Here is a 111497-nt window from a genome sequence, read left to right on the forward strand (position 1 = left end):
GCCAGAGCACGACGGCGGCTCCGGAGACGGCGTTGACGGCGCCGGTGACGAGGGCGCCGGTGCCCGGGCCGAGGGTGGGGAGGATGAGGGCCCGGGACCGCGACCAGTGTGCTTTTCGAGAGGAGTGCAAGGCCGTGATCGCAGCGTTTTCGGTGACCCCGCTGGGCATCGGCGAGGACGTGGGGGAGGCGGTGGCCGCCGCCGTCCGCGTGGTCCGCGCCAGCGGGCTGCCCAACCGCACGGACGCGATGTTCACCAGCATCGAGGGCGAATGGGACGAGGTGATGCCGGTGATCAGGGACGCGATCGAGGCGGTGAAGGCCTACAGCGGGCGGGTGAGCACGGTCATCAAGATCGACGACCGGGCCGGCGTGACCGACGGCCTCACCGCCAAGGTCGCATCCGTCGAGCGGCACCTCGCCGGGGCGGAGTGACGGATCAGCCGGCCGAGCCCGCCCGGGCGGGCTCGGTGGCGGGCGTGGCGGCCCTGGCCCGCCCCGGCAGCAGCCGGTCCAGGGCATAGGGGCCGGAGCCGATGGCGGCGATGGCGAGGAACGCCCAGCAGAACATGACGGACGGTTCGCCGCCGTTCTGCAGCGGGAGCAGCGCATGCTGCTGATGGACGGTGAAGTAGGCGTAGGCCATCGAGCCGGAGCAGAGCAGCGCGGCCCAGCGGGTGCCGAGGCCGAGCAGCACCAGGGTGCCGCCGGCCAGCTGGATCAGCGCGGCCCACCAGCCGGGCCACTGGCCGAGCGGGATGGTGCCGCCGCCCTTGGCGCCGCCGGGGACCCCGAACAGCGACGCGGCGCCGTGGCAGGCGAAGAGCAGTCCGACGACGACCCGGAAGGCCGCCAGTGCGATCGGTCGGGCGGTGTCGGCCACCACGCGCGGGGTTGCGAAGAAGTGCACGGACACGGGGCAAGGCCTCCTGGTGCAGGGGAGGAGCGGTGGTGGGTAAGGGTAGCCTTGGTCTAGTCCATTTGACAATGATCCGTCAGATCCTTCGAAGGGCCGGCGAATTCCGTCAGGCCGACCGGCGGTGGAGGGCTCCATCGCGTCCCTTGCGGGCTCTTTCTTGACTGACCGATCTCGAAAGATTTAACGTTCCACTATGGCGCGAACGAAGGAATTCGACCCGGACGCGGCGCTCCAGGCGGCCCTCGACCTGTTCTGGCGGCGCGGCTACGAGGCCACGTCCATGGCCGACCTGGTCGAGGGGCTCGGGATCGCCCGCGCGAGCCTGTACGCCACGTTCGGCAGCAAGCACGAGCTGTACCTGCGCGCGCTGGAGCGCTACAGCGAGCAGACCGACCCGGTGCTGCTCGCCGAGCTGTCCCAGCCCGGGCCGGTGCTGCCCGCCGTCCGTGCGATGATCCGCCGGTACGCGGCGGCGTCCATCGGGGAGGGGCGGGAGCGCGGCTGCTTCGTCACCAACACGGCGGTCGAGCTGGCCCCGCACGACCCGGCGGCCGCCCGCCGGGTGGAGGCGAGCCTCGGACTCCTGGAGGCGCTGCTCACCGCCGCGCTCGTGCGCGCCGGGGCGCAGGGGGAGCTGCCCGCCGGGCGGGATCCCCGGGCGCTCGCGCGGATGCTGATGGTGCTGTTGCAGGGCATGCGCGTGATGGGCAAGGTCGCGGACGGGCCGGCCCGCGTGCGGGACGCCGCGGAGCAGGTGCTCGTCCTGCTGGGCTGACGGAAAGCGGCTGTGGCGACGCGGGCCTTTTCTGTGTCGATTCTGAACCGAACGTTCAATAAAGGAGTACTCGTCATGGCCAAGCGCTTCGCCGGCACCAGCGTCCTCGTCACCGGCGGTGGCACCGGCATCGGACGGGCCATCGCGCTCACCTTCGCCCGGGAGGGCGCCCGGGTCGCCGTCGCGGGCCGCACCGAGGGCCCGCTCGCCGAGACCGTCGGGCTGATCGAGCGTGAGGGCGGCAGGGCCGTCGCGCTCACCGGCGACGTGGCGGACAGCGCGGACGCCGCCCGGTTGGTCCGCGAGACCGTCGAGCACCTCGGCGGACTGGACGTCGCCGTCAACAACGCGGGCGTGGGCGGCGCCTTCGGCAAGATCGCCGACGTCGACGAGGAGGAGTTCCAGCGCGTGCTCGGCGTCAACCTGACCGGCACGTTCCTCGCCATGAAGCACCAGATCGCCCACCTGCGCGCGAACGGCGGTGGCGCGATCGTCAACGTCTCCTCCAACCTCGGCGCCCACATGAGCCTCTCCGGCCTCGGCGCCTACGGTGCCACCAAGGCGGCCGTCACCGCGCTCACCCGCGCCGCCGCCCGCGACCACATCGCGGACGGCGTGCGGATCAACCTGGTGAGCCCCGGACCGGTCGACACCCCCATGTCCTCCCGGCCCGGGGAGAGCGTCGCCGACAAGGCCGAGCGGATGAAGGGCGCCGTCCCCGTCGGCCGGGCGGGCGCCGTCGAGGAGGTCGCCGCCGCCGTCCTCTACCTCGCCTCGCCCGAGGCCGGGTACACCGTCGGCGCCGACCTCGTCCTCGACGGCGGCACCACGGCCTGACACCGGTACGGTCGGGCTCAACGGCCCAGCTTCGCTCAGCCGTTGAGCCAGTCCGCGGGCACTGCCCGGTACAGCGCCTCCAGCGCCTCCGCGCTTTGGGCGCGGGCCGTCATCGAGAAGTCCTCGACCACTGCGACCAGCACGTCCGGCCCCTCGAACCACCGGCACTCACGCCCCAGCGCCGGCAACTCCCGCAACGTCGGGGGCAGTTCGCCCTCAGGCTCGGCGAAGTCCGTCAGCTCGTGGTCCTCCAGCAGCTTCTCCGTCATCGCCATCGCGGCGGCCGCCACCGAGAAGCGCGGCTCCCAGGGCTCCCACCGCTCCTGCGACTTGTCCGCGAGGTCCATCCGCAGCACCGTCGCCGGATCGTCCTCGGCGAGGTCCGCCAGCAGGATCCCCCAGTGCGCGCAGCCCTGGTTCTCGGCCCGGTACACCAGGGCGCCGTCCAGGACGAACAGCTCGCCGGGCGTCAGCAGCGTGTCGTGGCTGCTCGTCAGGTCCGCCCGCCGCCCGAACAGCCGGTACGCCTCGCGCAGCGCGGCCGGCAGCCGCAGGCCGAGGCGCCGCTCGGCCGTGTCGAGCTCCGCGTCCGCGAAGCCGTCGCCGGGCCCCAGCGGCTCGCCCCAGTACCCGGCGAAGCCCCTGACGAAGGCCCAGGCGCCCTCGCGCCCCCGCAAGGATCCGGCCATTCCTGCGCGCATGTCGAAGATCTCGTCGCTCACGTGGGAACCGTACGACGACCCACCGACAGCCCGAAGGCCGATCCGCGCACGACCGGCCGGACTTGACGCGAACGCGCAATCCCATGGTCACCAGTTGCTCACCGCCAGGTTTCCGACGCGTCGCACGGGCAAGACACGGTTTCGGCCGGAACCGACATCACGAAAGGCGGACGCGCTTACCCATGCCGACCGCACCGCACCCCGCGCCCCACCCGCGGCGCCGCCACCGCTGGGGCGAACACGGCCTGGCCTGGGCCTTCCTGCTGCCCTCGCTGGTCGTCTTCGCCCTGTTCATCGGCTACCCGCTGGGGCGGACCCTCTACCTGAGCGCCCACGCCAACGACCTGTTCGGCGCGCCCTCCCGCTACGTCGGATGGCAGCACTACACCGACCTGCTGAGCTCCGCGGACTTCGGCCGCACGCTGGTCACCACCGCCCTGTTCACGCTGCTCACCGTGGTGCCCGGGGTCCTCGGCGCGCTCGTGCTGGTGCTGCTCCTGGAGAGCCGGATCCGCGGCGTGCGGCTGCTGCGCTCCGCGTTCGCGCTGCCGTTCGCCTTCTCGGTGGCCAGCGCGTCGGTCGTGTTCGCGGTGTTCTTCAACCCCGCGAGCGGGGTGATCAACGGCCTGCTCTCACACGTCGGCCTCGGCCCCGTCGGCTGGCTCACCGACGACCGGTACGCGCTGGTCTCGGTGGCCGCCACCACGGTCTGGATGAACCTCGGCTACAACGTCCTGGTGCTCTCGGCCGGCGTCGGCTCGATCCCCGGCGAGATCACGGAGGCGGCCCGGCTCGACGGCGCCACCGGCCTGCGGCTGGCCCGCTCGGTCACCGTGCCGATGCTCGGCCCGCACCTGTTCTTCCTCACCGTGGTCTCCACCGTCCACTCGCTGCAGAGTTTCGGCCAGATCCACATCCTCACCAAGGGCGGTCCGGACGGCGCCACGCGCACCCTCGTCTACTCCGTGTACGAGAAGGCGTTCGCGTACGGCTCCAGTGACTTCGGCACCGCGAGCGCGCAGGCCGTCGTGCTCCTCCTGGTCGTCCTCGCCTGCACGGCCGTCCAGTTCGGCGTCCTGGAGCGGAAGGTGCACTACGCATGACCTCGATAGCCACCGAAGCCGCCGAAGCCACCGAGGCCGTGGAGCCCCGTCGCCGTACGGGCGTCCTCGCCGGCCGCTCCCCGCGCGAGCTGCTCGCCCGTGCCGTTGTCCACCTGATGCTCGCCGCCGCCGTCGTCACCGTCGCCTTCCCGGTGTACTACGCGATCGCCGGCGCGTTCATGGGCCCCTCCGAACTCTCGTCGTACCCGCCGGCGCTGGTGCCCCACTCGGTCACCGGGCGGAACTTCTCCGGCGCCGTCGACACCGTCCCGCTGGCCCGCCAGTACGCCAACTCGGCGATCACGGCGACGGCCATCACCCTCGCCCAGCTGTTCACCTCGATCCTGGCGGCGTACGCCTTCGTCTTCCTGCCGGTCAGGGCGCGGGCGGTGGTGTTCGGGGTGTTCCTGGCGACGCTGATGGTCCCGTGGGAGGCCATCATCATCCCCAACTACCTGACCCTGTCGGACTGGGGCCTCGGCAACACCTACTTCGGCCTGGTGCTGCCCTTCCTCGCCTCCGGCTTCGGCACCTTCATGCTGCGGCAGTCCTTCCGCCAGCTCCCCGCCGAGCTGCGCGACGCGGCCCGGATCGACGGCGCGGGCCACTGGCGCTTCCTGTGGAAGATCGTCGTCCCGCTCAACAAGCCCGCTCTCGCGGCGCTTTCGATCTACGTGTTCCTGTCCGCGTGGAACCAGTACTTCTGGCCGCTCATCATCACCCGCACGGCGAACATGCAGACCCTGCAGATCGGTCTGACCTCGCTGCGCGACTCCGAGATGTCCGACCCCGGCCTGATCCTCGCCGGTGTCGTCCTCTCGCTGCTGCCGACCCTCGCCCTGGTGGTCTTCGGCCAGCGCTTCATCGTCCGCGGCCTGACCGCGGGCGCCGTCCGCTGAGCAGTCCGTCCGTCCCTACCGCTCCCCATAGAGAGAGAACCACCGTGAAGAAGAGTGCACGCGCGCTCGCGGCCCTGCTGGTGGCCGGCCTGTCCCTGACCGCCTGCAGCTCCGGCGGCTCCACCTCGGGCTCCGGCGGCGGTTCCGGCGACGCGGCGGCGCCCGGCGCCCAGGCCCTCGACCAGGCCTCCGGCGTCACCACCGTCGAGTTCTGGCACTCGATGACCGGCAAGAACGCCGACGTGCTGAACGGCCTGGTCGGCCAGTTCAACGCGGCCCACCAGGGCAAGATCGAGGTCAAGGCGGAGTTCCAGGGCAAGTACGACGACCTGGTCGCCAAGTACAAGGCCGCGGTGCAGCAGAAGGGCACCCCCGCCGTGGTGCAGGTCTACGACATCGGCACCCGCTTCATGATCGACTCCAAGCAGACGATCCCCGCCCAGGCGTTCGCCGACAAGGACGGCTACTCGCTCGCCGACCTCGACCCGAACATCCGCAACTACTACTCGGCCGGCGGCACGTTGGAGAGCATGCCGTTCAACTCCTCGATGCCGCTGCTCTACCTCAACACCGACGCCTTCAAGGAGGCCGGCCTCGACCCGGCCAAGCCGCCGACGAACCTCGCCGAACTCGGCGACCTCGCGCAGAAGCTGACCAGGAAGGACGCGAACGGCCAGACCGTGCGCTACGGCTTCGGCGCCGCCATCTACGGCTGGTTCGTCGAGCAACTGCTCGCCGAGTCCGGCACGATGTACTGCGACCAGGACAACGGGCGCAGCAACAAGGCGGGCAAGGTGGTCTTCGACTCCGCCCAGGGCGCCCAGATCGTCCAGTGGTGGGCCGACCTGGTCAAGAACGGCTACGCGGCCAACACCGGGCGCAACACCGACGACGCCCAGGCCGCGTTCAAGGCCGGCACCGTCGCCATGCACCTGGAGTCCACCGGCGTGCTGAGCGGCTACACCCAGGCGGCCAGGTTCACCGTCGGCACCGCGGCCTTCCCGAAGGTCGCCGCGAGTGACCAGGGCGGCCCGGTCATCGGCGGGGCCTCGCTGTGGATCAGCGGGCCGGGGCACTCGGACGCCGAGAAGCGCGCGGCGTGGGAGTTCGAGAAGTTCCTGACCTCGCCGGAGCAGCAGGCCGCCTGGCACACCGGCACCGGGTACTTCCCGGTCAACACCAAGTCCCTGGACGACCCCAAGGACAAGGAGTGGGTGGCCAAGTACCCGCAGTTCCAGACCGCCATCGACCAGCTCAAGGCCACCAAGCCCACCCCGGCCACGGCCGGCTGCCTGCTCGGCGTGATGCCGCAGGCGCGCAAGGGCGTGGAGACCGCCATCGAGCAGACCATCAAGGGCTCGAAGACCGCGCAGCAGGCGCTCGCCGACGCGGCCAAGGAGCTGCAGCCCGCGATCGACGGCTACAACAGCTCGGTGGGCTGACGCTCCCGACGCCGAACGCCCGCCGGGATCACCCGGGCGGGCGTTTCGGCTTCCGGCTCACGCCGAGAGCGCCTCGCCGTCCTCCGGCAGCACGCAGGCGGCGGCCAGCTCGTCCAGGGAGAGGCCGAGCGCGAACGCGAGCGCGGCGATCGTGAAGAACGACGGCGTCGGCGCCCGGCCGGTCTCGATCTTGCGCAGTGTCTCCGCCGAGACACCCGCCACCGCGGCCACCTCGACCATGCTGCGCCCTCCACGTGCTTCGCGCAGCAGCGCCCCGAAGCGCTCGCCACGTTCGCGCTCCCACGGGGTCAGCGGAGTCCTCACCATGCCATCGATCCTAGGCCCTGTCCGGGCCCCGCGTTGATTCCTCGCAGCCCCCGCTCCCTGGCGGCCGTCGCTTCCCTCTCCCCGCCCCCTCCACCTCTCCCCTCGACCGTGATACAAATACCGGTATAAGAATTGGATCCCGAGAGGACACCGCACCGCCATGGTCGAAATCAAGTCCGACGCCGCCCTCGCCGCCATGCGCGAGGCCGGCCGCGTCGTCGCCAACGCCCTCGCCGCCGTCCAGGCCGAGGCGGCGGTCGGGGTGGGCCTGCTGGAGCTGGACGAAGTCGCCCGGGGCGTGCTGCGAGCCGCCGGGGCCACCTCGCCGTTCCTCGGGTACCGGCCCTCCTTCGCGCCCGTGCCCTTCCCGGCCGTCATCTGCGCCTCCGTGAACGACGCCGTCGTCCACGGCATCCCCGACGGCTACCGGCTGCGCGACGGCGACCTCGTGAGCATCGACTGCGGCGCCGTCCTCGACGGCTGGGCGGGCGACGCGGCCGTCAGCTTCACCGTCGGCACCGCCCGCCCCGAGGACACCGCGCTGATCGACGCCACCCGCCGCGCCCTGGAAGCCGGGATCGCCGCCGCCGTGGCCGGCAAGCGGACCGGAGACATCGGACACGCCGTCGGCACCGTCGCCCGGGCCGGCCGCTACGGCCTGCCGGACGGCTTCGGCGGCCACGGCATCGGACGCCGCATGCACGAGGACCCGCACGTGCCCAACGAGGGCCGCCCCGGCCGGGGTTACCCGCTGCGTCCGGGCCTGGTACTGGCGATCGAGCCCATGCTCACCGCCGGCGGCCGGGACGACTACACCACCGACCCCGACGGCTGGACCCTCCGCACCACCGACGGCACCCGCGCCGCCCACATCGAGCACACCGTCGCCATCACCGAGGACGGCCCGCGGATCCTGACCCTGCCGTAGCGGGCGAGATGACCGCCTGCTGAACGTCCGCCGTCGAACCGCCGCATCCCGCCGAGCCCGTCCCCGGGCCCCGGTAGTCTCGGCGGCGTGACCGAAGGCGTGATGTTCGACTTCTCCGGGACGCTCTTCCGCGTCGTGTCCACCACCCAGTGGCTCGACGCCCACACCGCCGCCGCCGGCCTCGCCCTGACCGGCCACGAGCGGGCCGAACTGGTCGCCCGCCTGGAGGAGTTCGACCACCTGCCGGTCGACCGCCGCCCGGCAGCCCTCGCCCCGCTCGTCGACCTCCTGCCGCAGCACGTGACGCACACCACGAGGCAACGCCACCGACCCCCGGAGTAGCGTGCCGACCATGACCGATCAGGACTTCACCACGCGCGTCACCGTGCGCGGTTACGAGACAGACACCCAGGGCCACCTCAACCAGTCCGTCTACCTCCAGTACGCCGAGCACGCCCGCTGGGAGTACCTCCTGGCCGCCGGCATCCGCCAGGCCGAGCTGGTCGCCAAGGGCGTGGGCCCGGTGGTCCTGGAGACCACCATCAAGTACCTGCGCGAGCTGCGCGCCGGCGACACCGTCGACGTGAGCTGCGCGTTCGTGTGGCGCGACGGCAAGACCTTCCAGGTCGTGCAGCGCATCACCCGCGCCGACGGCGTGCTCGCGGCCGAGCTCACCGGCGTCGGCGGCATCCTCGACCTGGCGGAGCGCCGGCTGGTCGCCGACCCGCGCGAGCCGCTGCGCGCCCTCGCCTCGAACCCGGCGCTGCTCGGCCTCTGACTCCGAAAAACGCGCCCGTCACGAGTGCCGGTGCCTGCCGCCGCGCGCCGCCGCCCGCGGGTGGTCGGCCGCGGCGATCAGCGCGGCCAGGGCGGTGGTCACCGGCACCGAGGCGACCAGCCCGATGCTGCCCACCAGCGTCCGCGCGATCTCCTCGGACACCAGCTCGCTCGTCGCCACGTCGATCACGTTCCGGTGCGCGATCGAGAACAGCAGGAGCAGCGGCAGCGCCGCGCCCGCGTACGCGAGCACCAGGGTGTTGACGGTGGACGCGATGTGGTCGCGGCCGATCCGCATGCCCGTCCGGTACAGCCTGCGCGCGCCCATGCCGGGGTCGGCCGCGTGCAGCTCCCAGACCGCCGAGGTCTGGGTGACCGTCACGTCGAAGAGCACGCCGAGCGAGCCGATCACGAACCCGGCCAGCAGCAGGCCGCGGATCTGGATGCCCGGGTACAGGTCGTGGACCAGCCCGGTCTCCTCCGAGGTGTTGCCGGTCAGGTGCGCCCAGGAGGCGAACACCAGGCTCAGCACGCCGATCAGGACCAGCGAGACGAGTGTGCCGAGCACCGCCACCGAGGTCCGGGCGGAGAGCCCGTGGCACAGGTAGAGCGCGATCAGCATGATCGCGCTCGCCCCGACGATCGCCACCAGCAGCGGGTCCGAGCCGCGCAGGATGGCCGGCAGGATGAACAGCGAGAGCACCGCGAAGCTGATCGCGAGCGCGATCAGCGCGGCCAGCCCGCGCCACCGTCCGACGACGACCACCGCCACCGCGAAGACGCCCGCGAGCACCCCCATCGGCAGGTTCCGGTCGACGTCGACCACGCTGTACTGGAGGTCCGGCGGCGCGTCCGGCGCGTACGTGAGGACGACCTCCTCGCCCACCCCGTAGTGCCGCGGCTCGCCCGGGTGGACGACGAGGGTGAACGTGCGGCCCTTGTCCGGGCCGGTGGTCACCTCGACGGTGTCCTGCTGGCAGGTGCCCTGGTCGGCCGGATTGACGGCGCTGCACGGCAGTTCCCGCACCTCGGTGACCCGGCCGCGCCGGACCTGCTGGTCGAACCCGACCCCGGTGCGCGGGTGCGACGGCACGCCGCCCGGCCACAGCACCACCAGGCCCACCAGCACGGCCAGCGCGAACGGGATGAGCACCGCCGCGACGATCCGGCGCAGGTGGGCGGAGACGGGCGCCGCCGGCCCGTGGGCGTGCACGTGCGCCGCGGCCGGCCCGGCGTCCCCGTGCTCGTGCCCGTCGCCGTGCCCGTGCGTCCCGTCGTCCACCTCACGCCTCCTCAGCTGTCGCGCGGCTGTCCGGCTCCGCCGCAGCCCTCCGAAATCATCGGCGCCGGACCCGCCGGACAACCGCAGTGACCAACCCGTGGGCGTGCCGCACCGGCCGGGCGGGGGATTACCCTACCGGCGACCGACCGGCTGACCGGATGGGATCAAGTGACCGTCCGGCGAAGAATTCTGACCATGCCGAACATGAACCGCACCGCCGCCTCAGCCGCCGGCGCCGCTCTCGTCTTCACCGTCCTCACGGCCCTGCCCGCCGCAGCAGCGGACAACGGCCCGGTCTGGACGGCCTGTCAGGGCACCGTCGACCCGCGCCAGCAGTGCGCCACCGTCACCGTCCCGCTGGACTACGACGATCCGGACGGCGAGCAGATCACGATCGCCGTCTCCCGCATCCCCGCCGCCGACCCCGGCCTGCGCCACGGCGTCCTGCTGACCATCCCCGGCGGCCCCGGCGGCTCCGGCCTGAACCTCCCGAGCAGCGCGGCCAAGCACCTCCCGCAGTCCGTCCTCGACCGCTTCGACCTGGTCGGCTTCGACCCGCGCGGCGTCGGCAGTTCCACGCCGGTCAGCTGCGGCCTCGACACGCCCGACCTCGCGATGGTCAAGCTCCGTCCCTGGCCCGCCGCCGACGGCTCGATCGACGACAACCTCGCCACCGCCCGCCGCGTCGCCGAGACCTGCGCCCGCAACGGCGGCCCGGTGCTGCGCAGCATCTCCACCCGCAACGAGGCCCGCGACATCGACCGCATCCGCGAGGCCCTCGGCGAGCGCCGCCTCTCCGCCTGGGGCACGTCGTACGGCACGTACGCGGGCGCCGTCTACGCCACGATGTTCCCCCGGCACACCGACCGGGTCGTCCTCGACAGCAACGACGACCCGGACCCGTCCCGGGTCGAGCGCGGCTGGCTCGCCAACTACGGCCCCGGCGCCGAGGACCGCTTCCCGGACTTCGCCAAGTGGGCGTCGGCGCCCGGCAATCCGGACCGCGTCGCGGACACCCCCGAGGAGGTCCGCCCGCTCTTCCTCGACCTCGCAGCCCGCCTGGACCGCGCGCCGCTGCCCTGGCCCGGCGCCAACCCGGCCGAGCTGAACGGCAACGTGCTGCGCGAGACGATGCTCGAAAGCCTCTACGCGGACGCCAAGTTCCCCGACCTCGCCCGCCTGATGCTGGCCGGTCTCGGCCGCCGCCCGCTGCCCGTCGTGGCGCCGGTGCCGCAGCCGGCGGTCCAGGCCGTCCAGAACACCGTCGCCGTCTCGGTCGCCACCCTGTGCAACGACGTCCCGTGGCCCACCGACCCGGCCGCCTACGCCAAGGACACCGCCGCCGAGCGCGCCGCCCGTCCGCTCACCGCCGGCATGCCCGTCAACGTCATGCCCTGTGCGTTCTGGCCGTTCAAGCCCGCCGAGCCGTCGACCCGCATCACCTCCCGCGGCCCGGCGAACGTGCTCCTCGCCCAGAACCTCCGCGACCCCGCCACCCCCTACCAGGGCGCCCTGAAGCTCCGCGAGGCCTTCGGCTCCCGGGCCCGCATGGTGTCGATCGACTCCGGCGGCCACGACGCCTACGTCGCCAACGGCAACGCGTGCGGCGACCGGACCGTCACCGGCTACCTCCTCACCGGCCGCCTCCCCGCCGAGGACGTGTACTGCCCGGCCGACTGATCACCCGGCAAACCGGGCGGGGGGTGACAAACCGTGAACGATCGCCCCGCCCCCGCCCGGACGTGTGAACGATCACCTCGAATGAGTCGAATCTGTCGCGGTTTTGTGACAAAGCTTGGCCGACACCCGCTCCCCAGCGGCTTTTCGTGGCCGTAGTGTTCCGGCTATGTCACCGAAGAGCCGCATACCCGCCCCGGACCCGGGCGACACGTGGGTGCCGCGTCCCCGGCGCCGGCAGACTCCGCTCGGGCTGGTCGGGCACTCGGTCAGATTCCTCGGCTGCAGCGTGCTCGGGGGCGTCCTGCTCGCGGGGATCGTGCTCCCCGCGGCCGGCGCGATCGGCCTGGGTGCGAAGAACGGCGCGGAGAGCTTCGAGAGCATTCCCGACGACTTCAAGACGCCCCCGCTCACCCAGGCGACGCAGATCTTCGACGCCAAGGGCGGCCTGATCGCCAAGGTCTACGAGCGCGACCGGACGGTCATACCGGCCGAGCAGATGTCGCCGCTGATCAGACACGCGCAGGTGGACATCGAGGACGCCCGCTTCTACGAGCACGGCGCGGTCGACCTCAAGGGCGTCCTGCGGGCCATCACCAAGAACGCGGAGAGCGGCGCCACCGTCCAGGGGGCGTCCACCCTCACCCAGCAGTACGTGAAGAACGTCAACGTCGAGAAGGCCGGCGACGACCCGGTGGCGGTCGCGGAGGCGCAGCGCAAGACGCTCGGCCGCAAGATCCAGGAGCTCAAGTACGCCATCAAGCTGGAAGAGGACCTGACCAAGGACCAGATCCTCACCAACTACCTGAACATCACCTTCTACGGGCACCAGGCGTACGGCATCCAGGCCGCCTCCCAGCGCTACTTCGGCAAGGACGCCAAGGACCTGACGCTCCCCGAGGCGGCCATGCTCGCCGGGCTGGTGCAGAACCCGTCCCAGTACGACCCGAAGCTCCACCCGGTGGCCGCGCAGAAGCGGCGGGACACCGTCATCGACAAGATGGTGGAGAACAAGCACATCACCGCGGAGCAGGCGCGGGAGGCCAAGGCGGCACCGCTCGGGCTCAACTACCGCGACCCGCAGAACGGTTGCATCACGGCCAGGGCGGGCATGGGCTTCTTCTGCGACTACGTGCGCCACGTGGTCAAGCAGGACCCGGTGTACGGCAAGAGCGCCGCCGACCGCAAGAAGCTGTGGGACCAGGGCGGCCTCAACATCTACACCACCCTGGACCCGGACAAGCAGGCCGCCGCCCAGAAGGCGGTCTCGGACCTGGTGTTCGTCACCGACCCGGTGTCGGCGGCGATGACGATGGTCGAGCCCGGCACCGGCAACATCCTCGCGATGGCCCAGACCCGCCCGTACGGCCTGGCGAAGGAGAAGAACGAGACCGTCGTCAACTACAACGTGGACGCGGCGATGGGCGGCGGCGTCGGCTTCCAGCCCGGCTCCAACTTCAAGCCCATCGTGGCCGCCGCCGCCCTGGAGGCGGGGCTGCAGCCCACTCAGTCGTACTCCGCGCCGAACCGGATGGACTGGCCGACGATGTCGACCTGCAACGGCACGTGGAAGAACCTGAGCAAGGGCAAGAAGGAGGGGAGCGTCCCGAACGAGAGCGCGAGCGAGGTCGGCCCGTACGAGCTCAAGGAGGCGATGGCCCGCTCGGTCAACACCTACTTCGTGCAGATGGAGCAGGAGATCGGCCTCTGTGCGGTCAAGCAGATGGCCAACAGGCTGGGCGTGACGGGCAAGGCCAACGGCGATCAGCTCCAGGAGGTGCCCGCGCTCGGCCTCGGCACGCAGGAGGTCAGCCCGCTGGTGATGGCGAACGTGTACGCGAGCTTCGCCGCCCGGGGGAAGTACTGCGCGCCGGTGGCGATCACCCGGATCACCACGGTCGACGGCAAGGACGTGCCGGTGGCCCCCGCCAAGTGCGACCAGGTGATGTCCGAGAGCACGGCCGACGTCATCAACACCGTGCTCCTCGGTGTGACCGAGAAGGGCACCGGCAAGGACCTCGGCCTCGACGACGGCCGCCAGATCGCCGGCAAGACCGGCACCGCCGACGAGAAGAAGTCGGCCTGGTTCAGCGGCTACACGGGCAACCTCGCCGGCTCGGTGTGGCTGGGCGCCCCGGGCGACAAGGTGCCGATGAGGAACATCCGGATCGGCGGCCACTACCAGCAGGAGGTGTTCGGCGCGACCGGCCCGGGGCCGATCTGGCGGCAGGCGATGAGCGACGCGGTGAAGACCATGCCGGAGGACGACTTCAGGACCGTCTACATCCCGGACCCGCCCAAGCGCGACCCCGCGGGCCCGAGCGGCAGCCCGAGTGGCGGCCCGAGCGGCACATCGTCCGGCTCCGGAGCCCCCCAGAGCCCCGGACGCCCGCACGGCACGCCGACGCCCGACCAGTCCGACGACGGGTGAACTCCCTGATCCGCGGCCCCGGATGAGTACCCGTACTCATGCCGGGCCGCAGCGTCGAGACGCACGATGACGCCGGCGTCCTAGGGCGCCTCCACCGGTTCGCCGGTGTCCGGGTCGAGGGTGAACACCCGATGGTACGCGTCCGTCACGATGGTGATCCGGTCCCGGTCCGTCCAACTCGCCTGCACCAGCCGCCCGTCGTCCGGTGCGCCGCCGACGTCGGCCAGCGTCCAGCGGCGCGCGGACCAGCCGGTGCCGGACTCCAGCAGCACCTGCCAGTGGTCGCCCGGCTCCGGCCCGGTCCCGTACGAGCGGTGGACCACGACGAGGGCGCGCTCGGGCCGGGCCGGGGCGGTCTCGCGGCTGCGCGTCTCCGCCGCCGACACCTCGTGCACGGCGAGCGCGCCGAGCAGGAACACCGCCCCGGCGGTGACCGTGACCGCCCGGGTGGCGGTCCGCACGGCGCTGCGCCGGTCGGCCAGCCACGCGGCGGCGATCATCGCGGCCAGCGCCGCGCCGAGCAGCGCCTCGGGCCGGTTGAGCAGGTCGGCGACCTGCATCCGGCCGCCGGACCGGCTCTCCCACTGGCCGACCGTGTACAGCAGGACGGCCGCCAGGCCGGCGCCCGCGAGCACCCGTACCATCGCGCGCCGCACTCGGTGCGTGACGTGTCCGCGCATCCCCCGTCGTCCCCCCCGTCATCGGTGTCAGAGCTCCTGGGTGTCGGAGCCCGTCGGTGTCAGAGTTCGGCGAGGAGCTTCCGGCCCTCCGGCCAGTCTCCCAGACCGGCGGAGGAGTTGAGGTGTCCGTGCGCCCCGACCTCGACGTACCGGGCGCCCCGCGCCCCGGCGGACTGCCGCGCCCGCTCGGCCTCCTCCCACCGGGTCTGCCAGTGCTCGGACCCCGAGTTCTCGTAGCCCGCCAGGACGAGGTGGGTGGTGCGGTCCGACATGTGACTCCTTGGAAGGCCGGTCGTGGCGGTCAGGAGTCTAGGACGCCCGCGGCCCGGCGCGCACGGCTCCTCCAAGGCGCGCGAGAGCGCTCACGCGCTGCTGTTCGCCCGGTGTGCCCTGTTGCGAACGGCCCGACGGGTGCGGGAGGTTGTAGCGGGCCCGCGGCCGGACGCCCTCGGTGGCTAACGGCCGCGGCCCGTACCGTGTCTGACGCTCGATCATGTGGAGGGATGTCGGCGATGACATCGAAGATCCTGCTCGTCACCGGGGACGCCGCCGAGTCGCTGGAGGTGTTCTACCCGTACCAGCGGCTGCGCGAGGAGGGCTACCAGGTCGACATCGCGGCGCCGACGAAGAAGCGCCTCCAGTTCGTCGTGCACGACTTCGTCGACGGCTTCGACACCTACACCGAGAAGCCCGGCTACACCTGGCCCGCGGACGTCGCCTTCGCCGACGTCGACCCGGCGGACTACGTGGCCCTCGTGATCCCCGGCGGCCGCGCTCCCGAGTACCTGCGCAACGACCCGGACGTGCAGCGGATCGTCCGGCACTTCTTCGAGGGCGACAAGCCGGTCGCGCAGATCTGCCACGGCCCGCTGATCAGCTCCGCCACCGGCGCCCTCGCCGGCCGCCGCAGCTCCGCCTACCCCGCCCTGGCCCCCGACCTGAAGGCCGCCGGTGCCGACTTCGTCGACGGCGAGGCCGTCGTCGACGGCGTGGTCGTCTCCGCCCGCGCCTGGCCCGACCACCCGGCCTGGCTGCGGGCGTTCATCGAGGTGCTGCGGACCAAGGCCCCGGTGTCCTGACCCTCCATCAACTCCGCTGGCCCGCCCTTCCCGTTGCGCGCCCGACCCGTCTCGGGGGCGCGTCAGGGTCGGCCCCCTCCCAGAGGCGGAGGGGGCCTGCGCCCGGAGGCTGACGACCGCTTCGCATCCGGACTGCCAAGGTGGCAGCGACCGGGACAGCGGCGGGCGTCGAGTCCTGCCGGCCCGGCACAAGGGACCAGGGAGGACGGCATGACCACCGACCCAACCACCCCCACCCGGCGTCGCCCGCTCCTGCGCGCCGCCGTCGCAGCCGTCGTCGGCGCGGGGCTGATCGCCGCACTCGCCCCGGCCGCGAGCGCACAACCCGCGGACCGCTCGACGGCCGTGGTGGCGAGCACCGCCGACCACGCCGCCCTCGACGCGGCCCTCGCCGGCCTGACCGCCAAGCGCTACACCACCTCCGCCCTCGGCGCCGTCCGCGAACACGGCCGCCTCGCCTGGCGGAACGCGACCGGCGTCGCCGACCTCGACAGCAACGCCCCCGCCGACCCCGGCGGCCGCTTCCGGATCGGCAGCGTGACCAAGACCTTCGTCGCCACCGTGCTGCTCCAGCTCGTCGGCGAGGGGCGGCTGAGCCTGGACGACACCGTCGAGAGCCTGCTGCCCGGCGAGGTGCCGAACGGCGCGAACATCACCGTCCGCCAGCTGATGAACCACACCAGCGGCCTGCCCAACTACACCCGGGACCGGGCCTTCGACGTCCACGACCAGGGCTGGCTCGCCACCGGCCGCTACCGCTCCTACAGCCTCCAGGACCTCCTGGACATCGCCTGGAAGTACCCGCCCGCCTTCCCTCCCGGTACGGACTGGCAGTACTCCAACACCAACTACCTCGTGGTCGGGATGATCATCGAGGACCTCACCGGCAACAGCTGGAACGACGAGGTGGAACGCCGCGTCATCCGCCCGCTCGGCCTGACCGGCACCTCGATGCCCGACGACTCCCCGTTCATCCACGGGCCGCACGCCCACGGCTACTTCAAGATGCCCGACGGCCCGGTGGACGTCACCGATCTCGACCCGTCGATGGCCGGCTCGGCCGGCGCCGGCATCTCGACCACGGCGGACCTGACGAAATTCATCGGCGCCCTGCTCGACGGCCGGCTGCTGCCCCCGGCCGAACTCGCCGCGATGCAACAGACCACCACCCACGGCGGGGGACGCAGCTACGGCCTCGCCCTCCTGCGGATGGACACCCCGTGCGGCACCTTCTGGGGCCACGACGGCGGCATCCCCGGCTACAACACGTTGATGCTCGGATCCGCCGACGGGAAGCGCCAGTTCGCAAGTTCCGTGACCCCCTACGACCTGACCGACGGCCCCGGCGCCACCGCCGCCCTGAACACCCTGATCGCCACCGGCACCTGCGGCGGCTAGGGTCCCTCCTCGCAAGCGCCTACGAGGAGGACAGAGACATGGCAGAGCCGCTGATCGCCGCCGTCGGGGGCAAGGTGCCCGCCGTCGACCCGAGTGCGTTCGTCGCGCCCAACGCCGTCGTGGTGGGGGACGTGACGCTCGGCGCCGGGGCGAGCATCTGGTACGGCGCGGTGCTGCGCGGTGACGCCGAGGCCATCACGGTCGGCGCGACCAGCAACATCCAGGACAACTGCACCCTGCACGCCGACCCGGGCTTCCCGCTGGTGGTCGGCGAGCGGATCTCGGTCGGGCACAACGCGGTGCTGCACGGCTGCACCGTCGAGGACGACGTCCTGGTCGGGATGAACGCGACCGTCCTCAACGGCGCCCGGATCGGCGCCGGCTCGCTGGTCGCGGCCGGCGCGGTGGTGCCGCAGGGCATGCAGGTGCCGCCGGGCTCGCTGGTCGCGGGCGTGCCCGCGAAGGTCCGGCGCGAGCTGACCGAGGACGAACGGGCCGGGATCCTGCTCAATGGCGCCGGCTACCAGCTCCTGGCCGACGCCCACCGGGACATCGAGCCCCTGGTCTAGACCGCCACGGCCTTTCCGGCCGGCGCCGGCACCGCGGGCGCCGGTCGGCCGCCCACGCGAGCAGAGCGATCACGGCGCGCGACCCCGGCCGGCACCGGCGCCGACCGGGGTCGGCGAGGTCCAGCCGAGCCCGGCGTCCAGGGCGAGCCGGCCGAAGTACGCGCCCTGCGCGTCGGCCAGGAGGGAGGAGCCCCACGGCGGCGAACTCGGTGGTGCCGGCGGCGAACGCGGTGACGGCCAGGGCGGCCAGCGCGAGAGGCGGGGGGACTCCGGGGCGAGGCGGGGCGGAAAGGGGCGCATTCGTTCGCGCGGCATCCTCATCCGCCCAGGTGACGGGCCGGTGAGGCGACCACGAAGGGCCGGTGACGCCGGGTGACGGCGAGGGCGTGTCGCAGGGGCTCGCCAGCGGGGCGTCCGCGCGGGAGACTGGGGGCATGTGCCGCAACATCAAGACGCTGCGACCGCCCATGACGCCCGACGCCGACGAGGACGACTTCCGCGCCGCCGCGCTGCAGTACGTCCGGAAGGTGTCGGGGTTCCGCGCCCCGGCCGCGCACAACCGCGAGGCCTTCGACCGGGCCGTCGAGGCGGTCGCCGAGGCGACTGCCCTGCTGCTCGCCGAGCTGGAGGTCCGCGGTGCGTCCGCCCGGGTCGTCGAGGCCTCCGCGTAGACCGTCGCGCACGGGGCCGGGACGCGGCGCCGGGACGCGGCAGGGACCAGGAGGTCGGTGATGAACCCGTCCAATCGTTACGCACTCACCTTCCCCGGCACCCCCGGTACTCAGGCCCCGCAGGACGTGGTCGTGGTCTCGCGCACCAGCGCGACGGGCCCGGGCGGCCACCCGGTGTACGAGGACGCGAGCGGTATCGTCCGGGCCGAGATCAGCGACGCCGGCGAGGTCCGCATGCTCGCGAGCGGCGGCCACCAGTCCCCCCACCTGCCGGTCCATGCCCAGCCGCTGCCGTAGGGCGTGTCATCCGGCTCCGGGCGGCCGACTGGCGCGCGCCCGGATCGGGTAGCGGATGTTCATGGTGATCTTCCGCAAACCCGGACGTTCGGACCGCCCCGGTCCCGACCGCTCCGGTGTCCCCGAGCTCCTGGCCGACGAGCTCGCCGGCCTGGTGGAGGAGGCCGAGCGCCCCGTCGGCGAGTGGCGGGTCGCCGAGTACCGCGCCGAGGGCAGCCGCGGCCGGGCCTTGGTGCGCAGCGTCGCCCGGCGCCTGGGCACCGGCGGCCGGGCGCTCACCGAGCAGCTCGTGCGGGCCGCCCCGCGCATCCCGGTCCGCAGCCTGGCCACGCTGCGCGCCCAGCACCCCGGCGCCGCCGGCCCCGAGCAGCTCGCCGACCTGCTGGTCACCGGCGCCACCCGGGCGTCGGGCGCGCTCGGCGCGGGCGTCGGCGCGGCGGCGATGCTGCCGGTGCCACCCGCGATGTCGGTGGAGATCGCCGCCGAGACGCTCGCCGTGGCGGCCGTGGAGATCAAGCTGATCGCCGAACTGCACGAGGTCTACGGCGTCCCGGCCACCGGGAGCGCCACCCAGCGGGCCACCGCCTACCTCTCCGCGTGGGCCGACCGCCGGGGCGTCGACGCCACCCTGCCCGCTCGCCCGGCCGGCTTCGCCGCGCCGGCGCTCGGCGCCGAGGTGCGCCGGCGGGTCCGCCGCCGCCTGCTTCGCAGCTCGCTGCGCCGCCTGCCCTCGGTGACCCCGCTGCTGGTCGGCGCGGGCATCGGCGCCACCGTCAACCGCCGCGACACCCGCCGGCTCGCCGGCGAGGTCCGGGCGGACCTGCGCCGACGTCGCCCGGCGGACCCTTCGTACTGGGACGCCGCGTCCTAGCCGGCCACGGGTGGCGCCGCGGCGCCGTGGCCGGTCTTGACACCGTTGACCATCGCCTGGTGGATCGCCCGCGCGGTGGTCTCGTCCGCCGCGGGGACGGGGCTGCCGGCGACCGTGTACCAGTCCAGTGCGCCGGTGTACTGGACGGTCAGCCGGGCCTCGCCGTCCACCCATGTGGTGTGCACGGTGAGGTCGCCGGAGATCGGCCCGACCTCGGCGGTGGTGACCCCGCCCGGCCCACTGATGATCGACTGCGTGGTCCAGGTCGCCCACGACGCGCGCGGGTCCGCGGGCGGCTGGACCTGCCGGCCGCCCTGAGTGTGCTCGGTCATGCGCCTATCCTCCCCCGCCGGTCGGCCGCCCGTTCGGGAGCGACACCAGCGGTAGCCGGAGGCCGCCCGGCGTGCCCGGGCGGCCTCGTCCGTCAGCCGGTCAGCTGCTCGCGCCGTTCTCGTCCAGCATGGGGTCGCCCTCCGCCCGGGACTCGTCCTGCGCGTGAAGGTTCTGCATCGAGGTGATGCCCTCCTCGGGGTCCGCAGCGCGGACGTCCTCGTCGGTCTCGGTGCTCGGCTGGGACCGGGCGCTCATGTCGGTCATCGCGGGCTCCGTCTCCTCGGCCGGTCCGGGCGCCCGCGCCGGGGCGCGGCAGGCCGGGTCTGTCGTTCGCCCTTCCAGCCTGCCCCCGCCCCGGCCCAGGGGCCAGCCGGCCCGGGTGGTGGAGGTTCTCCGTCACCAGGTGACGGGCAGCGATTTCAGTCCGTAGATCACTTTCTCCGACCGGAACCGCAGCTCGCTCTCCGGCACCGCGAGCCGCAGGCCGGGCAGCCGGCGGAACAGGGTGGCGAGCGCGATCTGCAGCTCGGCCCTGGCCAGCGGCTGGCCCAGGCACTGGTGCACGCCGAAGCCGAAGGCCAGATGGCGCCGGGCGTCCCGGTCGAGGTCGATCTCGTCGGGCGAGGTGCGGCCCTCGCCGCCGAACATCCGCTCGTCCCGGTTGGCGGTGGACAGCATCGCGAAGACGCCCTCCCCGGCCCGGATCAGCGTGCCGTCCAGCTCGACGTCCTCGACCGCCACCCGCGGCAGGCCGGTGTGGACGATCGTGGTGTGGCGCAGCAGCTCCTCGACCGCGCCGGGCACCGCGGCCGGGTCGGCGAGCTTCGCGATCTGCTCGGGCTGCTGGAGCAGCAGCACGGTGGAGAGCCCGATCATGTTGGCGGTGGTCTCGTGGCCGGCGATCAGGAGCAGCACGCCGGTGGAGGCGATCTCGCGCAGGGTGAGGTCGTCGCGGGCGGCGAGCCGGCTGAGGATGTCCTCGGCCGGGTGCTCCTTCTTGTGGGCGGCGAGCCCGCCGAGGTAGTCGAGGAGCTCGTCGTTGGCCCGGGCGATCTCGCCGTTCGGGGCGAAGGTGTCGAGCAGCGTCGCGCTGAGGGCCTGGAACATCTCCCGGTCCTCGTACGGGACTCCGAGCAGCAGGCAGATCACCAGCGAGGGGACGGGCAGCGCGAAGGCGCTGACCAGGTCGGCCTCGGTGGCGCCGTCGGTCATCCGGTCGATGGCGTCGTCGACGATCTGCTGGATGCCGGGGCGCATCGCGTCGACCCGCTTGACCAGGAAGTCCCCGGTGACCATGCGGCGCAGCCGGGCGTGTTCGGGGTCGTCGAGCCGGATGAACGCCGGGTTCTCGCTGATGAGTTCGCGTCGTTCGGGGGTGAACAGCGGGAAGGCGGGGTGACGGGCATCGGCGCTGAACCGGCGGTCGGACAGGACGGTGCGCACCTCGGGGTAACCGGTCACCAGCCAGATGGGGGTGCCGTCGGGCAGCGCGGCACGGGTGACGGAGCCGGTGTGGGCGGCTTCGGTGTAGGCGGGTGGCGGGCTGAACGGGCAGCGCATGTCGTGCGGGGCGGGCACCACCGGGGTGGTGGGCACGGGTGTGGTCGTCAAGGTGGTACTCCTCGGCGTCGCGGTGGGGATCTCCTGGGTGGGGTCGGGTGAGACGCAGGCGCTGGGCTAGCTGCCGGTCGCGGGCTGGTCGTCGGCCGGGGCGACGCCCTCGGTGACGGTGATCGCGCCGCACGGGCAGAGTTCGGCGGCGAGTCTGAGGTCGGGGTACTCGCTCGGTCGGAAGGTCGTTTTGCGGAGTCTCACCAGGCTGTCGTGGTCGTCCTGGTCGAAGAGCTCCGGGGCGTTCGAGACGCACAGGCCGGAGCTGCAACAGCGGTCCCGGTCGACGCTCACCTTCATGGGCGCTACCTCCTCCTGCAGTTCTTGCTCTGTCCTCGGCTTGCTTTGTCCTTGCTTGTTGACATTGCCAACCTAACCGCCGATTCGGCGCATACGGCGGGTGCCGTGGCGGGTTTGCGCAGATTGGCCGATTCGGCTCAGGAGGCAACCCCCTTGAGCAGTGGGAGGTTTGAATTGACGTCAGGTAGTCAAGGGTGGTTCGGCGCGGCCCGCCTCGCAGCCCTTCGGTCGAGATATCCCGGCCGGCGGCGACGGTGTCGGCCTCGCCTTATGGACACCTCCAGAATCCCTGCCACCCCCCGATCCCGCCTGCGCGACGGCGTGCGCCGCGCCTCCCCGCACGGTCCCGGGCGGTACGGCTTCGAGTGCCTCCGCAGTCCCCGCCCGCCACCGGATCCGGCCTGCACGTCCGGAACCCCCGTCCCGCCCGCACTGCCGTAGAGCGCCGCAGTGGCGTATGCGGACCGCCTTCTTGGCCGTCCTGGAGATACGACCAGGTCGCCACCCGGGCGATGTCCGGCGCCCACGACACCGCCCCGTGAGCGGCCCGCCGGACATTCGTTCGGACTTTCTGTTATCGGCGGCGCGCCGGGAGGTCTCCCAGGTGTCGGCACCCGACCGCCGACCCGGACAGAAAGCGTGGCCAGGTGAACAGCGAAGACAGGACGACCATCCTCCCGGCGACCGGAGCGGCGGACCGCGCGGGCGGCCGGGCCGGCGGGCGCGCCGCCCGCCGGGCGGCCGACCGGCACTCCGAACGCGGCGGTGGAGGCGGGAGGCGGGGCCGAAGGCGCGGTGCGTTCGGCCCGGTGTCGGCAGTCGTCGCCACTGCGGCCGGGGTGGGCATGCTCGCGGCGCTGGCCGGCGCCGGGTACGCGGCGTACGCCGGCAAGCAGACCGACCGCGACCCGGGGCAGGCGGTGGCCCTGGACGCGCTGATGGCCGCCGAGGCCGGCACCCACGAGGGCATCCAGGTCCCCGGCGCGGGCGGCGACCCGTCCGTCGCGCACGTCGCGCCGCAGTCGCCCGTCGACCTGGCCGCGACCGACCCGGCTACTTCGTCGCCCACCGCCACCGCCACTGCCTCCGCCACCGCCACTGCCTCCGCCTCCGCGACGCCCACCCCGACCGCCACCGCCACCGCGACCGCCAAGCCGACCCCGACCGCCAAACCCACCGCCGCCCAGCGCACCACCGCCTACGCGAGCGCCCCGACCGCCGCCGCCGCGCCCACCCCGGTCGGCGGCGGCGCGGCCCCCTCGTACGCGCAGCAGGTCGTCGACCTCGTCAACGCCGAACGGGCGAAGGCCGGCTGCGACCCGGTCACCGCCGACTCCCGCCTGGCCACCGCCGCCCAGTCGCACAGCGACGACATGGCCGACCGCAACTACTTCGACCACGCCAGCCCCGAGGGCTACCACGCCGACCACCGGATCGAGGCGACCGGCTACCGCTGGAGCACCTGGGGCGAGAACATAGCCCGCGGCCAGAAGGACCCGGCCGCGGTCATGGACGCCTGGATGAACAGCCCCGGCCACCGCGCCAACATCCTCAACTGCGCCTTCAAACAGCTCGGTGTGGGCGTCCGGACCGGCTCCGGCGGCCCGTGGTGGACCCAGGTGTTCGCCGCCCCGGCGTGACCACGGCGCGGGCCCGTCACCAGCCCGTTTTCCGATTCCGCGCAAATTGTTGTTATCTGATCACTCCCCAGAGGTCTCCGATGAGGCATCGGCGGGCGGAAGACGGCAAGACGGAGTGCGGACGATGAACGCTGACGTGCAGAACGCTGACGTGTACAACACCGGTGTGCCCGGCGCGCGGTACGGCACCGGGACGACCCTGGTGCGTGCCGCCCAGGCGGGCGACCGGCAGGCCCAGGAGGCGCTGGTCGCCGCCTGGCTGCCGCTCGTCTACAACGTGGCCGGGCGGGCGCTGGGCGGGCACGCCGATGTCGACGACGTCGCCCAGGAGACGATGATCCGCGCCCTGGACGGCCTCGAAGGGCTGCGCGACCCGGCGTCGTTCCGCTCGTGGCTGGTCGCGATCACGATGAACCAGGTCCGCCGGCGCCACACCGCCGGCCAGCAGCAGCCGACCATCGGCGGCCTCGACGAGACCTGGGAACTCGCCGACCCCCGCGCCGACTTCACCGACCTGACCATCCTCCGGCTCGGCCTCTCCGGCCAGCGCCGCGAGGTCGCCGAGGCCACCCGTTGGCTCGACCCGGACGACCGCCAACTGCTCGCCCTCTGGTGGATGGAGGCCAGCGGCGAGCTGTCGCGCGCCGAGCTCGCCGAGGCGCTCGACCTCAGCCCGCAGCACACCGCCGTCCGGGTGCAGCGGATGAAGAAGCAGCTGGAGGCCGGGCGCGTGGTCGTCCGGGCGCTCGGCGCGTACCCGCGCTGCCCGGGGCTCGCCGAGGTCACCGTCGGCTTCGACGGGACGCCGAACTCGGTGTGGCGCAAGCGAATAGCCCGGCACATCCGCGGCTGCGTCACCTGCGACCGGCTGGGCCGCGACCTCTTCCCGGCCGAGGGGCTGCTCGCCGGGCTGGCGCTGGTGCCGATCCCCATGGGCTCGCCGGTGCTGCTCCACTTCAAGGCCGCCGCGGCCGCCATCGCTTCGGGGGCGGCGGGCGCCACCGGGGGAGCCACGGGCGCAGGCGCGGCGGGCGCCGGCGGCGCTGGTACCGCGGGCGCCACCGGGGCGGGCTCGCACGGCGGTTGGGCCGGGTTCGCCACGAAGAAGGCCGTCCTCGTGAGCGGCGCGGCGGCCGCCGCGGTGGTCACCACCCTGGCCCTGGTCTGGCCGGCCCCCGCCGAGAAGCCGTCGGAGGCCGCGTCCGAGCCGACGCCCCCGGCCGCGGCGCCCGGCATCCCGAGCGGGACGCCGCTGTCCCTCCCGGCGCCGCCCCCGGCACCGGTGACCGCCGAGCCGACGCCGACCCCGAACCCGACCGACACCCCCACCCCCACCCCCACGGCGACGCCGACCCCGTCGCCCACCGCGTCCAAGCCGACCGCCCCGCCCAGCCTGGAGCGCCAGCTCGTCGACCTCGTGAACGCCGAACGGGCCAAGGTCGGTTGCGGCCCGCTGCGGATCGACCCGCGGCTGCACGGCGCCGCCCAGAAGCACGCCGACGACATGGTCGCCCGCAACTTCTTCGACCACGTCAACCCCGACGGCGTCCACCCCGACGCCCGGATCACCGCGGCCGGCTACCGCTGGTCGCAGTGGGGTGAGAACCTCGACCGCGGCGTGACCAGCCCCGCCACCGTCGTCTCGCGCTGGATGGACGGCGGCATCCACCAGTCCAACCTGCTGGACTGCGGCTTCAAGGACGTCGGCGTCGGCGTCGCCACCGGCCCGGCCGGCACCTATTGGACCCAGGACGTCGGCGCCCCGCTCTCCTGAGCCGTCCACCCGGGGCGGCCGCCCCGGCTACGCGGGTGTGACCGGAACCAGCCCGTCGGCCTGGCCGGTCACGTACCCGGTGGCGTGCCCGACCACCCCGCCCGCGTCGCCGACCCGCCCCGGCGACAGGTCGCCCGTCGACCCGAGCGGTCCGGGTAGCCCCTCCTGCCCGCCCACGGCGCTGGCGTGCGCGCTCGGCGCGGTGAGGGAGGCCACGACGCCCACGGCGAGCGAGGCCATGGCAAGCATGCTGCGCTTCTTCATGCCCGGGCTAACGAGGCCGCGCCGCCCCGGTCACGGGCGTTCCGGTGGCGAGGGGCTTAGGAGCGGGGCGGGATGGGGAGGGGTTTCGGGACGAATCCGGCAAATCGATCTTGCCTCCTCCCGGCCCGGCCGGGTTCGCCGACCACCGACGATCCCCCCGCGACACGAAGGGCACCCGATGCACGCAGCCGAACTCACGTCCGCCGTCCTCGCCGAGCTGCGCCGTCCCCGGCGATACCCGGCCGTCTCCGTCCTGCTGCCCACCCACCGCAGCGAGCCCGACAACACCCAGGACCCGGTGCGCCTGCGCAACCTCGTCGCCGAGGCGAAGGCCCGGCTGCAGGCCGACGAGGCGGTCAGCCGGGCGGACCGGCTGGACGTCATCGGGCAGCTGGACCGCGCGCTCACCGAGGTCGACCTCGTGCACGCCGAGGACGGCCTGGCGATCTTCGCGGCGCCCGGCGAACACCAGGTGTGGTCGCTCCCGCGCTCGGTGCCGGCCCGGGTCGTCGTCTCGGACACGTTCCTGACCCGCAACCTGGTCTCCGCGTACCTCGCGGGCGCGCCCTACTGGGTGCTCACCGTCTCCGCCGACCGGGTCGCCCTGTTCAGCGGCTCCGGGCCGAAACTGGTGCCGCACGCCGACGGCGGCTTCCCCGTCGACCAGGTCGGGCCGGACTGGGACGTCGAGCGCCAGGAGCGGATCGGGAACGTGCCGAGCACCTTCACCGACGAGGAGACCCGCCGGTTCCTGCGCTCGGCCGACACCGCCCTGGCCGCCGTCCTGGAGACCGACGCCCGCCCGCTGTACGTGCTCGGCGAGGCGGCGGCGATCGCCCTGCTCGACGACGTCGGCACGGCGGCCAAGCGCGCCTCCGCCCAGGTCGCGCGCGGCGGCCTCGGCCACGCCTCCGCCGCGGCGGTGGCCGAGGCCGTCCGGGCGACCGTGGCCGACCAGGGCCGCAAGGCCGTCGCCGAGGTCCAGGAGCGCCTCAGCCAGGCCCAGGGCGTGAAGGGCCTGGCCGCCGGCATGGACGAGGTCTGGCAGAACGTCGCCGAGGGCCGGGCCGCCGTGGTGGCGGTGGAGGAGGACTACTGGCAGCCCGTCCGGGTGACGGACAACCACCTCGTGCCCACCGAGGACGGCGGAGCGGACGTGCGCGAGGACATGGTCGACGAGATCGTCGAGCGCGCCCTCGACACCGGCGCCCGCGTGCAGTTCGTCCCGTCCGGGGAACTCGCCTCGCGCGACCACATCGCCGCCGTCCTGCGGTACTGACGCGTTCCGGCGCCCGGTGCCCGATGGCGCCGCCCGGGCCGGGTGGCCGCTACGCTCCGCGATCCAGGCCGAAGCGGGCGGCCACCCGGTCGGCCAGGTCGGTCGCCGGAGCGGCGCCGTCGACCGCCAGGACGTCGAGCCGGTGGTCGGCGGCCTGGGCGCGGACTTCCGCGTCCCAGAGGGCATCCCGCGCGAGCCGCTTGGCGAGCACCGTCGAGGGATCGCCGCTGCCCCACGTGGCTCGCGCGCGCCGCGGATCCGCGTAGCGCGCGCGGAGCACGTCCTGCCCGGAACCGCGCGGTGGGCAGGAGGAAGACCGCCTGGCCGGACCGGCTCAGCAGCGGGGCGAGGTCGCCGGGCAGGATCCCGAAGTAGTCGACCAGGACGATCCGGTCGGTGGGCACGGTGAGGAGGTCGTCGACGACGAAGTCGACCGTCTCCCCGTGCATGCCGGGCATCGCGCGCAGCACCTCGTCCGCCGTGCGGCCGTCCCACATGGCGCCGGGCGGCAGGCCGCGCAGCGCCGAGAGGTACGGGTGGTGCTCCGGAGTGCAGCGCGTCAGCCACCGGTGCTCCGCGAGGTCGCCGTCGTACACCGCGATGCCGTGGCGGGCGGCGAGCAGTCGGGCCAGGGTGCTCTTGCCGCTGCCCGTGCCGCCGGCGATCCAGCGGACGTGGGCCAGGGAAGGGGCCGTCGTGGGGAGGGATTCTCTGCTGGTCCCGGTGCCCGGGAGAGGAGAGGTCATGGGTGTCAGGGTCCTCCTCTCGGCCCGGAGATTTCAGTCTTGTTCTTCCCCGGCCGATGGCCGAACCTGGAAGAGAGGGGGCGGACAGCTCACTGCGCCAGCGCCGCCGCGTCGCCCATGACGACCACCGGGTGCAGCGCCGGGTCGAGCGTGCGGAGCAGTTCGCGCAGGTCGTCGACGCGCAGGCTGACGCAGCCGTGGGTCGGGCCGCCGTGGTCGACGTGGAGCCAGATGCCGCCGCCGTAGCCGCTGCCGCGCGGATGGCGCGGGTCGAGCGGCGACGAGCCGGGGACGCGGTTGTAGTCGATCGCGACGACGTAGTCGAAGGAACCCGCGAGCGGTTCGCCCTCGAAGCCCGTGCCCGAGACGGTGAAGCCGTCGGAGTGGTCGTACGGCAGGCGCGAGCCCGGGTCGGGCAGCATGCCGCCGGCGGCCGTGAGGGTGAACACGCCTATGGGGGAGCGCAGATCGCCCAGGCGGTGGTCGGCGCTCCAGCCGCGGTTGCCGTTGTGGGTCGGCCAGGTCGGCCCGGCGAGCCAGCCGGAGCCGTCGTCGCGGTAGAGCGTGGCGCGGCCGGTCGAGACATCGGGCCCGTCGCCGCTGACGACCAGTGCCTGTCGGGTCCCGGCTGGTATTGCGGAAAGGAACTTCGGTCCCACGCCGGGGAGTTGGCGCGGAAGCTCGGGCGGCGCCGGTCGGCCCGCGGCGACCTGAGCCGTGGCCGGAGTGGCGGCTGGAGGGGGAGCCGACGGGGTGGCCTGCGGGGCGGTCGGCGCTACGGCCACGGCCACGGACACGGTGGACGAGGCGGCGGGGCCGGGCGCGCAGCTCACCAGGAGCAGCGCGCCCAGCCCGACGAGGGCACGACGGGGTAGGGACATGGCGGTTCGGCTTTCGGTCGAGATACAGGGGATTCGAAGGGAGCGCGGAGAGCGGGGCGGGGGCTCAGCCGCTAGCCCTTCGCCCCGGAGCTGTTCGGCGCCGCGGGGCGGATCGACTCCAGCACCTGCTGCGTCTGCTGGACGACGACCGCGTTCGGTGCCCGCATGCACGCGGTCAGCTCGACCACCGTCGGGGACAGACCGGTCGCGATGGTCCGGTAGCCGACCAGCTCGGCGGTGCCTCCGGCGGTCGCGCACTCCTTCCCGACGTCGGCGACGCCGGCGGGGGCGGACTCGCTCACGTGCTTGCCGAACTTGCCCGCATCGTCGACGAGTCGGAAGGTCACGACGGCGCCGCCGTCGCGCAGTCGCCCGACCGGGAAGCAGATCGGCTGCTGCGCCCGGCAGCTGGCCAGGGGGATGAGCTCCTGGTTGGCGAGGGTGCCGATGCTCAGCTGCGGGGTGGACCCGATGCTGTCCTGCGTGAACCAGCCCTTCGGCACGTTGACGGCCATGTCCGGGACCAGCGTGAACTTGATCGCCGGCCCCAACGGCCCCACCCCGTCCGGCCCTTCGGGTGCAGGCACGACCGAGGGCGCGGCCGTGCTCGGCGCGGGCATCGGCGCCCCCGTGCCCGCCGCGCCCAGCGCGCCCGTGCCGGACGGCGCCGGGGCGATCGCCGGGGCGGCGGCCAGCGCGGCGGCGAGCAGGCCGCCGGTGAGCCCGGCGCCCAGCCCGGCGGCCCGCCGCCGTCGGCGGGTGCGGTCGGCGCGGGCGAGGATCCGCTCGATGCGGTCCTCGGGCGCGGGGAGGTGCGGGGCAGCCTGCTGGAGGAGGACCCGCAGTTCCTGTTCCTCCTCGGTGTCGGTGCCGTCCGGCCCGTCGGGATCGCGGAAGGGGTCGAGGAAGTCAGTTCCCGTCACGGCGTCCCCCGTCCAGCATCAGTTCCCTGACCGGCAGTTTGCCGCGCAGTGCGGCGAGTGCCCGGTGCGATTGGCTCTTGACGGTGCCCGTCGTGCAGCGCAGTACCTCGGCCGTCTCCTCGACGCTCAGGTCCTCGAAGAAGCGCAGCACCACCACGGCCCGCTGCCGCGGCGGCAGCGCCCGGACGGCGGTCGCCACCACCTGGCTGAGCACGACGTCCTCGAAGGGGTCGGCCCGGTGCACCGGCGGCTCGGGCAGCTCGCCGTGCGGGAGTTCGCCGGTCCAGCGGCGGCGCCACCAGGAGACGTGCGAGTTCACCAGGACCTTCCGCACGTACGCTTCGGGGCGCTCGATCGCGATCCGGTCCCACTTGGGCCAGACCTTGGCGAGCGCGGTCTGCAGCAGGTCCTCGGCCTGGTGCGGGTCGCCGGTCAGCAGCCAGGCCGTGCGCAGCAGCTTCGGGCCGCAGGCGGCGACGAACTCCTCGAAGTCTGGTGCCGCGTCGCTCATCCTGCCGCCCCTGCCATGGTGCTCCCGTCGATCCCGCCTGCCGTGGCGGCCTGGTCGGCCGCGTGCGTGGTGTCGTCCTCACGGCTGGTGGAACGCGGTGGCCCGCGGTTGGGGTTGCCTCGGTTCCGAGGGGATTTTCTCAGCTTCCGCCGGATGCTGCGGAAACGTTGGACGGCCCGCGAGCCGGCCGGGACTGGGCCGGGCGGCGGGCGGGCCGTGGGCACCACGATGCTCCGTCCGCCCCGTGCGGCGCAGGGGCGCGCACGGGGCGGACGGACGCACCGCCCGGGCGCGGCCGGGGGCGTACGGCGGTGGGCGGTCAGAGCGTCCCGGAGCCGTGGTCCGTCGGTCCCGCAGGCCCCGTCGGTCCCGCCGCCCCGTGCGCCGAGACCGGCGGGGGCGCGGCCCCGACCGTCCAGTCCGGGTGGCCGGGCATCGGCGGGGTGCGGTGCCCGTAGAGCCAGTCGGTGAGGAAGCCGGAGAGGTCCTGCCCGGAGACCTCGGAGGCGGTGCGGATGTAGTCCGCCGTGGTCGCGGTGCCGTACCGGTGCTTCTGTAGGAAGGTGCGCTCGATCGCGTCGAAGGCGTCCGCGCCGACGCGCTCGCGCAGCGCGAAGAGCACCAGCGCACCGCCGGTGTAGCGCTGGCTGTCGAACAGGTCGGCCGCGGTGGGCGAGGCGACCGGCCCGGCGTCGTGCCGCCACTGGTCGCCGAGGCCGTACAGGTACCGCATGCGGTCGACGAGGGTGGTGCAGCCCCACGCGTCCGGCCAGCCGCGCTCGTAGCGGTACAGCAGGCCGTAGTAGTCGGCGTGGCCCTCGTTGAGCCAGAGGTCCGCCCAGGTGGCGGGGGAGACGCTGTCGCCGAACCAGGAGTGCACCAGCTCGTGCATCATGTGCGAGCCGATCGTCGGCTCGGGCTGGCGCAGGAAGTTCGGCTTGTACAGCGTCAGGGTCTGGGTCTCCAGGCCGGTGAAGCCGAACGCGTTCGGGTCGTCGGTGTCGGCGGGCAGGATCCCGTACGCCTCGAAGGGGAACGGCCCCAGGTGCCGCTCGGCCCAGGCGAGTTGGTCGGCGGTGAGCGAGAGGGCCGGTTCGAGGTCGGCGGCGCGCGCGGTGGGCACGACGTCGCGCAGCGGCAGGCCGTGCGGGCCGGTGCGCTCGCGCACGGTGTAGTCGCCGACCGAGACCTGCACGAGCTCGGTGGCCATCGGCTCGCGGGAGACGTAGCGCCGGGTGGTGCGGCCGTCGCCGAGCGGCGTGGTCCCGGTGAGTTCGCCGCTCGCGACGCCGAGCAGGCCGTCCGGGGCGGTGACGTCGATGGTGAAGCGGGCCTTGTCGCTCGGGTGGTCGTTGGACGGGAAGACGGTGTGCGCGCTGTCGGGCTGACCGGCGACGGCGAAGCCGTTCGCGGTGGGCACCCAACCGGTGTGGGGGAGCCTGGCGTGCGGGTCCGCCGTGTACGCGACCGTCACCCGCACGGTGGCGCCGCGGCGCAGCGGCTGGTCCGGGGTCACGGTCAGCTTCTCGTCGTGGGTGCGGAACGCGGCGCGACGGCCGTCCACGCGGACGGTGTGCACGTCCAGGCCAAGCGCGTCCAGGTCCAGGCGCGCCAGGTCGCGGGACGGCCGGGCGGTGATCACCGCGGTGGCGTCCACGGTGCGGGTGTCCGGCCGGTAGGCGAAGGAGAGGTCGTAGGCGAGCGCGTCGTAGCCGCTGTTGCCGAGCGAGGGGAAGACGGGGTCGCCCAGCCCGTCCGCCGCGGTGGCCGCAGGCCCGCCGGCGCTCAGCAGCGCCGCGCTGAGCGCGAGCACCAGGGCGAGTCCGAGACGACTCCGGGTCCGAGGCAGGGGGATCACCGCTCTTCGAGGTGACGGCACGAGAGATGTTCCGGGCACGGATCGTAGTGCACGGGCCCGGCCGCCCGGGCGGTATTGCCGCGAGGCGGCCACTTCCCTCGGACGGACCACTGCGGTAGCGGGCCGGTCGCCCTCCGCCATACGGTCGAAGAGCTCCGCCCCCTGACGGACGGGGCCACGGCCGTCGGAGAACCTGGCCAGGTCCGGCGGCCGTACTTTCGTGCCTGAGCGCAGCCCGTAGGCTGGCGGTCCGCCCCTTTCGAGCCGGACCGCCAGGAGCCGCCGTGACCAGCAGCCACCCGGGTTTCGTGGTGATCGGCGAGTGCGTCGCCGACGTCGTCCGGGCGGACGGCGTGCCGGACCGGGTGCACCCCGGCGGCAGCCCGGCGAACGTCGCGTACGGGCTGGCGCGGCTCGGGCGGGCGGTCACGCTGCTCACCGAGCTCGCGGACGACGCCCACGGGCGGCTGATCCGGGCCCACCTGGAGGGCGCCGGGGTGGTGGTGCGGGCGGACGAGGTGGCGCGGACGCCGTCGGCCGTCGTCGGGCTGGACGGTGACGGGCGGGCGCAGTACGCCTTCGACATCGGCTGGACGCTGGGGTCCGCCGGCTGCACCGATCTTCCGGGGCCCGACGCGCCCGGGTACGTGCACGTGGGCTCGATCGCGGCCGTGGCCGAGCCGGGCGCGGCGGCCGTGCTGGGGATCGTCGAGCGGTGGCGCGGGCGGGCCAGCGTCAGCTACGACCCGAACGTGCGGCCCGCGCTGATGGGCGACCGGGCCGGGGCCGTGCGCCGGGTGGAGCGCTGCGTGGCGCTGAGCGAGGTGGTCAAGGCCAGTGACGAGGACCTGGCCTGGCTCTACCCCGGTGAGGACCCGGAGTCCGTGGCCCGGCGCTGGCTCGCCCTGGGACCGGCCGTCGTCGCCGTGACGCTGGGCGCGGCCGGGGCCGTCGCGCTCACTGCGGACGGTGCCCGGGAGGAGGCCGCCGCCCGCCCGGTGCGGGTCGCGGACACCGTCGGCGCCGGTGACTCGTTCATGGCCGCCTTCCTGCACGCCCGCGCGGCCGGAACCCCGCTCGCCGCCTGCCTCACCCACGCGGTCACGGCGGCCGCCGTCACTGTCTCCCGCCCGGGCGCGAACCCGCCCTCGTCCGCCGAACTGGTCGAGGCGCTGGCGTGGTAGCCCCCCAACTTCCTTACTGTGCCGACTCGGTGAGGTCCTTGCCGTACCAGACCTCGGCGTACGGGCCGCTGCTGTAGGCGGGGATCTCGCGGTAGCCGTGGCGGGTGTAGAGGGCGCGGGCCTCGACGAGGTCCAGGCGGGTGTCGAGGGCGATGCGCTCGGCGCCGAGGGCACGGGCGGCGGAGTCGACGGCGGCGAGCAGGCGGGCGCCGCCGCCGGTGCCGCGCAGGGCGGGGCGGACGTAGACGCGGGTGAGCTCGACGGTGGTGGCGTCGAGGCGGCGCAGGCCGGCGCAGGACTGGGCGACGCCGGCGTAGCGGCCGATCAGGAACAGGCCGGTGGGCTCGGCGAGGTCGTCGCTGGGGGTCTCGGCCAGGCCGGCCTCCAGCACCTCGGTGGTGAAGTCCTGGCCGAAGTGCAGGCGGCCGTACCGGTTGGCGACGTCGTAGTAGTACTCGCGCAGCAGCGCCAGCGCGTCGTCACTGGTCACATCGGCGGGGGCGACCGTCCAGAGGCCTGAGGTGTGCGCGGTGGTGCCGGTTGTCATGCCCGCATGATGGCGGGTGGACGACCGGGCGGCAAAGGGTTTTCGGGGCCGTCCGGCCGGCCTGCGCGGGGCAAAGCTTGGGCAAGGTCCCCGGCGGGTCGTTCTGCCGTGCGGGTGATGGAGGGATTGGCGGGGGCGCACTTCGGGGGAGCAGTGCCGCTATGAACGCACCATCAGATCGTCGCATTAATGGGAGTTTGAGGGGGAGTCACCCGGCGCGGAGGGGCCTGCGGCCCGGCCTGCTGGCCACCGTCTGCCTCTCCGCCGTCGTCGCGGGCTGCGCCGGCCCGTCCGGACCCGCCGCTCCGAAGGCCGCACCCGCCACCACCACCGCGAGCGCCGCAGCGCCCGCCCAGGCAGCCGCGGCCGGGGCCGCCGAAGCGCCCACCGTCGACCGCACGAAGGTCCGTCCGCCGGCCGCGCCGCCGATGCTGCCGGGCCTCGCCCGCCAGGAGGAGGAGAGGAGCAGCGAGGCCGTCGCCCGCCAGGAGACCGCCGCCCGCGCGGCGTTCGAGACCGCTCATCGCTGGGGCCTGGCGGAGCCGCCGCTCAAGGCGCCGCCGCGCCCGGCCGCCAGGCCCGCGCTGCGGGCGATGACGGGCGTGAAGGTCAAGGACGGTCGCCCGCCGGTGGTCTTCCGCGTCCCCACCGACGACAAGGTGGTCTTCCTGACCGTCGACGACGGCGCCGAGAAGGACCCCGCGTTCAACCGGATGGCCGCCGAGCTCGGGATCCCGCTCAGCGCCTTCGTCTCCGACTACCTGGCCCGCGACAACTACGGCTACTTCCGCGACCTCCACGCCCAGGGCGTGGAGATCAACAACCACACCATCAACCACCGCAACCTGAAGATCCACGACTACGAGACCCAGCGCTCCGAGATCTGCGGCCAGCAGGACCAGCTGGAGCAGCAGATCGGCGTCCGCCCCCGGCTGTTCCGCCCGCCGTACGGGGAGTACAACGACGACACGCTGCGCGCGGCCGGGTCCTGCGGGGTCCAGGCGGTGCCGATGTGGAACGAGGAGGCCTTCCCCGACCACATGGAGTGGCGCTACGACGACCAGAAGCTCCACCCGGGCGACATCATCCTCACCCACTTCCGGGGCACCGGTGACTGGAAGGCCACGATGCCGGACCTGCTCCGGAAGGTCCTGACCGAGGTCACGGCGCAGGGCTTCGCCCTCGCGCGGCTGGACGACTACCTGTAGGTCCCCGGGCAGGCCTCCGGTCGGGGCCGGGGCTCAGCCGAGCGAGAGGGCGTCGAGGTACACCCAGGCGCCCTGGTGCCGGACGAACCGGCTGTGCTCGGTGAGCACCCCCTCCTCGCGGCCCTCGGTCCAGTACGCGCGGAACGCGACGGTGCCCTCCGCGTGGAACGCGCCGCCCTCGCCGGTGGCGTCCACCTCCAGCCGGGTCCAGCGCAGCGCCGGGTCGAAGTCCACCGAGTCCGGCCGGGTGTCCGGGTGCCAGGTGCGCAGCAGGTACGCCTCGTCCTGCGCGACGAAGGCGCTGAACCGGGATCGCATCAGCGCCTCGGCCGTGGTGGCCGCCGCCACGCCGCGGTGCAGGCGGCCGCAGCAGTCGCCGTAGGCGGCGGGCAGGCCGCACGGGCAGGGGGAGGAGGGCAGCAGCCGGGGCGCGGAGGCGGCGGCTCGGGGAGCGGGGCGACGTCGGGACATGCGGTCCATTGTCCCCCGTCCGCTCCGCGCCCCGGGACCGCCCCGGGGACCGGCCCCCGGGTTCGCCCGCGCCGCGGCTACGCGTTGCGCTTGAACGAGTAGTTGAACTCGCCGGTGCCGAAGTGCCGGTAGAGCCGCAGCCAGAACGGCATCATCATTTCGGTCGCGCGGGCGCCCGTGATGTCCCCGAGGTCGATGATCCACTCCGCCGGCCAGCCGAACTCGCCCAGCAGCGCGATGGTTTCGGCCTTGGCGGCGTCGTCGTTCCCGGAGACGAACAGGTTGTGCTCGCCCGGCAGCCGGGCCGGGTCGACCATCACGGCGACGTTCAGCGTGTTGAGCGCCTTGACCACCCGGGCCTCGGGGAACTCGCGCTGGATCCGCTCGCCGGCACTGTCGGTGTTCACCGGGTCGAGGGTGATCTCGCCTTCGGGGGAGAACACCAGCGGGTTCGACACGTCGATCAGCAGCTTGCCGGCCAGCCGCTCGGCCCCCGCCGCCCGCAGCGCCGCCACCGCGACGGTGCCGCCGGTGGCGTTGAACACCACCTCGCCGAAGGCCGCCGCGTCGGCGAAGGTGCCGCAGTGCCCGTTCGGGCCCGCCTCCGCGGCCCAGGCCAGCGCCTTCTCGTTGTCCTTGGTCCGCGAGCCCAGCGTCACCTCGTGGCCGAGCCCGACGAGTCCGCTCGCGAGCGTCTGGCCGACCGTGCCCGTGCCGATGATTCCGATTCGCACAGCTACCCCGCACTTCCCGTGAAACGCGCCCTCGTGGAGCGTTGCCCGCGACGACGATAGTCGACCCGCCGTCACCTCTGAAGGATCGCTGCAGGGTGTGGCCGAGTGCGGTGAGCCGCCGGTCCGGGTGGCGAACTCGCCCTGGTGCCGGGCGCGTTCGCCACCCGGGCCCCGGCTCAGGCGCGGCCGGCCCCCGGTTCGCCGAACCACGCGTGCAGGGCGCGTTCCAGTCCGTCGGGGTCGGGCTCGCCGGGGGCTGCGGCCCAGGCGATGTAGCCGTCGGGGCGCATCAGCAGGGCGCCGGCCGGGGGCTCCGGGGCGGAGGCTTCGAGGACGTCGACCCGGTCCTTCCAGCCGGCCGTGGGATCGGCGTGGTCGGAGCGGTCGAGGAGCAGGAGGAGCGGGCGGGCGCTGCGCGCCGCCTCGGCCAGCCGGGTGGGGCCGGTGGTGGTGGTCAGCGCGAGCTCCGGGGCGAAGCGGCCGGCGAGCGGATGGGGGCAGTCGGTCGCGTAGCGGATGTCGCTGCCCGCCATGAGCGCGGCGATCCGGGCGAGGTTGTCCTCGTACGACAGCAGCTCGCCGAACAGGGCGCGCAGGGCGGTGACGGCCGGACCCGGGGACATCAGGGCCATCTGGGCCTGCGAGTGCATGAAGACCCGCTCGCCGATCGGGCGCCGCTCGCGCTCGTAGCTGTCCAGCAGGCCGGGCGGGGCCCAGCCGTGGAGTTCGGCGGCCAGCTTCCAGCCGAGGTTGACCGCGTCCTGGAGGCCGAGGTTGAGGCCGGGCCCGCCGGTGGCGGCGTGCACGTGCGCCGCGTCGCCGACCAGCAGGACACGGCCCTGCCGGTAGCGCTCCGCGAGGCGGGTGTTGTGGCCGGCCTGGCGGCGCAGGACGTGCCCGCCCGGCGTGCGGGCCGGGGCGAGCGCCACGTCCGCGCCGGTCACCCGGCGGACGCTCGCGCGCAGTTCTTCGAAGGTCATCGGCTCGGACTCGTCGACCGGATCGGCGCCCCACTCCTGGGTCGCGACGAGATGGTGGCCCGGGCCCATCGGGGAGACGACGAACACGCCGTGCTCGGTGCGGGTGTGGGTGAACGGACGGAACGGCGTCGGACAGCCCGGCAGCAGGTACTCGCCCGCGTCGTCGACCCGGACGTCGTCGGGCAGCAGCACGTGCGCGACGCGCGAGACCGGATCGGGCGAGGTCACCCCGGGGAAGCCGATCCCGGCGAGCTTGCGGACGGTGCTGCGCCCGCCGTCGGCGCCGACCAGGTAGCGGGTGCGCAACCGCTCGACGCCGTCCGGCCCGTGCACCTCGACGGTGACCCCGTCGCCGTCCTGGGTGAATCCGCGCACCTCGCGCTCGCGTCGGATGTTGATGCCGAGCTCGCGGGCCCTGGCGCCGAGGACCTCCTCGATCCGGTGCTGGGGCACGGGGAAGGCGTGCAGCGGGTTCTCGTCGAGCCGGTGCAGGGGCAGCGGGAAGGCGCCGAAGACGAAGGCGGGCACGGGGGCCGGCGCGCCCGGTGCGCCGCCGAGGCGCTCGTACAGGCCGCGGTGGTCGAGCAGGCGGATCACCTGGCCGACCAGCCCGTTGGCCTTCGGTTCACGGGCCGGCTCGGGCAGGCGGTCCAGCACCACCGGCCGGATCCCGGCCAGAGCCAGTTCGCAGGCCAGCATCAGGCCGTTCGGGCCGGCGCCGGCGATCACGATGTCGGTCGTCAATGCAATTCCCCCTGGGTGAAGGTCGGTTCACGTGGATGACGACGGGTCGGGCAGCCCGGCGGCCAGCAGGCGCAGCGACTCCAGCAGCAACGGCCGCAGCGGGACCGTCGGTTCGGCCTGGATCCACTGGTCGGTGGCGGCGTTGAGCGCGGACAGCAGGGCGGCGGCGACCAGCCTCGGATAGAGGTCCCGGCCGGGGTCGGTGCCGGTCCGGGCCGCCACCGCCGCCGTGAGAACGGCCTCCGTCCTCGTGCTGGCCCGCGCCAACTCGCCCCGGAACGCGGGCTCTTGCAGCAGCAGCTGGACCCCGCTCGTCCACCGCGGCGCCGGCTGCTCCACCGCACCCTCGAACGGGGCCAGGACGGATTGCGTCAGCGCCTCCCACAGCGGCTCGTCGGCCGGTCGTGTGCGCAGGGCATCGGCGATCCGGTGGATGCGGTCGGTGTGCCGGGACATGATCGCCTCGGCCTTGCTGGAGAAGTAGTTGTTGTACGTCCGCGGTGACACCCCGGCCGCGGCCGCGATGTCCTCCACCCGGACGTTCTCCAGGCCGTGCTCCACCGCCAGCCGCAACGCCGCCCAGCTCAGGGCGTCCCGCGTCGCGGCCTTCTTCTGCTCCCGCAATCCGGGCCGGTCCGTCGTCATGACGGCCACTCTGCGGGAAAAGTGCGTGACGCGCAATAGTGCGCGGCGCGCAAGTTTGTGTGAAGGTCGCTGCCGGGCCTTCTCGACGGCGGCCACGGCCCGGAAGCGTGGCCGGACGCCACGCCCGGACCTCGAAGCCGTCCGCGGGCAGTGCCGGCCGCGTCGGCGAACCGGCGCAGTCCGGTGGCCGGCCGCTCCCGGGCGCCGCCGGGTGTCAGCGGCCGCGCCCGACCACGAATCCGGGCAGTGCGAGAAGGAACTCCCGCGCCTCGTCCGCCTCTTGGCCCCCCTGGGCCGCCGCCGCGCCGAGCACCCCGTCGATCTCCCGCTCCGCCGCCGCGACCAGCCCGGCCGCCGCCTGCCGCGCGCTCTCCACGCACCCGTACGCCGCGAGCCGGTCGAGCAGCCACCGCACGTCCTCGGCGGCCTCCGGGCCGCGCTGGGACCTGGTGCGGCTCAAGTACCGCTCGATCCGGTCGCGTTCGGTGGCGGTGCAGCGCTCCAGGAGGTGGATCAGCATCAGCGTGCGCTTGCCCTCCCAGAGGTCCCCGGCGATCTCCTTGCCGTACACCTCCTGCGCCCCGGCCAGGTTCAGCACGTCGTCCTGGATCTGGTAGGCCGCGCCCAGGTACCAGCCGAACCGGTCCAGCCGGCAGGCCTCCGTCGCGGCACCCCCGGCGACCAGCAGACCGGTGCGGCACGGGTAGAGGAAGGTATACCAGGACGTCTTCTTGAGGCACAGCCGGTAGTAGTCGCCGGGGGCGAGGGCGCACGCGTTGTCGCGGATCCAGGCGATCTCCAGCGCCTGTCCCTCGAGTGACTGGCGGCACATGAGCTCGGTCTCCTCGAACAGCCGCCAGGCCAGCTCGCCGCCCAGCTCCCGCCGGTTGGCCATCAGCCGCTGGAGGCCGAGCAGGTGGGTGGCGTTGCCGACGTTGAGCGCGACCTCGACGCCGTACGCGGCCGGGAGGGTCGGTTCGCCGCGGCGCAGCTCGCTGCCGTCCTGGATGTCGTCGTGGATCAGGAAGGCGTTGTGGAACAGCTCGACGGTGACGGCCGGGTTGAGCGCGCGGGCCGGGTCGCCGCCGAAGGCCGCGCAGGTGGCGAGGCAGAGCGCCGCGCGCAGGCCCTTGCAGGGGCGGGCCGGGTAGTCGGCGGCCAGCTCGTACAGGTAGGGCGGGGTCCGCTCGGGGATGTGCCGCAGCAGCGCGGCCACGGTGCGCTCGCGGTAGCGCGCCAGGACTCGTTCGACCAGTTCGGCGCCGCCGGTGGGCCGGGGCGGTGTCACTCCTCGGGCCGGGCGTCGGGCTCCCCGGCACCGGTGCGCTGCGGCCCGAAGGCGGTGCTCAGACCCTGGTTGGCGAGGCCGGGTGCGAGACTGCCGAGGCTGACCAGGAGGTCGACGATGTCGTGCGCGCTCGCGGCGATCCTCCGGGTGTGCTCGGCGGCGTCGCCGGCGGTGTCGCCGAGCACCCGAGCGCTGACGGCGTCGATCAGCTCGTGGGTGTTCTCCGACACCCGGCGCACCAGTCTGCCGAACTCCTCATGGTCGACGCGGTGTTCGTCGGCGAGGCGCGCACCGGCCGCCTTGGCGTCCGTCAGCCCGGCCGCCAGCTCGCGCTCCAGGACGGCGGCGGCCTCCATCACCGCTCGCTCGCCCTGCTCGCCCGCCTCGCTGAACCGACCGGCATCGGGCATGGCCGACCTCCTGACTCGTGCCCCGGCCGACCCGGGGTGCACCGTCACAATGCTTGCCGATGGTACACGCCTGTGCGCGGAGTGTGTCCGGCCACCGTGGGCGTCATTCGACGCCCGAGGGCTCGGCGAGTCGCCCCGCACCCCCGGGTGGTCACTGATAGTAGTTGCGTGATTTCACTGCGAATGCACGGGGCGACGGGACGAAGGAGCGGTCCATGGGTGGCAGACAGCGTCCGCCGAAGGCGCGGACCCCACAGCAGAAGGTGAACACCCGGGTGGAGATCGCCCGGCTGGAGGGATTCCTGGCGTGGGAGGCCGAGGTCGCGGCGGCCGAACGGGACGCGCGCGCCTTCGCCGCCCAGTTCACCTGGCTGCCGGCCACGGAGCGGGAGAGCCTGGAGCAGGCCTACGCCGCCGACCGGCTCCGCTACGCCGAGGAGGTCGTGGACCGCGCCGTCGAGCGCTGCCACCGCCTCGCCGCGCGCTATCGCAGCGAGTGCCGGCGGATCTGCACCCGCTGGGCCGCCCTCTGCCTGTCCGTGACCCTGGCGGCCGCGCTCCTCGCCGCCGTGCCCACGATCCTGCGGGGCTGACGCCCGAAATGCCGAGGGCCCGTCGCAGAAGCTGCGACGGGCCCTCGGCGCGTGCGGGGGATCAGTGGTGGCCGCTGCCGATCTCCTGGTGCGTGTGCGCCTCCTGGTGCTCCTCCGCGGTCGGCTTGGCGATCTGGCTGCCGTCGCCGTAGAAGCCGCGGGACAGCTTCGCCCGGGCGCGGGTGAACAGCCCGGCCCTGCGGGCCACGCCGTTCTCGTCCACCTCGGGCTCCAGCACGACCGGCTCCGGCTGGTCGTGCGCGGTCAGGGTGTACAGCCGGCCCTGCGGCAGCGGCGCGTGCACCTCGATGTACTCGCCGTGCTGGAGCCGCTTGATGACGCCCGTCTCGCGGCCGTGCAGCACCTTCTCCTTGTCGCGGCGCTGGAGGCCCAGGCACCAGCGCTTGGTGATCACGAAGACGACCACCGGCAGCGCGAAGAAGCCGGTGCGCACCGCGTAGGTGATCGCGTTGATCGACAGGTGGAAGTGGGTGGCGAGCAGGTCGTTGCCGCCGCCGGCCAGCAGGATCAGGTAGAGGCTGATCCAGGCCGCGCCGAAGGCCGTGCGCACCGGCGCGTTGCGCGCCCGGTCGGCGATGTGGTGCTCGCCGCGGTCCCCGGTGACCCAGGCCTCCAGGAACGGGTAGCACCAGATGACCAGCAGGACGCACGGGAAGACCATCAGCGGGATGAACACCCCGAGGTTCAGGGTGTGGCCGCCCCAGACGCTGATCTCCCAGCCCGGCATGACGCGGATCAGGCCCTCGGAGAAGCCCATGTACCAGTCCGGCTGGGCGTCCGTGGACACCTGGTCGGGCCGGTACGGGCCGTACGCCCAGATCGGGTTGACCGTCGCGATCGCCGACATGAACGCGATCACGCCGAACACCAGGAAGAAGAACCCGCCGGCCTTGGCCATGTACACCGGCATCAGCGGCATGCCGACCACGTTGTCGTTGGTCCGGCCGGGCCCGGCGAAGTGGGTGTGCTTGTGGTAGAAGACCAGGATCAGGTGCGCCGCGAGCAGGCCGACCATGATTCCCGGGATCAGCAGGACGTGCACCGTGAACAGGCGCGGAATGATGATCATGCCCGGGAACTGCCCGCCGAAGATGAAGAACTGCAGGTACGTGCCGACGATCGGCACGGCCAGCACCGCGCCCTCCATGAAGCGGATGCCGGTGCCGGACAGCAGGTCGTCCGGCAGGGAGTAGCCCATGAAGCCGTCGAACATGCCGAGGAAGAGCAGCAGCGCGCCGAAGATCCAGTTGATCTCGCGCGGCTTGCGGAACGCCCCGGTGAAGAAGACGCGCATCATGTGCGTGAGCATCGCCGCGATGAAGACGATCGCCGACCAGTGGTGGATCTGGCGGATCAGCAGGCCGCCACGGACGTCGAAGCTGATGTCGACCGTGGAGCGGTAGGCCTCCGACATCTGGATGCCCTTGAGCGGGACGTACGAGCCGTTGTAGACGACCTCGCCCATGCTCGGGACGAAGAACAGGGTCAGCCAGACGCCGGTCAGGATGATGATGAGGAAGGTGTAGAGCGCGATCTCGCCCAGCATGAAGGACCAGTGGTCCGGGAAGATCTTGCGCAGGTTGGCCTTCGCCAGGGAGTAGATGCCGAGGCGGCCGTCGGCCCAGTCGGCGAGGGCCTCGGCCTTGTTCTCGGGCTGGGCGCGCGTACTGGTGGTCACCGGTCCCGGCTGCGACTGCTGGTCGGTTCTCACGACGGGCTCCCCGGCGTCCTCGGCGTGCCGTGCTGGAAACCCGCCGGCGAGAACGCCGGCCGGCGGAGTGATGTGATCATGGGACCTCTCGATACGGGACCGCCGGGGAGGCCGGCCCGCGGTGCAGGTGACCGCTGGCCCCGTTGCTCAGGGTGATGGACCGCTTACTCTGTCATGCTGTCGGCAGGGGGCCGACTGTGCACGTCCATCGGCCCGTTCGGCCGCTCGTGTCGGGCCGGACGGGGGTCCCGGGGCCTGCGATCGGCCGTCCGGGAGGCGCCCGGTGCTGCGGTCGGGTGCCGCCGAACCGTTTCGGCGCGCGCCGCGGCCCAGGGTGGCGCGACCCCGGGCCTACGCTGCGCCAATGGTGGATCACCGTGAACTCCTCGCTGATGTGACCGCGACCCTCGCCCGTGCCGGATTCGACACCGCCGGGCCGTCCCGACTGTGGATCGGCCGCGGCCCGGAGGGGGTCGTGGTCGGCTGGCCGCCGGGCGGCGATTCGTCCGAAGAGGTGCGCGCGGCCGTCCTCGGGGCGGCGGCGGTCGTGCTGCGGGAGGCCGGCCACGAGGTGGCGGAGGCGGAGGGGGGCGACCTCTCCGTAGTGCCCGTCCCGGAGTCCGCCGCCGTCCCGGCCGAGCCGGAGACCGTCCCCGAGCAGTGGTGGGGCTGAGCCCGGCGGGTGGCCGGCGCGAAGGCGGCGCGCCGAAGACCGGGTCGAATGGCGAGACGGAAGGCTGGTTTCATACCAAACCCTTACCTTGACGGCGGGTTCAGTGGCTCCCTGCGCCTCTAAGGTTTGCCTAAGCTAAGCAGAGGCGCCCTGGACCAGACCAGTCCGGGGCGTTCGGCTGTGCCGTCCCCCCGTCACCGCGGTGGGACTCCCGAGGACAGGTATGACCCGGGGTGACCGGGGGAGGAGCCCGCTGCATGTGGGATGAAGCGTTTCCCAGCTTTCTGATCGGGCTACGCGAGGGCCTGGAGGCCGGCCTGATCGTGTCGATCCTGGTCGCCACCCTGGTCCGGTTCGAGCGCAAGGGGCGCCTGCCCCAGGTGTGGACGGGCGTCGCGGCCGCCGTCGCCGTCAGTCTCAGCTTCGGTGCGGTGCTCACCTTCACCGCGGCGAACCTGTCCGGCCACGCCCAGGAGGCGTTCGGCGGGATCCTGAGCCTGATCGCGGTCGGCTTCGTCACGGCGATGGTCTTCTGGATGCGCCGTTCCGCGCGCACCCTCTCGGCCGAGATCAAGTCCAAGGTCGAGGCCTCGCTCGCGATGGGCGCCGGCGCGCTCGTGCTCACCAGCTTCCTCGCGGTCGCCCGCGAGGGCCTGGAGACCTCCCTGTTCCTGTGGACCAACGTGCGCACCGCCGGCGAGTCCACCGGCCCGCTGATCGGCGCGGCCGTCGGCCTGGTGCTCGCGGCGGCCCTGTGCTGGGGCCTGTACCGGCGCGCGCTCAAGATGAACCTCACCCGGTTCTTCACCATCACCGGCGCCGGCCTGATCGTGATCGCCGCGGGCGTGCTCGGCTACGGGCTGCGCGACCTCCAGGAGTCCGGGCTGGTCGGCGGCTCCACCTCGTACGCCTTCGACCTGAGCGGGCACCTGGACGCGCAGTCCTGGTACGCCACGCTCGTCCAGGGCACGCTCAACCTGACCGTCACCATGACGGTCCTCCAGGTCCTCTGCTACGTCGCCTACCTGTGCATCGTCATGACGCTGTTCGTCCAGGGCGTCCGCGGCGGCAAGGCCGCGCCGGTGACGGAGACGTCGGCGGAGAAGACGGAGCAGCCGGCGGAGATGTCGGCGGAGACGTCGGCGGAGAAGGCCCGCGAACCCGCCGCCTCCGGCCGTCCGCGCTGGGTGCTCCCGGCCGCGCTGGTCGCCGTCCCGGCCGTCGTCGCCGGCGCCGTCATCGCGGTCAGCGACGGCAAGAAGGACAGTGCCTCCACCGTCGCCGTCTCCGAGCAGGAGTGCGGCAAGGGCTTCACCGCCCCGCTGCCCGGCCAGCAGGTCTTCCAGATGCACAACACCGGCGACAAGGTCTCCGAGGTGTACCTGGTCAACCCGGGCAGCGGCGCCGTCTACGGCGAGATCGAGGGCCTCGCGCCCGGCACCACCCGCGCCCTGACCGCCACCATCGGCACCGGCGACTACGCCTGGCGCTGCGTGCCCACCGGCGGCAAGTCCGTCACCTCGTCCACCGTGCACGTCACCGGCGGCACCGAGGTCAAGGCCGTCAAGCCGGTCTCCGCGGACGACCTCCAGGGCCCGCTCGCCGCGTACAAGGACTACGTCGACAAGGGCCTCGCGACCCTCATGACGCAGACCCAGAAGATCCAGGCCGACGTCCACGCGGGCGACCTCGCCACCGCCAGGGCCGACTGGCTCACCGCGCACCTCCAGTACGCCTCGCTCGGCGCCGCCTACGGCACCTTCGGCGACCTCGACAGCAAGATCGACGGGCGCGCCGACGGGCTCGTCGGCAAGACCCAGGACCCGGAGTTCACCGGCTTCCTGCGCCTGGAGTACGGCCTCTGGCACGACCAGTCGGCCGCCGACCTGACGTCCGTCGCCGACGGCCTCGCCCGGGACGTCGCCACGCTCGTGCACGACTTCCCCGGCCAGGACTTCGACCCGGGCGACCTGCCGCTGCGCGCCCACGAGATATTGGAGAACACCCTCCAGTTCGAGCTGACCGGCGACACCGACATGGGCAGCGGCACGAACCTGGCCACCACCCAGGCCAACCTGGCAGGCACCCAGGAGCTGCTGACGCTCCTCCAGCCGCTGCTCGACGACCGCGACCCGCAGGTCCTCGCCAAGGTCAACGCCGGGATGAAGCGCATCGGCGACCTCGTCGCCACCGCCCGCACGGCCGACGGCTGGACCCCGCTCGACAAGCTGCCCGCCGACACCCGCCGCCGGCTCGACGGCGCCACCGGCCAGCTGCTCGAAGACCTGTCCCCCATCCCCGCCCTGCTCGAGATCCGGAAGGCCGCCTGATGACCGACCACACCGCAGCCACCGGCTCCTGCCCGTTCCCGCACGCCGCTGCCGCCGTCGAGGCGGCCGAGCAGGGCGGCTGCCCGGCCGGCCCGGCCCGCCGCAGCTTCGTGCGGGCCGCGCTCGGCGCGGGCGCGGGGGCCGCCGTCCTGGCCGGCACCGGTGCGGCGTTCACGCTCTCCACCGAGCCGGCCGCCGCCGGGGACGGCCACCAGGCCTCGAACGGTGTCGTGCCCTTCCACGGCGCGCACCAGGCCGGTGTCACCACCCCCGCGCCCGGCTACGCGGCATTCGTCTCGTGCCAGGTGATCGCCCAGGACCGCAAGGCCCTGGAGGACCTGTTCAGGACCCTGACCGACCGGATCCGCTTCCTCACCGGCGGCGGCACCCCGCCGGACCTCGGCGTCGGCGCGCCGCCCTCCGACAGCGGCATCCTCGGGCCGGTCGTGGCCACCGACAACCTCACCGTGACGGTCGGCGTCGGCGCCTCGCTCTTCGACGACCGCTACGGGCTGGCCAAGGCGAAGCCCGTCAAGCTCGCGCCGATGAAGACCTTCCCCAACGACAACCTGCAGGCCGCCGAGCTCCACGGCGACCTCTCGCTGCAGATATGCGCCGACCGCCAGGACACCGTCCTGCACGCCCTGCGCGACATCACCCGGCACACCCGCGGCGCGATGCAGATCCTCTGGCGGATCGACGGCTTCCAGAACCAGTCCCGCCCCGACGGCGCCCAGCGCAACCTGCTCGGCTTCAAGGACGGCATCGTCAACCCGGACACCAACTCCGCCCGCGAGATGGACCGGCTGGTGTGGGTCACCGACGGCATGGGCGAGCCCGCGTGGGCGACCGGCGGCAGCTACCAGGTGATCCGGATCATCCGGATGCTGATCGAGTTCTGGGACCGCGTCACCCTCAGCGAGCAGGAGAAGATGTTCGGCCGCCGCCGCGACACCGGCGCCCCGCTCGACGGCCACCAGGAGAACGACGCCCCGGACTACGCCAAGGACCCGGACGGCAAGGCGATCCCGCTCACCGCGCACATCCGCCTGGCCAACCCGCGCACCTCGGACACCGACAACTCGCGCATCCTGCGCCGCGGTTTCAACTACGACCGCGGGATCGACAAGGCCGGCAACCTGGACATGGGCCTCGTCTTCTGCTGCTACCAGCAGGACGTGGTGCGGCAGTTCGAGGCCACCCAGACCCGGCTCGTCGGCGAGCCGCTGGTGGACTACATCTCGCCGACCGGCGGCGGGTACTTCTTCGTCCTGCCGGGCGTGAAGGACAACGCCGACTGGCTCGGCCGGGGGCTGTTCGCCGCCGTGTGACGTTGCTCTCGGGCCGGCCCCCGGTGCTCCTCGCACCGTGGGCCGGCACCGTTGTCAGTCGCCGAGGGTGAAGCCGATGACGGCGCCGCCGCCGTCGCGGTTGACGGCGAACGCGGTGCCGCCGTGCGAGGTGGCGACCTCGTGGACGATGGCCAGGCCGAGCCCCGAACCGGGCAGGCTGCGCGCGGCGGTGGCCCGGTAGAAGCGGTCGAAGACGCGCTCCAGGTCGGCCGGGTCGATGCCGGGACCGCGGTCGCGCACCTCGACCCGGGGCCCGTGCACGACGACGTCGATCGGGGCGGCCCCGGCCGGGTCGAACTTGGCCGCGTTGTCGAGCAGGTTGCCCACCGCGCGGGCGAGCGCGTCGGGGCGGGCGGTGACCACGGTGGCGTCGGCGTCCACGGTGATATCGCGGCCCGTCCGCCGCCGGACCTGGGCGGCGGCCTCGCGGACCACGTCGGCCAGCGCCACGTCGACCGGCTCCTCGTCCGCCTTCTGCTCGGCGGCGAGCGCCACCAGCTCCTCCACCAGCAGGGTCAACTCCTTGGCCTCCTCGGCCAGGTCGTCCAGCAGCGCGGTGCGTTCGGCGGGCGGCAGGCGGTCCACGCTGGGGAGCACCGCGAGATTGGTGCGCAGACTGGTGAGCGGCGTGCGCAGCTCGTGCCCGGCGTCCTGGACGAGCCGGCGCTGGTTCTCCTTGGCCGTGGCGAGCCGGCCGAGCATCCGGTCGAAGGCGCGGCCGAGCCGGCCGACCTCGTCGTTCCCGGCGGCCGGCACCGGGACGTCCAACCGGCCGCTGTCGGCGACCAGTTCGGCGACGTCGGTGAGGCGCACCAGCCGCCCGGTGATCCGGCGGGCGACCAGCCAGCCGGCCGCGCCCGCGAACAGTGCGACGGCGGCCACCACGGCCACCATCTGGTTGCGCAGGGAGAACAGCAGGTCCTCGACGTCGCCGGTCTCCTGCACGACCTGGACCGCGCCCCGGCCGCCGCCGAGCGAGACCACGCCGACCCGGTAGGTCTCGCCGTGGAGGCGGCGCACGCCCTCCACCGTCCGCGCGGGGACGTGGGTGCGGGCGAGCTCCTGGTCGTCCGGCACGCTCGGGAGGTCGACGTGGGCGGTGCCCGGGAGGACGGCGCCGGTGGCGTCGAGCGCCTGGGCGGTGACCCGGATCGGGCGCAGCAGCTGCTCGCTCAGGCCGCTCGGCCCGTTGAAGTCGCCCGGGAACAACGTCTGCCGCTGGACCTGGCTGCCCACGGACTGGACGGCGGTGGTGAAGTCGGCCTTCTCGTCGTCGCGGATCAGCCGGGCGGCGGCGTGGTAGCCGAGGGCGCCGATCAGCACCGCCACCAGGACGGCCATCACGGCGAACGCCAGCGACAGGGTGGTGCGCAGCCCCGGGCGCGGCCGGAGCCGGCCCGCGCGGAACCGGCGCGGGCGGGTCACGAGGCGCGCAGCGTGTAGCCGACGCCGCGGACGGTGTGGATCAGCGGCGCCAGGCCGGGGCGGTCGAGCTTGCGGCGCAGGTAGCCGATGAACACCGCGAGGTTCTTGGAGCCCGGCCCGAAGTCGTAGCCCCAGATCCGCTCGTAGACGGTGGCCTGGTCGAGCACCGAGCCGGCGTGGCGGGTCAGCAGCTCCAGCAGGTCGAACTCGGTGCGGGACAGCTCCAACTCCTCGCCGGCCCGCCAGGCCCGCCGGGCGCCGGGTTCGACCCGCAGGTCGGCGACGGCCAGGACGTCCTCGCCGGGCCCGGGCGGGTTGCGGCGCAGCAGGGCGCGCAGGCGGGCGAACAGCTCGCCGACGTCGAAGGGCTTGACCAGGTAGTCGTCCGCGCCGGCGTCGAGCCCGGCGATCCGGTCCGGGACCTCGACGCGGGCGGTGAGCATGAGGACGGGCGTGCGGTCGCCCGTGGCGCGCAGCCGGCGGCAGACCTCCAGGCCGTCCGGGGCGGGCATCATCACGTCGAGGATCAGGACGTCCGGGCGCTGTTCGTCGAGGGCGGCCAGCGTCTGGGCGCCGTCCGCGGCGGTGCGCACGCGGTAGCCCTCCAGCTGCAGGGCGCGGGTGAGGGAGTCGCGGATGGCTCGGTCGTCCTCGGCGATCAGCACGGTGTGATTCATGCGTGGGATTCTCCCTGGCGTGTGCACGGCGGTTCCAGGCGGGGGCGGTGGTTCCGCTCAGGGGTCAGGGGCCCGCGTAGCGGTCGGCGAGGGTGCGGGTGGCCGACGGCCGACGTCGGTCTGCTCCTTCCAGCGGCGGTAGCGCACCCGCAGCGCCCGGCCGCGCCACACCGCGTCGGCGACCTGTGGCAGGAGCGGGATGTCGTCGTCCTCCGCGAGCACCGAGACCTCCAGCTCCTTCGCGAGCCGCTGGGCGGTCATCCGGCCGTTGGTCTGGAGCAGGAGCAGGATCGACAGCAGGCGGCCGGCCTTCACGGGGACTCTTCGAACTTCAATGACACACGATGTCAGGGGACCGGCCTTAGCGTCCAGGCATGGGACTTGAGAACAACACCGGGCGAACCGCCTTCGACCTCCTCGCGGGCGAATGGGACGTGGCCAACCATTGCCGCGCCGACTTCCTCGACCCGCAGAGCTGGTGGGAGGAGTTCCCGGGCGTGACCCGGGGGTCGCGGCACTTCGGCGGCAACGCGAACTTCGACGAGATCGAGTTCCCCACCAAGGGCTTCTCCGGGCTCGCCCTGCGGCTGTACGACCCGGCGCGCGACGAGTGGTCGCTGTACTGGTCCAGCACCCGTACGGGCACGCTGTTCCCGCCGGTCACCGGGCACTGGACGGACGGGCGCGGGGTGTTCTTCGGGGACGACGCGTACGACGGCACGCCGGTGCGGGCGCGGTTCGTGTGGTCGGGCGCGACGGCGGACTCGGTGCGCCGGGAGCAGGCCTTCTCGGCGGACGGGAGCGCGACCTGGGTGACGAACTGGATCATGGAGTTCACCCGGCGCCCGTAGATCCGGCCACCCCCTCTCGGCCACCGTCCCGGCCGCCCTCGCGCCCCGTCCTTCGCGGGCGTACGGTGGCCACACGGCGGCGCGTCGGCCGCGCCTCCGGACGTCCCTGCACGGCACGCCCTGCCGGAGGCCGTTGTGGCAGACCGGATGGCCTTCTTCACCACCCCGCGCGCGGAGCGGGCGCGGCGGGACGCGCGCGAGCGGACGGGGGACTGGCACGAGGTGTACCGGCCGGGGGACCTGCTCCCGCTGGTCGGCGGGCAGGCCGGCCGGTGCATGGACTGCGGCCTCCCGTTCTGCCACAGCGCGTGCCCGCTCGGGAACCTCGTGCCCGAGTGGAACCGGCTGGTGGCTGACGGCGACTGGCGGGCGGCGGCCGCGCGGCTGCTCGCGACGAACAACTTCCCCGAGTTCACCGGCCGGCTCTGCCCTGCGCCCTGCGAGAGCGCGTGCGTGCTCGCGATCGACGGCGCGGCCGTGACGATCAAGAACGTCGAGCTGGCGCTCGCCGACCGCGCGTGGGAACGCGGCTGGGACCAGCCCCGCCCGCCGGAGCGGCCGAGCGGACGGCGGGTGGCCGTGGTCGGCTCGGGCCCGGCGGGGCTGGCGGCCGCCCAGCAGCTGACCCGCGCCGGGCACACCACGACGGTGTACGAGCGGGCCGACCGCCCCGGCGGGCTGCTGCGCTACGGCATCCCGCCGTTCCGGCTGGAGAAGCACCGGCTGGACCGGCGGCTCGACCAGATGCGGGAGGAGGGCACCCGCTTCCGCTGCGGTGTGCGCGTCGGCCTGGACGTCCCGGCGGGGGAACTGCGGGCCGGGTGTGACGCGCTGGTGGTCGCGGTGGGCGCCACGGCCTGCCGCGAGCTGCCGCTGCCGGGCCGCGATCTGGCCGGCGTGCACCAGGCGATCGCGTACCTGACCTGGGCGAACCGGGTGGACGAGGGAGACCACCCGGTCTCGCCGGTGTCCGCCGAGGCCCGGCACGTGGTGATCGTCGGCGGCGGGGACACCGCGGCGGACTGCCTCGGCACGGCGCTGCGCCAGCGGGCCGCGTCCGTCACGCAGCTCGACATCAACCCGCGCCCGCCCGAGCGCCGGGCGCCGGGGCAGCCGTGGCCGGTGCACCCGAAGGTGTACCGGGAGACGACCTCGCACGAGGAGGCGGGCGCGGCCGCGGCCGGGCCGCGGGTGTTCGCGGCAGCGACGGTGGGCTTCGAGGCGGGGCCGGACGGGCGGCTCGCGGCCGTGCGCTTCGCCGAGGCCGAGCCGCCGGACCGCAGTCCGCGGCCGGGCACCGAGCGGAGCCTGCCCGCGGAGCTGGCGCTGCTCGCGCTGGGCTTCGCCGGGCCGGAGCCGGACCAGGAGCTGATCCCCCAACTCGGGCTCGCCACCGGCCCGGACGGCGCGCTGACCCGGGACGACGGCTTCGCGACGGGTGCGGACGGCGTGTTCGTCGCGGGCGACGCCGGGCGCGGGCAGTCGCTGATCGTGTGGGCGGTGGCGGAGGGACGGGCGGCGGCCGCGGCGGTGGACCGGTACTTGCGGGGCTTCACCGATCTCCCGGCGCCGATCCGGGCGTCGGCGCGGTCGTTGACGCTGTGAGTCGGGGTGCGCGGTGGGGGAGCGCGTGTAGTGGGAGGGGGCGTGGTGGGAGGGGAGGCGTGGTGGGGCGTGCCTGCCGAGAGGGGTGCGCGGCCGTGGTGCCGCCGCGCCCCCCTCTCACGGGCGGTCAGCTCAGGCCGAGCACGGACAGGGCGGTGGTCCAGTCCGTGGCAATCGCCTGCTGGGCGGGGACGAGGTCCACCTGGTGGTTGCAGACGGCCTTGTAGAGCTTGTACTCGACGGTGTCCTTGTCGCGCGAGGTCTGGCTGTTGGGGCCGACCGTGTACTGCGGCTCGGGCCACAGGTTGCGCGGGTCGGTCGGGTGACCGCCGAGGGAGAGGGGGATGAAGTGGTCCTCCTCGTAGTCCGACGTGTTGGTGTCGGAGTAGCCGTACTCGGCGATCTGCTGGATCTTCAGCTTCGTGGTGTAGCTGGACGGCGGGCGGATCGAGGTGCTGTAGCCCGGGACGCAGATGGTGTCGTCGATGGTGTCCTGGGTGACGTCCGGGTTGGTGGCGCCCGGGGTGCAGGCCGGGTCGGGCAGCGGGAGGTAGGCCTGCGAGCAGGTCTGGTCGAGGGGCGCGGCGGCGTGGTGCGGGGTGGGGGCGGCGGCGTGCGCGGTGCCGCCGGCGGCGAGGGCGCCGACGGTGAGGACGGCGGCGGCCACGGCGGGGGCGAGGCGGTGGGAACGAAGCATGTGGGGAGCTTCCTGACGTGGGCCCGGCTTCCTTCACCGGGCAGTGTGTCCATGTCACCACCATGCGATCTATGCGGGTAGACCTTGAACAGTGAACTGTTGACAAAGTGTCAGTCAACGGAATCGCCGAAACTATTCGCTTGACGTGAACAGAGCGGACCTGCTGCGCGGTTGACGGCGCGGCAGGCCCGGCTGCGGGCGAGGCGGCGCGTCGGCGGTGTCAGCGGTGTGTCAGAAGCCGTACTTGTGGACGAACACGTCGGAGAGCTTGTTGGAATCGCCGGGGACGAGCGTGCCGTCCCCCGAGGTGAACAGCACGGTGGTGCCGAGGGCGTCGATGTACGGGGAGGTCGACTCCCCGGGGGTCTGCGAGCCGTCGGTGGCCACGCTGACCCGCTCGGTGCGGTTGTTCCACAGGTCGAACCGGAAGACGTCGGACGCGTTGTTGGTGTCCCCGGGCACGAGGTTGTCGGCCGTCGAGCTGAAGTAGACCCAGCGGTCGTCCGCGCTCATCCGGCCCTCGAACGAGTCGTGGCGGGTCGTCGTGCCCGGCAGGCCGACGGTGACGGAGCGCTCGGTGCCCTCCTCCAGGTCGCGGACGTGCACCTCGAAGTGGCGGTCCCACGGGCCGGGGCCGTGGAAGACGGGGGTGGAGAAGATCGCGAACCGCCCGTCGGGGCTGAGGTTCGGGCTCTCCGCGCCGAGCCAGCCGCCCTTGCCGTCCGGGCTGGCGAGGCGGGTCTCCTCGTCGTCGAGGGTGCGGACGTAGAAGGGGTAGCTGTGGGGCTTGAGGATCCTGGGCTGGTCGCCGGGCCGGAGCGCGGGGCGCGCGAGGTCCTCGTCGGCGGTGGGGTTCCGGTCGCCGAAGGCGTCCGGGGCGAGAGCACCGGGGTTTTCCCGGGCGATGAGGTTGGTCGCCTTGGAGACGAAGCCGACGGTGCCGCCGTCGGCGCTGATCACCGGCGAGGCGGAGGAGCCGTTGGCCGCGGCGCCGTCCGCGCCGAGGCTGACCAGGCGGGTCTTCCAGGTCCAGCGGTCGGTGACGTAGATGGTGCCGCCGTGCGGGGTGACCCCGGCGGGGGCGAGGTCCGTGCGGTCGGACTGGAAGGCGACGTACCGGCCGTCCCAGCTGATCGACGGACTGCCGGAGGAGTGGCCCGTCTGGGGCTTCGCCGGGTCGTCGGCGGGGGCGACCGGCTCGGTCCTGCCGGTCAGGCGGTCGTGGACGTAGACGTCCGGGATGGCGCGGCCGGCGCCGGGCGCCAGGTTCGTCGCGTAGGACGTGAACGCCACGAAGCGGCCGTTGCCGCTGATGGTGGCCTCGAAGGAGTCGAGGTCGGCGTCGGCCCCGGTGGTGCTGACGTCCTCCCGCTCGACCCGGCCCGTCCACAGGTCGCGGACGAAGACCTTGGTCCGGCCGTTGCCGCTGCCGGGCAGGAGGTTGGAGGCGTTGGAGGTGAAGACGGCGAAGCGGCCGTCCGCGCTCAGGCCCTGGGCGTTCGAGGCGCCGTTGGGCTGGGAGCCCGGGGCGCTGACCGTCACCCGTTCGGTGACGCCGGCCGGCGCGTCGGCGTGCGCGGGCGCGGCCGCCGCGACGGCCAGTGCCGCCGCGGCCAGCGTGCAGGTGGCGCGCAGGACGTGGAGCGTCGGGCGTGCTCGGTTCATCGTGGTCCCTCCCCTGGGATCGGCGGGCCGCGATCAACTCCCCGGCGGCCGGCTCGGGGTGAGCCAACCGTCGGGTGGGGAGGCGGTCAATGGTTGTACGGCGGGAGCGGCGTATTCACGTCAATTGGTTTGTGGGGATCCCGTTTGCACGACGGATCGGTTTGGTCCGCCACCCGCCGACGACCGCGGACCTCCGCGACGCGTTCGCGGCCCGGCTGCGCGGCACGGCACCTGGGCGCCGCCGTACGTGATCCGCCGACGACCACCGGGACTCGCCCTTGCCCGCCGCCATCCGGCGAACCCGCCGCGTCCGGTACCAGGGCACGCCGACGACCAGCACGAACACGAGGGCCGACGGGAGCACGCACGCCCACGAGACGGTCCGCTGCGCCGCCGTCACCACCCCGCCGGCCACGGCGTAGCCCGCGTGAACTGCCCGCCCGGTACGCGGCGGCGCCTCCGCCGGAGCGACGGTGGGGTCACGAGGTGGTTTCGGGTGTGGCGATCTGCGCGGCCGCGCGGACGGCCTGGACGTGCTGGTCGGTGCGCTGGTCGTAGCGCCAGAGGGCGGGCAGGGCGGCCGAGAGCGCCGCGGTGCTGGTCAGGCAGAGGAGGCCGCCGGTGCGCAGTGCGGCCCGGATGCCCTGGCGGGCGGCGAGTCCGCCGGCGCGCAGGTCGCCGAGGGCGGGCCCGGCGGAGCCGATGAGCAGCTCCAGCCCAGCGGCCCGGCCACGGAGTTCGTCCGGAATGGACTGGTTCCAGATGGCGCTGCGGAAGGTGTCGCCGGTCCAGTTCGCGGCGCCCGCGGCGGCGAGGCACAGGAGGACGGTCCACAGGCTCGGCACGGCGGCGGCGCCGACCATCGCGATGCCGACCAGCGCGGCGGAGAGCAGCACGAGGCGGCCGTGCCGGTGCACGCGTTCCGTCCAGCCGCCGGTGGCGGCGGCGATCAGGCTGCCGGCCGCCGAGGCCGAGTAGAGCAGGCCGAGCGCCCACGTGGCGTCCAACTCCCGGGCGAGGAACGGGAAGAGCGCGGTGGGCAGGGCGAAGACGGTGGCCGCGAGGTCGGCCAGGTAGGTGCCGAGCAGGTCGGGCCGGCGGGCCGCGTACCGGGCGCCCTCGGTGAACTCGCGCCACTGCGGCGCCTCGGCGTCCCGCTCGGACGGCACCGGGCGGACCGCGGTGAGCAGCGCGATCGAGACCAGGAAGGTGGCGACGTCGATCAGGTACGCCATCGGGACGCCGGCCGTCGCGATCACCAGGCCGGCGGCGGCCGGGCCGGCCAGCCCGGCGACGCTCCAGCGCAGCGAGAGCAGTGCACCGGCCGCGACCAGCTGATCGTGCGGGACGAGGCGCGGGATCATCGCCTCCAGCGAGGGCTGCTGGAGCCCCTGGAGCGCCGCGGCCAGCCCGGCCGCCGCGTACAGCGGCCACAGTGCGGGTGTGCCGAGGAGCGCGTTGGCCAGGAGGAGCGCGCTCAGGGCGGCGAGCGCGATCTCGGTGACGAGGGCGACGGTGCGGCGGTCGGCGCGGTCGGCGAGCACGCCGCCGTACAGGCCGAACGCGATGGTCGGCGCGAGCTCGACCGCCCCGACGGCCCCGACGGCGAGTGGTGAGGCGGTGAGGTCGGCGATCTGGAGCGGGACCGCCGTCATGGTGAAGACCGAGCCGAACAGGGTGACCGTGCCGGAGGTCCAGGTCAGGCGGAAGTCCCGGGAGGAGCGCCAGGGCGCGGTGTTGAGCCAGGGCGGGGTGGGCATGGAGGGGCCTCGGATTCGTAGGTCGCTGCTGTCCTTATCGCTGATAAATTCAGCTCCGGACCTTATCGGCGATAAAGTGCGTGGGCAAGCGAATAACGGTTCGGAAGGCGGTCGGCATGGCGCTGCAACGCGACGAGGTGGTGCGCACCGCGCTGCGGCTGCTCGACGAGGTCGGCATCGACGGGCTCACCACCCGCCGCCTGGCGCGCGAACTCGGCGTCCAGTCACCGGCGTTGTACTGGCACTTCAAGAACAAGCGGGAACTGCTCGACCTGATGGCCGAGGCCATGCTCGCCGAGGCCCTGCCGGCCGACCGCACGCCCGACCCGGCACACTGGCCGGACTGGATCGCCGCCGACGCCCGCGCCAAGCGCCGCGCGCTGCTCGCCCACCGCGACGGCGCGCGCGTGCACGCCGGCACCTTGCCCAGCGAGGACGAACTCCCGGCCGTCGAGGCACAGTTGAGCGCCCTCTGCCGGGCCGGGCTGCGGCCGCGCACGGCGCTGCGACTGCTGCTCGCCGTCGACCGGTACATCATGGGCTGGGTCACCGAGGAGCAGGCCTGGCGGCAGGACGCCGAGGACCGTGACACGCCGCTCTACCCGGACGAGGCCCTGCGCGACCTGCCGCTCCTGCGCGAGGCCGCCGACGTCCTGCGGATGGCCGACCACGACGCCGACTTCGAGTACGGGCTGCGCGTCATGATCGAGGGGTTCCGCGCCGAGATCGCGCGGGAGGCGGGGGAAAACGCGCGGGAGTCGGGGGAGGTCGCTCGGGCGTGCGGACCGTCGTGCTGACCGGCATCGAGACCAACCTGGGCGTCGAGTCGACGGCGCCCGCGGCCTGCGGCTTCGGGTACGAGGTGGTGTTCGTCGAGGAGACGATGGCCGCACTGACGGAGTAGGAGCACCGGGGGCCGGTGGCGCACTCCTTCCCACGGCTCGGGCCGGTCGTGGGGCGGGCGGAGCTGCAGTTCGGCTGAGGCTTCTCAGGTGTGCTTGAGGGCCTCGCGCAGCCGGCCGTCGCAGTCCGCGAGCAGGCGGGCGGCGGTCGGCGCGTCGACGTCCGCGAGCAGGACGAGGATCGCGTCCTTGGCCCGGCCGTCGGTCGCGGACAGGGCGCGGCGGACGTCCTCGTCGGCGGCACCGGTGGCTTCGGCGACGATCCGGCGGGCACGTTCGCGGAGCTTGGCGTTGGTGGCGCGGACGTCGACCATCAGATTTCCGTACGTACGGCCGAGGCGGACCATGACGGCGGTCGAGACGAGGTTGAGCACGAGCTTCTGCGCCGTGCCCGCCTTGAGCCTGGTCGAACCGGCGAGGACCTCCGGGCCGGTGACCACCTCGATGGCCACGTCGGCCGCCTCGGCGAGCGCCGAGCCGCGGTTGCACGCGAGGCCGACGGTGAGCGCACCGGCCGCGCGGGCGTACCGGACGGCGGCCACCGCGTAGGGCGTCCGGCCGGAGGCGGAGATGCCGATCACGGTGTCGGCCGGGGTGAGCGCGAGCGCCGCCAGGTCCGCCCCGGCGAGGTCGGCGCGGTCCTCGGCGCCCTCGGCCGCCGTCGTGACGGCCGCCGGCCCGCCGGCGATCAGCCCGACGACCCGGCCGGGGCCGGTGCCGAAGGTCGGCGGGCACTCGGCGGCGTCGAGCACCCCGAGCCGCCCGGCCGTCCCGGCGCCGGCGTAGACCAGGCGCCCGCCCCGCCGCATCCGCTCGGCCACCCGGTCGACGACGGCGGCGATGCGCTCCAGCTGCCCGGCGACGGCCACGGGGACGGTCCGGTCCTCGGCGTTCATGAGGCGCAGCAGGGCGAGCGTCGGGAGCTCGTCGATCCCCGCCCAGTCGGGGCGGACGGTCTCGGTGGTCGTCCCGGTGACCGGGAGCGAGGGCTGGTCCATGCGGATCAGCCTCCCCGGGTGTGGCGGCCGCCAACCCGGGCAGGTGCCGGGGTGGGAGGTCGGCGATGAACACACGGGAGACCGTCGCGGCGCTCATGGCCCGCTACGGCACCACGTACGCGGAGGAAGCGGGCATCACGCTGCGCGACACGCCCGGCCCGCTGTACCGGCTCCTCGTGCTGACCGTGCTCTGCTCCGTACGGATCAGTGCGTCGATCGCCACAGCGGCGGCTCGCGAGCTGTACGCCGCCGGGCTCGACACGCCACGGCGGGTGACCGGGGCCGACCGGCGCGTCCTCATCTCGGCCTTCGGTCGGGCGCACTACGTGCGGTACGACGAGAGCACCACCACCGCGCTGGTGGACGGCGCCTCGCTGCTCCTCCGCCGCTGGCACGGCGACCTGCGCCGCCTCCGCGACGAGGCGGACGGCGACTGCGAGCGCATCGGCGAGCTGTTGAGGGAGTTCCCGCGGATCGGTCCGGTCGGTTCCGCCATCTTCCGCCGCGAGGTCCAGGCGGTCTGGCCGTCACTGCGCCCGTTCCTCGACGAACGGACCCTGGCGGAGGCCCGGCTCCTCGGACTACCGGACACCTCGTCAGCCCTGGCCGCGCTGGTGCCACCCGCCGATTCGGCCCGACTGGCAGCGGCCCTGACCAGGGCGAGCCTGTCGCACGCGGGGGCGGTGGTCCTGGGCTCGGGGTGACGGTACGACAGCCGGCGGTGACAGTGGTGGTTCGTAGGCTGTGATCGTTCTCCGGGCGAGAAGGCCGAACGCCATGCCGCTGGCTCCGCCGAACGTCGGTACAGCCGTGCGATGGCGGCGCGTTCGCCGGGTGGGGCGCCGCCATCGGCGCGTCGGGTGGTGGCCGGGTCATTGCGGTGCCGGCGGTGTCACCTCAGGGACGGCGCACCTGTCTGGACGGTCGCGACGGGGACACCCTCGGGGCGGCCGGTGAGCAGGGCGGCGAGGTGGTCGGCGCAGCGAACGGCGGCTTCGGCCATGGCCGTTCGGGTCATGCCCGCGATGTGCGGGGTGAGCAGGGCGTTGGGCAGGCCGAACAGTGGTGAGGCGAAGGCGGCGTGCTCGTGGGCGAAGGTGTCGACGGCGGCGGCCGCGAGGGGGTGGAGGGGGTCGCGCAGGGCGTCGGCGAGCGCCTGTTCGTCGATGATTTCGCCGCGGGCGGTGTTGAGGAGGATCGATCCCGGTCGCAGCAGGGCGAGTTCGCGGCGGCCGATCAGCCCGCGCGTCCGCGGGGTGAGCGGGAGGTGTACGGAGACGACGTCGCTGGTGGCGAGGAGGGCGTCGAGGGACGGGACGTGCTGTACCGGTGGTGCGGTCGGGCGGCGGGAGTGTGCCCGGACGGTCATCCCGAGGGCGGACGCGCGTGTCGCGAGCGCCGTGCCGATGAGGCCCATTCCGGCGATGCCGAGGGTGAGTTCGGAGAGCTCGCGCGGCGGTGTGGCGGGCGCACCCCAGGTGCCGCGGTGGGAGGTCTCGTTGTGGGCGGCCAGATCCCGGGTGAGGGCGAGCAGTTGGGCGAGCGCGAACTCGGCGACGGCGTTCGCGTTGGAGCCCGGGGTGTGGGTGACGGTGACGCCGTGGCGGGCCGCGGCTGCCAGGTCCACGTGATCGGTGCCGGCTCCGGCGCGGCCTATGACCCGCAGCGGGTGGGGCCGTTCGGGGTCCGTCGCCGCGACGAGGAACGCCTCGCGCAGCGGGACGCCCGCACGGGACTTGAGCGCGTCGAAGCCGGGGCCGCGGCGGAACTCGGCGATCAGGGCCGCCTCGTCGAACGGGTCGAGATCGGTGAACTCGACCCGGTCCGACCAGGCGGCCCGGGCGCCCGCGCGGTCGCCGACGCGCCGGAGGTTGAGCGTGACGGCCAGTCCGTGGCCGGTAAGGCGCTGCAACTCGCGGTCGAGGAGCGGGCCGGGGGCGACGTCGAGCAGGAGGACTCGTTGGGGATCCATGGGACGGGCGTGCGCCGTTCGGTCAGGCCATCCAGAAGAAGACGGCCGTCATCCGGCGGTCCGCCAGCTCTGTGCCGTAGTAACCGGTGGCGCTGTGGATGAGGTTGGCGTGGTAGAGGAGCAGCTGGTTGTAGCGGTTGGGGACGCGGACGTCCTCGGTGAAGTGGTCGGCGGGCACATGGCGGGTGCCGAGCGCCTCCACCAGGTTGTTGTGCGGAGCGTTGACGAGGTTGCCGCCGAGCCGGCCGCCCGGGAACTGCTGCCGGTAGAAGCTGGTGCCGGCGTCCTTGGGAGCGCCGGGGCTCAGGTAGAGCACGGCGGCGTAGCGGCAGAGTGCGCGGGAGTCGGTGTGCGGGCGGGACTCCGACTCGCCGGCGCCGACGACCTGGACGCAGTTGTGGTTGAGCGTGCCGCCGCCCGGGGTGCTCTGGACCCAGAGCCGGGAGGCGCCGGTGGCCTTGCGGACCAGGGCCTCGACGCGGGCGAGCTCGTCGGGCTCCAGGCCGGGCAGGGTGCGCAGACCGGGCCAGGTCTCCGGGCGGTGCGGGTAGCCCTCGGTCCAGTCGTTGCGGGCCAGGACGCGCTCGCGGACGGCGTTCGGGTCGGGCAGGACGTTGTCCAGGACCCAGTAATCCCGGCCGCGGGTGGGCTTGCGGTAGGGGAGGACCGGCAGGGTCGTCGGCCTGATGGGCTGTGGGGGCATGGGCCGACGATAGGGGCGGCGGGCGTCAACTTTCTGCCGTGAACAGGTCAACCTTTCGTCAAGTGGCGATCGGGGAACGGGCGTTCGGGCCGGCTGTGGGGCCTCGCCGATCGGCGCTCAGACCTCGGCCCGGACGGCGAAGTCGCCGAGCGCACCCTCCAGGCGGTCGAAGGCGCGGGCGGCGGACGGGCGCACCGCTGCCGTGATGGCCCCGTGGTCCTCGCCGGCCAGGGTGCGGCGGAAGACCTCGGCGGAGACGGCCCGGGGGATGGCGGCGAGCAGCCCGGCGGCCACTCGGCTCTCGAAGTCGCCGGGTATCGCGTGGACGGCCTCGGCCAGGGCGGCGGCGAGCGCCGTCTCGCTCTGCTCGTGCAGCTCGCGCATCCGGGCGGTCAGGGCGGGGCTCTCGGTGATGGTGCGGGCGAACGCCTCGCCGGAGAAGCCGAGCGCGGGATCGTGCCGGTCGATCTCGGCCAGGCAGGCGCGGCGCAGTGCGGCGAGGGCGGACTCGCCGGGGGCGCGGTCGGCGACCGCCCGGGCGTGCCTGGAGACGATCTCCTCGTGCAGGTCGAGGAGGAGGTCCTCCTTGCGCGGGAAGTGGTTGGTGACGGTCATCTTGGCGACGCCGGCGGCCGCCGCGACCTCGGCGATGGTGGTCCGCTCGAAGCCGCGGTCGATGAAGAGCCTGGTCGCGGCGTGGGAGATCGCCTCGCGGGTGCGGCGCTTGTTGAGCTCGCGCAGGTTCGGGCTGGTGTCGGTCATGGGGGGAGCCTAGCGCAGTTCGCTGGGTCGGGCACAGAAATTATGCTTGACCCAATCCGTGGGTTCGACCTAAGTTCTTCCCCGGCGGTCGGATCGGCCGTCGGAAACACGACTCAGGACACGACTTCGAACCTCGGGGAGGGGCCATGACCGCCAAGGTCTTCACGGCGAAAAGGGAACTGACGGAGGGAAGTGCCGTCCGCGGCGGTCGGGGCGGCGCCGGTCGGGGGAGCGCCGAGCGGGAGCCGCTGCCGCCGGGCCTGATGAAGACGGGCGCGGTGCTCGCGCTCGGCCCGGTGCTCGCCCTGCTGGACACCACGATCGTCAACGTGGGCATCGACTCCGTCGCCCGCGACCTGCACAGCTCGATGGCGGCGGTCCCATGGGTGTCCACCGGGTACCTGCTGGCGATAGCGCTCGTCATGCCGCTCTCCGGCTGGGCGGCCGGGCGGTTCGGCGCCCGGCGCGCGTGGCTCGCGTCGGTGGGGCTGTTCGTCCTCGGCTCGGCGCTGTGCGGGCTGTCGTGGTCGACGGGCAGCCTGATCGCCTTCCGGGTCCTGCAGGGGATCGGCGGCGGGATGATCCAGCCGCTCGGGCAGACGCTCATGGTGCAGGCGGCCGGGCCGTCCAGGATCGGGCGGGTGATGGGCGCGCTGCTGCTCCCGATCAGCCTCGCGCCGGTGCTCGGGCCGGTCCTCGGCGGTGTGCTGCTGGACCACCTGAGCTGGCGCTGGATGTTCCTGCTGAACGTCCCGGTCGGGCTGCTCACCGTGTTGCTGGCGCTTCGTTGGCTCCCGTCGGCGGGCGGTCCCGAGCAGGCCCCTCTGCGGCTGGACATCGCCGGGCTGGCGCTGCTCTCCCCGGGCCTGACGGGGCTGGTCTACGGGCTGTCGGTGATCGGTGACGGCGGCTGGGCGGGCCCGGTGGCGGCCGGGGCGGGGGCGCTGCTCCTCCTCGCGTACGGGTGGCACGCGCTGCGGCCGGCCCCGGGCGAGGGCCGACCGCCGCTGATCGACCTGCGGCTCTTCGCGCGGCGCGGCTTCGCGGTCGCGACGGCGAACTCCTTCCTCCAGGGCGCGGCGCTGTACAGCTCGATGTTCCTGGTGCCGCTCTACTACCAGCAGGTGGAGCACGCCGGCACGGTGGAGGCCGGGCTGCTCCTGGCGCCGCAGGCGCTCGGCACGGCGGTCACCTCGCTGCTGGCGGGCCGGATCGCGGACCGGCTCGCACCGCGCCCGCTGATCCTGATCGGCATCGCCTGCTCGCTGGTCGGCACGCTCGCCTTCACCCGGCTCGGTGCGGGCGACGGACCGGCGGACTGGGTGCTGGCGGCCTCCCTGGCGCTGCGCGGCGCGGGCATGGGGATCATCCTCATCCCCGGGATGGCGGCGGTCTACTCGAGCGTGCAGAAGGCCCAGGTGCCGGCCGCCGCCGGTGCGGTCAACGTGCTCAACCGGCTCGGCGGGGCGCTCGGCACCGCGGTGCTGACGCTGGTCCTCCAGCAGGCCCGGACCAGTCACCAGGGGCACCCGGCCGCGGCATTCGGCGACACCTTCTGGTGGGTGCTGGCCCTTTCCGCCCTCGCGACGGCACCCGCGCTGCTCTACCCGGGCACCCGCAAGCAGGCCTGACGGTCCGGCCGGGAACCGGACAGCGCCTTCACTCGCCCACCTCATTGACCAACACCTCACGGAGGACCCATGTTCACCAAGCACCCCGGCGGACTCCGCCTGCTCACCGTCCACGCGCACCCCGACGACGAGTCCAGCAAGGGAGCGGCCACGCTCGCCCGGTACGCGGCCGAGGGCGTCGACGTCCTGGTGGCCACCTGCACCGGCGGCGAGCGCGGCTCCGTCCTCAACCCGGCGCTGGACCGTCCCGAGGTGTGGGCCGACCTCCCGCGGATCCGGCGCGAGGAGATGGCCGCCGCCCGCGAGATCCTCGGCGTGCGCCAGCAGTTCCTCGGCTTCACCGACTCCGGAATGCCCGGGCCCGGTGAGGAGCTGCCCGACGACTGTTTCGCGGCACAGGAGTTGGAGGTGGCCGCGGCCCCGCTGGTCGCCCTGATCCGGGAGTTCCGTCCGCACGTCGTGATCACCTATGACGAGACCGGCGGGTACCCGCACCCGGACCACGTGATGACGCACCGGGTCTCGGTCGAGGCCTTCGAGGCCGCCGCCGATCCGGGCCGCCACCCGGGGGTGGGGGAGCCGTGGCGGGCGGCGAAGCTCTACTACCACCTGGCGCTCTCCCGGGCCTGGTTCCAGACCATGCACGACGCGATGACGGAGCGGGACGTCCCCTCGGCCATGGGCGAGCTGCTCGCCGACTGGCCGGACACCCCGCCCGCCCTCGCGACCACCACGCGGATAGCGTGCGCCGAGCAGTTCGCGGTCAGGGACGCCGCGATGCTCGCGCACGCCACCCAGGTCGAGCCCGGGGTCGCGTTCATGGCCCACCCGCGGGACGTCGAACGCGAGGTCTGGCCGACGGAGGACTACCACCTCGCCCGGAGCCTCGTACCGGCCGCGGGCGAGCTGCCGGAGACCGACCTGTTCGCGGGACTGCGATCGTGAGAGGTGGCGGCGGATGTGGCGCTCGGCACTGCCCGTCCGCGAGCGCGTGGTCCCCCGGGCCGGTCTGCTGCAGGGTGTGCGTCACGAAGGTGTTCCAGAAGCCCATGTTCTGGCCCGATCGGAGCGCGTAGGTGAGGCCGCCGCTCAGCAGGGCGACGGTGGAGGTGCGGGCGAGGATGGCGAGGACGGCCATCGGGGACTCCTGGGTGGGGGAGGAGTGGCGTGGATGCCGTGCAGTGTGGCGCCTCCCGTACACCGGGTCCTTGTGGCGGATGACCGTCGTTCACCGGCCCGAGATGGCGTGGACCGCCATCCCGGGGCGGCCGTGACCGCACCGAGTTCCCGGTGCCGGGCGGCACTTGAGCGGAAACCAGGAACAAGGCAGGTTGATCCCATGACGAATCACGAGGTCGTGACCGACGGGCGGAAGCCGCTGGTCAACGGGGAACTGCGTACCCGCACGCACACGTGGACAGCCGGTCCGCCCCTTTCCGCCTACGCACACCTGACCGGCGAGGAGATCCTCCAGGAGATCATCGCCGGCCGGATCCAGCCCTCGATCTGCAGCACGCTGGGCTTCCACCTCGCCGAGGCCAAGCCGGGGTTCGCGGTGTTCGAGGGCGAGCCCGGTGACCACCTGTACAACCCGATGAACACCGTCCACGGCGGCTTCCTCGCCACCCTGCTCGACTCGGCCCTCGGCTGCGCCGTCCTGAGCCGCCTTCCCGCCGGACTCGGTTACACGACCACCCAGTTGAACGTCCACATGGTGCGCCCGGTGTTCGCCGACTCGGGCCTGCTGCGCTGCGAGGGCGAGGTGATGCACCTCGGCCGGACGATGGCCACCGCCGAGGCCCGGGTGATCGGCGCGGAGAACGGCAAGCTGTACGCACATGCCACGACCACGTGCGCGATCCTCGGCCCGCGTCCGACGGACTGAGCTGCGATGAGGGACCGGATCGAGTCGTTGAAGCCGCCCGATCCGGTCCTTGACGGTCGGGACCGGCGAGGGGCGTCAGCCGCCGAGGCTGGTGTTGTTCTCGCCGTCGGTACACACGATGCGGATGGTGAGGTTCGCTGGCCTGGGCTCGCCCTTCCCACCCTCCGGCGGGCAGTCGTCCTTGCGGACGGCGACGATCCAGCCGGTGGCGTCGTCGTTGGGGCGGCTCTCCAGCACGTCGGTCGGATGGCGGTCAAGCCTCCGGTTCTCGCCGGGCGTCACGCTGAATCCGCCGCCGTAGACACTCTCGTCGGGCGGGCAGAGCAGCTCGTGCGGCTTGCCGTCGGCGCCGCCCTGGATGGTGGGGCCGGCCACCGCCTGCGGCGCGAGGGGGCTCGGGGTCGCCGCCGCACTGCCGCTCGTGGCGGCGAGAACGACAACTCCCGCGGCGACGGCCATGGCGATCCTGATCTTGCTGGGCACGTGTCACTCCTGAGGTCCGGGGTGGGGTTCGCGGACATTCCAGCACGGTGGTGATGATCCGTCAGGCAATACACACGGTAACGGTGTGTCGGCAATCGATCCCGGGAATGCTGGGGTGTCTGCAAACGAACGACTACCAAGCGTGCTCTACTGACCTCGAATCGCCGTCACCCGACTGGCTACTCAGCAGCCCTGACCGACATGTCGCGAGGAATCCCATGACACGCAGTACCTCACGCAGCACATCACGCAGAAGACTCAGGGCGGTGCTGGCGGCCAGTGCCGTCACCGTCGCCCTGTCGACCACCACGATCCTGACCTCCCCCGCTCCGGCCGCCTTCGCAGCGACCGGCCCCTTCGCCGGGAACCGTGGGCTGCGCATCACCGACGAGCAGGTGCGGGGCGAGGTCCGTGCCGCCGAAGTCGCCGCGTTCGGACGCCCGGCCGCAGAGGCGATGGCCCGGGACCGGATCGGTCTTCGGGCCGTCCAGACCGGCTACCCGCAGACCACCCGCACCAACCGGTTCAACATGCTGACCAGGACGCAGGGGGAGTTCAACAGCACCTTCGACCCCGCGCAGTTCGGGCAGTTCAAGCAGTACATCCCCTCGCCCGAGTTCGCGGACCACATCGCGTTGCTGCCCACCGGCAAGGTGCTGATCTTCTCCTTCGAGTCCGTCGAGGACAACCCTCAGAAGGAGACCGCACCCACCGACGTCATCGGCAGCCAGAACGCCGGCCGTGCGTACCTGTGGACGCCGCCCACCAACGACACGGACCCGGGCGAGTTCAAGGCCGTCCCGCCGCCGGTCGTCAACATGCCGGACGGCCTGGACGAGCCGCGCCCCGCGCCGTTCTTCTGCGCCGGCCACTCCTACCTGCCCAACGGCATGGTCGGCGTCTTCGGCGGCAACCTCGGCGGCAACGGCGGCACCGGCGCCAAGCTGGCCCTGGTCTTCGACCCGTGGACCGAGACCTGGCACCAGCAGCAGGACATGTCGGTCGGCCGCTGGTACCCGAGCGTGGTCACCGGAGCAGACGGCCGGCAGACCATCATGTCCGGCCAGTCCGAGCTCGGCTTCGGCACCCCGACCCCGGTCATCGAACGCTTCCCGGCCAAGGGCACCGACGTCTCCTACGACAAGTCGAAGGCGCCCGACAACATCGCGCTGGACCAGTGGAAGGCGGACGCCCCGTACCGGATGGACTACCCGCACCTGTTCTCGCTCGGGGACGGCAAGATCTACGGGTTCGGCCGCAGTTCCGACCAGCAGTTCGTCTTCGACCCGGCGAACGAGACCCGCGACTCACTGCCCAGCCGGCCCGACAGCTTCCCCCGCCTGTACGGCTCGGCCGTCGCCCTGCCCAACGGCACCAACGGCCCGGACTCGGTGCTCGTCCTCGGCGGCAACCACAAGGACCCCAACACCTTCAAGTTCTCGGGCGGCCAGTGGACCAAGGACAAGCCGAGGAACCTCGGCCGCGCCCAGGACGACACGCTCATCTTCCCCAACGGCAACCTGTTCACCGTCAACGGGGCCGTCGGCATCCGCGACTACGGCCTCGGCGACTACAACCCGAACGTTCCCGACGACAGGTTCCGCCAGGTCGAACTGCGGGACGCCGACGGCAACTGGACCCTCGGCCCGAAGCAGCGGCTGCCGCGCGGCTACCACTCCAACGCGGTGATCCTGCCCGACGGCCGGATCATGGTCACCGGAGACGAGCTCCAGCAGATCGCCAACAACCCGGACATCAAGGCCGGCAACAACGGCACCATCGAGATCTACGAGCCGCCGTACCTGCACCAGCCCGGTGGCCGCCCGGACATCCGGACGGCGCCGACCGACCCGGTGGGCTACAACACCACGTTCCGGATCAACACCAACTCGCCGACCCAGGCCGCCCGTGCCGTCCTGCTCGCACCCATCACCTCCACGCACTCGGTGGACACCAGCCAGCGCCGCCTGGAGCTCAAGCTCGTGAGCCGCGCGGGCAGCCAGCTCGTGTTCCAGAGCCCGGCCTCGGCCGCGGACGCCCCTCCCGGCTGGTACATGCTCTTCCTGCTCAACGACGCCGGGGTGCCCAGTGTGGCCAAGTGGATCCAGCTGGCCCCGAACGCCTGACCCCCAACACCTGACCCCACCCCGACGGAGCCGACGAACGGATCAATCCATGGCGGACCTGAGCCTGCGTCAAGACACCGAGATCCAGGGCGACATCCTCGCCGGATTCAAGAAAGACCACATGACACTGCTCCTCCTCCAGTTCAGTGACGCTTCGGCGGCGCGGAGCTGGCTGGAGAAGATCACTCCCAAGATCGCCACCACCCAGGAGGTCGCCAGGTTCAACGAGACCTTCAGCGAAGCCCGCCAGGCCTCCGGCGGCAGCGACCCGACGGCGCTCAAGGCCACCTGGCTGGGCCTCAGCTTCACCTACCAGGGCCTGCAGTTCCTCACCGGGCAGCCGGACCTCCTGAAGGCCGAGGCCAGGACCGGCGACACACTGGAGGCCTTCATCCAGGGCCCGGCCGACCCGAACCGCTCGATCGCGCTCGGCGACACCGACGACAACGACCCGAAGCACTGGCTGTTCGGCTGCGCCACCAAGCCCGTCGTCCACGCGGTGCTCACCATCGCCTCCGACACCGCCGCCGGCCTCGACAGCGCGGTGAAGGAGCAGAAGCAGACCGTCGGCCAGGCCGGCGCGGTCGTCGTCTACGAGCAGGAGGGCACGCACCTCGCGGGCGACAAGAAGGGCAAGGAGCACTTCGGCTTCAAGGACGGGGTCAGCGAGCCGGAGGTCGAGGGCTTCGACGAGCCGGACCCCAACCGATCCACCGGCAAGGATCCCGACAAGGTCTTCTACTCGAAGAAGCACCCCGGCACCCGGATCATCCCGGCCGGTGAGTTCGTCATCGGGAAGAAGCTCACCTCGGCGCACGACCAGGGCACCGCCGCGGTCAAGACCGTTCCCGCCTGGATGCACGACGGCTCCTTCCAGGTGGTGCGCCGCCTGGAGCAGGACGTCGCAGGCTGGTGGGCGCAGGTCGACACCCAGCTGCGCCGGCTGAAGGACCTCAAGGCGGTGCCGGAGGACACCAGGCGGGACTGGTTCGCCGCCCGCCTGGTGGGCCGCTGGCGCAACGGCGCGCCGGTGTGCAAGTACCCCGACCAGCAGCCCGGCGACCCGGCCGCGGGATCGGACAACGACTTCAAGTACCTGGGCGACCCGGACGACCCCGACGGCCTGATCACCCCGCTCTTCTCCCACCTGCGCAAGACCAACCCCCGGGCCGGACTCGCCGACGGCGTACCGGTCGACGAGGCCTTCATCGACGCCCGCCGGATCATGCGCCGCGGTGCCCCCTACGGAAAGCCCTTCGACCCGACCAGCGACATCCCCGAGTACGGCCCCGACGCCGAGCGTGGCCTGCTCTTCGTCTGCTACCAGGCCGACCTGGTGGCCCAGTTCGAGTTCATCCAGGCCAACTGGATCAACGACCCCGACTTCCCGCCCGGGCGCGCGGCCAAGCCCGGTCCGGACCCGCTGGTCAGCGGCCAGCTCGCCACCGTGAACGACGGCCGGGTCAGCTGGGAGGGCCGGTCCCCGGCGGGCGAGCGGGCGACCACGGGTCTGGACTTCCGGCCGTTCGTCCAGACCCGTGGTGCGCTCTACTGCTTCACCCCCTCCATCACCACGCTGCGCCGGCTCGCCCAGGGCCGACTCAACGGCGAGCCCGTCGACGAGAGCAAGCAGCCGGTCGTGGCGCAGAACCTTCCGATGGACTGCGTCCTGCCGCTGCCCGACGTGGACGGCCGCTACTGGACGTTCCAGCAGGGCACGATCCGTCTGATCGGCACCGGGAGCACCGAGGTCCGCCAGCTCACCACCGGCACGGTCGACGACCGCACCGGGGTCGTGGTCAGGAACGTCGGGCCGTACGCGTCCTGGCCCGCGCTGAAGGGCGTCACGCAGATCGACACCATCCTCCCGGTGTTCGACCAACAGGGCGTCAGCGGGAAGTGCGACTACTGGGTCTTCCACACCGTGGGAGGCGACCAGGTCTACCGCTACGTCTCGATCGACGCCTCCGAGCCGTACGCGAGCCGGGTGGTGGCCGAGGACCAGCCGGTGAGCAGGTGGAGTTCGTTCGGCGGGACGACTCCCGTCACGCACGTGGACGCCTTCCTGCCCGTCCCCGACATGCGGCCCGCCGGGGACGGCTCGCACTGGTACTGGGTGTTCCACAACACCCCGGCGGGCCAGCGCTACCGGCTGATCTCCATCGGCCGCTCCGGCCGGGCGTACCCGGACCGGCTCCAGCGGGACGACCGGCAGCTCAGCCTCTGGCGCTCGTTGGAGGGCGTCACGCGGGTGGACGCCTTCCTGGCCGTGCCCGGCAGGGACGACCCGAGCGGTGGCCAGCACTGGCAGTGGGTGTTCCACCAGGACAAGTACCGGGTCATCATGATCAACCACGGCGGCAACCACCAGGACGACCTGCTGCGCGAGGACCGCCCGACCGCGGTTTGGTGCCGCCAGCCGTAACCGTCCGCCCGGGAGCACGGGGAGAAGTACGACTTCGGGTCCCGGCCGCAGCGGTGGCCAGGACCCGAAGTCGTGAACGGCGTACGGCGTCAGAGCGAGGCGAGGATTCCGCAGAGTGCGAGGAGGCCGCAGATGCCGAGGTTGACGAGCTTGTGGGAGAGGAAGACGGCGGCGAACCCCCGGATGGTCGCGCTGGGCCAGTAGTAGGCGGCGGTCGGGGCGCCGAAGACCTGGCCGTTGACGCCGGTCTTCCGGGCCGTGAGCGCGGCTCGGAAGGCGTGGAAGTTGTTGGTCGCGAACGAGGCGTCCTGCGGGCCGCGCGACTACCGCAGCTCCGGGGGGAGCAGGGTGGCGAGGCCGTCGAGGACCCGTGCGACGCAGAACTCGAAGCGGGCGTCCATGTCGGGCTCGGTGAGGTCGCCGGCGAGTTCGACCAGGGTGGGGAACTCGTCGGCGGGCAGGGAGCGGAAGCGGTCGGCCGCGGCGTCCACGGCGTCCCGCCGGCTGCTGTTGCCCGTGGCTTCGGCGGCGGAGATCGGCGCCTGCTCCTGGAGGACGAAGCCCTGGACGAAGGTCCCGAGCAGGTAGGTGACCATCGCGGCGTCCGCGTTGGAGAAGCCGGCCTCGCGGAGGCGGTCGAGCTGGTCCTCCAGGATCGCGAGCATGTGCGGGCCCAGGCCCATCCGGCCCGCCACGACCTTGGCGGCGTCGCGGTTGTCGAGCAGCAGCTGACGGTGGCGCAGGCAGTACGCGTGGAGCTGCTCGCGCCAGCCGCCCTCGCGCGGCGGCGGTTCGGCCCTGCTCATGATCGCGTCGTTGAGGAGGTCGATCAGTTCCTCCTTGTTGCGCACGTGCCAGTACAGCGAGGCGGCCTTCACGCCGACCTCGGCGGCGACCTTGCGCATCGACAGCCCCGCGAGGCCGTCCCGCTCCAGGACCTTCAGTGCCGCCTGCGCCAGCGCCTCCCTGGTCAGCGCCGGTGTGGTGCCCTCGTTCTCCGGCATGGGTGTGTGGACGCCTCCTGTGGTCGGACCGGGTCGTCCGGTGCCGTTCCGGCACTCTCCCGGGGTCCTCACGATATCCCGCTTGCAATCTAACGGTGTCAGGGGCAGTCTTGGCGTGCCATTGCAGCCCCTAACGCCGTTAGGGGCGGAAGTCTGGAGGGAAGTCCGATGAAGGAGCCGGGGGAGCCGGGCGCGCGACGCAAGCGGCTCGCGCTCTTGACGCTCTGCGTCACCATGTTCATGTCCATGCTGGACAACGTCATCGTCAACAACGCCCTGCCCCGGATCGGGCAGGACCTGGACGCCGGCATCAGCGGCCTGCAGTGGGTCGCGGAGGGCTACAGCCTCGTCTACGCCGCGCTCGTCCTCACCGGCGGCGCACTCGGCGACCGCTACGGCCGGACCCGGGTGTTCCGCCTCGGCCTCGCCCTGTTCACGGCCGGCTCCGCCGTCGCCGCGCTCGCCGGGACGATCGAGGTGCTGGTCGCCGCCCGGATGCTCCAGGGCGTCGGCGCCGCGCTGCTCACCCCGGGCAGCCTCGCCATCCTGCGGACGGTCTTCACCGAGGAGCGCGAGCGGGCCAGGGCGATCGGCACCTGGTCCGGCGTCTCCGCGCTGGGCCTGTCCGTCGGCCCGGTGGTCGGCGGTCCGATGGTCGAACACCTCGGTTGGGCCAGCGTGTTCTGGATCAACGTGCCGATCGGCCTCGTCGGACTCGTGCTCGCCGCCCGGGTGCTCCCCGACATCGCCCCGCGCCCCCGGCGGATCGACCTCGGCGGCCTCGCCCTGTCCGCGGCCGGCCTCGGCGCGCTGGTCTACGCGCTGATCGAGGGGCCGTCCCGCGGCTGGACCGACACCCGCGTGCTCGCCTGCGGCGCCGCCGCGGCCGTGCTGCTCGCCGGCTTCCTGGCGCTCGAACTGCGGCTGTCCCAGCCCATGCTGGAGCTGCGGCTGTTCCGCGACGGGGCGCTGTGCGGCGCGCTGCTCAGCGGATTCATGGTCAGCTTCGGGATGTTCGGCGCGCTGTTCTTCCTGCCACTGCTCATGCAGGGCGTGCTCGGCTGGGCCCCCTCGGACGCGGGTTACGCGGGGCTGCCGATGACCGCGATGATCGTGTTCGCGGCGCCGCTCTCCAGCCGCCTGACCAGCACGTACGGTCCCCGGCTGCCGCTCGTGCTTGGTGTCTCGCTGTGCGCGGTGGGTCTCTTCGGGCTGTCCTTCCACGGTGAACGGGCCCACTACGTCGAGTACTTGTGGACGCTGTTCACCATGGGCCTCGGCATGGGGATGACGTTCACCCCGGTGTCGATCGCCGTGTTGCAACGGGTGCCCCCGGCCGAGACCGGGATGGCCTCGGCGACCATCAACACGCTCAGGGAACTCGGCGGCGTCCTCGGGATCGCGGTGCTCGGTGCCATCCTGACGAACCGGATGACGGACACCCTCACCGCCTCCCTGCACCGGCTCGGAGTCCCGGCCGGCGCCGTCGGCCCGATCGCGGATGCGCCCGCCGGGGCGGCCGGGCACGGCGCGGGGGCGGCCGACGCCCTGCCCGCCCCGGTCCGGGCGGCGGTGGACGGCGCCTTCGTCGACGGCGTCCACCTCGCGCTGCGCTGCGGCGCGGGCGCGCTCGCCGTCGTCGCCGTCCTGGTCGCGCTGCTCCTCGGCCGGGCCCGCCCGGTCGCCGCCCCGCCGGTGAACGAGGGCGCCGGGCACGGCGGCGAGCACACTCCCGTATCCGACACCGAGGCTCACGCCCGGTGACGACGTCACCGGGCGGGTCTCACCTGATCCCCTCGACCGCCGCCTGCGCCGCCCGGGCCAGCTCCCGCCGCGCGCCCCAGCGGGTGGGCTGCGGCTCGGGGGCCGGGATCGGCGGCAGGAACGTCACCTCGGCGACGAGCCCGCGCACCGCGACCACCCGGGCGAGCGAGGTGAGCAGCCCGTCGTCGCCGACGAAGGCGGGCGCGCTGGTCGGCCGGCCGTCCGCCAGCCGGTAGCGGATCGTCACCGGCTGGACGAAGGCGCCCGTGTCCACCGCGGCCTGGAAGAGCGCCGGACGGAACCGCCCGCTCTCCCGCCCGCACCACGTCGACCCCTCCGGGAAGACGATCACCGGGTGGCCCGTGCGCAGCTCCCGGGCGACCGCCTCGACCGTGTCCGGCAGGGTGCGCAGCCGGTCCCGGTCGAGGAACACCGTGCCGCCCCAGGCGACCAGCGGCCCGAGCACCGGCCAGCGCCGGACCTCGGTCTTCGCCAGCGAGCGGCCCGGCCGCCCGGCGGCGATCAGCGGGATGTCCAGCCACGACACGTGGTTGGCCACCACGAGCATGCCGCCGCCGACCGCGCCGGTGGGCTTGTCGAGGTGGACGGTGACCCCGAGCGAGCGCAGCAGCGTGCGGGCCCACAGCCGGATCATCCGGTCCCGCGGCTCGTGCGGGAGGAAGCGGACCGGCAGGGTGAGCGCGATGCCCACGAGCACCGCCGCCAGGCAGACCGCGAGCCGCAGCGCCCGCCGGAGGTGCGGGACCTCCGGCGAGGCCTCGACGAGGCAGGTCTCCGGGCGGCAGGGCGCGGTGGGGAGCCAGACACTCATGCGCCCGCCTCTCCCCCAGCCGCCGGCCGGGGGGACCCCCACCGCTCGCCGAGCGCTTCGCGCAACGCGCACCTCTCGATGGTGAGTTCGCTCCGCTCACTCACTTCGCGGCGCCCGACGGCAGGCCGGGCACGCCGGCGAGGAAGTGCCGCAGGTAGCGCGGGTCGGTGCGCTCCAGCGACAGCAGCACGTAGAGGTCGGCGCAGTCGAAGTCCGGGTCGTGGGCGGGCTCGCCGCAGACCCAGGCGCCGAGTCGCAGGTAGCCGCGGAGCAGGGCGGGCAGCGCGCCCCGCTCGGCGCGAGGCACGCCGGTGGCGCCCCAGGGGCGGTGCGGGGTGACGCGGTACTCGGCGGGGGCCAGGTACTTGGCGCTGACGGTGTCCCAGACCCGGGCCGCGGTGGCGCCGCAGTCGTCGAGCGGGACGGAGCAGCAGCCGCCCAGCCAGGTGTTGCCGGTCTCGGCCATGTAGCGGGCGATGCCGCCCCACATGAGGTTGATGACGGCGCCGTTGCCGCGGTGGTCGGCGCTGACGCAGGAGCGGCCGACCTCGACCAGGCCGGGGCGGACCGGGGCCAGCGCCGAGAGGTCGAACTCGCCGTCGGAGTAGAGCCGTCCGGCCCGGCGGGCGGCCTCGGGGCGCAGCAGCCGGTAGGTGCCGACGACGGCGCCGTCCTCGCCCTCGCGGACCAGCAGGTGATCGCAGTGCTCGTCGAAGGGGTCGACGTCCAGGCCGGCGACCGGGCTGTGCAGGACGGCGCCGAGCTCGTCGGCGAACACCTGGTGGCGCAGCCGCTGGGCGGCGCGGACGTCGTCCTCGTCGCGGGCGAGGGAGACGGTGTAGGCGGGCGCGGGTCGGGGAGCCTGGCGCGGGGCGGGCACCGCCGGGGTGTCGTGGGTGGGGGCGACTGCGGTCGGAGTGTACGTGGGGACGGTGGTCATGGCGGACCCTCCAGGGCAGCACGGGCGGCGGTGCCGCGGTTCTCGTGGCACCGGCCCGGTTCGCACCCGTTGGGCATGGGCGCGAACCGGTCACTGTATGTCTCTCCGGGTCGGCTGGAATCCACGTTGCCGTTCGGCGGAGGGCAGATGTGCAGCTGCTGAATGGGACCACCCGTGCCCGGGCGGTCATCTGCCGGGCACCTGCGGGTCGTTCGATGCTCTACGGGTGGGGGTGGAAGCGGACGGACGCCGTCAGTACGCCCGCCACCCCTGCGGCTCGACCCCGCCCGGGACGGCGTCGGCCGGTCCGTACGGCTCGCGGGTGAGCACGAAGGACCCGAGGTCGAGGTGGCCGACCGTGCCGTCGGCGGCCCGGACGACGCGCAGCGTCTCGCCGGCGTAGTAGTTGTCGAGCCCGGTCCAGGTGCCGTCCGGCTCGGCGCGGAAGCGGGAGTTGCGCCCGCCGCCGTTCAGCGGGCCGAGTTCGAGGCCGCGGTCGGCGGTGAGCCGCAGCGCGTGCGGCGCGGCGCCCCAGTACCAGGGGCCGGTGAGCGCGAGCAGGTCCTGGTCCACCTCGCGCAGCGGGCGCCAGGGCTCGGGCAGGCGCGGCTCGTGCTCGGCGGTGATGGCGATCAACTGGGCGGCCAGCAGCGGGGTGTTGGTGCCGCTGGTCGCGTTGGCGAGGGCGAGGGCCGCGAGGCCGTCCCGCTCGCTGACCCAGAGCCCGGCGACGAAGCCCGGCATCGAGCCGCTGTGCCCGTACAGCACCCGGTCGTTGTGGCGCATGAGTTGCAAGCCGAGGCCGTAGGCGGTGGTCCAGTCGGGGTTGTCGGGGCCGACGGCCGGGCGGCGCATCTCGGCGATGGTGTCGCCGCGGAGCACCTTCTCGTCGCCGTCGGCGAGGAAGGCGGCCCAGCGGGCCAGGTCGGCGGCGGTGGACCAGAGTTGGCCGGCCGGGCCCATGAGCCCGGTGTCGGTGAGGGGCTCCGGCAGCATGACGTCGGCCCACGGGTGGACGGCGAAGCCGCCGGCGTGCGGATGCTCGGGCAGGAGCGTGGTGCGGTCCATGCCGAGCGGGGCCAGCACCTCGCGCCGTAGCACCTCGCCCCAGGGTTCGCCGCGCAGCTTCTCGACGAGCGCGCCGAGCAGGGCGTAGCCGGGGTTGGAGTAGTGGTGGCGGCGTCCGGCCGGGTGCTTGAGCGGGTTCCGCGCTTCGAGCAGGTCGCCGAGGGCGGGCCGCAGGGCGCCGTCGGTCCGCTCCCACCAGGGCCCGGGCGTCTCGGCGGCGAGTCCGCCGGAGTGCGCGAGCAGCTGGGCGAGGGTGGCGCCGTCGGCCGGGGTGCCGGGCAGGTGGCGGGCGAGCGGGTCGGCGAGGTCCAGCAGGCCCTCGTCGCGCAGCCGCAGGACCAGGACGGCGACGAAGGTCTTGGTGAGCGAGCCGATCCGGTACTGGACGTCGGGGGTCGGCGCGTGCCCGTCGACCATGCTGCGGGCCCCGCTCCAGACGAGGCGGCCGCCGCGCACCACCGCGGCGACCAGGGAGGGCGTCCGGCCCTCGGCCTGGGCCACGGCGGTGCGGTGGAACAGGGCGCGGCGGGTGCTGGACAGCAGCTCGTCGGACAGGTCGGTCATGTGGTTTTCCGGATTGCTCATGGACGGACAGTAGTCCAGTCCGGCGAGCGTCTCCGGTGATCAACGGTCCTGCGACGAACGGTCCCGCGAGGAACGGCCGTACAAGCGGTTGAGGCTCGGCTTCCAGTGGCGGGACTCCGGGAAGCCCGGCAGCGGCGGGAGTTCGGGCCGGTGCAGCCACGCGTCGAACAGCTCCGTGAGCGACCCCTCCGTGTAGCGGGAGGCGTGCCCGACCAGGTCGGCGGTGGCCACGACGCCGTGCCGGTGGATGCTCGTCCAGTCCTTCAGCATCCCGAAGAAGGCGCCATCGCCGAGTGCGCACCGCAGCGCGTGCACGGCGAGGCCGCCGCGCTGGTAGAGCCGGTCGTCGAACATCAGCTTCCGGCCCGGGTCGGCGAGCCGGAGGTCCTGCGGGAGCCCGGCCAGCAGGGAGTGCGCGGCGGCGGCGTGGGTGGCCGCGGCGGGGCCGCCCGCGTGCTCGGACCAGAGCCACTCCGCGTACTTGGCGAAGCCCTCGTTCAGCCAGATGTGCCGCCAGTCGGCGATCGTGACGCTGTTGCCGAACCACTGGTGCGCGAGCTCGTGCGCGATCAGCCGCTCCCGCTCCCAGCCGCCCCCGAGGTGGTTGGTGCCGAAGGTGGCGACGCCCTGCGCCTCCACCGGGACGTCCAGCTCCTCGTCCGCGACGACCACCGCGTACTCGCCGAACGGGTACGGCCCGAACACCTCGGTGAAGTACGCCATCATCGCGGGCTGCCGGCCGAAGTCGCGGGTGAAGGAGGCCACCAGCCGCTCGGGCACGTACCCGGTCTGCGGCACCACCGGGCGCTCGGTGAGCGGCACCGGCCGGTAGTGGCCGATCGACACCGTCACCAGGTACGACGGGGTCGGCGCGCTCTGCTCGTACACCCAGGTCGTGCTGGACGCCCGGGTGGTGCGGGTGAGCAGCCGCCCGCTCGCCACCACCGTGAACGGCGACGGCGTGGTGATCGCTATCTGGTAGGTCGCCTTGTCCGCGGGCCGGTCGTTGCACGGGAACCAGGACGGCGCGCCGACCGGCTGGCTGGCCACCAGCGCGCCCTCCGTCAGCTCCTCCCAGCCCAGGCCGCCCCACGGGCTGCGCACCGGGCGCGGGTTGCCGCTGTAGTGCACCTCGACGGTGAACGCCGCACCCGCCGTGAGCGCCTTCGCCGGACGGACCCGCAGCTTGCCGCCCCGGTGGGTGTAGCGGGCGGCCTTGCCGTCCACGAGCACCCGCCCGATCCGGAAGTCGGCCAGGTCGAGCGCGAACTCGGCGAGCACCGCGTTCGCGACCGCGCTCAGCCGGGCCGAGCCGCCGAGCCGGTTGGGGCCGGGCCGGTAGTCCAGCGCGAGTTCGTAGCGGTGCACCCGGTAGCGGTGGTCGCCGCTGTTCGGGAAGTACGGGTCCGGGGCTCCGGGGGGCGCCGGGACGTGCTTGGGCTTCACGGGGTCGTGCGCTTCCTGCGGGCCGGGACGGGTGGTCATGACGTGGTGCGGACGGATGGTGATGCGGGACGGGTGGTCACGAGGGACGCGGGTGGTAGTCGGTCATGACGTGGTCTGCCACGCCTCGATGGGGTTGCCCAGCCACCGCGTGTCCGCGGGGACGGACTCGGCGCGCATCACCAGCGAGGCCGGGCCCAGCGTGCTGCGCGCGCCCACCGTGCTGCCGGGCAGCACGATCCCGCCCGGGCCCAGGGTGGCGCCCTCGCGGAGGACCACAGTATCCATTCGCATGATCCGGTCGTGGAAGAGGTGGGTCTGCACCACACAGCCCCGGTTGATGCTGACCCCGTCCCCGAGGGTGACCAGGTCGGCCTCCGGCAGCCAGTAGCTCTCGCACCACACGCCGCGCCCGACCCGCGCGCCGAGCGCGCGCAGCCACAGGTTCAGCAGCGGCGTGCCCGGCACCGCGCCGACCAGCCACGGCACGGCCAGCACCTCGACGAAGGTGTCGGCGAGCTCGTTGCGCCACACGAAGCCGCTCCACAGCGGGTGTTCGACCGCCCGGAACCGGCCGACCAGCACCCACTTGGCCACCACCGCGACCGCGCAGGCCACGCCGCCGGCCGCCAGCAGCACCGGGCCCGACAGCGCCGCGGCCAGCAGCGCCGAGGAGCCGGCCAGCCAGGACAGCGCCGCGACGGTCAGCACGCCGAGCGCCCCCGAGGCCAGCACGGGCAGCAGCCGGCCCAGCTCGACCAGTCCGCGCGCCCACAGCAGCCGGGCCGGCGGCTCGTAGGTGAGGCTCTGGTCCGCCTCGTCCGCCGCGCGCGGCAGCCGCATCGGCGGCATGCCCAGGTACGACCCGCCCTTCTTGGCGTTCTCCGGCGTCGCCGACAGCACCCCGACCAGACCCCGCTTGGGCACGGCCCGCCCGGGCGCCGTCATCCCCGAGTTGCCGAGGAAGGCCCGCTCGCCGACCTTCGCCTCCCCGAGGCGCACCCAGCCGCCGCCGAGCTCGTACGGCGCCATCAGGGTGTCGTCCGCGAGGAAGGCGCCGTCACCGACCGTCGCCAGGCTGGGCAGCGCCAGCACCGTGGACACCTCGGCGCCCCGGCCGACCCGCATCCCGAGCGCGCGCAGCCACAGCGGCGTGACCAGGCCCGCGTACAGCGGGAACAGCACCTCGCGGGCGCGGTCCATCAGCTGGGTGACCGTCCACGCCTGCCACCCGACCCGGCCGTGCAGCGGGTGCACCCCCGGCACGAGGCCGATGCTCAGCAGCCGGACGGCGGCCACCAGCTGCGCCGCGTACACCCCGCCGTACGCCAGGGTCGCGGGCACCAGCCCGAGCAGGGCGCCGCGCACGGCCGTGTCGAGGTCGTCGCCGGGGCGGACGAACAGGGCGAGCAGCGTGAGGGCGGCGGCCGCCGGCAGCACCGGCAGCAGGCTCAGCGCCGCGCCGCTGGCGCCGTACATCGAGGCCCAGCGGGCCCGGCGGACCGGCCGTTCCTTGGGCCAGACGCGCTCCGCGCGGCCCAGCTTGACGGCGGGCGCGCCGCCCCAGCGCTGGCCGGTCGGTACCTGGCCGGTGACGCTGGAGCCCGGCACCACCTGGGCGCGCTTGCCGACCTTGGCGCCCGGCAGCAGCGTCGACCGGGTGCCGACCACGGCGCCGGAGCCGACCTTGACCTGGCCGACCTCCAGCCGGTCCCCGTCCAGCCAGTAGCCGCACAGGTCCACCTCCGCCTCGACCGCGCAGCCCCGGCCCAGCTTGAGCATGCCGGTGACCGGCGGCAGCGAGTGCAGGTCCACCTCGGGCGCGACCTTCGCGCCCAGCACGCGGGCGTAACGCACCAGCCAGGCCCCGGACAGCTCGGTCGCGCCGCTCACCTCGGCGAGCCGCTCGGCGGCCCACAGCCGCAGGTGGGCGCTGCCGCCGCGCGGGTAGCTGCCCGGGTGCAGGCCCCGCAGAAGCGCTCGGGAGCCGCCGGCCGCGATCGCGAGCCGGCCCGCCGGGGTGTACAGCGCGAGGGCGCCCGCGCCGACCGCCCACCAGGAGGCGGTGGGGGCCCACGGGTAGTCGCCGAGGTGGGAGAGCAGGTTGCCGGCGGCCAGCAGGGCGACCGTCCAGCGCAGGCCGACCACGGTGAACAGCGGCACCATCAGGAGCAGTTGGAGCAGCTTGGCCCTGGTCGGCACCAGGGTGACGATCCGGGCCTCGCCCCCGTCGGCGGCGGTGCGCTCCAGGTGGCGGGCGAGCTTGCGCAGCGTCGGGTGCTGGTAGATGTCGAGGACGGCCGCGCTCGGGTAGCGGGTGCGCAGCAGCGTGGTGAGCCGGGCGGCGGCCAGGCTGCCGCCGCCGATCGCGAAGAAGTCGTCGCGCGGGCCGCTGACCGTGACCCCGAGGATCTCGGACCACTGCTCGGCCAGCCAGGCCTCGGTGCCGTACAACTGCTCGGCGGGCCCGGCGGCTTCCAGGTCGGGCAGCGGCCAGGGCAGGGCGCCCCGGTCGACCTTGCCGGACGTCCGGGTGGGTAGCGTGTCGACCGGCGCGAGCAGCGGGACGAGTGCGGCCGGCAGCTCGGCGCGCAGCCGCTCGACGGCCTGCTCGCGGTCGAAGCCGTCCTGCACGACCAGGTAGCCGACCAGCAGCTGGTTGCCTCCGCGCGCGGTGCGGACGGCGGCCGCCGCACCCGCGACGCCCGGCAGCGCCTGGAGCGCCGCGTCGACCTCGCCGAGCTCGATCCGGCGCCCGCCGAGCTTGATCTGCTCGTCGGTGCGGCCGAGGAACAGCAACCCGGCCGGGTCGGCCTCGACGAGGTCGCCGCTGCGGTAGGCGCGCTCCCAGCCGAGCGAGGGCAGCGACGCGTACTTCTCGGCGTCCTTCTCCGGGTCCAGGTAGCGGGCCAGGCCGACGCCGCCGATCACCAGCTGGCCGGTGCCACCGGGGGCGACCGGCTCACCGGCCTCGTCGACCACGGCGAGGTCCCAGCCGTCCAGCGGCAGGCCGATCCGCACCGGGCCCTCGCCCGTCAGCAGGGCGGCGCAGGCGACCACGGTCGCCTCGGTCGGGCCGTAGGTGTTCCACACCTCGCGGCCCTCGGTGACCAGCCGCTGCACCAGCTCGGGCGGGCAGGCCTCGCCGCCGAAGATCAGCAGCCGCACCTCGTTGAGCGCCTCGGCCGGCCACAGCGCGGCCAGCGTCGGCACCGTGGAGACCACGGTGATCTCCTGGTCGGCCAGCCACGGGCCGAGGTCGGCGCCGCTGCGCACCTGTGAGCGGGGCACCGGCACCAGGCACGCGCCGTGCCGCCAGGCCAGCCACATCTCCTCGCAGGAGGCGTCGAAGGCGACGGACAGGCCGGCCATCACGCGGTCGCCGGGGCCGATCGGCTCCTCCTGGAGGAAGAGCGCGGCCTCGGCGTCGACGAAGGCGGCGGCATTGCGGTGGGTGACGGCGACGCCCTTGGGGCGGCCGGTGGAGCCCGAGGTGAAGATGATCCAGGCGTCGTCGGCGGGGGTGGGGCGGCTTTCCGCCGGGCTCCGGCGTTCCGCCGTGTCCGGGCGTTCCGCTGTGCCTCGGCGTTCCGTCGTGGTGGTGAGGGCGCGGCCGGCGCCGAGGACGGCGGCGACGGCGGCCTCCTCGAACACCAGCTGGGCGCGCTCGTCCGGGTCCTCGGCATCCACCGGGACGTAGGCGGCGCCGGCCGCGAGGACGGCGAGGATCGACACGTACAGGTCGTTGGTTCCGGACGGGACGCGCACGCCCACGCGGTCGCCGGGGCCGATCCCGGTGGCGGTGAGGCGGCGGCGCAGCTGCTCGACCTCGGCGGCGAGCGCGCGGTAGCTGAGCACGGTGCGGCCGTCGTCGAGGGCGGGCTCGTTGGGGTGGGCGCGCACGGTGGTGTCGAGGATGTCGACGAGGGTGCGGGGTGCGGGGGCCGGGCGGCCTGGGAACAGGGCCTGGCCTGGCGTGCTGTTCTGCTCCGGCTGGTTCGGTTCAACCGGCTGGTTCGTTTCACCTGTCATGGCAGCCCGTCGCTCCTCGTCCTCGCCCCGTTCCACTCCGGGGCTGGAGTAGACAACCGACCGATGGTAGCCCGGGGGTGCGGTCGGTGACGGGTTCTGTACTGGCCGGTAGTCGAGGCAACTTGGCGATCAGTGACTGAATCTGACTCAACATCAGTCATTAACTGTGTCGTGGTGGTGCCTATGTGACTGAACGTCAGTTATTTTGACTGACCGTCAAGTTTCGATCGGCATCGTGAGGCATGCCACATCGCACAGTGCTCCGTTCGGGTGGCGGGCCCGGGATTTCGGCCCTCCCGGCCGCTGTTCGGGCCCGCCGTGCCTGCGGAGAGGATCGGGGGAATCAGCGGAAGAGGGGCAGGTTCTCCTCCAGGAAGGCCGGCAGGGTGCGCGGGGCGCGCCCGGTCAGGCGGGTGATCGTCGGGTCCGGCTCCTCCCGGCGGATCGTTGCGAGCCGCTGGATCTCCACCACGTGCGTGGCCAGCCAGCCCGGCATCCCGGCCCGCGTCACCAGGTGGGCGCGCAGCTCGTCGGGGGAGAGGTCGACGTAGTGGACCGGCCAGCCGAGCAGTTCGCCGAGCAGCCCGGTCAGTTCCGGGTAGCTGTACGCCCGCCCGCCGGTGAGCTCGTACGTGCCGCCCGCCAGCTCCGGCCGGGTGAGCACGTCCGCGGCGATGTCGCCGATGTCCCGGACGTCGATGTAGTTGCAGCGCGCCCGCCCCATCGTGCCGTGCACCACCCCGGCCGCGGCTATGCCGGGCGAGAGCAGCAGGAGCTTCTGCATGAACGCGTACGGGCGCAGCACGGTGGCGGTGACGCCGGAGGCGCGCAGATGCTCCTCGATCCGGTGGTGGCCGCGCGAGACGGCGACGGGGGAGCACGGCTCGGCGGCGGGGGCGGAGATCTTGACGATGTGCTCCACGCCGCACTCCTTGGCGACGTCGATGGCGTGCAGTTCGTGCTCGACCTGGCGGGGGCCGTTGGCCATGGTGAGGAACAGCTGGTGGGCGCCCCGGAGCGCGGTGTGCATCGACTCGGGGTCGGCCGCGTCGGCGAAGACCGGCTGGGTGAGGGTGCGGGTCCGTTCGTCGAGGGAGGCGGCCAGGCGGGCGGGGTCGCGGCTGAGCGCGCGGGTCGGCGCGCCCAGGGCGGCGAGGCTGCGGAGGGCGGCTCCGCCGGTGGTGCCTGCGGCGCCCATGATGGCGATCATGCGGTCCGCCTTTCGGAGTGCGGGGTCGAGGGGTGCGGGCTTGCGGGGTGGGGGCTTGCGGCGGGTGGGGCGGCCCGGTGCTGGGGGGTGCGGCGTGGGCGGCCGGCGCGCCAGCGCAAGGTGATGAGGGTTGCGGCGATCGCCGAGGAGACCGGCAGGTCGACGGGCAGGCGGCTGGGCCACGCCCGGTCGGCCAGGGCGGGTATCCGGGGCAGCCAGTGCGCGCCCGCGAGGCCGAGGGTCAGGGTGACGGCGGCTGCGCCTGCGGCGAGGACGATCGCGACCAGGACGCGGGGCGCGCGGGCCGCCCAGGAGTGGGCAGGGCGGTGCCGCAGCCGGGCGCCGATCGCGGCGGCGACGACGGCGGACGTGCCGGCGATCGTGGTGACGGCGGCGACCGTCAGCTCGGGCCGGCGGGTCGCGACGCCGCCGAGGCCGGCCATGAGGGCGGGCATGGCGTAGGCGGTCAGGACCTCGCGCCAGAGGGTGAACGGCGGCGGTGCGCCGGGGGCCTTCGTACTCAACGGGCGTCCTTCCTGTCGGGACTAGTGATGAGGTGGCTAACTATTAGGGTGGAATCTGATTAGTTGGCTAACTTTTTGGGTGTGAGGTGGGCCGCAGCGGGTTGCTGCGGCCTGTCGGGGGTGATCAGTCGCTGGTCAGTGCGTCGATGCCCTCGACCACGCGGGCCAGGAGGTCGAGGAAGGTCGTGCGCTCCTCGACCGAGAGGCCGTCGACCATGGCCTGCATCCGGCTGTAGTGCTCGGGCGCCATGTCGCGCAGCCGTTGGGCGCCGCGCGCGGTGAGGATCACCACGTTGCCCCGGCCGTCCTCGGTGGACGGGCGGCGGGCCACTAGGCCCTCCCGTTCGAGTCCGTCGACCAGTCCGGTCACGGTCGCCCGTGACACGCCGAGGCTCGCCGCGAGCCGGGAGGGTGACTTCTCGCCGCCGTGGTCCTCCAGGTCGGCCAGCAGTCGGTAGCGGCCGGTGGAGAGCCCGAACCGGCCGAAGTGCGCCTCGCCGGCCTGCCCGAGCCTGGCGCCCGCCGTCATCAGCCTGGCCGCCACCAGCACCGCCTGCGGGTCGGCCGAGAGGCCGTAGCGGGCGATCTGGCGGCGCGCCTGGTCGAGGGTGGGGGCGCCGTGACCGGCGCCTGGTTGCTGCGTCATGGATTTAATATGGCGGCTAATCAGTTGCTCGGTCAAGCCCGGCGGTCCGGGCGTGCCCCGTTGGCACTGCGCGCACGCCGGGGCGGAGCCTTCGGGCTCGCCCCGCCGGTGCTACACGGCGCGCGGCGCGAGGTGGGGCGGGGTCCAGTCGGCGTGCTTCAGGACGGTGCGGACCATCGCGCCGGGCGGGGTGAGGCGGATCGCCGCGTTGCGCAGGCCCACGGCGATCGGGTTGGCCAGCTGCGGCCCCATCCGGCCCGCTCGGCGGGCGTCGCGAGCCACCGTCAGGGTGCGGGGGCGGCGTGCGGCGTCGTAGCGGGTGAGTGCGGTTTCGAGGTTGCTGCTGTCGGCGACGGCGGCCGCGAGCGTCACCGCGTCCTCCAGGGCCTGGCAGGCGCCCTGGCCGAGGTGGGGCGTCATGGCGTGGGCCGCGTCGCCGAGCAGGGCGATCCGACCGACGGCGAAGGAGGGGAGGGGAGTCGCGAGCTCGTTGACGTCGTGGTGCAGGACGGCCTCCGGCCGGGTCGCGGCCAGCAGCGCCGGGATCGGCTCGTGCCAGCGGGCGAACCGGCGGCGGACTTCGGCGAGGGGGTCCCGGTAACGGACGCCGGCCGGGGCGTTGAGGACGGCGTGCCACTCGGCCCGGCCGTCCGGGAACGCGATGTGGCCGAACTCGGCGCCGTGGCCCCAGGTCAGCTCGAAGTCGCCGGTCAGGCCTTCGACCGGATGGTCCGTGATCGCCCGCAGGACGGTCGAGCCGGCGTGGACCGGGCCGGGGTGGGAGGGGAACAGGCGGCGGCGCAGCTTGCTGTTGATGCCGTCGGCGGCCACGACGAGGTCCGCCTCGTGGGCGGTGTCGCCGTAGGTCACCCGGGCCCGGGACGGCGAGACGGTGGCCACGTCCGTGACCTCCTCGCCGATCACGAGGCACTCGGCGGGTATCGCGTCGCGCAGGATCCGGTGCAGGTCGGCGCGCGGGATGCCGACGATCGGCACGCCGAGCTCGCGCTCCAGGGCGACGCCGTCCATCAGGGCGAGGCGGCGACCGTCCGGCGTCCGGGTGCCGCCGGTGTACTGGCGGCGGGAGGCCGCCTCGACCGCGTCGGCGACGCCGAGCGTGGCGAGCGAGCGCATGCCGTTGGCGTGCAGCGAGATGCCCGCGCCCGCGTCGTCCAGGACCGCGGCCCGCTCGACGACGGTCACGTCCCACCCCACCAGCCGGAGCCCGATCGCGGCGGCCAGGCCGCCGATACCGCCCCCGACCACCACTGCGCTGTCGTTGCTCATGGCCGGCCCCTTCCCGTGCCGCGGTGCTGTTTTCTACAGCTGTAGAAGGAGGGTACTACGGGCTTACGGGGGGCTGGTGGGGGGCGGTTGCTGTGGGTGAGGTGGTGTTCGGGACCAGGTAGAAAGGAGGGATGGGGCAGAAGCAGGGTGAGACGCGCGATCGGCGGACGGTGCTGGCGGACGCGGCGATCGGGGTGCTCGCCGACGCCGGGGTGCGGGGGCTGACGCATCGCGCGGTGGACGCGGCGGCGGGGATGCCGGCCGGTACCACGTCGGCCTACCTGCGTACGCGGCAGGCGCTGCTCACGGCCTTGGTGAGGCGTCTGGTCGAGCTGGACCAGGGCGAGCTGCAGTCCTTGGGGGAGCAGGCGTCACTGGTTCGGACTGTTGATGAATTGGTCGATGCCATCGGCGAGTTGACGCGGCGTCGGCTCGTCGGCGAGGGGCGCCGCCGCTCGCTCGCGCGTTACGCGTGTGCGGTGGAGAGTGTCCGTGATCCCGAGCTGCGCGAGATCCTCGTCCCCCGCGAGAACGCGGGGCGTGCCGTTGTCCGCGCCTTTCTCGTCGAGCGGGGCGTCGCCGAACCGGTCGAGCGGACGACGACCCTGCTGGCCTGCATCGACGGGTTGGTCTTCGACCGCCTGGTGGGCGGCGGCGAGGTCCGGGAGGACGAGATCCGCGGCCTGGTCTCCGCTGCGCTGCGCGCCTGACGGGAGGGCGGCGAGGGGGCGAGCATGGTGGACGGGTAGGCAGGTGTTCATCGACGCACTGGCCCGCCGTCACGCGGGAGCCCATCGGCGGGCGCTGGCCGGAGAGTTGATCGCTGCCTGCGCGGAGCGGCCTGTGCGGAGCTGCTGCGCGGAAATGAACCACCTCCTGGCGTGCGCCTCCCGCGACCACGGGCTCGCGGACGTTCAGGGCCGGGCGGAGCGGCTCGGCCCGATCGAGGAGCGCCGGTTCGAGCGGATCGAGGACCTGGTCGGGCCGCGGCGCGCGGTGAACGCCGTCCACCGGGCGCTCGCCGAGGACGACCTCTCCCGGCCGATTCGCGGAGTAAATCAACCGTCAAGTCCCGTTATTCACAGAATAATCCGCAGCGGATTTACGGAGCTCCAAGGTCTTCACACGGAGATCACGGGCTGACAGGCTGGGGCCGCCCTTTCATTCCGGAGGAGGTTCCTTGTCCCGCATATCCACGCTGGCCGGAGCGGTCACCTGTGCACTCGCCCTGGTCACCGGCAGCGCCGTGGCCGCGTCCGCGGCGCCGGTAGACCTGGCGCCGGGGACGGCCGAGGCGAAGGTCGACCCCGTCGCCTGGACACCGTGCAACCCCGACCCGAGCAAGCCGGATCCCGGTGTCTACGACTGCGCCGTCTACCCCGTGCCGATGGACTACGACAACCCGTCCGGTGAGAAGGTCGGCATCGCGATGATGCGCCGCCGGGCGAGCGACCCGGCCAAGCGGATCGGCTCGCTCTTCCTCAACCCCGGCGGCCCGGGCGGCAGCGGCTACCTGTGGGCCACCACCACGCGCTTCGGCCCCGAGGTCCAGTCGCGCTTCGACCTGATCGGGTTCGACCCGCGCGGCGTCGCCCGGAGCAACCCGCTCAAGTGCTTCAAGACGCAGGAGGACGCGGACGCCCTCCAGGCCCGGCTCGTCGGCGTGCCGCTCACCAAGGCCGAGATCAACCAGACCCTGGACGCCGACCAGGACTACACCGACGCCTGCGGCAAGAACGCCGGCCCGCTGATCGAGCACATGTCGACCATCAACGTGGTCCGCGACCTCGACCGGATGCGCCGCGCCGTCGGCGACTCCCAGCTCACCTTCGCCGGCTTCTCGTACGGCACCCTCATCGGCTCCACGTACGCCGCCATGTACCCGAACAAGGTCCGCGCGATCATCGTCGACGGCAACGTCGACCCGGACCTCCGGCTGAGCGACGGCATGGAGTACGACCGGCAGCGGGCCGGCGGCTTCGAGATCGCGCTGGACGAGTTCCTGAAGCGCTGCCAGAGCGCGGGCGCCCCGCGCTGCGCCTTCGGCGAGGGCGACACCCGGGCCAAGTTCGACGGGCTGCGCGACCACCTGCGCACCGGCCCGGTCACGCTGGCCAACGGCAGCAAGGTCACCCTGAGCACGTTCACCGACCAGGTCGCCAACGCGCTGTACTCGCAGTCCCGGCTGGCCGGCCTGGCCAAGCAGCTCCAGGCGCTGTACCAGGCGGTCGAGAAGCCGGCCGCGGCCGCGCTGCTGGCGCCGAAGGCGACCACCGAGGACGACGCGAGCCGGCTCGCGGTGGCCGTGCCGCACGCGCTGCGCGAGGCGCCGGCGGACTCGGAGTACACCGGTGACGACTCGTACCTGGCCGTCAACTGCCAGGACAAGCCGTACCCGTCGAACGACCGGGCCTTCGCCAACGCCGCCCGGAAGTGGGAGGAGGAGTCGCCCACCTTCGGTCGCTTCCAGGCCTTCGACGCGCCCGCGTGCGCGAGCTGGCCGGCCCCGGCGGTCGACGCCGAGCGTTTCACCGGTCCGTGGGACCGGAAGACCGCCAACACCGTGATGGTGATCGGCAACCTCTACGACCCGGCCACCCAGTACACGTTCGCGCAGCGGATGCAGCAGGAGCTGGGCAACGCCGTGCTGGTCAGCGTCGACTCGATCGAGCACTGCGCGGTCGGCCGCAGCAAGGCGCTGAACGAGCTGGTCACCCGCTACCTGGTGGACCAGAAGGCGCCGGCGGCCGGTCAGCTGCTGACGCCGGACCTGGATCCTTTCCCGGCGGTGTGATGACCTGAGGGTATGGCGGCCGGCGGGAATTCTCCGCCGGCCGCTGTTTTCATGCTGATTCGTGAACGGATTCACTCGCGGAACGGATTGCGCCGGCGTGCCGACGCCGGATTCTCGGGACCGCTACCGCCGGTCGAGGGCGGCAGGCGGATCGCTGCGGCCGCTGCATTTTCACGCGCCGGCAGGCAGGGCGGCGAGGGCGCCGATCTCGATGCGGAAGGACGGGTGGAGTCCGGCGACCCGCACCGCACCAACGAACAGGCTGGTGGGCTGGATCCAGATGCTCGTCACGGATCTTGCGACTCGCCGGTCGCGGCAGTCGTTCACCGCAAGGGTGGGCTCATCGGCGCGGCCGCGTTCGACCCGGCGCGGGCGGTGGCCTGGCGGTCGCGCCAGGCCGGGGCGAGAACGGTCAGCATCGCGGCGCCGGTGAGGGTGAAGGCCCAGGCGTAGCCGATCCGTCCCACCAGCCAGCCGAAGGCGAGGGCGCCCGTGGACCAGAGTGGCGGGGCCGCGCCGGTCACCGTACCGGCTCGCCGGCCAGCGGGCGACTGTGGCTGCCGCGGCCGGGCGAACAGCGCCAGGGCGATCAGGCCCGTCTGCGAAGCGGGCACCGCGAGCGGCAGGAAGGTGACGACGATGCCCGCGACGACGGTGGTGGCCGAGAAGACCACGGCGGGCCGCAGCAGTTCGGGTGTGCAGCCCCTCGACCAGACCGACGGGCTCTCCCCGTTCGACCCTGGCCGTCCCGTCCATCCGCATACGGCACCGCCGTGACCCCGCGACGCTGACGCCTCGTCGGCCGGCGCGGCTACACCTCGATGTGCGAGCCCATGATCACCGTGCGGTCGCGGGGGAGGCCGAAGTACTCGGCGGCGTCGGCGGTGATGTAGGAGGTGGCGACGAACAGCCGCTTGCGCCAGGGCGCCATGGTCGGTGCCTTACCGCGCCGGATCTCGATCTTCGACAGGAAGTAGGAGGTCTGGTCGAGCCGGAGCCGGCCCTCGGTTGCGGCCGGGTCGAGCGTTGCCAGCGCGCTGGACACGTCCGGTGTCTCCATGTAGCCGAACCGGGCGGTGACGTGGATGATCCCGTCCTCGGCGTAGCCGAGGTCGTCGACCACGGTCCGCTGGTCCGCCGGGATCCGCGGCACGGGCTCGGTCTCGATGGACAGGATCACCACGTGGTCGTGCCGGACGTGGTTGTGCTCGACGTTGGCCCGCATGGCCAGTGGGGCGGTCCGCTTGCCCCGGTTGAGGAAGACCGCGGTGCCGGGGACCCGGATCGCCGGCACCTGCCCGCTGTGGAGTTGGTCGACGAACTCGCGCAGCGGGCCTTCGTGCCGCTCGCGTTCTGCGGTGACGATCTCCCGGCCGCGCTGCCAGGTGGTCATGACGGTGAACGCGGTGAGGCCGATCAGCAGCGGCAGCCAAGCGCCGTGCAGGAGTTTGGTCGCGTTGGCCGCCACGAACAGCAGGTCCACCGTGAGCAGCACGGTCGCTCCGACGGCGACCAGCCACACCGGCGTGTGCCAGCGGGCCCGCGCGACGTAGAAGAACAGCAGGGTGCTGATGGTGATGGTCCCGGTGACCGCCATGCCGAACGCGAAGGCCAGTGCGGTGGAGCTGCGGAAGGCGAAGACCAGGGTGAGGACCGAGACCATCAGCAGCCAGTTGATCCAGGGGACGTAGATCTGCCCGATGGTGGACTCGGAGGTGTGGGCGATCCGCAGCCTCGGCAGGTAGCCGAGCTGGGCGGCCTGGGAGGTGACGGAGTACGCGCCGGTGATCACTGCCTGGGAGGCGATCACGGTGGCCGCCGTGGCGAGCAGGACCATCGGCCACCGTCCCCAGCCGGGCACGAGCAGGAAGAACGGGCTGCTGATGTTGGCCGGATCGGCGAGGATCAGCGCGCCCTGGCCGAGGTAGCTGAGAACGCAGGCGGGGAAGACGAGGAACAGCCAGCCGCGGGTGATCGACCGGCGGCCGAAGTGGCCCATGTCGGCGTAGAGCGCCTCGGCGCCGGTGACCGCGAGGACGACCGCGGCCAGGGCGAAGAAGGCGGTGCCGAAATGGCCGGTCAGAAAGGTCAGGGCGTAGCTCGGCGAGAGTGCCCGGAGGATCTGCGGGTGGTCGGCGATGCCGGATACGCCGCATGCGCCGATGGCGACGAACCAGGCGATCATCACGGGTCCGAACACCTTGCCCACTGCGGCGGTTCCTCTGCGCTGCACCAGGAACAGCATCACGATGATCGCCGCGGTGAGCGGCACCACGGCGCTTTCCAGGGGCGGCTCGACGACCTTGAGCCCCTCGACTGCGGACAGCACCGAGATCGCCGGGGTGATCATGCTGTCGCCGAAGAACAACGACGCGCCGAAGATGCCGAGCGCGGCCAGCACGGCGGTGGTCCGGCGGCCCCGCTGAGCGCCCGATTGCCGCAGCAGGGTGATCAGCGCCATGATGCCGCCCTCACCGTCGTTGTCGGCGCGCATCGCCAGCAGCACGTAGGTGACCAGGACGATGATCACCACCGACCAGAAGACGAGCGACACCACCCCGTACACGTTCTGCGTGGTGACCGGGACGGGGTGCGGGTCGTCCGGGTTGAACACGGTCTGGAGGGTGTAGATCGGGCTGGTCCCGATGTCCCCGAAGACCACGCCGAGAGCCCCGACCACGAGCGCGAGGCCCGCCGTCCCCCGCGCAACCGGACGGTGTGCCTGCGGCGGTCGCGATGCGGAGCCGCGATCGGCCATGGTGGTCCTCCTCCGTGCGGGCTGCCCTGCGCAGTCCGGTGGTGTTGGGGCGGACGATACCGATCCCGCGCCGCCCAGCGGTCAAAGGCGTGCGACGTTTCGTCTTGACAGGGCGGCAGTTGCGCCGGGGTGCATGTGCTCGCGCCCGGGCCGCGCGTGCCACCGCCGAGGCGGAGACCCTGTCCACCCTGGCCGGCAGCGTGTGAGCGCCACGGGGAGTGGGCCACCTTCATCTCCGTGGTCGTCCCCGCTCGTGCAGCGCCGCGCCGGAAGGCCGGTCGAGGCGGTCGCGCCCCGTTCGCGCCGGCAGCGCTCCGGTGACGTGTGAATATGCGCTGTCGCTCCCCGCTAATGTCGCGATAAAATGACCGCTGGTGTGCCGGGAAGCCTGGTCGGCTCGGGGGACGACTGCGGCGATCGGGCGGCGGTGACCCCGCTCGTCGTGATGGGGTCAATTCCGTCGATGCACGTTGTGGGGATCGTTCTCGTCCTGGTGGTTCTGGCTACGGCGGTGGCCACCTTCGCCCGGCGTCTGCGCGTGCCCGCGCCCTCGCTGCTGGTCCTGGCAGGCGTCGGGGTGGCACTGATACCCGGCGTTCCGGCGCTGCACGTCCCTCCGCAGGCGATCGCCATGGTGGTCCTTCCGCCGTTGCTGTACGCCTCCGCCGAGGAGCTGTCCCTGCGGGACCTGCGCATGGTGTGGCGCCCGGTGACGATCCTCTCGTTCGGCCTGGTCTTCGCCTCGGCCGCCGCCGTGGGGTTCGCGGCCGTCGCGCTCGCGGGTCTGCCGCCCGCCATGGCGTTCGTGCTGGGGGCCGTGCTGTCCAGCACCGACCCGGTCGCGGTCACCGCGCTCGGTCGGCGCCTGGCCCTGCCGGGGCGCGTGCAGGTGCTGGTGCAGGCGGAGAGCCTGTTCAACGACGCCACCTCGCTGGTGCTGTTCAAGGTGGCCGTCGGTATCGCGGTGGCCGTCGGCGCCTCGGTGAGCGTGCCCGCGGCGGGCGGGGAGTTCCTGGTGCTCGGTGGAGGCGGGAGCCTGGTCGGTGCCGCTGTCGCGGGCCTGGTGTGGCTGGTGCGCCGCCGCACCGTCGATCCGGTCCTGGAGACCGTGATCGTCCTGGTCACCCCGTACGCGGCCTACGTCCTGGCCGAGTCCGTGCACACCTCCGGCGTGACCTCGGTGGTCGTCGCCGGCGTGCTGCTCGGCCGCTCCGGGCACCGGCTCACCGACGCCCACATCCGGCTCCAGCTGAACGCCGTCCACGCGGTGGTGGTGTTCCTGCTGGAGAGCGTCGTGTTCAGCATCGTCGGCCTGGAACTGCCGACGCTGGTGCGGGATCTGCCGGCCGGCACCGAATGGTGGCCGCTCCAGGCGCTTGCCCTGGCCGCCGTGCTGATCGCGGTACGCGTGCTCTCCACGCTGCCGCTGACCCGGGCGGTCAAGCCCACCCGCGGCCGACTGTCCTGGCGGGTGGCCGGGGTGGTCACCTGGGCCGGCACCCGGGGCGTGATGCCGCTGGCCGCGGCCCTGTCCATCCCGCTGGTCACCGGTGACGGCACGAAGCTCGCCGGACGGCCGCTGGTTCTGGTGCTGACCACCGCCGTCGTCGTGTTCACCCTGGTCGTCCAGGGGTTCACCCTGGCCGCCGTGGTCAACCGCTCCGGCCTCGCCCTGGAGCCCGAGCACACCGTCCGCGAGGAGGACGACGCCCGCGACGCCCTGAACCGCGCAGCCCTCGACCACGTCGAAGACCTCGCGGAGCTGGAGGCCCTGTCCGACATCGCCGTCGACCGCGTCCGCCGGGCCCTGACCGCCCGCCTGGACCGCACCCCCGAGACTTCCGACGGCACCACCGCCGACGCCGCGTACCGCCAGCTGCGGCGCGAGGTCATCGCCGCCCAGAGCACCGAACTGCGCCGTCTGTACGACGAGCACCGCATCAGCGACACCACGCGCCGCCGCCTCCAGCACGACCTTGACCGGGAGGAGGCCGCCCTCGGGACGCCGTGACCCGTCGGCCTTCCACAGGGGAGGTTCAGCGGCGTCGTCGCGGTGGGAACGCCGCGGTGAGCGTCGCGCACACGGCCGCCCCGAACAGGAGCCCGCCCCACGGCACCACACCCGCGGGCCGAGGTGTCACGATCCCGCAGACGAAGAGGGCGGCCCCACCGCACACGAGGAACAGAAGGAAGGCGCGAAGCGCGGACCGCCACCTGTGGCGGGTTGTCCCTGAGGTCACGGGAGGGACTATCCACATGACGCGGCAGGTGTCGGAGCCGGAACCTGCCGGAGGGCGCCGGTGCGTTCGCCCTCCGGCCGTGGCAGCGCGTCAACCAACCACCCGGTAGCGGTGGATGAACGCGACGGCCATGGCGCACGGGGCGTCCACCATGTCACGCGGTGTCCGTACCACCCCCGTGGTCGGCGCGCCACGCCTGGTACGCCTCCACAGGGTCAGGCCGGCCGGCAGGTCCCCGCGCAGCCACTCGCGCCGGTAGCGCCTGAGCACCGCAAACCCGGGCAGCGCGGGCGCGAGGCGGTGCCGGTCCGGCCTGGGGGCATCGGCGTGCCGCGCCATGGATCTCCTTCCTCCGCGGACTCAGCGTGCCGCCGCGAGCGCCCGGTCGCGCGGCAGCGGCCGGCGTGCGGAGGTGGCCGGAGAACGGAACCCGCGGTGAACCGCCGTTATCGGTCCGCTCCGTAGCGGAGCCCGTCGAGGAGCAGGTCGAGGAGGCGGCCGGCCCGTTCGCGTTGGGCGGGAGTGCTGGTGATCAGTGCGACGCCGCTGAGGCTGAGGCCGACGTCGAGGGGGTCGACGTCCGGACGCAGGAGACCGGCTTCGGCGCCGGCGTGCAGCAGGGTGCCGATCGCGGTGCCGAGCTTGTCGAGGGTCTCGGCGAAGGGGTCCGCGCCCGAGGCGACCGCGGCCCGCAGGGCGTCCGCCATGCCCTGCTTGGCGGCCAGGTAGTCGATGAACCTGTCCATCCACAGGCGCATCGCCCGGTCCGGCGGGAAGTCGGCGAGCAGCTCGGCGGCGCTGTCGCAGACCCGGGCCAGCTCGTTGCGGTAGGCGGCCTCGACGAGCGCCTCGCGGGTGGGGAAGTGGCGGTAGAGCGTGGCCGAGCCGACGCCCGCGGCCTTGGCGATCGTGTCGATCGCAACGTCCGCGCCCTTCTCGGAGAAGGCGCGCACGGCCGCTTCGAGGATGCGCTCCCGGTTGCGGCGGGCATCGGCACGCAACACGCTCGGCTGGGTGGTCAAGGCTGCTCCCTTCGTCAGGTGATCAGTCTACTTTGGACAACCGGGGAGTTCTCCGGTTACGGTTGCAGCTAACCGGGGAGCTCCCCGGTTATTGGCCAGCGCCAGCACGCTTGACAAGGAGAACCCTCATGACCTCCCCGAAGACCGTCCTGATCACCGGCACGTCCTCCGGCATCGGCCTGGCCGCCGCCATCGGCGCCGCCCGGGCCGGCTGGACCACCATCGCCACCATGCGCGACACGGGCAAGGCCGATGCGCTGCTCAAGGCCGCCGCCGAGAACGACGTCACCGACCGCATCCAGGTCAAGCGCCTGGACGTGACCGACCCCGAGAGCATCACCGCCTGCCTCGACGAGGTGATCGCCGAGCACGGCCGCCTCGACGCCCTGGTCAACAACGCCGGCGCCGCCCAGGTCGGCACCGTCGAACTGATGAGCCTCGACGAGGTCCGCAACGCCATGGAGGTCAACTTCTTCGGCGTCGTCGCCACCACCCGTGCCGCCCTGCCCCACCTGCGCGCCTCCCAGGGCCGCGTGATCACCGTCACCAGCGTCGGCGGCGTCCTCGGCCAGCCCTTCAACGAGGCCTACTGCGCGGCCAAGTTCGCCGTCGAGGGCTTCATGCAGTCCCTCGCCCCCGTGGCTGCCACCGTCGGCGTCGACGTCACCGTCGTCGAACCGGGCGCGGTCGCGAGCGAGTTCGTCGCCAACCTCGACCTGGACGTGCCCGCCCTGCTCGCCGCGGCCGGGCCCTACGCCCCGGCCCTCCAGGCGTACATCGCCCGCACCCAGCAGTCCTACGGCAACGCGCAGACCCCGGCCGAGGCCGCCGCCCCGATCATCGAGGCCCTGACCGCCGACCAGCCGGCCTTCCGCATCCAGACCTCGCAGTGGGCCCGCGACTTCGTCGCCACCACGCTCGCCGACCTCGACGGCTCCGCCGTCCAGCACCTCACCGGCGCCTGGGTCCGCTGAACCACCCCTCGCGCAGGAACACCACGGCACCGTCCGAGGCCGCCCCGGTGCCGGACCTGCTCCGGCGGAAGTTCACCGCCCAGGCGCCGAACACCGGGTACGTCGGCGACATCACCTGCCTTCCGGCAAGCGACGGCTCAGCCGCGGGCCCCGGTGCGGCGGCTGAGGATCGCGGCCCGGCGCTCGTCGAACCTCCTGGCCTGGGCGGCCAGGCCGTCGAGATACACGCCCAGGTCCTGCTGGGCCTTGAGCCCGTCGGGGCCGAGCCCGCTCATCTCCGCGATCCCGAGGTGGCGCAGGACCGGCTGGAGGACGTCGTCGTGGTGGACGCGCAGGTTGTAGACGCCGCCGAGGGCGATCTGCGCGGCGGCGCGTTCGAAGCCGGGCATGCCGTGTCCGGGCATGCGGAAGGTGGTCACGACCTCGTTGACGGCCTGCATGGCCTGGTCGGGGGCGAGCTCGAAGGCGGCCTTGAGCAGATTGCGGTAGAAGATCATGTGCAGGTTCTCGTCGTTGGCCACCTGGGCCAGCATCCGGTCGCAGACGGGATCCCCGGACTCGTGGCCGGTGTTGCGGTGCGAGATGCGGGTGGCCAGTTCCTGGAAGGCGACGTAGGCGACCGTGTGGAGCGGGGAGTGCCGGTTGTCGGAGACGAAGCCGTTCTGCATGTGCGACATGCGCGCCCGCTCCAGCGCCACCGGGTCCACCGCGCGCGAGGCGACCAGGTAATCGCGCAGCACCATGGAGTGCCGGGCCTCCTCGGCGGTCCACTGGTGCACCCAGGTGCCCCAGGCGCCGTCGCGGCCGAACAGGGTGGCGATCTCGTGGTGGTAGCTGGGCAGGTTGTCCTCGGTGAGCAGGTTCACCACCAGCGACACGCGGCTCACTGCGGTGAGCGGGGACTGCTCGGCCGACCAGGGCTCGCCGCCGAGCGGGCCGTCGAAGTCCCGTCCCCGGCTCCAGGGCACGTACTCGTGCGGCATCCACTCCTTGAAGACGCGCAGGTGACGGTTGAGCTCTCGTTCGACGACCTCCTCCAGGTCGTGCAGCAAGCGGACGTCGGTCGACAGGGGGCGGGCGGGGGTGGTGCTCACGTGCTCCAACTTCCAGGACGGACGACAGAACCTACGGTTCCGTAGGTAACGCCACCGTAGGTTGGCCGGCCGGGCGGTGTCTGGGGTCGTTCGACCCTGTTGCGAACCCGCTGGTGGCGCGAAGCTGCCGTGGAACGACCGCCTGAGCGCAGGAGTGCGCTGTGGAGTGCGAGGAGGTCATGGTGACCACGCGCCTCACCGCGGCCTGACGAGCCCTGCTCCGGCGGCTCGCCCAGCAGCTGCGCAGTGACGTCTCCGAGGTGGTCGTCAACGGTCTGCTGGATGCCGGCCGCCGCCTACCGGGCGGGGTGCCTCCGGAGCAGGTGCACCGGGAGCGCTTCCTGGCCACCTGACTCCCGGCCCGGACCGTCCGGTGGTCAGGCGCTACGGCGGTAGGCGGTGACGGAGACCTTGACCGGGCCGTCGTCCGTGGCGGTGGCGAGTGTGCGGATGATGGCGATGTCCTGGCCGCCGTGGGAGCTGACGCAGAAGCTGCGGTCGGCGCGCAGGGTGGTGAAGGGCAGGGCGGAGGTGGGCTTGGTGTCGATGCCCGTGAGGCAGTCGGGGAGCGTGAGGGGGCCGGGCGGGGCGATGTAGGCGTCGCTGTCCTCGGGGATGGAGAAGGCGCCGGACTGGCGGGCCAGGTACCAGCTGGAGGCGTCCTGGGTGACCTTCCCGGCTCTGAGGTCGAACTCGTGGTCGCGGTCGGGAGAGGTGAGTTCGCGGTCGGTGTAGGCGACGGTGTAGCCGGAGGCGGCGGTCTGCTGCGGGGACGCGGAGGAAGGGGTGGGGGCGGGCGCGGTGGCGGCGGTTGGCTGTTCGGCGGAGTCGTCGAAGTACTCGAAGTAGTCGAGCAGGAAGAAGGCCGCCGCGGCGCCGACGAGCAGGGCCGTGGTCGTCAGGAGCGCCGTGCGGGTGCCCCGGCGCGCGGTGCCCTCGCCCCGGCGGCCGGCGCGGGCGGGTTCCGGGCGGGCCGGCTCCGCTTCTGGGCGGGTGGGTGCGGGGGCGGGCGGGACGGGTGCGGCCGCGGCGCTTGCCGGGTCGAGGACGGTGGCGGGCGGTGCGGGCGCGGTCGGAAGGTTGGAGCGGCGGTTCAGTTCGCTGCTGACCTGTGGGGGCAGCCAGCCGTCGGTGAAGCGCAGTTCGCCGCCAGTGGCGGGATGGCGGCGGGCGGCCTCGATCAGCCAGGCGGTGCCCGGCCGGTCGTCGGGGTTCTTGGCCAGGCAGTGCCGGACGAGGTCGTGCAGGCCGTGCGGAAGAGCGGACAGGTCGGGCTCCTCGTGGACCGCCCGGTAGAGCGAGACCTGTTCGGGCCCGTCGCCGAAGGGGGTCCTGCCGGAGGCGATGAAGGCGGTCAGGGCGCCGAGGGCGAAGACGTCTGTGGCCGGGGTGGCGGGCCGGCCGAGGGCCTGTTCGGGGGCCATGAAGCCGGGTGAGCCGATGCGCAGGCCGGTGCCGGTGAGCGGGCTGGCGTCGGCGGCGCGGGCGATGCCGAAGTCGATGACGCGGGGGCCGTCGGCGGCGACGAGGACGTTGCCGGGCTTGAGGTCGCGGTGGACGACACCTGCGGCGTGGATCGCTTGCAGGGCCTCGGCGATGCCCGCGAGCAGGAGCAGGACGGTGCGTTCGGGCAGCGGGCCGTGACGGCGGACGACCTGGTGGAGGGAGGGGCCGGGCACGAACGTGGTGGTGAGCCAGGGGGCGGGGGCGTCGGTGCCCGAGTCGACGACCTGGGCGGTGTAGAGGCCGTGGATGCGCCGGGCGTTGGCGACTTCCCGGGCGAAACGGTGCCGGAACTCGGGGTCCTCGGCGAGTTCGGGCCGGACCACCTTGAGCGCGACCGGGCGCCCGCCGGGCGTGTAGGCCAGGTAGACGCGGCCCATCCCGCCCGCACCGAGCCGCGCGCACAGGCGGTAGCCGCCGACCTCACGGGGGTCCTCGGGGGACAGCGCCTCGTAGGCGGAGAACGGCTGGGCGCCGTCGGGCTGTGCGGTCATGCTGGCTCCCAGCGGGTCGGGCGGTGGTACGGGGCGCGGTGGAACGGGTGCGGCGGCAATGGTGCCTCGGGTATGTGCCAGCGTCCGGAATCGCAGCGGATCATATCCGGCCGCGGTCGTGGGGAGTCGCCCGGCGGGGTCCTGGTGGACGCCCTCGCGCCATGTCCGCAGGCGATCCCCGGGACTCGGCCGGCATGCGGGCGGTCGGGCGTCGGCGGCTGTCCGGTCGAGGCCGAAGTCCTCCATCCCCCGCGCGGCACCACTGCTGCTATGGGGACCACTGCTCGTGGTCGTCACGATCTCCTACTGCCGGCGGCGTCTGAACTGAGCAGGCGCAGTCAACCTCGTTGGGGCCCTCCCGGCGGTGGTCCCCATCCCGGGCGCTTCGTCGGCGCCGACGGCATCGTTGCGGTGGGTGCCATGGAGCATGAGAGGTTCGTCCGGTTGCCAGTCGCCTTCACGCGTGCGGGCCTGGCGGATGCGGCCCGGAACTGTGCGTCTGCCTGATCGCCGGACATCTCCGCCGGTGAGTGGCGTGCTGGTGGGCAGTGGCACGCTGCCGGGTCAATGGGTGCCGATCCCCTGCGGGTAGCCGAAGAAGCCGGTCGGGTCGTACGTCTGCTTCACGCTGACCAGGCGTTGGTAGTTCGCGCCGTAGTAGGCCCGCTGCCAGTCCTTCAGCGTCGGGTCGGGAAAGTTCTGGTACGAGTGCTCGGGTGGCCTGTCACGGAAGATGCCACCGTAGAACTCCTCGAGCCAGTGCACGTTGGCCCGATGGCACCGAGCGTGCCCGTGCGCAGCACGTCTCGCCTGTTGATCACTGTGGCCTGCTCTCGTGAAGAGGTGGCGAACTCGCCCGTCATCCCGTCGATCAGTCCATCGATCATTGGTCAGTGCCGCGCTGCCGATTCCGGTCCGCCAGGTCCGCCACACGAAAGGGCGAGCGATGCCTGCCGAACGGCTCAGGCCTGCTCCCTGCGTCGGCCCCCGTCGTCGGTCACCGTGACGGATCCCGGCAGGCCACAGCTCGGCGTCGCGGGACGGCGCGCAGACATAGCACGGAACCGGGGATCACGCCCGTCGGCGGATCTCCCCAACGGGCAGGGGTATCGGGCCTCGCGGCCGGGGCTGAAGCCCCCTTTGACAGCTCGTGCGCGCGGAGACGACAGCCAGGGAGGCATGCTCGACCATGGCGAGCGTGATGTGCCGGGACCAGCCCACGTGGCGGCGGACCCTGTTCCCGAGGTGTGACGGCCGACTGTCGTCGCCGGGATGCGGGAGCCCGGGGCGGGGCGCAGGGTCGAGGCATGAGTGGTGTTGTGGTGATGCTCGAACTCGAACCGTCCACGGAGGTGCTGGACGCGGGCGAGGTCGACCTGAGTGCGCGGGTGCGGTTCGTGCACGCGGCGGCGCCGGACCCGGACGTGCCGGAGGATCCGGGTCCGGTCACCTTCTGCGGGCTCGACACGGCCGGCCTGGAGCGTGAGCCCTACCGGCCGTCCGGGCCCGGCGAGCCCTGGTACCCGCCGTCGCAGCGGACCCGGCGGTGCCGTGAGTGCGAGATGGCGCTCCGGGCGCTCTGAGTCACGCGGCTCCGGCCGGTTCCGGGTCGACGATCCGGCCGTCGCGCAGCTCGACCACCCGGTCGGCGAGCTCCATCAGCATCGGGTCGTGGGTGGCGACCAGCACGGTGACGCCCTCGCTGCGGACCACCGCGCGCAGGAGCTGCATGATCGCGCGGCCGGTCTCCGAGTCGAGCTGGCCGGTGGGCTCGTCGGCGATGATCAGAGCCGGCTCGTTGGCGAGGGCGCGAGCGATCGCGACGCGCTGCTGCTGGCCGCCGGAGAGCTCGCCGGGCCGCTGGTCGGCGTGCTCGGCGAGGCCGACGAGGGCGAGCAGGGCGTGGGCGCGCTCCTCGCGTTCGGCGGCGGGCAGCTTGCGCAGCCGCATCGGCACGCCGACGTTCTCGGCGGCGGTGAGCATGGGGATCAGGCCGAAGGACTGGAAGACGAAGCCGATCCGCTCCCGGCGCAGCGCGAGCCGGCCGTCCTCGTCGAGGCCGGCGAGGTCGGTGCCGTCGAGGGCGATGGTGCCGGCGGTCGGCGTGTCGAGGCCGCCGACGAGGTTGAGCAGGGTGGTCTTGCCCGAGCCGGACCGGCCCTTGAGGGCGGTGAGTTCGCCCCGGCGGATCTCGAACGAGACGCCGCGCAGCGCGTGGACCGTTCGGTCGCCGGTGCCGAAGCTCCGCTGGAGATCGGTCGCGGCCACCATCGGCGCGTCGGCGGTGACGTCCGGTTGCGGCGTCATGAGTCCCCCTCGGTTTTCGGTCGACGGCCCGGGTAAGCCGTGAAATGTGCATGACGTATTGACGGTGAATCACCAGCGATGCAAGGAATTTGCTCACTGCACACGTGATTTGCGCAAGTACCTTCCGTTCGTGGACTGAATCTGACAGCATCGTCCGCTATCCGGTGATCATGCGGGGCATGGACTGTGCCCGGGGAGGGTGACGGGGGCCGCCGGCGACTGGGGATGTCCCGGGGGAGGAACTCGATGCTCGGCTTCGTCGTGCGCCGGCTGCGCGGACGGCTGCCGCTGGCCGCCGCCGTCCTGCTCACCGTGCTGATCACGACGGCCGTGCTGACGGCGCTGGTCGCGTTCGACCGGAGCGTCGGCCAGGCCGGTCTGCGGCAGGCGCTCCAGGGCTCCGGGCACGCCCGGACGACCGTCCTGGTGACCGCCGAGCACGGCCTCGACCGGAAGTCGAAGGACGACCCCGCTCTCGCCGACTACCGCTCAGCCCTCTTCGGTGGCCTGCCCGTGCGGACCCAGGGCGTGCTCCGCAGCCGCTCGTACGGCCTGCCGGGGGCCGGCGACTCCGGCAGCGGGCCCGGGGGCACGGCCAGGGCGGACCTCACCGTCCTCGCCGACCTCGACCGCGGCCACGTGCGCCTCGTCGCCGGGGCCTGGCCCGCCGCCGCCACCGGACCCGTCCAGTCCGCCGCCCCGCAGGCGGCCGTCCCGCAGGCCGCGCTGACCCGCCTCGGCCTCACCGCCGAGGCCCTGCCCGCCGACGTCAGGCTCGACGACCGCTCCTCCGGCGCCCCCCTGACCGTCCGCATCACCGGCGTCTACCGCGCCCTCGACCGGACCGACCCGTACTGGCGCCTCGACCCGCTCGGCGGCCGCGAGGTCACCGCCGGCGGCTTCACCACCTACGGCCCCATGCTCGTCGACCAGAGCGTCTTCACCGCCGGCGGACTCCCGCAGGACGGCCGCGGCTGGCTGCTCGACGCCGACTTCGCAGGCGTCGACGAGGCCGGCGCGAAGGCCGTCGGCGACCGCGCCCAGGGCCTCGCGGACCGGCTGCGGAGCAGCGCCGGACTCCAGGCCGCCACCGAACTCCCCGACGTGATGCACGAGTTGGCCTCCAGCCTGCTGGTCGCCAGGTCCACCCTGCTGATCGGCGCCCTCCAGCTGAGCGTCCTCGCCGCTGCGGCCCTGGTGCTCGTTGTCCACCTGATCGCCGGCCGGCAGGAGCGCGAGAACGAACTGCTCGCCGCCCGCGGCGCCTCCGGCGGCCGGATCGGCGCCTTCACCGCCGTGGAGTCGCTGCTGCTCGCCCTGCCCGCCGCCGTGCTCGCGCCGCTGCTCACCCCGTTCCTCGTCCGCGCCCTCGCCGGGCTCGGCCGCTCCCACCGGGTGGCCCTCGGCACCGGGATCGGCTGGACGCTGTGGCCGATCGCCGCCGCCTGCGCCCTCGCCTGCGTCCTGCTCGCCACCGTGCCCGGCCTGCTGCGCGGTGCCGGCGCCGCCCTGCGCGCCCGCACCGGCCGCCGCCAGGCGCTCGTCGCCGGCGTCGCCCGCAACGGCGGCGACCTCGCCGTGCTCGCCCTGGCCGCCCTCGCCTACCAGCAACTCGCCCAGTACGGCGGCGGGTTGTCCACCGACTCCAGCGGCCGCCTCGGCGTCGACCTGCTGCTCGTCGCCACCCCGACCCTGGCGCTGTGCGCGGGCACCCTCGTGGTGCTGCGCCTGCTGCCGCTCTTCGCGCGCCTCGGCGCCCGGATCGCCGCGCGCGGCCGGGGCCTCGGCCCCGCCCTGGTCGGCTGGCAGCTGGCCCGCCGGCCCGCCCGCGCCACCGGGCCGGTGCTGCTGCTCGTCATGGCGGTGTCCACCGGCGTCCTGGCGCTCGGCCAGCACGCCACCTGGTCCGCCTCCCAGCGCGACCAGGCCGCCTTCGGCACGGCCGGCGGCCTGCGCATCGCCGACGCGCAGAACTCCCTGATGGGCCAGGGCGGCCGCTTCGGCGCCCTGCCCGGCGGCGGCCGGCTCATCCCGGTGGTCCGCGAGGAGCAGCCGCTGCCGAAGGGCAGCGGCCAGTTCCTCGCCGTGGACAGCGCGGCCTTCGCCGAGCGCGTCCCGGTCCGCGCCGACCTGCTCGCCGGGCACTCCCGCCAGGAGCTGTTCACCCCGCTCGCCCAGAGCGCGCCCACCGGCCCGCAGGCCGGGATCCCGCTGCCCGGCAAGCCGCTGCGGATCGACGCCGACGTCTCCGTGAAGCAGCAGGACCCGGCGACCGAACGGTCCCCGGTCCGCCCCGAGGCCTGGCTGCTCCTGCGCGACCGCTTCGGGATCACCTACAAGGCCGCGCTCTCCACGCTCCCGTTCGGCGGGGACGTCCACGCGACGGCCGACCTGAGCAGGCTCGTGGACGCCCCGCTCGGCTCGCCCGCCGTGCCACTGACCCTGGTCGGCGCGATCGTGTCCTTCGGCGACCGCACCGACGGCGAACTGGCCGTCCACCGGCTCGCCGTCTCCGACACCGCCGACGGCCCCGCCGCGCCCGTCACCGTCCCGGCCGGCTTCGGCTGGAGCGCGACCGCGCCGGACGTCGGCAAGGAGGTGGAGCAGCCCGGGCCGGCCGCCGAGCTCGCCGCCCGACCGGCCGACCCCGCAGCGCTGTTCACCGTCCGGTACCGCTTCGCCGACGGCCGCGGCGACACCCTGCGCGCCGTCCTCACCCCGGCCGGGGCCACCGCCCCCACCGAGCTGAGCGGCGTCGCCACCCGCGCCTACCTGAGCGCCGCCGGCGCCTCCGTCGGCGACACCGTCAGGGTTTCGACCGCCGGGACCGTCCTGCCCGTCAAGGTCACGGCCGCCGTCGACGCCCTGCCGGTCGTCGGCGACAGCGCCCTCGCCGTCGACCTCGCCACCGTGTCCCGTCTGCTCGCCGCACAGGGCCTCGAACTGCCCGGCCGCGCCGAGTGGTGGCTGCCCGCCACCGGCCCCGGTGACCGCACTCCCGCCGAGGCCGCCGCCGCCCTGCGCGCCGCCCCCGGCGTCCAGACCGTCCAGCTCTCCGACGAGACCGCGGCCGGCCTGCTCGGCGACCCGGTCGGCGCCGCCCCGCAGAGCGCCCTCATCGCCATCGCCGTCGCCACCGCGGTCCTCGCCGCGATCGGCTTCGCCGCCGCCGTGGCCGCCTCCGCCCGGGAGCGCTCCCGCGACGTCGCCCTGCTGCTCGCCCTCGGCACCCCGCGCAAGCACGTGCTGCGCACCGCCGCCGCCGAACAGACCCTCCTGGTCGCCCTCGGCGGCGCCGTCGGGCTCGGCCTCGGCACCCTGCTCGTCCACCTGATCGTGCCGCTGGTGGTGCTCACCCCCGCCGCCCGCCGCCCGATGCCCGCGGCGCTGATCGAGCTGCCGGTCGGCCAGGCCCTCCTGCTCGCCGCCGCCATCGCCCTCGTGCCCCTGCTGTCGGCCTTCCTCACCGGACGCCGCCGTCGAGACGTGGCCGCCCGGCTGCGCCACGTGGAGGAGATGTGACCACCCAGGCCGGCACCACCGTGCCCCGCCCCCGCGCCGACCGGCGCCCCGCGCCGTGGGTGCGGACCCGGCTGCGCTCGGCGCCACTGGCCGCGCTGCTCATGGCGGCGCTCGCCTTCGGCACCGTCCTGCTGGCGGCGGCCTTCCCGCGCGCCGTCGACCGGGGCGCGGACGGCGCCCTGCGCCAGTTCCTGCGCGACCGAGGCACGTCGGACACCAGGCTGCAGGCCGCCTCCGCCCTGATGGGAAAGGACACCGCTGCGGACCTCGACCCCGTGATGCGCCGGCTGACCGAGCGGATCGGGCGCGACGTGCCGCTCGCGCCCTCCGGGCCGGTCTACGGCACGGCCGTGCGCGGACGCGAGATGAGGAACCCGGGCCTGGCCCACCTCACGGAGGCCAATCCCGCGCTCGACCTGATGTACCTGCACGGCATCGCCGACCACGCGACCCTCACCGACGGCGTCTGGCCCGGGCCCGCCAGCCCCGGCCAACCGCTGCCGATCGCGATCAGCCGGGCGGGCGCCGAGACCATCGGGATCAAGCTCGGCGACGTCCTCGACAACGGCGAGGACAACAAGGGGCCGGTCCGCACCAAGGTGGTCGGCCTCTACCGCGCCAACGACGCGGACGACCCGTACTGGGACGACCTCGGCTGCCTGACCAGGGCCTGCGCGCCCACCGGCGCCTGGACGACCGGCGGCGTCGTCGACGGCTCCAGCCTCGCCGCCCTCCTCGCGTGGGGCAGCAGCCTCAAGGAGGCCCGCGACTTCTGGCGGCTCCCCATCGACACCGGCGCCGTGCGCGCCGACCGGCTCGGCGACCTGCGCACCGCCGTCAGCGGGTACATCGCCGGGCGCGGCGCCACCGCACTCGCGGCCGAGACCGGCCGCTCCGACCTGCGCGTGAGCTCCTCCCTGCCCGACGTCCTCAACCGCGCCACCGCCCGGTACGAGGCCGCCGCACCGATCGCCGCGATCGGCCCGGTCGGTGTGGCCGGCGTCGCCACCGTGGTGCTCTGCCTGGCCGCCGCCCTCGTCAGCGAACGGCGCACCGCCGAACTGCGCTTGCTCCAGGCCCGCGGCGGCTCCCGCGGCGGCGTGCTGCTGCGTCTGCTCGGCGAGGGCGCGGTGAGCGTCCTGCCCGCCGCCGTGCTCGCCACCGCGCTCGCGCTGGTGCTGCTGCCCGCCCCGCGCTGGGGCGCGTCCGTCCTCGCGGCCGGCGCGGCCACGCTGCTCGCCCTGCTGGCCTTCCCCGCCCGGGCCGCGCTGCTGTGGTCCAGGCCGAAGGCCCCGGGCGGCTGGCGCCGGGTCGTCGGCGAACTCGTCGTCCTGGTGCTGACCGGCGCCGCCGTGGCGGAGGTCCGCCGGCGCGGCGTGGCCCCCGCCGGCACCGGCGTGGACCCGCTGCTCATCGCCGCCCCGCTGCTGCTCGCGCTCTCCGGCGGCTTGCTCCTCGCCCGCGTCCAGCCCGTCGTGGTCGGCTGGCTGGCCGGCGCCGCCGGGCGCGGGCGCGGCCTGGTCGGCTTCCTCGGCCTGGCCCGCGCCGCCCGCGACACCAGCGGCCGGCGCCGGCCGTCGGTGCTGCCGCTGCTCGCCCTGCTGATCGCCGTCACCACGGCCGGGTTCGGCGCCACCGTCCTCGGCGACGTCGACGGCGTGCGGCTGCGCGCCGCCCGGCTCACCGTCGGCGGCGACGCCTCGCTCACCCTCCCGGTCGGGCCCACCCTGCCGGAGGAGTTCACCCGGGCCGCCGCGGCACTGCCCGGCGTCCGGGCCGGCACCGGCGTCTGGACGGACACCCAGACCTTCCTCATGGGCACCAAGGACGGCTCCGCCCAGGTCACCCTCGTGGTCGCCGAACCCAGGGCCTACGCCGAGATCGCGCGCACCCTCGGGCTCGGCACCTTCGACCCGGCCGTCCTCGCCGGCGCCCCCGGGGGCCTGGACACCCCGGTGCCGGCCCTGTTCAGCAGCGCCCTCGCGCCGAAGGTCGCCGGCGGCCCCGTCCGGCTGCGGCTGCCGAGCGGCAGCGAACTGCTCCTGACCGACGCGGGCGGCGTCGACGCCACCCCCGCCATCCCGGACTCCTTCAAGCCGTTCGTCGTCGTGCCCGTCGGCCCGGCCACCGCCCGGCTGCCCGAACTCGGCCGGGTCAACGCCTGGTTCGGCGTCGGCGACATCGACGGCGCGCAGTTCACCGGACTGGTCCGCGACAAGGGGATCACCGCCGCCACCGGCCTCGTCAAGGTGATGCAGGAGGCGGCCGAGGCCGCCGGCCACGACCCGCACGCCCTGCCCGGCGGCTACACCGTGCACACCAGCACCGAGGTGGCCGCACGCCTGGCCGCCGACCCGCTCCAGCGCTCGGCGCAGCGGCTCTTCTGGGCCGCGGTCGCCGCTGCCGCCGGCTTCGCCCTGCTCGCCGTCCTGCTCACGCTCTTCCGGGCCGCCCCCGAACGCGGGGCCATGCTCGCCCGGCTGCGCACCCTCGGCCTGCGGCCGCGCCAGGGGCTCGCGCTGATCCTCGCCGAGGCCCTGCCGCAGACCCTGGCGGCGGCCCTCGGGGGCGCGCTCGTCGCGCTGGCGGCGGTCGGCCTGCTCGGGCCCGCGTTCGACCTGTCGGCCCTGGTCGGCGCACACGTCGGGGAGCAGCTGACGCCCGCCCTGCTGCCCGTGCTGCTGCCCACCGCCGGACTGACGCTCGTGGTCTGCGCGGGCGTGGTGGCGGAGACCGTCGTCTCCGGGCGGCGCCAGCTCGCCGCCGAACTGCGGGCGGGGGACCAGCGTTGACCGGACGCGGCAGTGACGTGACCGCCGAGACGATCGTGGAGACAGGAGACCAGCGTTGAAGAGCACCCCCAAGGAGCGGACGGCCGTGCCGGTCCCCACCCTCCAGGAGCTCCGGCAGCGGGCTCTCGCCGCCGCCTCGCCCAAGGCGTACGGCGCGGGCGCGGCCATCGTGTGCGACCGGCTGGTCCGCATCTTCAGCGCCGAGGGGATCGAGGTCCAGGCCCTCCAGGGCCTCGAACTCACCATCGACCAGGGCGACCTGGTGGCCCTCGTCGGCGCCTCCGGCAGCGGCAAGTCCACCCTGCTCACCATCCTGGCCGGGCTCGACGTGCCGACCGCGGGGACGGCCACCGTGGCCGGGTGCGACCTGCTGGAGATGTCCGCCCGCGAACGCCTGCGCTACCGGCGCGAGGTGGTCGGCTTCATCTGGCAGCAGACCGCCCGCAACCTGCTGCCCTTCCTCACCGCGGCCGAGAACATCGCCCTGCCGATGCAGCTGCGCGGCCGCCGCGGTGGCGCCGGGCGTTCCAGGCAACAGGCGGTGCGGGTGGCCGAGTTGATGGAGGCACTGGAGATCGGCGACCTCGCCCGGCGCCGCCCCGAGGAGCTGTCCGGCGGCCAGCAGCAGCGCGTCGCCATCGCGGTCGCGATGGCGAACAATCCACCGGTCCTGCTGGCCGACGAGCCCACCGGCGAGCTGGACTCCGAGACCGGCGCCGTCATCTTCGAGGCCTTCCGCACCGTCAACCGCGAACTCGGCGCCACCGTCGTGATCGTCACCCACGACCCGATGGTGGCCGGCGAGGTCCGCCGCACCGTCGCCATCCGCGACGGCCGGACCAGCAGTGAGGTGCTGCGCCGCACGGTGACGGACGAGCACGGCGAGGAGTCGGTCAACGAGCGCGAGTACGTGATGCTGGACCGCACCGGGCGGGTCCAGCTGCCCGTCAAGTTCCTGGAGGCGCTGGGCATGGAGCACCGGGTGGCGGTCGACCTCGCGGCCGACCACATCGAGGTCCGCCCGGACGACCTCGCCGAGCGCTGAACCGCACCTCGCTAGGTCTCGCCGCCCATCCGTTGGAAGAGCCCGCTCCGCTCGGCCTCCCCGCGCAGGTCGGGGGCCTCCTCGGCGCGTTCGCCCCGGGCGGCGGCGGTACAGAGGGCGAAGACGAGCAGGGCGCTGCCCGCCACGGCGAGGATGCCGAGCGCGGTCAGGACGCGGAGCCAGGTCACGAAGGTGCCTCCTGGGGACGGTGCGAGGGAACGCCGCCGGGGACGTATCGGCACATCGGTTCGCACGGTCGAGTGTCCAAGAGCGGTTCTTCCCGCCAAGCACCGCGCGAGAGGTCGCCCGCGCGGGCGCTCGAAGCATCGAGGGGGCGCTTTATGTCCCTTCGCACGCCCCCAGGGCGGCGGGCGCGTACCCTGGGGCGCCGTCCACCAGCGCCCGCAGCACCGCCAGATCCGGCTTGCCCGTCTCCGTGAGCGGGATCTGTGGCAGGAGCAGGATCGACGACGGCGCGCAGAGCGGACCGCTCCGCTCCCGCACCCACCGGTGCAGCTGCTCGTCCGTCACCCGCGCGCCCGGCGCCGTCGTCACCGCCGCGTGCACGCGCTCCAGCCGGTCCGGCCCCGCGGTCGCGAACATCACCGCCTCCCGGACGTCCGGGTGCGTGACCAGCGGCTCCTCGACGTCCCTCGGGTACACGTTGTGCGCGTCCACGATCGCCATCGGCTCGCGCCGCCCGAGCACCGTCAGGTAGCCGGCCGCGTCCAGGCTGCCGAGGTCCCCGGTGTGCAGCCAACCCTCCCGCAGCACCTGGGCGGTGAGCTCCGGATCGCGCCAGTAGCCCTCCATCGCCGTCGGCGTGCGGACGCAGATCTCGCCGGTCGCGCCGGGCGGCAGCGGGGTGCCGTCCCCGGCCAGGACGCGGACCTCCGTGTCCGGGTACGGGCGGCCCGCGGTGGCGAGGAGCCGCGGGTCGAGGTGCTCGTCCGGCGTCAGTCGCGCCACCGGGCCGCACTCCGTCAGGCTGTACGTCTGGTGCAGCACCCGCCCCAGCCGGCGCGTCGCCTCCGCGAGCCGCCGCGGGGCGGCCGGAGCGCCGGTGTACGTGACGCGGCGCAGGCTGCCGACGTCCGTCCGCGGCAGCATCGGGTGGTCGAGGACCCGGTACAGCAGGTGCGGGGGCAGGTACACCCGGGAGACGGCGTGCTCCTCGACTGCGGCCAGGACGGCGTCCGCCGCGAAGCCGTCCTGGAGCACCACCGATCCGCCCGCCGCGAGCGCGAGGTCGGCCGACGTCCCGCCGCCGTGGCCCAACGGGGTGCAGAGCAGGAACACCGACGCGGCCGGCAGCACCGGCCTCGGCGGGCGGGCGAACCGGCGCAGCACGCCCTTCGGCCGCCCGGTCGTGCCGCTCGTGAACCGCACTGCCATGACGTCCTCCGGCCGGCCCCGGGGTGCGAGCGGGGCGGGGGACAGCGGCGCCGCGAGCTCCAGGAGGTCCGTTCCGAGGTCCGTCGGGCCGAGCGCGAACAGGCCGGCGGAGGGGAGCGCACGGGCGATGTGCGCGGCGACCGCGCCGAACCGCGCCGGGTCGAAGACGAGCGCGTTGGTGCGGGCGAACCCGGCCGTCGCGACCTGCTCGGCGACGGGCCGGTCCAGGTACAGCATCGCCACCCGGCACCCCAGCAGGTTCGCCGCCAGCCGCACCAGCACCGTCTCCGGCCGGTTCCCGGCCAGCACCGTCACCCCGTCCCCGCGCCGCAACCCGGCACCCTCCAGCGCACGGGCCAGGCGGTGGACGGCGTCGAGGCACTCCTGCCCGGTGAGGGCGCCCTCCCCGCAGCGGATCGCCACCCGCCCCGGATCGCGCGCCAGCCCTGCCAGCACCAGCCCGGTGTACGTCGCGGACACGTTCGTCCTTCCTGCTCGTCGGTGATCTGCCACCAGATCTGACGCACCATCATGTCGGTAGCCGGTCCGGGGCCGCCGTCCGGGGGTGCTACGGTTCCCGGTCGAGTACGAACGGGGGAGCGGATGGCCGGCACGACGGACGGGACGGAGACGGTGCCGCTCGGGGTCGTTGACCTGCGGGGCATGGCCGGGCCGGGGTTCGCGGTGCGGTACCCGGCGGGTGCGGTGGTCGTCGTCTCGGGGCTGCCCGGTGCGGGGAAGAGCACGCTGCTGCGGCGCTGGTCGGCGGACGGCGTCGCGACGGTGGACCCCCGGGCCGTGCACGAGGCGTGCGAGGCCGTCATGCCCGGGTGGCTGCCGTATGCCGTCTACCGGCCGTGGGCCCGGCTGCGCCACGCCGGCCTGCTGCGCACCGCCGTCCGCCGGGGCGGCCCGCTGCTCGTCCACGACTGCGGCAGCCGCGCGTGGATGCGGCGGTGGCTCGCGCGCGAGGCCGCCCGCCGGGGCCGCGAGCTGCACCTCGTCCTGCTCGACGTCGGCCCCGCCACGGCCCTGGACGGCCAGCGCGCCCGCGGCCGGCACGCCCCACGCCGCACGTTCGCCCGCCATCACCGGGGCCTGGCGCGCCTGTTGGCGGCCCTCGCCAGTCACGGCATCGCGGATCCGACCCCCGAGGCGGCCTCCGTGCTGCTCCTGGACGCGGTGTCGCGCTCCCGTGCCAAGGCGGTGCGTTTCGGTCCGGAACGCTGACCCTGCCGACGGGCGCGGCGTTCGGCCTCCGCGTGCCACCATCCGGGCGGGGACGGTCCGTTGGCGGCGGCGGTCGGTTGGTCGGGGTGAAGGCCGAGGCGGCGCAGCGCCTCGGTGGGTACGCAGATGTCGAACCAGCCGTGCCAGTGCCCGTCCGCGCCCACCCCGCAGGCCAGCCCGATGCGGAGGTTCGCCGGCTCCCACGGCATCCAGTCGATGCCGCGCTCTCGCAGTCAAGCGCGGACGGCCGCCATCGGGTGCGGGCTGCCTGGCAGGTTCTCGTAGGCGACGATGCTGATCCACTCGGGACCGGTTGTGGTCATGCGGTCCAGGGTAGGCTCGGGGCGTTCGCCGGGGGAGGGATTTTCGGGGTGGGTGGCCAGCGGGGCGTTCCCGAGTGGGTGGTGGCGGCGGAGCGGGCCGCTGCGGCTCGCGGGTTCGCGAAGGGCTGTAGGCCCGAGGTGGGCCGGCTGCCGGCTGTTGCCGCCGCGGGCAAGCCGGTTGGCGTGATCGCGGATGACGAGCGGGTGCGCGTACTCCACGGCGACTGGCGGCTGTTGGAGGCGTACGCGCCGTTCGACGTGTCCTTCTGCGACGGTGGCGGCAAGCGGGAGGACCCGGAGCGGGTCGTCGAACTGCTCGCCCCGGGCGGGGTGTTGGTCCTGGACGACTTCACACCCTCGGCCACGTGGCCGCCGCGGTTCGAGGGCGGGGCCGACGAGCTCCGCCTGTTCTACCTGACTCATTTTGACCTGGAGGCCGCCGAAGTGCTGACCACGCCGACGAGTTCCGCGATCCTGGCCACCCGGAGGGAGCGGGCCGCGTGGTGAGGATGGAGACGCCCCGTCTGATTCTGCGCCGGTGGCGCGAGGAGGACCTGGCGCCGATGGCGGCCGTGAACTCCGACCCCGAGGTGATGCGGTGGATCCGCGACGGCCGGACGCTGGACGAGACGGAGACCCGCCGCTTCATCGAGCTGGTCGAGCAGCGGTGGGACGAGGAGGGCTTCGGCCTGTTCGCCGTCGAGGTGCGCGAGACCGGCGAGTTGGCAGGCTTCACGGGCCTCGCCGTCCCGCAGTTCCTGCCCGAGGTGCTCCCGGCCGTCGAGGTCGGCTGGCGGCTGGACCGCGCCTTCTGGGGGCGGGGCTTCGCCACCGAGGCGGCGCGGGAGGCCGTCCGCTTCGCTTTCGAGGAGTGCGGGCTCGACCGGCTCGTCAGCATCGCCCAGATCGGCAACACCGCGTCGGAGCGGGTGATGGACAAGCTCGGCATGCGCGTGGAGCGCGAGACGACCACCCCGGCCACGGGCCGCCGCGTGCGCGTCCACGAGCTGACGCGGGAACAGTACGCGGGCGGCTGACCCGGGCCGACCCTGGCGAGAACCGCTGGTTGCGGCCGAACGGACGGCCCCGCGCCCGGGCTCGCACACGGGCTGACGATGGGGGCGGATGAGCAGGGTCGGGACTGTACGCGGGGTGGTGAACCGTTGGCGGTCGAGCGGTGTTGGGTGATTTCTGGTGTTCATGAGTGAGCTTGCCGGTTTCTGCTGAAGCGTCGCCGAGAAGGGCGGCGATGGTGGAGTGACTGCTGGGGAAGCCGGGGTGAGCCTGGGAGACTGGGGGCGGTAGAGGATCATCCGCTGAGAGGGGTCGCCCCGCATGTTCGGTAGTGCTGCTGTCGAGAGTCCGTGGTTCCGGCGCTTCAGCCCGAGTGACTCGGCGCCCGCCCGGA

106 protein-coding genes and 1 pseudogene (1 of these 107 running past the window's edge) are annotated in these 111497 nt (G+C 73.5%); 50 read left to right on the forward strand and 57 right to left on the reverse strand.

Features of this window, described 5'->3' with window-relative positions:
• Positions 1–134 precede the first annotated feature (134 nt).
• Entirely contained in the window at positions 135–434 is a 300-nt protein-coding gene (locus ACWCXH_RS10035; protein ID WP_449800899.1) for an MTH1187 family thiamine-binding protein, read from the forward strand.
• A 4-nt stretch (positions 435–438) separates the two neighbouring features.
• Here the strand turns inward: ACWCXH_RS10035 and ACWCXH_RS10040 are convergent, their stop codons facing one another.
• Positions 439–915, reverse strand: coding sequence for a DoxX family protein (locus ACWCXH_RS10040; protein ID WP_449800900.1), 477 nt, complete (start codon positions 913–915; stop codon positions 439–441).
• Positions 916–1111: 196 nt separating this feature from the next.
• Between ACWCXH_RS10040 and ACWCXH_RS10045 the strand changes: the two genes are divergently transcribed.
• Entirely contained in the window at positions 1112–1693 is a 582-nt protein-coding gene (locus ACWCXH_RS10045; protein ID WP_449800901.1) for a TetR/AcrR family transcriptional regulator, read from the forward strand.
• A 75-nt stretch (positions 1694–1768) separates the two neighbouring features.
• Positions 1769–2530 (forward strand): SDR family NAD(P)-dependent oxidoreductase, encoded by a 762-nt coding sequence (locus ACWCXH_RS10050; protein ID WP_449800902.1) that lies wholly within the window; start codon positions 1769–1771, stop codon positions 2528–2530.
• Positions 2531–2565: 35 nt separating this feature from the next.
• Here ACWCXH_RS10050 and ACWCXH_RS10055 read toward each other — a convergent pair whose 3' ends face one another.
• Positions 2566–3252, reverse strand: a complete 687-nt coding sequence (locus ACWCXH_RS10055) for an SMI1/KNR4 family protein (protein ID WP_449800903.1) — start codon at positions 3250–3252, stop codon at positions 2566–2568.
• Positions 3253–3434: 182 nt separating this feature from the next.
• On the opposite strand from ACWCXH_RS10055, the gene ACWCXH_RS10060 reads away from it, so the two are divergent.
• From ACWCXH_RS10060 to ACWCXH_RS10070, 3 genes are read left to right on the forward strand one after another with little or no spacing between them, the layout of a single operon-like run.
• Positions 3435–4355 carry a carbohydrate ABC transporter permease gene (locus tag ACWCXH_RS10060; RefSeq protein WP_449800904.1) on the forward strand — a complete coding sequence of 307 codons (921 nt, stop codon included), beginning with the start codon at positions 3435–3437 and terminating at the stop codon, positions 4353–4355.
• Positions 4352–5254, forward strand: a complete 903-nt coding sequence (locus ACWCXH_RS10065; protein ID WP_449800905.1) for a carbohydrate ABC transporter permease — start codon at positions 4352–4354, stop codon at positions 5252–5254. Before ACWCXH_RS10060 ends, ACWCXH_RS10065 begins: the two co-directional genes overlap by 4 nt.
• Positions 5255–5298: 44 nt before the next feature.
• A complete protein-coding gene (locus ACWCXH_RS10070) occupies positions 5299–6696 on the forward strand; it encodes an ABC transporter substrate-binding protein (protein ID WP_449800906.1) in 1398 nt (465 codons plus the stop codon).
• Between the two features lie 57 nt (positions 6697–6753).
• Here ACWCXH_RS10070 and ACWCXH_RS10075 read toward each other — a convergent pair whose 3' ends face one another.
• Positions 6754–7023 (reverse strand): helix-turn-helix domain-containing protein, encoded by a 270-nt coding sequence (locus ACWCXH_RS10075; protein ID WP_449800907.1) that lies wholly within the window; start codon positions 7021–7023, stop codon positions 6754–6756.
• Positions 7024–7183: 160 nt separating this feature from the next.
• Between ACWCXH_RS10075 and map the strand changes: the two genes are divergently transcribed.
• From map to ACWCXH_RS10090, 3 genes are all read left to right on the forward strand, one after another.
• Positions 7184–7951 (forward strand): type I methionyl aminopeptidase, encoded by a 768-nt coding sequence (gene map / locus ACWCXH_RS10080; protein WP_449800908.1) that lies wholly within the window; start codon positions 7184–7186, stop codon positions 7949–7951.
• 87 nt (positions 7952–8038) lie between these two features.
• Positions 8039–8293 (forward strand): hypothetical protein, encoded by a 255-nt coding sequence (locus ACWCXH_RS10085; protein WP_449800909.1) that lies wholly within the window; start codon positions 8039–8041, stop codon positions 8291–8293.
• A 10-nt stretch (positions 8294–8303) separates the two neighbouring features.
• Positions 8304–8729: an acyl-CoA thioesterase gene (locus tag ACWCXH_RS10090; RefSeq protein ID WP_449800910.1), complete on the forward strand. Its 426-nt coding sequence runs from the start codon at positions 8304–8306 to the stop codon at positions 8727–8729.
• An 18-nt stretch (positions 8730–8747) separates the two neighbouring features.
• Here the strand turns inward: ACWCXH_RS10090 and ACWCXH_RS10095 are convergent, their stop codons facing one another.
• Complete coding sequence (locus ACWCXH_RS10095) at positions 8748–10010, reverse strand: YibE/F family protein (RefSeq protein WP_449800911.1); 1263 nt, start codon at positions 10008–10010, stop codon at positions 8748–8750.
• A 195-nt stretch (positions 10011–10205) separates the two neighbouring features.
• On the opposite strand from ACWCXH_RS10095, the gene ACWCXH_RS10100 reads away from it, so the two are divergent.
• Together ACWCXH_RS10100 and ACWCXH_RS10105 are read left to right on the forward strand one after the other, a co-directional pair.
• Positions 10206–11690, forward strand: a complete 1485-nt coding sequence (locus ACWCXH_RS10100; RefSeq protein ID WP_449800912.1) for an alpha/beta hydrolase — start codon at positions 10206–10208, stop codon at positions 11688–11690.
• A 166-nt stretch (positions 11691–11856) separates the two neighbouring features.
• On the forward strand, positions 11857–14118 hold the full coding sequence (locus ACWCXH_RS10105; protein ID WP_449800913.1) for a transglycosylase domain-containing protein: 2262 nt from the start codon (positions 11857–11859) through the stop codon (positions 14116–14118).
• An 80-nt stretch (positions 14119–14198) separates the two neighbouring features.
• Here ACWCXH_RS10105 and ACWCXH_RS10110 read toward each other — a convergent pair whose 3' ends face one another.
• Entirely contained in the window at positions 14199–14798 is a 600-nt protein-coding gene (locus ACWCXH_RS10110; RefSeq protein ID WP_449800914.1) for a hypothetical protein, read from the reverse strand.
• Positions 14799–14857: 59 nt separating this feature from the next.
• Positions 14858–15070, reverse strand: coding sequence for an alpha/beta hydrolase (locus ACWCXH_RS10115; protein ID WP_449800915.1), 213 nt, complete (start codon positions 15068–15070; stop codon positions 14858–14860).
• 240 nt (positions 15071–15310) lie between these two features.
• Here ACWCXH_RS10115 and ACWCXH_RS10120 point away from each other — a divergent pair, with 240 nt between their 5' ends.
• The 3 genes from ACWCXH_RS10120 to ACWCXH_RS10130 all read left to right on the forward strand — a co-directional run bounded on the left by ACWCXH_RS10120 (position 15311) and on the right by ACWCXH_RS10130 (position 17844).
• Positions 15311–15877, forward strand: a complete 567-nt coding sequence (locus ACWCXH_RS10120) for a DJ-1/PfpI family protein (RefSeq protein ID WP_449800916.1) — start codon at positions 15311–15313, stop codon at positions 15875–15877.
• 210 nt (positions 15878–16087) lie between these two features.
• Complete coding sequence (locus ACWCXH_RS10125; RefSeq protein WP_449800917.1) at positions 16088–17275, forward strand: serine hydrolase domain-containing protein; 1188 nt, start codon at positions 16088–16090, stop codon at positions 17273–17275.
• Positions 17276–17313: 38 nt separating this feature from the next.
• Entirely contained in the window at positions 17314–17844 is a 531-nt protein-coding gene (locus tag ACWCXH_RS10130; protein WP_449800918.1) for a gamma carbonic anhydrase family protein, read from the forward strand.
• Positions 17845–17913: 69 nt separating this feature from the next.
• On the opposite strand, the gene ACWCXH_RS10135 is transcribed toward ACWCXH_RS10130, so the two are convergent.
• Positions 17914–18144, reverse strand: coding sequence for a hypothetical protein (locus ACWCXH_RS10135; protein WP_449800919.1), 231 nt, complete (start codon positions 18142–18144; stop codon positions 17914–17916).
• 134 nt (positions 18145–18278) lie between these two features.
• On the opposite strand from ACWCXH_RS10135, the gene ACWCXH_RS10140 reads away from it, so the two are divergent.
• The 3 genes from ACWCXH_RS10140 (at position 18279) to ACWCXH_RS10150 (ending at position 19683) form a co-directional block, all read left to right on the forward strand.
• A complete protein-coding gene (locus tag ACWCXH_RS10140) occupies positions 18279–18515 on the forward strand; it encodes a DUF2277 domain-containing protein (RefSeq protein ID WP_449800920.1) in 237 nt (78 codons plus the stop codon).
• Between the two features lie 60 nt (positions 18516–18575).
• Complete coding sequence (locus tag ACWCXH_RS10145; protein WP_449800921.1) at positions 18576–18812, forward strand: DUF6296 family protein; 237 nt, start codon at positions 18576–18578, stop codon at positions 18810–18812.
• 61 nt (positions 18813–18873) lie between these two features.
• Entirely contained in the window at positions 18874–19683 is an 810-nt protein-coding gene (locus ACWCXH_RS10150) for a hypothetical protein (protein WP_449800922.1), read from the forward strand.
• On the opposite strand, the gene ACWCXH_RS10155 is transcribed toward ACWCXH_RS10150, so the two are convergent.
• The 4 genes from ACWCXH_RS10155 to ACWCXH_RS10170 all read right to left on the reverse strand — a co-directional run bounded on the left by ACWCXH_RS10155 (position 19680) and on the right by ACWCXH_RS10170 (position 21927).
• A complete protein-coding gene (locus ACWCXH_RS10155) occupies positions 19680–20015 on the reverse strand; it encodes a hypothetical protein (RefSeq protein WP_449800923.1) in 336 nt (111 codons plus the stop codon). The two genes, ACWCXH_RS10150 and ACWCXH_RS10155, sit on opposite strands and share 4 nt — an antisense overlap.
• Before the next feature lie 100 nt (positions 20016–20115).
• Positions 20116–20280, reverse strand: coding sequence for a hypothetical protein (locus tag ACWCXH_RS10160; RefSeq protein WP_449800924.1), 165 nt, complete (start codon positions 20278–20280; stop codon positions 20116–20118).
• A gap of 132 nt (positions 20281–20412) precedes the next feature.
• Entirely contained in the window at positions 20413–21627 is a 1215-nt protein-coding gene (locus ACWCXH_RS10165; RefSeq protein ID WP_449800925.1) for a cytochrome P450, read from the reverse strand.
• A gap of 66 nt (positions 21628–21693) precedes the next feature.
• On the reverse strand, positions 21694–21927 hold the full coding sequence (locus ACWCXH_RS10170; protein ID WP_449800926.1) for a ferredoxin: 234 nt from the start codon (positions 21925–21927) through the stop codon (positions 21694–21696).
• A 647-nt stretch (positions 21928–22574) separates the two neighbouring features.
• Between ACWCXH_RS10170 and ACWCXH_RS10175 the strand changes: the two genes are divergently transcribed.
• Together ACWCXH_RS10175 and ACWCXH_RS10180 are read left to right on the forward strand one after the other, a co-directional pair.
• On the forward strand, positions 22575–23567 hold the full coding sequence (locus ACWCXH_RS10175) for a CAP domain-containing protein (RefSeq protein WP_449800927.1): 993 nt from the start codon (positions 22575–22577) through the stop codon (positions 23565–23567).
• A gap of 124 nt (positions 23568–23691) precedes the next feature.
• On the forward strand, positions 23692–25341 hold the full coding sequence (locus ACWCXH_RS10180) for a sigma-70 family RNA polymerase sigma factor (RefSeq protein WP_449800928.1): 1650 nt from the start codon (positions 23692–23694) through the stop codon (positions 25339–25341).
• A gap of 27 nt (positions 25342–25368) precedes the next feature.
• Here ACWCXH_RS10180 and ACWCXH_RS10185 read toward each other — a convergent pair whose 3' ends face one another.
• Entirely contained in the window at positions 25369–25605 is a 237-nt protein-coding gene (locus ACWCXH_RS10185; RefSeq protein WP_449800929.1) for a hypothetical protein, read from the reverse strand.
• 178 nt (positions 25606–25783) lie between these two features.
• On the opposite strand from ACWCXH_RS10185, the gene ACWCXH_RS10190 reads away from it, so the two are divergent.
• The gene (locus ACWCXH_RS10190) at positions 25784–26884 is read left to right on the forward strand and encodes a baeRF3 domain-containing protein (protein WP_449800930.1); all 1101 of its coding nucleotides are present in this window, start codon (positions 25784–25786) and stop codon (positions 26882–26884) included.
• A 49-nt stretch (positions 26885–26933) separates the two neighbouring features.
• Here the strand turns inward: ACWCXH_RS10190 and ACWCXH_RS10195 are convergent, their stop codons facing one another.
• The 5 genes from ACWCXH_RS10195 to ACWCXH_RS10215 form a co-directional block, all read right to left on the reverse strand.
• Positions 26934–27164, reverse strand: coding sequence for a hypothetical protein (locus ACWCXH_RS10195; protein WP_449800931.1), 231 nt, complete (start codon positions 27162–27164; stop codon positions 26934–26936).
• Between the two features lie 555 nt (positions 27165–27719).
• The gene (locus ACWCXH_RS10200; protein ID WP_449800932.1) at positions 27720–28511 is read right to left on the reverse strand and encodes a L,D-transpeptidase family protein; all 792 of its coding nucleotides are present in this window, start codon (positions 28509–28511) and stop codon (positions 27720–27722) included.
• A gap of 71 nt (positions 28512–28582) precedes the next feature.
• Positions 28583–29434, reverse strand: a complete 852-nt coding sequence (locus ACWCXH_RS10205) for a hypothetical protein (protein ID WP_449800933.1) — start codon at positions 29432–29434, stop codon at positions 28583–28585.
• A complete protein-coding gene (locus ACWCXH_RS10210) occupies positions 29421–29945 on the reverse strand; it encodes a SigE family RNA polymerase sigma factor (RefSeq protein WP_449800934.1) in 525 nt (174 codons plus the stop codon). The genes ACWCXH_RS10205 and ACWCXH_RS10210 overlap by 14 nt, the downstream gene beginning before the upstream one ends.
• A gap of 319 nt (positions 29946–30264) precedes the next feature.
• A complete protein-coding gene (locus tag ACWCXH_RS10215; protein WP_449800935.1) occupies positions 30265–31758 on the reverse strand; it encodes a M1 family metallopeptidase in 1494 nt (497 codons plus the stop codon).
• 329 nt (positions 31759–32087) lie between these two features.
• Between ACWCXH_RS10215 and ACWCXH_RS10220 the strand changes: the two genes are divergently transcribed.
• Positions 32088–32987 carry a carbohydrate kinase family protein gene (locus ACWCXH_RS10220; RefSeq protein ID WP_449800936.1) on the forward strand — a complete coding sequence of 300 codons (900 nt, stop codon included), beginning with the start codon at positions 32088–32090 and terminating at the stop codon, positions 32985–32987.
• 13 nt (positions 32988–33000) lie between these two features.
• Here ACWCXH_RS10220 and ACWCXH_RS10225 read toward each other — a convergent pair whose 3' ends face one another.
• The gene (locus ACWCXH_RS10225) at positions 33001–33534 is read right to left on the reverse strand and encodes a GNAT family N-acetyltransferase (protein ID WP_449800937.1); all 534 of its coding nucleotides are present in this window, start codon (positions 33532–33534) and stop codon (positions 33001–33003) included.
• A gap of 197 nt (positions 33535–33731) precedes the next feature.
• On the opposite strand from ACWCXH_RS10225, the gene ACWCXH_RS10230 reads away from it, so the two are divergent.
• Entirely contained in the window at positions 33732–34742 is a 1011-nt protein-coding gene (locus ACWCXH_RS10230) for a polysaccharide deacetylase family protein (protein ID WP_449800938.1), read from the forward strand.
• A 33-nt stretch (positions 34743–34775) separates the two neighbouring features.
• On the opposite strand, the gene ACWCXH_RS10235 is transcribed toward ACWCXH_RS10230, so the two are convergent.
• The 6 genes from ACWCXH_RS10235 to ACWCXH_RS10260 form a co-directional block, all read right to left on the reverse strand.
• Positions 34776–35213, reverse strand: a complete 438-nt coding sequence (locus ACWCXH_RS10235) for a YchJ family protein (RefSeq protein WP_449800939.1) — start codon at positions 35211–35213, stop codon at positions 34776–34778.
• A gap of 77 nt (positions 35214–35290) precedes the next feature.
• The gene (locus ACWCXH_RS10240; protein ID WP_449800940.1) at positions 35291–35947 is read right to left on the reverse strand and encodes an NADPH-dependent F420 reductase; all 657 of its coding nucleotides are present in this window, start codon (positions 35945–35947) and stop codon (positions 35291–35293) included.
• Positions 35948–36123: 176 nt separating this feature from the next.
• Positions 36124–37671 (reverse strand): FAD-dependent monooxygenase, encoded by a 1548-nt coding sequence (locus tag ACWCXH_RS10245; protein WP_449800941.1) that lies wholly within the window; start codon positions 37669–37671, stop codon positions 36124–36126.
• A 27-nt stretch (positions 37672–37698) separates the two neighbouring features.
• On the reverse strand, positions 37699–38316 hold the full coding sequence (locus ACWCXH_RS10250) for a TetR/AcrR family transcriptional regulator (RefSeq protein WP_449800942.1): 618 nt from the start codon (positions 38314–38316) through the stop codon (positions 37699–37701).
• 214 nt (positions 38317–38530) lie between these two features.
• Positions 38531–39604 carry a polyprenyl synthetase family protein gene (locus ACWCXH_RS10255; RefSeq protein WP_449800943.1) on the reverse strand — a complete coding sequence of 358 codons (1074 nt, stop codon included), beginning with the start codon at positions 39602–39604 and terminating at the stop codon, positions 38531–38533.
• A complete protein-coding gene (locus ACWCXH_RS10260; protein WP_449800944.1) occupies positions 39601–40014 on the reverse strand; it encodes a hypothetical protein in 414 nt (137 codons plus the stop codon). The genes ACWCXH_RS10255 and ACWCXH_RS10260 overlap by 4 nt, the downstream gene beginning before the upstream one ends.
• A 215-nt stretch (positions 40015–40229) precedes the next feature.
• On the opposite strand from ACWCXH_RS10260, the gene ACWCXH_RS10265 reads away from it, so the two are divergent.
• Entirely contained in the window at positions 40230–40607 is a 378-nt protein-coding gene (locus ACWCXH_RS10265; protein ID WP_449800945.1) for a hypothetical protein, read from the forward strand.
• Between the two features lie 61 nt (positions 40608–40668).
• On the opposite strand, the gene qcrB is transcribed toward ACWCXH_RS10265, so the two are convergent.
• A complete protein-coding gene (gene qcrB / locus ACWCXH_RS10270) occupies positions 40669–42306 on the reverse strand; it encodes a cytochrome bc1 complex cytochrome b subunit (RefSeq protein ID WP_449801130.1) in 1638 nt (545 codons plus the stop codon).
• A gap of 397 nt (positions 42307–42703) precedes the next feature.
• Here qcrB and ACWCXH_RS10275 point away from each other — a divergent pair, with 397 nt between their 5' ends.
• The 3 genes from ACWCXH_RS10275 (at position 42704) to efeB (ending at position 46673) form a co-directional block, all read left to right on the forward strand.
• A complete protein-coding gene (locus tag ACWCXH_RS10275) occupies positions 42704–43012 on the forward strand; it encodes a hypothetical protein (RefSeq protein WP_449800946.1) in 309 nt (102 codons plus the stop codon).
• 257 nt (positions 43013–43269) lie between these two features.
• Positions 43270–45342: an iron uptake transporter permease EfeU gene (efeU, locus tag ACWCXH_RS10280; protein WP_449800947.1), complete on the forward strand. Its 2073-nt coding sequence runs from the start codon at positions 43270–43272 to the stop codon at positions 45340–45342.
• Positions 45342–46673: an iron uptake transporter deferrochelatase/peroxidase subunit gene (gene efeB, locus ACWCXH_RS10285; RefSeq protein ID WP_449800948.1), complete on the forward strand. Its 1332-nt coding sequence runs from the start codon at positions 45342–45344 to the stop codon at positions 46671–46673. Before efeU ends, efeB begins: the two co-directional genes overlap by 1 nt.
• A gap of 54 nt (positions 46674–46727) precedes the next feature.
• Here the strand turns inward: efeB and ACWCXH_RS10290 are convergent, their stop codons facing one another.
• From ACWCXH_RS10290 to ACWCXH_RS10300, 3 genes are read right to left on the reverse strand one after another with little or no spacing between them, the layout of a single operon-like run.
• Positions 46728–48119, reverse strand: a complete 1392-nt coding sequence (locus ACWCXH_RS10290) for a HAMP domain-containing sensor histidine kinase (RefSeq protein WP_449800949.1) — start codon at positions 48117–48119, stop codon at positions 46728–46730.
• Complete coding sequence (locus tag ACWCXH_RS10295; RefSeq protein ID WP_449800950.1) at positions 48116–48796, reverse strand: response regulator transcription factor; 681 nt, start codon at positions 48794–48796, stop codon at positions 48116–48118. Before ACWCXH_RS10295 ends, ACWCXH_RS10290 begins: the two co-directional genes overlap by 4 nt.
• Positions 48797–48853: 57 nt before the next feature.
• Entirely contained in the window at positions 48854–49111 is a 258-nt protein-coding gene (locus ACWCXH_RS10300) for a hypothetical protein (RefSeq protein WP_449800951.1), read from the reverse strand.
• A gap of 59 nt (positions 49112–49170) precedes the next feature.
• Here ACWCXH_RS10300 and ACWCXH_RS10305 point away from each other — a divergent pair, with 59 nt between their 5' ends.
• A complete protein-coding gene (locus ACWCXH_RS10305; protein ID WP_449800952.1) occupies positions 49171–49647 on the forward strand; it encodes a hypothetical protein in 477 nt (158 codons plus the stop codon).
• Positions 49648–49782: 135 nt separating this feature from the next.
• Positions 49783–51252: a glutamate synthase subunit beta gene (locus ACWCXH_RS10310; protein ID WP_449800953.1), complete on the forward strand. Its 1470-nt coding sequence runs from the start codon at positions 49783–49785 to the stop codon at positions 51250–51252.
• A 127-nt stretch (positions 51253–51379) separates the two neighbouring features.
• Here the strand turns inward: ACWCXH_RS10310 and ACWCXH_RS10315 are convergent, their stop codons facing one another.
• The 3 genes from ACWCXH_RS10315 to ACWCXH_RS10325 form a co-directional block, all read right to left on the reverse strand.
• Entirely contained in the window at positions 51380–51949 is a 570-nt protein-coding gene (locus ACWCXH_RS10315) for a hypothetical protein (protein WP_449800954.1), read from the reverse strand.
• 231 nt (positions 51950–52180) lie between these two features.
• Positions 52181–53614, reverse strand: coding sequence for a hypothetical protein (locus tag ACWCXH_RS10320; RefSeq protein ID WP_449800955.1), 1434 nt, complete (start codon positions 53612–53614; stop codon positions 52181–52183).
• Positions 53615–54093: 479 nt separating this feature from the next.
• Positions 54094–55374, reverse strand: coding sequence for an MFS transporter (locus ACWCXH_RS10325; protein ID WP_449800956.1), 1281 nt, complete (start codon positions 55372–55374; stop codon positions 54094–54096).
• Positions 55375–55490: 116 nt separating this feature from the next.
• On the opposite strand from ACWCXH_RS10325, the gene ACWCXH_RS10330 reads away from it, so the two are divergent.
• Both ACWCXH_RS10330 and ACWCXH_RS10335 read left to right on the forward strand, forming a co-directional pair.
• On the forward strand, positions 55491–56171 hold the full coding sequence (locus ACWCXH_RS10330; protein ID WP_449800957.1) for a TetR/AcrR family transcriptional regulator C-terminal domain-containing protein: 681 nt from the start codon (positions 55491–55493) through the stop codon (positions 56169–56171).
• The gene (locus ACWCXH_RS10335) at positions 56153–56278 is read left to right on the forward strand and encodes an isochorismatase family protein (protein WP_449800958.1); all 126 of its coding nucleotides are present in this window, start codon (positions 56153–56155) and stop codon (positions 56276–56278) included. Before ACWCXH_RS10330 ends, ACWCXH_RS10335 begins: the two co-directional genes overlap by 19 nt.
• Positions 56279–56362: 84 nt before the next feature.
• Here ACWCXH_RS10335 and murQ read toward each other — a convergent pair whose 3' ends face one another.
• On the reverse strand, positions 56363–57274 hold the full coding sequence (gene murQ / locus ACWCXH_RS10340) for an N-acetylmuramic acid 6-phosphate etherase (RefSeq protein WP_449800959.1): 912 nt from the start codon (positions 57272–57274) through the stop codon (positions 56363–56365).
• Between the two features lie 65 nt (positions 57275–57339).
• Here murQ and ACWCXH_RS10345 point away from each other — a divergent pair, with 65 nt between their 5' ends.
• Positions 57340–57978, forward strand: a complete 639-nt coding sequence (locus ACWCXH_RS10345) for an endonuclease (RefSeq protein ID WP_449800960.1) — start codon at positions 57340–57342, stop codon at positions 57976–57978.
• Between the two features lie 188 nt (positions 57979–58166).
• On the opposite strand, the gene ACWCXH_RS10350 is transcribed toward ACWCXH_RS10345, so the two are convergent.
• From ACWCXH_RS10350 to ACWCXH_RS10360, 3 genes are all read right to left on the reverse strand, one after another.
• Entirely contained in the window at positions 58167–59246 is a 1080-nt protein-coding gene (locus tag ACWCXH_RS10350) for an NAD(P)-dependent oxidoreductase (RefSeq protein ID WP_449800961.1), read from the reverse strand.
• A 22-nt stretch (positions 59247–59268) separates the two neighbouring features.
• On the reverse strand, positions 59269–59949 hold the full coding sequence (locus tag ACWCXH_RS10355; protein ID WP_449800962.1) for a DUF6445 family protein: 681 nt from the start codon (positions 59947–59949) through the stop codon (positions 59269–59271).
• Positions 59950–60066: 117 nt separating this feature from the next.
• Positions 60067–60711: a TetR/AcrR family transcriptional regulator gene (locus ACWCXH_RS10360; protein ID WP_449800963.1), complete on the reverse strand. Its 645-nt coding sequence runs from the start codon at positions 60709–60711 to the stop codon at positions 60067–60069.
• A 146-nt stretch (positions 60712–60857) separates the two neighbouring features.
• Here ACWCXH_RS10360 and ACWCXH_RS10365 point away from each other — a divergent pair, with 146 nt between their 5' ends.
• The 3 genes from ACWCXH_RS10365 (at position 60858) to ACWCXH_RS10375 (ending at position 64227) form a co-directional block, all read left to right on the forward strand.
• On the forward strand, positions 60858–62342 hold the full coding sequence (locus ACWCXH_RS10365) for an MDR family MFS transporter (protein WP_449800964.1): 1485 nt from the start codon (positions 60858–60860) through the stop codon (positions 62340–62342).
• Between the two features lie 69 nt (positions 62343–62411).
• On the forward strand, positions 62412–63287 hold the full coding sequence (gene mca, locus ACWCXH_RS10370; RefSeq protein WP_449800965.1) for a mycothiol conjugate amidase Mca: 876 nt from the start codon (positions 62412–62414) through the stop codon (positions 63285–63287).
• A 394-nt stretch (positions 63288–63681) separates the two neighbouring features.
• Positions 63682–64227 (forward strand): PaaI family thioesterase, encoded by a 546-nt coding sequence (locus ACWCXH_RS10375; RefSeq protein ID WP_449800966.1) that lies wholly within the window; start codon positions 63682–63684, stop codon positions 64225–64227.
• A 75-nt stretch (positions 64228–64302) separates the two neighbouring features.
• Here the strand turns inward: ACWCXH_RS10375 and ACWCXH_RS10380 are convergent, their stop codons facing one another.
• Entirely contained in the window at positions 64303–64710 is a 408-nt protein-coding gene (locus ACWCXH_RS10380; protein ID WP_449800967.1) for a hypothetical protein, read from the reverse strand.
• 218 nt (positions 64711–64928) lie between these two features.
• On the opposite strand from ACWCXH_RS10380, the gene ACWCXH_RS10385 reads away from it, so the two are divergent.
• Both ACWCXH_RS10385 and ACWCXH_RS10390 read left to right on the forward strand, forming a co-directional pair.
• A complete protein-coding gene (locus tag ACWCXH_RS10385; protein ID WP_449800968.1) occupies positions 64929–66836 on the forward strand; it encodes a galactose oxidase-like domain-containing protein in 1908 nt (635 codons plus the stop codon).
• A 49-nt stretch (positions 66837–66885) separates the two neighbouring features.
• Positions 66886–69261, forward strand: coding sequence for a Dyp-type peroxidase (locus ACWCXH_RS10390; RefSeq protein WP_449800969.1), 2376 nt, complete (start codon positions 66886–66888; stop codon positions 69259–69261).
• 89 nt (positions 69262–69350) lie between these two features.
• Here ACWCXH_RS10390 and ACWCXH_RS10395 read toward each other — a convergent pair.
• Positions 69351–69554: pseudogene (locus tag ACWCXH_RS10395) on the reverse strand (YdcF family protein); the annotation flags it as partial.
• Positions 69555–69584: 30 nt separating this feature from the next.
• Positions 69585–70265, reverse strand: coding sequence for a TetR/AcrR family transcriptional regulator C-terminal domain-containing protein (locus ACWCXH_RS10400; RefSeq protein ID WP_449800970.1), 681 nt, complete (start codon positions 70263–70265; stop codon positions 69585–69587).
• A 168-nt stretch (positions 70266–70433) separates the two neighbouring features.
• Here ACWCXH_RS10400 and ACWCXH_RS10405 point away from each other — a divergent pair, with 168 nt between their 5' ends.
• Positions 70434–72029, forward strand: a complete 1596-nt coding sequence (locus ACWCXH_RS10405) for an MFS transporter (RefSeq protein WP_449800971.1) — start codon at positions 70434–70436, stop codon at positions 72027–72029.
• Positions 72030–72048: 19 nt separating this feature from the next.
• On the opposite strand, the gene ACWCXH_RS10410 is transcribed toward ACWCXH_RS10405, so the two are convergent.
• The 9 genes from ACWCXH_RS10410 to ACWCXH_RS10450 all read right to left on the reverse strand — a co-directional run bounded on the left by ACWCXH_RS10410 (position 72049) and on the right by ACWCXH_RS10450 (position 84596).
• Entirely contained in the window at positions 72049–72861 is an 813-nt protein-coding gene (locus ACWCXH_RS10410; RefSeq protein ID WP_449800972.1) for a lysophospholipid acyltransferase family protein, read from the reverse strand.
• Between the two features lie 100 nt (positions 72862–72961).
• Positions 72962–73801, reverse strand: coding sequence for a GNAT family N-acetyltransferase (locus tag ACWCXH_RS10415; RefSeq protein ID WP_449800973.1), 840 nt, complete (start codon positions 73799–73801; stop codon positions 72962–72964).
• Between the two features lie 252 nt (positions 73802–74053).
• Positions 74054–75433, reverse strand: coding sequence for a serine hydrolase domain-containing protein (locus ACWCXH_RS10420; RefSeq protein ID WP_449801131.1), 1380 nt, complete (start codon positions 75431–75433; stop codon positions 74054–74056).
• Positions 75434–75493: 60 nt separating this feature from the next.
• On the reverse strand, positions 75494–76939 hold the full coding sequence (locus ACWCXH_RS10425; RefSeq protein ID WP_449800974.1) for a M1 family metallopeptidase: 1446 nt from the start codon (positions 76937–76939) through the stop codon (positions 75494–75496).
• A gap of 63 nt (positions 76940–77002) precedes the next feature.
• Complete coding sequence (locus tag ACWCXH_RS10430; RefSeq protein WP_449800975.1) at positions 77003–80929, reverse strand: Pls/PosA family non-ribosomal peptide synthetase; 3927 nt, start codon at positions 80927–80929, stop codon at positions 77003–77005.
• 343 nt (positions 80930–81272) lie between these two features.
• Positions 81273–82139 carry an NmrA family NAD(P)-binding protein gene (locus ACWCXH_RS10435; RefSeq protein ID WP_449800976.1) on the reverse strand — a complete coding sequence of 289 codons (867 nt, stop codon included), beginning with the start codon at positions 82137–82139 and terminating at the stop codon, positions 81273–81275.
• The gene (locus ACWCXH_RS10440; RefSeq protein WP_449800977.1) at positions 82136–82663 is read right to left on the reverse strand and encodes a hypothetical protein; all 528 of its coding nucleotides are present in this window, start codon (positions 82661–82663) and stop codon (positions 82136–82138) included. Before ACWCXH_RS10440 ends, ACWCXH_RS10435 begins: the two co-directional genes overlap by 4 nt.
• A 124-nt stretch (positions 82664–82787) precedes the next feature.
• The gene (locus ACWCXH_RS10445) at positions 82788–83309 is read right to left on the reverse strand and encodes a MarR family winged helix-turn-helix transcriptional regulator (RefSeq protein WP_449800978.1); all 522 of its coding nucleotides are present in this window, start codon (positions 83307–83309) and stop codon (positions 82788–82790) included.
• A gap of 111 nt (positions 83310–83420) precedes the next feature.
• Positions 83421–84596 (reverse strand): FAD-dependent monooxygenase, encoded by a 1176-nt coding sequence (locus tag ACWCXH_RS10450; RefSeq protein ID WP_449800979.1) that lies wholly within the window; start codon positions 84594–84596, stop codon positions 83421–83423.
• A gap of 131 nt (positions 84597–84727) precedes the next feature.
• Between ACWCXH_RS10450 and ACWCXH_RS10455 the strand changes: the two genes are divergently transcribed.
• The 3 genes from ACWCXH_RS10455 to ACWCXH_RS10465 are packed head-to-tail and all read left to right on the forward strand — an operon-like array spanning position 84728 to position 87390.
• Entirely contained in the window at positions 84728–85306 is a 579-nt protein-coding gene (locus ACWCXH_RS10455; protein WP_449800980.1) for a TetR/AcrR family transcriptional regulator, read from the forward strand.
• A gap of 43 nt (positions 85307–85349) precedes the next feature.
• On the forward strand, positions 85350–85739 hold the full coding sequence (locus ACWCXH_RS10460; RefSeq protein WP_449800981.1) for a hypothetical protein: 390 nt from the start codon (positions 85350–85352) through the stop codon (positions 85737–85739).
• A gap of 37 nt (positions 85740–85776) precedes the next feature.
• On the forward strand, positions 85777–87390 hold the full coding sequence (locus ACWCXH_RS10465; RefSeq protein WP_449800982.1) for an alpha/beta hydrolase: 1614 nt from the start codon (positions 85777–85779) through the stop codon (positions 87388–87390).
• A 323-nt stretch (positions 87391–87713) separates the two neighbouring features.
• Here ACWCXH_RS10465 and ACWCXH_RS10470 read toward each other — a convergent pair whose 3' ends face one another.
• Together ACWCXH_RS10470 and ACWCXH_RS10475 are read right to left on the reverse strand one after the other, a co-directional pair.
• Positions 87714–88064: a hypothetical protein gene (locus ACWCXH_RS10470; protein ID WP_449800983.1), complete on the reverse strand. Its 351-nt coding sequence runs from the start codon at positions 88062–88064 to the stop codon at positions 87714–87716.
• 137 nt (positions 88065–88201) lie between these two features.
• Positions 88202–90148 carry a potassium transporter Kup gene (locus ACWCXH_RS10475; RefSeq protein ID WP_449800984.1) on the reverse strand — a complete coding sequence of 649 codons (1947 nt, stop codon included), beginning with the start codon at positions 90146–90148 and terminating at the stop codon, positions 88202–88204.
• A gap of 463 nt (positions 90149–90611) precedes the next feature.
• Here ACWCXH_RS10475 and ACWCXH_RS10480 point away from each other — a divergent pair, with 463 nt between their 5' ends.
• Positions 90612–92159 (forward strand): Na+/H+ antiporter, encoded by a 1548-nt coding sequence (locus tag ACWCXH_RS10480; RefSeq protein WP_449800985.1) that lies wholly within the window; start codon positions 90612–90614, stop codon positions 92157–92159.
• Between the two features lie 319 nt (positions 92160–92478).
• Here ACWCXH_RS10480 and ACWCXH_RS10485 read toward each other — a convergent pair whose 3' ends face one another.
• Both ACWCXH_RS10485 and ACWCXH_RS10490 read right to left on the reverse strand, forming a co-directional pair.
• On the reverse strand, positions 92479–92727 hold the full coding sequence (locus tag ACWCXH_RS10485) for a hypothetical protein (protein ID WP_449800986.1): 249 nt from the start codon (positions 92725–92727) through the stop codon (positions 92479–92481).
• Between the two features lie 107 nt (positions 92728–92834).
• Positions 92835–93410, reverse strand: a complete 576-nt coding sequence (locus tag ACWCXH_RS10490; RefSeq protein ID WP_449800987.1) for a TetR/AcrR family transcriptional regulator — start codon at positions 93408–93410, stop codon at positions 92835–92837.
• Between the two features lie 128 nt (positions 93411–93538).
• Here ACWCXH_RS10490 and ACWCXH_RS10495 point away from each other — a divergent pair, with 128 nt between their 5' ends.
• Positions 93539–94384, forward strand: coding sequence for an SDR family NAD(P)-dependent oxidoreductase (locus tag ACWCXH_RS10495; RefSeq protein WP_449800988.1), 846 nt, complete (start codon positions 93539–93541; stop codon positions 94382–94384).
• Between the two features lie 137 nt (positions 94385–94521).
• Here ACWCXH_RS10495 and ACWCXH_RS10500 read toward each other — a convergent pair whose 3' ends face one another.
• The 3 genes from ACWCXH_RS10500 to ACWCXH_RS10510 all read right to left on the reverse strand — a co-directional run bounded on the left by ACWCXH_RS10500 (position 94522) and on the right by ACWCXH_RS10510 (position 98240).
• Complete coding sequence (locus tag ACWCXH_RS10500; RefSeq protein WP_449800989.1) at positions 94522–95478, reverse strand: acyl-ACP desaturase; 957 nt, start codon at positions 95476–95478, stop codon at positions 94522–94524.
• Positions 95479–95855: 377 nt separating this feature from the next.
• Positions 95856–97475, reverse strand: a complete 1620-nt coding sequence (locus ACWCXH_RS10505; protein ID WP_449800990.1) for a serine/threonine-protein kinase — start codon at positions 97473–97475, stop codon at positions 95856–95858.
• Between the two features lie 564 nt (positions 97476–98039).
• The gene (locus ACWCXH_RS10510; protein ID WP_449800991.1) at positions 98040–98240 is read right to left on the reverse strand and encodes a BBE domain-containing protein; all 201 of its coding nucleotides are present in this window, start codon (positions 98238–98240) and stop codon (positions 98040–98042) included.
• A 542-nt stretch (positions 98241–98782) separates the two neighbouring features.
• Here ACWCXH_RS10510 and ACWCXH_RS10515 point away from each other — a divergent pair.
• The gene (locus ACWCXH_RS10515; protein ID WP_449800992.1) at positions 98783–99058 is read left to right on the forward strand and encodes a hypothetical protein; all 276 of its coding nucleotides are present in this window, start codon (positions 98783–98785) and stop codon (positions 99056–99058) included.
• A 1-nt stretch (position 99059) separates the two neighbouring features.
• On the opposite strand, the gene ACWCXH_RS10520 is transcribed toward ACWCXH_RS10515, so the two are convergent.
• Entirely contained in the window at positions 99060–99782 is a 723-nt protein-coding gene (locus ACWCXH_RS10520) for an ABC transporter ATP-binding protein (RefSeq protein WP_449800993.1), read from the reverse strand.
• Positions 99783–100028: 246 nt separating this feature from the next.
• Here ACWCXH_RS10520 and ACWCXH_RS10525 point away from each other — a divergent pair, with 246 nt between their 5' ends.
• Genes ACWCXH_RS10525 through ACWCXH_RS10535 form a run of 3 tightly spaced genes read left to right on the forward strand, consistent with a single transcriptional unit; the run spans position 100029 to position 107141 of the window.
• On the forward strand, positions 100029–103304 hold the full coding sequence (locus ACWCXH_RS10525; protein WP_449800994.1) for an FtsX-like permease family protein: 3276 nt from the start codon (positions 100029–100031) through the stop codon (positions 103302–103304).
• Entirely contained in the window at positions 103301–106096 is a 2796-nt protein-coding gene (locus ACWCXH_RS10530; protein ID WP_449800995.1) for a hypothetical protein, read from the forward strand. Before ACWCXH_RS10525 ends, ACWCXH_RS10530 begins: the two co-directional genes overlap by 4 nt.
• Before the next feature lie 55 nt (positions 106097–106151).
• Positions 106152–107141 (forward strand): ABC transporter ATP-binding protein, encoded by a 990-nt coding sequence (locus ACWCXH_RS10535; protein WP_449800996.1) that lies wholly within the window; start codon positions 106152–106154, stop codon positions 107139–107141.
• A gap of 11 nt (positions 107142–107152) precedes the next feature.
• Here the strand turns inward: ACWCXH_RS10535 and ACWCXH_RS10540 are convergent, their stop codons facing one another.
• On the reverse strand, positions 107153–107329 hold the full coding sequence (locus ACWCXH_RS10540; protein WP_449800997.1) for a hypothetical protein: 177 nt from the start codon (positions 107327–107329) through the stop codon (positions 107153–107155).
• A 151-nt stretch (positions 107330–107480) separates the two neighbouring features.
• Positions 107481–109016 carry an AMP-binding protein gene (locus ACWCXH_RS10545; protein ID WP_449800998.1) on the reverse strand — a complete coding sequence of 512 codons (1536 nt, stop codon included), beginning with the start codon at positions 109014–109016 and terminating at the stop codon, positions 107481–107483.
• A 123-nt stretch (positions 109017–109139) separates the two neighbouring features.
• On the opposite strand from ACWCXH_RS10545, the gene ACWCXH_RS10550 reads away from it, so the two are divergent.
• The 4 genes from ACWCXH_RS10550 to ACWCXH_RS10565 form a co-directional block, all read left to right on the forward strand.
• Complete coding sequence (locus ACWCXH_RS10550) at positions 109140–109766, forward strand: AAA family ATPase (protein WP_449800999.1); 627 nt, start codon at positions 109140–109142, stop codon at positions 109764–109766.
• Between the two features lie 371 nt (positions 109767–110137).
• Entirely contained in the window at positions 110138–110596 is a 459-nt protein-coding gene (locus tag ACWCXH_RS10555; protein WP_449801000.1) for a transferase, read from the forward strand.
• A gap of 2 nt (positions 110597–110598) precedes the next feature.
• The gene (locus tag ACWCXH_RS10560; RefSeq protein WP_449801132.1) at positions 110599–111126 is read left to right on the forward strand and encodes a GNAT family N-acetyltransferase; all 528 of its coding nucleotides are present in this window, start codon (positions 110599–110601) and stop codon (positions 111124–111126) included.
• Positions 111127–111424: 298 nt separating this feature from the next.
• Positions 111425–111497, forward strand: the start of a protein-coding gene (locus tag ACWCXH_RS10565; protein ID WP_449801001.1) for a thioesterase II family protein. It continues 698 nt past the right edge of the window; the window shows 73 of its 771 coding nt (coding positions 1–73); the start codon lies at positions 111425–111427; its stop codon lies off the right edge, out of view.

Source organism: Kitasatospora sp. NPDC001660, from assembly GCF_053596725.1.

Excerpts from the sequence above, each read along its gene's own strand:
- ACWCXH_RS10045 (WP_449800901.1), top strand. The coding sequence starts at position 1,112 with ATGGCGCGAACGAAGGAATTCGACCCGGACGCGGCGCTCCAGGCGGCC.
- ACWCXH_RS10050 (WP_449800902.1), top strand. The coding sequence starts at position 1,769 with ATGGCCAAGCGCTTCGCCGGCACCAGCGTCCTCGTCACCGGCGGTGGC.
- ACWCXH_RS10060 (WP_449800904.1), top strand. The coding sequence starts at position 3,435 with ATGCCGACCGCACCGCACCCCGCGCCCCACCCGCGGCGCCGCCACCGC.
- ACWCXH_RS10065 (WP_449800905.1), top strand. The coding sequence starts at position 4,352 with ATGACCTCGATAGCCACCGAAGCCGCCGAAGCCACCGAGGCCGTGGAG.
- ACWCXH_RS10075 (WP_449800907.1), bottom strand. The coding sequence starts at position 7,023 with ATGGTGAGGACTCCGCTGACCCCGTGGGAGCGCGAACGTGGCGAGCGC.
- map (WP_449800908.1), top strand. The coding sequence starts at position 7,184 with ATGGTCGAAATCAAGTCCGACGCCGCCCTCGCCGCCATGCGCGAGGCC.
- ACWCXH_RS10090 (WP_449800910.1), top strand. The coding sequence starts at position 8,304 with ATGACCGATCAGGACTTCACCACGCGCGTCACCGTGCGCGGTTACGAG.
- ACWCXH_RS10100 (WP_449800912.1), top strand. The coding sequence starts at position 10,206 with ATGCCGAACATGAACCGCACCGCCGCCTCAGCCGCCGGCGCCGCTCTC.
- ACWCXH_RS10105 (WP_449800913.1), top strand. The coding sequence starts at position 11,857 with ATGTCACCGAAGAGCCGCATACCCGCCCCGGACCCGGGCGACACGTGG.
- ACWCXH_RS10110 (WP_449800914.1), bottom strand. The coding sequence starts at position 14,798 with ATGCGCGGACACGTCACGCACCGAGTGCGGCGCGCGATGGTACGGGTG.
- ACWCXH_RS10115 (WP_449800915.1), bottom strand. The coding sequence starts at position 15,070 with ATGTCGGACCGCACCACCCACCTCGTCCTGGCGGGCTACGAGAACTCG.
- ACWCXH_RS10120 (WP_449800916.1), top strand. The coding sequence starts at position 15,311 with ATGACATCGAAGATCCTGCTCGTCACCGGGGACGCCGCCGAGTCGCTG.
- ACWCXH_RS10125 (WP_449800917.1), top strand. The coding sequence starts at position 16,088 with ATGACCACCGACCCAACCACCCCCACCCGGCGTCGCCCGCTCCTGCGC.
- ACWCXH_RS10130 (WP_449800918.1), top strand. The coding sequence starts at position 17,314 with ATGGCAGAGCCGCTGATCGCCGCCGTCGGGGGCAAGGTGCCCGCCGTC.
- ACWCXH_RS10135 (WP_449800919.1), bottom strand. The coding sequence starts at position 18,144 with ATGCGCCCCTTTCCGCCCCGCCTCGCCCCGGAGTCCCCCCGCCTCTCG.
- ACWCXH_RS10140 (WP_449800920.1), top strand. The coding sequence starts at position 18,279 with ATGTGCCGCAACATCAAGACGCTGCGACCGCCCATGACGCCCGACGCC.
- ACWCXH_RS10145 (WP_449800921.1), top strand. The coding sequence starts at position 18,576 with ATGAACCCGTCCAATCGTTACGCACTCACCTTCCCCGGCACCCCCGGT.
- ACWCXH_RS10150 (WP_449800922.1), top strand. The coding sequence starts at position 18,874 with ATGGTGATCTTCCGCAAACCCGGACGTTCGGACCGCCCCGGTCCCGAC.
- ACWCXH_RS10155 (WP_449800923.1), bottom strand. The coding sequence starts at position 20,015 with ATGACCGAGCACACTCAGGGCGGCCGGCAGGTCCAGCCGCCCGCGGAC.
- ACWCXH_RS10160 (WP_449800924.1), bottom strand. The coding sequence starts at position 20,280 with ATGACCGACATGAGCGCCCGGTCCCAGCCGAGCACCGAGACCGACGAG.
- ACWCXH_RS10170 (WP_449800926.1), bottom strand. The coding sequence starts at position 21,927 with ATGAAGGTGAGCGTCGACCGGGACCGCTGTTGCAGCTCCGGCCTGTGC.
- ACWCXH_RS10180 (WP_449800928.1), top strand. The coding sequence starts at position 23,692 with ATGAACGCTGACGTGCAGAACGCTGACGTGTACAACACCGGTGTGCCC.
- ACWCXH_RS10185 (WP_449800929.1), bottom strand. The coding sequence starts at position 25,605 with ATGAAGAAGCGCAGCATGCTTGCCATGGCCTCGCTCGCCGTGGGCGTC.
- ACWCXH_RS10190 (WP_449800930.1), top strand. The coding sequence starts at position 25,784 with ATGCACGCAGCCGAACTCACGTCCGCCGTCCTCGCCGAGCTGCGCCGT.
- ACWCXH_RS10200 (WP_449800932.1), bottom strand. The coding sequence starts at position 28,511 with ATGTCCCTACCCCGTCGTGCCCTCGTCGGGCTGGGCGCGCTGCTCCTG.
- ACWCXH_RS10210 (WP_449800934.1), bottom strand. The coding sequence starts at position 29,945 with ATGAGCGACGCGGCACCAGACTTCGAGGAGTTCGTCGCCGCCTGCGGC.
- ACWCXH_RS10225 (WP_449800937.1), bottom strand. The coding sequence starts at position 33,534 with ATGACAACCGGCACCACCGCGCACACCTCAGGCCTCTGGACGGTCGCC.
- ACWCXH_RS10235 (WP_449800939.1), bottom strand. The coding sequence starts at position 35,213 with ATGTCCCGACGTCGCCCCGCTCCCCGAGCCGCCGCCTCCGCGCCCCGG.
- ACWCXH_RS10250 (WP_449800942.1), bottom strand. The coding sequence starts at position 38,316 with ATGACGACGGACCGGCCCGGATTGCGGGAGCAGAAGAAGGCCGCGACG.
- ACWCXH_RS10260 (WP_449800944.1), bottom strand. The coding sequence starts at position 40,014 with ATGCCCGATGCCGGTCGGTTCAGCGAGGCGGGCGAGCAGGGCGAGCGA.
- ACWCXH_RS10265 (WP_449800945.1), top strand. The coding sequence starts at position 40,230 with ATGGGTGGCAGACAGCGTCCGCCGAAGGCGCGGACCCCACAGCAGAAG.
- ACWCXH_RS10275 (WP_449800946.1), top strand. The coding sequence starts at position 42,704 with ATGGTGGATCACCGTGAACTCCTCGCTGATGTGACCGCGACCCTCGCC.
- efeU (WP_449800947.1), top strand. The coding sequence starts at position 43,270 with ATGTGGGATGAAGCGTTTCCCAGCTTTCTGATCGGGCTACGCGAGGGC.
- efeB (WP_449800948.1), top strand. The coding sequence starts at position 45,342 with ATGACCGACCACACCGCAGCCACCGGCTCCTGCCCGTTCCCGCACGCC.
- ACWCXH_RS10295 (WP_449800950.1), bottom strand. The coding sequence starts at position 48,796 with ATGAATCACACCGTGCTGATCGCCGAGGACGACCGAGCCATCCGCGAC.
- ACWCXH_RS10305 (WP_449800952.1), top strand. The coding sequence starts at position 49,171 with ATGGGACTTGAGAACAACACCGGGCGAACCGCCTTCGACCTCCTCGCG.
- ACWCXH_RS10315 (WP_449800954.1), bottom strand. The coding sequence starts at position 51,949 with ATGCTTCGTTCCCACCGCCTCGCCCCCGCCGTGGCCGCCGCCGTCCTC.
- ACWCXH_RS10320 (WP_449800955.1), bottom strand. The coding sequence starts at position 53,614 with ATGAACCGAGCACGCCCGACGCTCCACGTCCTGCGCGCCACCTGCACG.
- ACWCXH_RS10325 (WP_449800956.1), bottom strand. The coding sequence starts at position 55,374 with ATGCCCACCCCGCCCTGGCTCAACACCGCGCCCTGGCGCTCCTCCCGG.
- ACWCXH_RS10330 (WP_449800957.1), top strand. The coding sequence starts at position 55,491 with ATGGCGCTGCAACGCGACGAGGTGGTGCGCACCGCGCTGCGGCTGCTC.
- murQ (WP_449800959.1), bottom strand. The coding sequence starts at position 57,274 with ATGGACCAGCCCTCGCTCCCGGTCACCGGGACGACCACCGAGACCGTC.
- ACWCXH_RS10345 (WP_449800960.1), top strand. The coding sequence starts at position 57,340 with ATGAACACACGGGAGACCGTCGCGGCGCTCATGGCCCGCTACGGCACC.
- ACWCXH_RS10350 (WP_449800961.1), bottom strand. The coding sequence starts at position 59,246 with ATGGATCCCCAACGAGTCCTCCTGCTCGACGTCGCCCCCGGCCCGCTC.
- ACWCXH_RS10355 (WP_449800962.1), bottom strand. The coding sequence starts at position 59,949 with ATGCCCCCACAGCCCATCAGGCCGACGACCCTGCCGGTCCTCCCCTAC.
- ACWCXH_RS10360 (WP_449800963.1), bottom strand. The coding sequence starts at position 60,711 with ATGACCGACACCAGCCCGAACCTGCGCGAGCTCAACAAGCGCCGCACC.
- ACWCXH_RS10365 (WP_449800964.1), top strand. The coding sequence starts at position 60,858 with ATGACCGCCAAGGTCTTCACGGCGAAAAGGGAACTGACGGAGGGAAGT.
- mca (WP_449800965.1), top strand. The coding sequence starts at position 62,412 with ATGTTCACCAAGCACCCCGGCGGACTCCGCCTGCTCACCGTCCACGCG.
- ACWCXH_RS10375 (WP_449800966.1), top strand. The coding sequence starts at position 63,682 with ATGACGAATCACGAGGTCGTGACCGACGGGCGGAAGCCGCTGGTCAAC.
- ACWCXH_RS10385 (WP_449800968.1), top strand. The coding sequence starts at position 64,929 with ATGACACGCAGTACCTCACGCAGCACATCACGCAGAAGACTCAGGGCG.
- ACWCXH_RS10390 (WP_449800969.1), top strand. The coding sequence starts at position 66,886 with ATGGCGGACCTGAGCCTGCGTCAAGACACCGAGATCCAGGGCGACATC.
- ACWCXH_RS10400 (WP_449800970.1), bottom strand. The coding sequence starts at position 70,265 with ATGCCGGAGAACGAGGGCACCACACCGGCGCTGACCAGGGAGGCGCTG.
- ACWCXH_RS10405 (WP_449800971.1), top strand. The coding sequence starts at position 70,434 with ATGAAGGAGCCGGGGGAGCCGGGCGCGCGACGCAAGCGGCTCGCGCTC.
- ACWCXH_RS10410 (WP_449800972.1), bottom strand. The coding sequence starts at position 72,861 with ATGAGTGTCTGGCTCCCCACCGCGCCCTGCCGCCCGGAGACCTGCCTC.
- ACWCXH_RS10415 (WP_449800973.1), bottom strand. The coding sequence starts at position 73,801 with ATGACCACCGTCCCCACGTACACTCCGACCGCAGTCGCCCCCACCCAC.
- ACWCXH_RS10420 (WP_449801131.1), bottom strand. The coding sequence starts at position 75,433 with ATGACCGACCTGTCCGACGAGCTGCTGTCCAGCACCCGCCGCGCCCTG.
- ACWCXH_RS10425 (WP_449800974.1), bottom strand. The coding sequence starts at position 76,939 with ATGACCACCCGTCCCGGCCCGCAGGAAGCGCACGACCCCGTGAAGCCC.
- ACWCXH_RS10430 (WP_449800975.1), bottom strand. The coding sequence starts at position 80,929 with ATGACAGGTGAAACGAACCAGCCGGTTGAACCGAACCAGCCGGAGCAG.
- ACWCXH_RS10435 (WP_449800976.1), bottom strand. The coding sequence starts at position 82,139 with ATGATCGCCATCATGGGCGCCGCAGGCACCACCGGCGGAGCCGCCCTC.
- ACWCXH_RS10445 (WP_449800978.1), bottom strand. The coding sequence starts at position 83,309 with ATGACGCAGCAACCAGGCGCCGGTCACGGCGCCCCCACCCTCGACCAG.
- ACWCXH_RS10450 (WP_449800979.1), bottom strand. The coding sequence starts at position 84,596 with ATGAGCAACGACAGCGCAGTGGTGGTCGGGGGCGGTATCGGCGGCCTG.
- ACWCXH_RS10455 (WP_449800980.1), top strand. The coding sequence starts at position 84,728 with ATGGGGCAGAAGCAGGGTGAGACGCGCGATCGGCGGACGGTGCTGGCG.
- ACWCXH_RS10475 (WP_449800984.1), bottom strand. The coding sequence starts at position 90,148 with ATGGCCGATCGCGGCTCCGCATCGCGACCGCCGCAGGCACACCGTCCG.
- ACWCXH_RS10480 (WP_449800985.1), top strand. The coding sequence starts at position 90,612 with ATGCACGTTGTGGGGATCGTTCTCGTCCTGGTGGTTCTGGCTACGGCG.
- ACWCXH_RS10485 (WP_449800986.1), bottom strand. The coding sequence starts at position 92,727 with ATGGCGCGGCACGCCGATGCCCCCAGGCCGGACCGGCACCGCCTCGCG.
- ACWCXH_RS10495 (WP_449800988.1), top strand. The coding sequence starts at position 93,539 with ATGACCTCCCCGAAGACCGTCCTGATCACCGGCACGTCCTCCGGCATC.
- ACWCXH_RS10505 (WP_449800990.1), bottom strand. The coding sequence starts at position 97,475 with ATGACCGCACAGCCCGACGGCGCCCAGCCGTTCTCCGCCTACGAGGCG.
- ACWCXH_RS10515 (WP_449800992.1), top strand. The coding sequence starts at position 98,783 with ATGAGTGGTGTTGTGGTGATGCTCGAACTCGAACCGTCCACGGAGGTG.
- ACWCXH_RS10520 (WP_449800993.1), bottom strand. The coding sequence starts at position 99,782 with ATGACGCCGCAACCGGACGTCACCGCCGACGCGCCGATGGTGGCCGCG.
- ACWCXH_RS10525 (WP_449800994.1), top strand. The coding sequence starts at position 100,029 with ATGCTCGGCTTCGTCGTGCGCCGGCTGCGCGGACGGCTGCCGCTGGCC.
- ACWCXH_RS10550 (WP_449800999.1), top strand. The coding sequence starts at position 109,140 with ATGGCCGGCACGACGGACGGGACGGAGACGGTGCCGCTCGGGGTCGTT.
- ACWCXH_RS10560 (WP_449801132.1), top strand. The coding sequence starts at position 110,599 with ATGGAGACGCCCCGTCTGATTCTGCGCCGGTGGCGCGAGGAGGACCTG.